Origin of the sequence: Hydrogenophaga sp., from assembly GCF_030373245.1 — a bacterium.
In the GTDB taxonomy this organism is placed as follows: Bacteria; Pseudomonadota; Gammaproteobacteria; order Burkholderiales; family Burkholderiaceae_C; genus Hydrogenophaga.
In genome coordinates this window covers 56758-167077 of sequence record NZ_JAUCZF010000005.1, presented here as the reverse complement: position 1 = coordinate 167077, position 110320 = coordinate 56758, and the positions used below count along the sequence as shown (strand labels likewise).

Genomic DNA, 110320 nt, shown 5'->3' with positions numbered 1-110320 from the left:
GTCTGGTGGATGGAATCTGAAACCAGGTGCCTCAGGGCGCCAACACGCGAGGCAACGGCGCTCCGGCGAGCCAGGCCAGCACACATTCGCGGGCGTCCTGCACAAAAGTCTCGAACACGGGACGAGCCACAAAGCCCAGGTGGGGGCTCAGCAGCGCCTGCGGAAAACTGCGCAGGGGAGCGTCCTCAGGCAGTGGCTCGGCATCGAAGACATCCAGCGCGACCTGAGCTGGACGGCCTTGAGACAGTGCTTGAAGTAGAGCCGCCGTGTCGACCAGCGTCGATCGCGAGGTGTTCACCAGGAGGCTGTCGGCGCGCATCAAGGCCAGGCGCTCGGCGTTGATGAGGCCACGCGTCTGTGCTGTAACCACGAGGTGCAGGCTCACGATGCGGGAGCGCGCCAGCAAGGTATCCAGATCCACGAAGCTGGCACCGTGTTCGGCGGCACGTTCGGCCGTCATGCGCGGGCTCCATGCCAGCACCTCCATGCCGAAGGCCTGCGCATAGCGAGCCACGCGGCCACCGATTTCGCCCAGGCCGACCAGCCCGAGGGTCTCGCCTTTGAGCACAGGCAGCAGGGCGTGCGGCGTGCGCCAGTGCCCCTCCAACCCTTCCTGAGACTTGCGCTGCATGAGTGCGTTGCAGTTCTCCACCAACCGCTTGTGGGCGGCCATGATGAGCGCCCAGGTCAGTTCGGCGGTGCTGTCCTTGGACGGGCCCCATCCGGTGTGGCAAACCGGAATGCCGCGCGCGGCCAGCGCAGCGACGTCAAGCGCCTGGTTGCGCGTGCCAGTGAACACCACCAACTTGAGCCTGGGCAGCTTGGCGATCAGATCGGCCAACAAGGGCGTGCGGTCTCTCATCAGCACCACCACATCGGCCTCGGCCAGCAGCTCCAGCAGCGGCGCCCCTTTCAGCGGTGTGGTCTGTATGTGCAGCTGCGCATGCTTGCGCACCGGCTGCCAGTCTGCCAGGGCCTCGAAGGCCTGTTCGTAATCGTCCAGCACGACGATGCATGGCCTCTGGCCAGGGACAGCGGAGAGGAACTGAGAAGTCTGGTTCATCACAAGGGGTATCCAGAAAGCAGAAAGGCGACATCACAAACGCCATCCATCATGAACTGGCGTGGTGCCCGGGATGATAGGCGTGCGGGCGCCCGTAGTTTTACGTACAGACATCGCCTCTGCGCCGCCCATACTGCGAAGCTTCCGTTCACAAGCACCCCTCGCCTTTTCCACTCAGGAGACCAAGAAGATGATGAAAAAATTGCTCGTATCGGCCATGGTGACTCTGACCGCCATGGGCGGGACCGTGGCCCACGCCCAGGCCTGGCCCAGCGCCAAGCCCATCCGCCTGATTGCCGTGTTCCCGCCGGGTGGCTCGGTGGACCAGGTGTCGCGCATCTTGGCGGAAGGCTTGCGCACCGAACTCAAGCAGACGGTGGTGGTGGACAACGTTGGGGGCGCCTCCGGCATGATCGGTACCGCAGCCGTGGCCCGCGCCGAACCAGACGGCTACACCTTCGGCGTGGTGTTCGACACCCACGCGGTGAACCCGGCGCTCAAGCCCAGCATCGCGTTTGACACCCTGAAAGACCTGACCCACGTCAACCTGCTGGGTACCGCGCCCATGGTATTGGTGGCCAGCAAGGGCTCGCCCCTGACCAGCTTCGCGCAACTGGTGACGCAGGCCAAGGCCAAGCAGCCCAACAGCTTCGGCACCATCGGCACCGGCAGCCTGGGCCACCTGGCACTGGCCCAGCTGGCGAAGAACGCCGGCTTCAACTGGACCCACGTGCCCTACCGCGGTGGCGGCCCGCTGATGAACGACGCCATTGGTGGCCACGTACCACTGGCCGTGGGCTCGCTGTTCCTGGTCAAGCCCCACGCCGATTCAGGCAACGTGACGCCGTTGGCCGTGACCACCAGCAACCGATCGAAGGACATGCCCAACGTGCCGACCATCGCCGAAAGCGGCTTCCCCGGCTTCGATGCACCGGCCTGGTGGGGTGTGATCGGCCCGGCCAAGATACCCGCGCCCGTGCTGACCCAATTCAACGATGCGCTGCGCAAAGTGCTGCGTGACCCGGCGGTGTCAAGCAAGCTCGAAGCCCAGGGCATCCAGATCGACGGTCGGGGCCCCGAGGTGTTCACGCCTTTCGTGGAGCGCCAGATGACGACCTGGGTCAAGTTCATCAAAGACAACAACATCACCGAATGAGCGAAGCACACCGGATTGTTCCGTTCCAGCCACTGGACCTGGCTGAACCTGCGGCGTTGGTGAACGCCATCCGCGAGCGGCGCGGCGGCGAGCTGCTGAACCTGGACCGCATGCTGCTGCACAGCGCCCCGCTGGCCAGCGGCTGGAACGGGTTTCTCAAGCAGGTTCGCGAGCACATGAGCCTGGATCCGCAATTGCGGGAACTGGCCATGTGCGGCGTGGCGGTGCTGAATGCTGCCGAATACGAGTTCAACCAGCATGCCCCGCTGTTCCTGAAAGCCGGCGGTACACAGGCGCAGCTCGATGCGCTGCGGCTGTTGGGCACCGAGCGCTTCGACGCCGGTGCGTTCCGTGCGCTTGAAGCCGATGCGGCCCAGCTCACACTGGAAATGACGCGGAACATCTACGTCGAAGACGCGCTGATGCGCCGCCTGCAAGCCGCCCTGGGCAACCAGGCGTTGGTGGAGCTGGTGGGTACCGTGGCCGCGTACAACATGGTGTCGCGCTTTCTGGTGGCGCTGCAGGTGACGCCGGAGTAGCCGACCGGCCCCTGCCTGCAAATCCTGGCGTTTGCTCACGCCATCATTGCCCCTCTGCAGGTGGGCACAAAACAAGGTCAGCACTGCGTGGCCACCACGCCGAGCTGCGTGAACCTGGCGCGCTGCTGAAACAACCACTCGGTGTGATCCTTCGCACCTGGACTTGCCTGCCAGGCTCACCGTTCACACCACAGACTGCCTGACCCGGTAAAGTCGACGCATGCGCCACTGCCCAGCGCAACGCGTCGTTAACCCCACATCAGAAAGGCCTGCGTCACTATGTCGATCATCTTCACCGTCATCATCGGCTTGATCGCCGGCTTCGTGGCACGCGCCATCAAACCGGGAGACGACGGCATGGGCTGGATCATGACCGCTGTGCTCGGCGTGGCCGGGTCATTTGTGGCGAGCTACGGCGGCGCCGCGCTGGGTCTGTATGCCCCCGGTCAACCGGCTGGTTTCATCGCCTCGGTGATCGGCGCCATCGTCCTGCTGGTGATCTACGGCCTGGTGAAAAAGAAATAAGTCCACCTGCCACGCAAACAAGAAAGCCCTGATCTTGCGATCAGGGCTTCGTGTTTTTTTGGTGGGACGTGCGGGGGTCGAACCCACGACAAACGGATTAAAAGTCCGCTGCTCTACCAACTGAGCTAACGTCCCACTCGGTTCCGCAGTTCGCTTGTGGCTTGCTGCGAAGCCTCAAATTATAGCGTCTTTTTTGAGGGCTTTTGAAGCCTGATTCGCACTTGCTGCGACCTGGTTGGCCAGACGGTTGAGCACCCAGCCCGCCGCGCAAAAACCAAACGTTGCGGTCACGCTCACCACCGAGCCATAGCCGTGGCAATTGAGCGAGCCGTCGCCTCCTGTTTCGTTGATCCCACAGGACGCATCGGGCGGAGCCACCGCCTCTCGGCTGAAGACGCAGGCCAAGCCCATGCGGCCTTGTCGCGCACCGCCATGGTGTTTGCGCAAGCGGTAGCGCAGCGCGGCCAGCAGCGGGTCGTGCGTGGTCTCGGCCAGGTCAGCCACCTCCGCTGCCTGCGCCAGCCGCTTGCCACCGGCTGCACCCACCGTGACCATGGGTACTCCCTGCTTCTTGGCCCAGGCCGCCATCACGGTTTTGGCCTGTACCTGATCGCAGGCATCGATCAGCGCTGAGAGTGGCGCATCGGGGGCCAAGCCGTTCACCAGTTGAGGCCAGTTGTGCGGCGTCACGAACTCGTCGATGACATCCACCACACAATCCGGGTGGAACAGGGCGATGCGCTCGCGCATGGCGTCGCCCTTGGCCTGACCCAGCGTGAATTCGGTTGCATGGATCTGCCGGTTGATATTGGATTCGGACACGTGGTCCAGGTCGATCAGGGTCAGGCGCTTCACCCCGCTGCGGGCCAAGGCCTCGGCCGCCCACGAACCCACGCCGCCGATGCCCACCACCACCACGTGAGCATCAAAAACAGCCTGCGCGCCGGCCACGCCGTAGAGGCGCCGCAAGCCGCCAAACCGGCGCTCAAATAGGTCGCTCACTCGCGTTCCAGCAACCACATCTGGAAGCGGAACCCCAGCACCGCGCCAGCCGCGATACCAGCCACGGCAATCACGCTGGTGAGGCTGAGCGTGGAGAGGCCTGATAGACCTTGTCCCACGGTGCAGCCGAGCGCGGTCACACCCCCCACGCCCATGCAGGCTGCGCCCAGCAGGTGCAGCGCGGTGTCCTGGGTGCTGCGAAAACCTTCCCAGCGGAAGCTGCGCTCCAGCAAGGCCTGCGCACAGGCGCCGACGACCACACCCATCACCGTCACCACACCCACGGTCAGCAGCTTGGAGGTGTCGCTGAACAGGATCAACCAGTCCAACGTATAGGCCATGGGCGCTGTGAAGGTGAGCGACTCCATGCGCCCAGTGTTGGTGGCCAGGTAGACCGATTCCAAGGTTTCCGGATGCTCAGCAACATAGCCCAAGTGGCCACTGACCCACCACATGGCCGCGATGACAATGCCCAGCCCGAGGCCGGCGAACAGGTTGTTGAAGCTGCGGAAATCGCGCTCGGCCAGGGCCCAAATTACCAGCGCGCCGCCTACCACCAGTGCCGCCAGCAGACCCGCCAAGCCGGCCTCCATGCCGAATCCTGCCGCGATCCAGTCAGGCAAGGCGCCGCCGGCGGGGATTTCGAATGCCACCTGGTCCACCGTATTTACTCTCAAAACGGCGAACACGCCACGCAAGGTGGCGAATGCGAAAAAACCCATGACAAAAAACACCACCAGCGATTTCAGGCTGCCGGCGCCGATGCGCACCAGTGTCTTGCTGCCACAGCCCGAGGCCAGCACCATGCCAAAACCAAACAGCAGGCCGCCCACGATGGCGGAGAGCCAGATGATGCGACTGGAGGTGTAAATCGTCTTGTCGGCGTCAATCCAGCCCAGCCAGGCCATGCCATAGAAGCCGATGCTGGCCACGCCAACGGCCATCCCCCACATGCGCATGCGGGTCCACGAGCCCATATTGACCACATCGCTGACGGCACCCATGGTGCAGAAATGGGTTCGCTGGGCGATGAAACCGAAGGCCAGTGACACCACGAACGCGGCCCACAACACCTGGGCATAAAGGGCTTGGAGGTCGGCGATTTGCATGGCCGACATTGTAGGAGCAGGCCAGGAGCCCTACTCCCGGCCGGCGCACTCAGCGCAGGCGCGCGAGCCGTTCCTTGCCGGCGGCGGCGGCTTCGGACTGCGGGTGATCCTTCACCAGCTGGTCCAGTGTGCGGCGGGCGCCCTTCGTGTCCTTGAGTTCGACCTGGCTGTTGGCCATGGCCAGCAAGGCCTCTGGCGTGCGAACGTGGTTCGGAAACTGGGTGACCAGTCGCCGATGCGTTTCCAGCGCCGCGCCGTAGGCCCGCGTGGCGTACTGGGCATTGCCAAGCCAGTACAGCGCCGACGGCGTGTAGCCGCTTTGCGGGTAGCGGCGCAAAAAGGCGGCATAAGCGTCGATGGTCCCGGCAAACTCGGATCTGCGAAGTTGCTCCAGCGCCGCGTCGAACTCGCGCTTCTCTGCCGGGGCGGCTGTGAAGCTCACCTCATCGTGAGTGATCTTGATCGGTTCGACCTGGCGCAAGCGCTCATCGAGGCCTGTCTGCACATCTTTTTGCTGGCGCTGCAGTTCAGACACTTCACGCGCCAGCTGCTCGTTGAGCCCACGCAGACGGGCCATTTCGGCACGCAGCTGTTCGATCTGGTTGGACAGCTCCAGCAGGCTGCGGCGGGTGGTGGCGTCGTTGTCCTGCCTGGTGGTCTCCAGCGCCTGACGGGCCGCTTCGGCGGCCTGCTGATTGGCATCGACCTTCTGGCGCAGTTCAATGATGGCCTTGCGAGCCTCGTCGTCGCCGAACAGGGCGTGGGCCTGCAGCGGCCAGGCCAGGGCCAGCGCAAGTGGGGCAAAAGGCAGCAGTCGATGCATAGCAGGCAAAGTCAGGCGCATGGTGTTCAACGGTAGGTCAGTTCGACGCGGCGGTTTTTGGCGAATGAGGCCTCATCCAAGCCCGTCATGGCGGGCTTTTCTTCACCGAAGCTCACCGCCTCCATCTGGTTGTCGCTCACGCCCAGCAGTCCCAGCGCACGCCGCACCGCCTCGGCTCGCTTCTGGCCCAGCGCCAGGTTGTACTCGCGTCCGCCACGTTCGTCGGTATGGCCTTCCAGCGCTACGCGGCGGCTGGTGTTGGCGTTCAGGTAACGGGCATTGGCCTCCAGGCTCGCCGCAAACTCGGGCCGGATCACAAAGCTGTCGTAGTCGAAGTACACGAGGCGCTCGAGTGAAGCGGGCTGGGCCGAGGCGTTGGAGCCGACCTCAACGCCAGTCACTGCGCCTGCGCCCGCACCTCCGGCGGTACCGCCAGCAGCCGATCCCGATTGCAGGGGACTCACCGCCGTGCCGCTGCGATCCTGAACCGGCACCTCGTCCAGCTTGACGTTGGATCCGCAGGCGGCGAGCAGCAAGACGCAAGCGCCCATGCCGAGGCTGGTGAGCAATCGGCGAGCAGTCCCAGGGTTCACAGGATGGTTGAGGCAGTCATTGGCAGTCATGGTAGTTCCTTGGGTAACTTGAGGTGAGGTCAATGGCGGAAGGATGGCCTGGCCGGCTCAGCGGAGAAAGGGGCCCCATTCAGGCTCCCGGATATCACCCTGAGCGCCTGCCAGGCGGGATTTGATGCGGCCGTCTACGCTGGTGGTCATGAGGGCCTCCTGGCCCTTGTCGCGTGTGGCGTAAATGATCATGCGGCTGTTGGGCGCAAAGCTCGGGCTCTCGTCGGCGCTGGTCTCGCTGATGGCGGTGGCCTTGCCGCTGGCCAGTTCCAGCACGTGCAGGCGAAAGGCGCCATTGACGCGAGAAATGAACGCTAGCCAGCGACCATCGGGACTGGCAGAGGGCGAGATGTTGTAGTTGCCGTTGAAGGTCAGCCGCCTGGCGTTGCCGCCGCCTGCATCCATCTGGTAGATCTGCGGTGATCCACCGCGATCACTGACAAAGAAGATGCTTTTGCCGTCGGCGCTGAAGACCGGCTCGGTGTCGATGCTGGAAGTCTGCGTCAGGCGCTTGGGGTCGCCGCCGTTGGCATCCATCAGGTAAATCTGGGCATTGCCCGATAGCGACAAGGTGGCGACCAACTGGCGGCCGTCCGGCGACCAGGCGGGAGCGCTGTTGGAGCCCTTGAAATTCGCCAGCAGGCGACGCCGCCCGGTCGCCACGTCGTGGGCATAAATCACCGGCTTGCGCGCTTCAAAGGACACATACGCCAGCTGCGCACCATTGGGCGCCCAGTTGGGCGAAATGATGGGCTCGGGGCTGCTGAGGGCTGAGCGGGCTCCTTCGCCATCGGCATCGGCCACCCAGAGCGTGTGGCGCGATCCGGCCTTGGTCACGTAGGCGATGCGGGTGGAAAACACACCCTTCTCGCCCGTCAGTTTTTCGAACACGTAGTCCGAGATGCGGTGCGCGGCGAGACGCAGCGCTTGCGGGCCTACCGGGTAGCTCAAACCACCCAGGTCCTGGCCACGAACCACATCCCAAAGCCGAAACCGGACGTCAAAGCGGCCGTCAGCGAGCCGCATGACGCTGCCAGTGACGAGCGAGTCGGCGCCCCTGTCGCGCCAGGGTGCAAGGTCCGGACGCGAGGTCTCGTCGAGAACGCCCGGCGCAGGGTTCACAAAACGGAACTGGCCACTGCGCTCGAGATCGGCCCGCACGATGGCGGCGATGTCTTCACTGGCGGCGTCGTTGCCGCGAAACGCGACCACAGAAAACGGGAACTGCGTGAGGCCGACGCCGGACACTTCAACACGGAACTGGGCTGCGGCCTCGCGCAGCGGCCAGGCCAAGAAGGGAATCGCGGCCGCAGCACTCAGCAGGTGGCGGCGTCGCGTGGGTGCCCAAGGGTTCAAACGGGTCAAATCGAGCATCCTTTGTCTTGAAAGTACAGGGTGTCACAGAGCGCCCTGACTGGCGCCTCAAAACTGCAACCGATAATAACGGAGGGGTTTTGGCCCCCAGTGACAAGATGTGTGTTGCGCCAGCGCTTGCCCACTGCCATGACCCACGGAGCGCCAGAATGTTCCCCGTCCCTCGAACTTTGCGAAACATCCGCCCTTGAATCAGTCTGATACCGACACCGTCCTGCCCGTGGATTCGGTGCGAAAGCGCCTGTTGCGCATCTGGCCGTATTTCAGCGCGGCGCGCGGTGGCATTGCGCTGGCGGCGGTGGCCACGCTGGCTGGCGCCCTCACGGAGCCGATGATTCCGGCGCTGCTCAAGGCCCTGCTCGACCGGGGATTCACCGAGGGCGCCATCGCCTTGTGGATGGTGCCGGTGGCGCTGATCGGGCTGTTTGGACTGCGCGGTATTGCGGTTTTCATCGCCCAGTACGCGCTGGCGCACACCGCCAGCCTGGGCGTACTGAACCTGCGCCGGGCCATGATGGCCAAGCTGGGCCAGGCAGAGCTTTCGCTGTTCGTCCAGCAAAGTGCCAGCAAACTCTCCAATACCCTGGTCTACGAGGTGCAGACCGGCTCAGGCATGTTGGTGGGTGCTTTCCTCACTCTGGCCAAGAGCAGCCTCACGGTGCTGGCGTTGCTGGGCTATTTGCTGTACCTCAACTGGAAACTCACGCTGATCGTGCTGCTGCTCTTCCCGCCTCTGGTGCTTGTGATGCGGGTGCTTTCGCGCCGCCTCTACAAGCTCACCAAGAACAGCCAGAGCGCCACCGACGAGCTGGCTTACGTGGTGGAGGAGAACGCGCTGGCGCACCGCATGGTGCGGCTGCATGGTGCCCAGGCTCGACAGGCTCAGCGTTTTGACGGTCTGAGCCTGCAGTTGCGCCGGCTGGCACTGAAATCCACAGTGGCACAGGCTGCGATGACTCCGTTGACCCAGATTCTGGCAGCCACTGCGCTCTCGGCTGTGATCACCACGGCGCTGTGGCAGAGCAGCAGCAGCGGCGTCACGGTGGGCAATTTTGTGGCCTTTGTAACCGCCATGCTGATGCTGATCACGCCGATCCGCCAGCTGGCCGAGATCGCCGGCCCGATCACGCGCGGCCTGACCGCGCTGGAGCGAGGTCTGGCCTTGATTGAGGGCACGCCCGACCAGATCAGCGGCACGCACCGAACCGACCGCGCCGAGGGTCGGCTGGAGCTCGAAGGCGTGTGGGTGCGCTACCCCCGGCGGGAGAGCGAAGGCGGCCTGGCCGCCGACACCGAAGCTCCAGCCGCGCTGCGCGGCGTGAGTCTGGCGGTGGCGCCCGGTGAGGTGGTGGCCTTTGTCGGCCCCTCGGGATCGGGCAAGACCACGCTGGTCAACCTGCTGCCGCGCTTTGTCGAACTCGAACATGGCCGCGTACTGCTCGACGGCGTGCCCCTGACCTCGTGGGATCTGGTCAGCCTGCGCAGCCAGTTCGCAATGGTTACCCAGGACGTGGTCATGCTCAACGACAGTCTGGCGGCCAACGTGGCCCTGGGCGCCAGTTCCAACGAGATCGACGAGCTGCGGGTGCATGCCGCGCTCAGGTCAGCCAACCTCACCGAGTTGATTGACCGCCTGCCGCAAGGCATCCACACCACGGTAGGGCACAACGCAGCCGAGCTCTCGGGAGGCCAGCGCCAGCGCCTGGCGATCGCCCGCGCCATCTACAAAGATGCACCCATCCTCATCCTCGACGAAGCGACTTCGGCACTCGACAACGAATCCGAACGCCTGGTACAGGACGCACTCGCCAAGCTTATGAAGGGCCGAACCACCCTCGTGATCGCCCACCGCCTGTCCACCATCGAACATGCCGACCGTGTTGTGGTACTGGCCGACGGCCAAATCGTCGAGCAAGGCAGCCACAGCGACCTCGTGGCTGCTGACGGCCTGTACGCGCGGCTGCATGCCCAGGGCATGTCGCCTCAGGCCTGATCTACCCAGGTTCAAGCCACGGCTCTTCACAGCGCGCGTGACTCGGTTCGATCCCGCTCAAGGACAGGTCCGAGGGCGGGCGGTTGACGGGCAGACGGGCTTGGCCTCCGCACACTCCGTGGAAGCGGCTTAGCCGGGCCACTGGCGTGCTCTGCCTGACGGGGAAGATATGCAGCGGCTTAGGGGAAAGTCACAGCAGCACGATGTCGTACTGTTCCTGCGTCATGGCGCTGTCCGCCTGGAGCGAGATCGGCTTGCCAACAAAATCCGACAAGCCAGCCAGGTGCTGGCTTTCTTCATCCAAAAACAGCTCGACCACCTGTGGTGAGGCGATCACACGGAACTCTCGCGGGTTGAAGGCGCGCGCTTCGCGCAGGATCTCGCGCAAGATGTCGTAGCACAGGCTGCGCGCGGTCTTCACCAAGCCCCGGCCGTTGCATGCAGCACACGGTTCGCTGAGCAGCTGGGCGAGCGATTCGCGGGTGCGCTTGCGCGTCATCTCCACCAGCCCGAGTTGGGAAAAGCCGCCCGTCATGGTCTTGACGCGGTCGCGCGCAAGCTGTTTGCGGAACTCGGACAGCACCGCCTCGCAATGGTCCTCGCGCACCATGTCGATGAAATCCACGATGACGATTCCACCCAGATTGCGCAGTCGCAGCTGGCGGGCGATCGCCTGCGCCGCTTCGAGATTGGTGCGGAAAACGGTATCGTCGAAGTTGCGTGCACCGACAAAGCCACCTGTGTTCACGTCGACCGTGGTCAGCGCCTCGGTCTGGTCGATCACCAGGTAGCCACCGGATTTCAGATCGACGCGCCGGCTGAGCGCCCGCACGATGTCTTCGTCGACGTTGAACAGATCAAAGATGGGGCGCTCTCCCGTGTAGTGCTGGATCTTCTCCACCGTGTCTGGCATGAATTCAGCTGCGAAGCTTCGCATCAGCCCATGTTGTTCGCGCGAGTCGATGCGGATGCTCTGCGTCTCGCTGCCCACCAGATCGCGCAGTACACGCTGCATGAGGTTCAGATCTTCATGCAGCATGGTCGGTGGCGGGTGGCGGGTGGCCGCTTCCTTGATGCGTTGCCAGGTCTTGCGCAGGTAGGCGATGTCATCCGACAGCTCGTCGTCGCTTGCGTCTTCGGCATTGGTGCGCAGGATGAAGCCACCCGGAGCGCCGCCACCTGGAGGTACAGCCAACGCGGCCACGCGTTGGCGCAGCGCCTCGCGCTGGGCGGGCGGGATCTTCTGTGACACGCCGATGTGGTTGTCTTGCGGCAGAAACACCAGCAGCCGCCCAGCGATACTGATCTGGGCAGTGAGGCGCGCACCTTTGCTTCCAATCGGGTCTTTCAGCACCTGCACCATCAGTGCCTGACCCTCAAAAATCTGCCGCTCTATGGGTAACACCGGGTCCGGTGGCAAGACACGAGGGTTGCCGCCCTGGGTAGGCAAGGTGTCGACCACCGGCTGGGCTGGTACGGTCTCGCGCACACGCGGCGCGGCGTGCTTGGCGTTGATACTGGGCATGAGATCGGCCACGTGCAGGAACGCTGCGCGGTCCAACCCGATGTCGATGAAGGCCGACTGCATCCCGGGCAGCACCCTGGACACCTTGCCCAGGTAGACATTGCCCACCAGTCCCCGCTCCAGCGTGCGCTCCAGGTGCACTTCCTGCACCGCGCCCTGCTCCACCACCGCTACCCGCGTTTCCTGCGGTGCCCAATTGATCAGAATTTCCTGGCTCATTGTGTGGCGTCTCGCATCGTGTGGTGGTGGGGGCGTAGGCTCAAAACAGGGGCAGGCCGGCGGCGGCCAGCACCTGCGCCGTCTCGCTCGCAGGCAGGCCCATGATGCCCGAGTAGCTGCCAACCATGCGAGGTGCCCAGAGCGCCGCCTGGCCTTGGATGGCGTAGGCACCTGCCTTGCCCATGGGTTCTCCGCTGGCCACGTAGCGCCGAATCTGCGCAGCGCTCAGCGGGTCGAATCTGACCCGCGACACCGACAGCGCCATCCAGCTGCGGGTGCGCCGCCCCACCAGCTTGCCTACCGCCACCGCGGTCAGTACGCGGTGTTCACGGCCCGACAGCTCGGTCAACATGGCGCGCGCGTCGGCCGCGTCCTTCGGCTTGCCCAGGATGCGCCGACCCAGCGCTACCGTGGTGTCGGCACACAACACGGGTGCTGGTGCCAGTCCGCGGCGCCGCAGGCGCAACTGCGCTGCCTGCAGCTTGAGCGCGGTGACCCGCTGTACATAGGTCGCCGGCGCCTCGCCGGGTGAGACGTCTTCAAGCGATTCCACGTCTTCGTCAGCGTCTGGCAGCAGCAGCTCGCAGCGAACGCCCCACTGCTCCAGCAACTGCAAGCGCCGCGGACTTTGGGACGCGAGGTACACCATGGGGCTGGGCGTCATGAATCGAAATCCACTGCAGTGATCCCGGTGGACAAATCCATCGCTTCACTCCCGGTGATAAGGATGACCTGCATTGATCGACCAGGCGCGGTAGAGCTGCTCGACCAGCAACACACGGGCCAGTGCGTGCGGCAGGGTCAGGTCGGACAAGCGGATGCGCTGGTGCGCGGCTGCTCGAAATCCAGGCTCCAGCCCATCGGGGCCGCCGATCACCAGCGCCACATCGATCGCGTCCAGCTGCCAGCCTCGCAATTGCTCGGCCAGCGCCAGCGTGGTGAGTGGTGTGCCGCGCTCGTCAAGCACGACCACGCGGCACCCGCGGGGCAACGCCGCCTGAATGCGATCACGCTCGGCACACAGCAAGGTCTCCAGCGTTTTGGAGCCGCGGGTTTCGGTCCTGACGGTCTTGATCTCGACCCGAAATTCGGGCGGAAATCGCTTGGCGTAGTCGTCGTAGGCACTCTGAGCCCAGTCGGGCATCCGCTGCCCGACCGCGACGATCAGCAGCCTCATGCCTTCTTGCGGGCGGGCGCCTTGGTTGCCCCGGTCTTCCTGGTGACTGGCTTCGCGCTGGCCTTGGCACCGGGTTTCGCCGCCTTGGCCTTGATCACGACCGTCTTCACGGCCGGTTTGGCCGACGTCTTGACCGGTGGCTTGCTCGCTGTCTTGGCTGCTGTTTTGGCGGGTGTCTTGCGCACCGCCGACTTGCCTGCTACCGGCTTGACCGGGGCCGCTTTCCTGGCGGGCGCCTTCTGGGCTGCCACGGCGGTGGCCTTGGCCTGCTGGCGCACCACCGTTTTGGCGGACACAGGTGCCGCGGGCGCCGGGCTGCCTTTCTTGGCAGCGGCCTTCTTTTTCGCCACCGGTTTGGCGGTCGGCTGCACGGGCTTGGGTGCCCCGTGTTTCATGCGCACCGGTTTGCCACCCCAGATCTCTTCCAGGCGGTAGTACTGGCGGATCACGGGCTGCATCACGTGCGCCACGGCGGCGCCACAGTCCACGATGATCCATTCCCCGTTGTCTTCGCCCTCAATGCGGGGCTTGTCGAAGCCCGCCTCGCGCACCGCATCGCGAACACTGGCGGCCAGCGCCTTGGTCTGTCGGTTCGAGGTGCCGCTGGCGATGATGACGCGTTCGAAAAGCGGCGAAAGGGATTCGGTGTCGAACACCACGATGTCTTGTCCCTTGACGTCCTCAAGGCCATCGATGATGGCCCGCTGGAGTTTCTGGACGTCTTTCTTGGCGGTGGTTTCGCTGCTCATGTAGGGTCTTGGTAGAGGTGATGTTGATCAATATAGCTTGCGACGGTCTCGGGCACCAGAACGTCCAGCGGTCCGTGGCGGCTCGCAGGCTGCCCGATGCGGGCTCGCACCGCGGTAGCGCTGATGTTCTTGAGCGGCATGGACAGCCGTTCAAACGGCAGGCGAACGCCCGACAAGTCCATTTCCTGCATCTGTTCCAGCGGCGCATCGGCACCGATGTGGGTGGCGCGGTTGGCCACGGCCAGCGTAGCCTGTTGCAACACGTCTTGCCAGCGCACCCAGCTTTCGAAGGCCAGCAGCTGGTCGGCGCCGAGGACCAGGTACAACTTGGCACCTGGGTACTCGGCAGCGAGCTCGCCCAGGGTATCGGCTGTGTAGCTCGGACCGGCGCGATGCATCTCGCGGGTGTCGATCAGGGTGCGGGGCAGATCGCCAAAGGCCAGGCGGCACATTTCAACGCGGTGTTCGGCAGGCGACAGCACCCTCGCCTTGTGCCATGCCTGGCCGGTGGGCATGATGTGCAGCACGTCCAGACGCAGTTGGGTCAAGGCCACCTCGGCCAGCGACCGGTGAGCCCAATGCGGCGGGTCAAAAGCGCCGCCAAACATGCCCACGCGCTGGACAGCCGAGCCCGCAGGCAAATCGCTCATTCGAGCCAGTCCTTGCGCACCAGAAACTCTTTGTAGAGGCGGTCTTCGGGCGTGCCGCTCTGGCTGCGTCGCTGATACGACCAGCTCACCAGCGGCGGCATGGACAGCAGGATGGACTCGCTGCGCCCACCCGACTGCAGGCCAAAGTGGGTACCCCTGTCCCACACCAGGTTGAACTCGACATAGCGGCCTCGCCGGTAGAGCTGGAAATTTCGCTCGCGCTCGCCATAGGGCATGTGCTGACGCCGGTCGACGATGGGCAGGTAGGCATCCAGGAACGCATCGCCCACCGAGCGCATCATGGCAAAGTTGCCGTCAAAGCCGAACTCGGCAAAGTCGTCGTAAAAAACGCCACCGATGCCGCGCTGTTCGTCGCGGTGCTTGAGGTAAAAATACTCGTCGCACCAGCGCTTGAAGCGCGGGTATTTGTCGACTCCAAACGGATCCAGCGCCGACTTGCAGGTGCGGTGGAAATGCACCGCGTCTTCCTCTTGCCCGTAGTAAGGCGTGAGGTCCATGCCTCCGCCGAACCAGCAAACCGCCGGGCTGTTGACTGGCTTTGCTGCGATCATGCGCACGTTCATGTGCACCGTCGGCACATGCGGATTGCGTGGGTGGAAAACCAATGAGACCCCCATGGCCTCGAACGGTGCGCCGGAGAGTTCGGGTCGGTGCTGTGTGGCAGACGGCGGCAGGCGAGGACCAGTCACGTGCGAAAAGCCGACACCCGCCCGCTCGAACACCGTCCCGCCCTCCAGGATCTGGGTGATGCCGCTGCCCTGCAACATCTCGCCGGCCGGCTTTTTCCAGCGATCGACCACGAACTCACCACCGTCGACCACTGAGACGGTCGAGGTGATGCGGTCCTGAAGACCGGTTAGGTATTGGCGAACATGCAGAGTAGAAGCGCTCATGGTCAATCGAAAAGAGGTTGTGCCGGGGCGGTGGATCGAGCTGGCAGCGTCAGAGCGCACGATAGCCGATGTCGCGCCGGAACTGCGCGCCATCGAAACGGATGCCATCCAGAGCGGCATAGGCTTGTGTCCGGGCATCGGCCACGGTACCGGCCAGCGCCGTCACGCACAGAACCCGCCCCCCCGAGACGACCACTTGCCCTTGGGCGTCCTGCGCGGTACCCGCATGGAACACCATGGTGTCGGCGGCGTCGGGCGGCAGGCCGGTGATCACGTCGCCCTTGCGCGGCTCCAGCGGGTAGCCCGCCGCAGCCATCACCACACCCAGCGCCACGCGCGTATCCCATTGCAGTTGCACCCGATCCAGTTCGGTGCGCGTGGCCGCCAGCAGCACCTGCGCCAGGTTGCTTTGCAGGCGCATCAGGATGGGTTGCGTCTCCGGGTCGCCCATGCGGGCGTTGAATTCCAGCGTCTTCACGCGCCCCTCGGGCGTGATCATCAGGCCGGCGTAGAGGAAGCCGGTGAACGGGTTGCCGTCGGCCGACATGCCACGCAGCGTGGGCAAGATCACCTCGTCCATGGCACGCTGGTGCACGGCAGGCGTTACCACCGGGGCTGGCGAGTAGGCGCCCATGCCGCCCGTGTTGGGGCCCTGGTCGGCGTCCTGCAGGCGCTTATGGTCCTGGCTGGTGGCCAGCGGCAAGGCGTTCACGCCATCACACAGCACGATGAAGCTGGCCTCTTCGCCCTCGAGGAACTCCTCGATCACCACGCGCGCGCCGCCTGCGTTGTGCGTCACGCCCAGTTTGTTGTCCACCAGCATGAAGTCGATCGCATCGTGTGCCTCTGCGAGTGTCATCGCCACGACCACGCCTTTGCCAGCTGCCAGTCCGTCGGCCTTGACCACGATGGGCGCCCCCTGCGCATTCACATAGGCGTGGGCCTGCGCCGGATCGGTGAAGGCCTGGTAGGCCGCGGTGGGAATGCTGTGACGCTGCATGAAGGCCTTGGAGAAGGCCTTGGAGCTCTCCAGTTGCGCTGCAGCCTGGGTGGGGCCGAAGATGGCCAGACCATGGGCTCGGAATTCATCCACCACGCCAGCAGCAAGCGGCGCCTCAGGCCCCACCACCGTCAAGCCAACGCCGTTGGCATGTGCCCATTCGCGCAAGGCCATCTTGTCGGTCATCGGCAGATTGACCAGATCTGGGTCGCGCGCTGTACCGGCATTGCCCGGCGCCACAAACACCTGGCTAACGCCCTCGGACTGCTTGAGCTTCCAAGCCAGCGCATGCTCACGGCCACCGCCGCCAATCACCAGAACTTTCAAAACAAACTCCAAATCTCAACAAACAACATCCTCGGGGTGCAAGACTGCGCCAAGGCCGCCGCGGAACCGGCTTTGCCGGGCCGCCAGCAGCACCCCTTGAGGCGGTGACGCGCGCAACGCGCCGCGGGGTGGGTCACAGTTCAGCGTTGTGGAAGACTTCCTGCACATCGTCCAGGTCTTCCAGCGCGTCGAGCAGCTTTTGCATGCGCTCGGCGTCCTCGCCCGCGAGTTCGACGGTGTTCTCGGGCCGCATCGTGACCTCGGCCAGCTCCGGTTTCAAGCCACCTGCTTCCAGGGCTTCCTTGACTTTCTCGAAGTCTGGCGCGCTGGTCAGCACCTCGATGGCTCCGTCGTCACCGGTGATCACGTCCTCGGCACCCGCCTCCAGCGCAAGCTCCATCACCCGATCCTCCGAGGTACCAGGCGCAAAAATGAGCTGGCCGCAATGCTTGAACTGGAACGATACCGAGCCGTCCGTACCCAGGTTCCCGCCGTGTTTGCTGAAGGCGTGGCGCACTTCGGCCACGGTGCGCACCTTGTTGTCGGTCATGGTGTCCACGATGATGGCCGCGCCGCCAATGCCGTAGCCCTCGTAGCGAATCTCCTCCAGCGCCTGGCCCTCCAGGTTGCCAGAAGCCTTGTCGACGTTGTACTTGATGCGGTCGGCTGGCATGTTGGCCGCCTTGGCTTTCTCGATCGCCAGCCGCAGGCGCGGGTTCATGGTGGGGTCGCCGCCACCAGCGCGCGCTGCCACCGTGATTTCACGGATCACTCGCGTCCAGATCTTTCCGCGTTTTTCGTCCTGCCGGCCCTTGCGGTGTTGAATATTGGCCCATTTGCTGTGTCCAGCCACGCGTGCATCCTTTGTTCTGACCAGAGTTTGGTGTAATCGGGTCAATTTTACGTTCACCCCCACCCCGCACCCGAAGGATGCCCGCCATGGCCGAACCGCTGCTCATCGCTCAGAACAAGACCACCCAGTGCCATCTCATGCCTGGTCTGGCCAACCGCCACGGGCTGGTGACTGGCGCCACCGGCACCGGCAAGACGGTCACCTTGCAAACGCTGGCCGAACAGTTCTCCAACATCGGCGTGCCAGTGTTCATGGCAGACGTCAAGGGCGACCTCACCGGCATCAGCCAGACCGGCAGCTTCGGCGAAAAAATCAGCGGCATCCTGAAGGACCGCGGCATCGCCCTGCCCCCGCCGCAGGCCTGCCCCACCACGCTGTGGGACGTGTTCGGCCAGCAGGGTCACCCGGTGCGCGCCACCGTGAGCGACATGGGGCCGTTGCTGCTGGCCCGCATGCTTGATCTGAACGACACGCAGGCTGGCGTTCTCAACCTGGTGTTCAAGATCGCCGACGACAACGGCCTGCTGCTGCTGGACATGAAAGACCTGCGCGCCATGCTGCAGCACGTGGGCGACAACGCCAAGCAGTTCACCACCGAGTACGGCAACATCAGCGCGGCCAGCGTGGGGGCCATTCAGCGCGGCCTCATGCAGATCGAGCAACAGGGAGGAGACCAGTTCTTCGGCGAGCCCATGCTCGACATCCAGGACTTCATGCAGACCGTGAGCGGCAAGGGTGTGATCAACATCCTGGCGGCCGACCGGCTGATGAACGCACCCCGGCTCTACGCGACCTTTTTGCTGTGGATGCTCTCCGAGCTGTTCGAACAGTTGCCCGAGATCGGCGACCCCGAGAAGCCCAAGCTGGTGTTCTTCTTCGACGAAGCCCACCTGCTGTTCAACGACGCCCCCAAGGTACTGATCGAGCGCATTGAACTCGTGGTGCGGCTGGTGCGATCGAAGGGCGTGGGCGTTTATTTCGTGACGCAGAACCCCCTGGACATTCCCGACAGCGTGCTGGGACAGCTGGGCAACCGGGTGCAGCACGCCCTGCGCGCCTTCACCCCGCGCGACCAGAAAGCGGTGAAGGCCACCGCCGAGACCATGCGGCCCAAGGCCGGGCTGGATATCGAAGCGGCCATCACCGAGCTGGCGGTGGGCGAAGCGCTGGTCAGCTTCCTGGATCCCAAAGGTCGGCCCACCGAAACCGAGCGTGTGTTTGTCCTGCCACCAGGCAGCCAGCTCGGCCCCATCACCCCTCAGCAGCGTCAGGCCTTGCTGCAAGGCTCGCTGGTCGCCGGCGTGTACGAAAAAACCGTGGACCGCGAAAGCGCCCACGAGATCCTGCGAGCCCACGTCGAAGCGCGAACCGCCGAAGCGCCTGCAGCGGCCGACGTGCCCAAGACACCCCGCGTCCCGGGCGCCAGCTCGACAGATACCGCCAAGGACACAGGCGGCATGGGCGGCATGATCAACGAAGCCCTGTTTGGCCGCACCGGGCCGCGCGGCGGCCAGTACGACGGCCTCGTCCAGACCATGGCCAAGACGGCGGCGCGCAGCGTGGCCAGTGGACTGGGACGCCAGCTGGTGCGCGGCATCCTGGGTGGCTTGCTGGGCGGCAAGCGCTGAATAGGACCTTGACCATGCTGTACAAGATTGCGCTGCTGCTCATCGTCGGTCTTCCCCTGATGTTGCTGGGGGCGGGCCAGTACGGCATTTTGAAAGGTCAGACGCCAGAAGACCTGGGCGTCACCGATGGCCGCCTCAAAGCTCCCTCACTGACCCGCAACAGCGTAAGCAGTCAGGCGTCGCGCTACCCTGACCATCCGCAGCGGGTGTATGCGCAAATCGAGCCGCTGCCGCTGAAGGCCGGCGGAGCGCTGGCTTCCATTTCGACCCTCACCCGTGTGCTCAACACGTTGCCGGGTGTAACGCTTGTGGAGCAGCGCCCAGACTACTTGCGCGTCGAGGCCCAGACCCGGTGGCTGAAGTTTGTGGACGATCTGGAGTTCTGGGTCGACCCTGCGCGCAGCGTGATCGAGATTCGCAGCGCGAGCCGGCTGGGGCGAGAAGACTTTGGCGCCAACCGCGCCCGCATGGAAACGATCCGCAGTGCTTACATGGCAGAGCCCTGACAGCAGCTGGCTGAAGTGAAGAGCAGCGTCAGCGACGGTCAGCCCATGCGAAAAAAATGCCCGCACAGCGGGCCTTTTTAGGAACAGGGTCGATCAGTCCGCCGCCGCCGCCGGTTCCTCGGTCGGTTTGGAACGGCCTTCCTTCTTGGGCAGGGGTTGGATGTCGAGCTTGACCTCGGAGATCTCCACGCCCTTGTCGTCCTTGTTGATCTCCATATCCACCGTGAGGCGCCCACCATCGGTAAGCTTGCCGAACAGCAACTCGTCGGCCAGCGCGCGGCGGATCGTGTCCTGAATCAGGCGCTGCATCGGGCGCGCGCCCATGAGCGGGTCGAAGCCCTTCTTGGCCAGGTGCTTGCGCAGCGCGTCGGTGAAGGTGACCTCGACCTTCTTCTCGGCCAGCTGACCTTCGAGCTGCAGCAGGAACTTGTCGACCACGCGCAGGATGATGTTCTCGTCCAGCGCCTTGAAGCTGACCATGGCGTCCAGCCGGTTGCGGAACTCGGGTGTGAACAGGCGCTTGATGTCGGCCATCTCGTCGCCCGACTCGCGCGGGTTGGTGAAGCCGATCGTCGCCTTGTTCATAGTCTCGGCGCCAGCGTTCGTCGTCATGATGACGATGACGTTGCGGAAGTCGGCCTTGCGTCCGTTGTTGTCGGTCAGCGTGCCGTGGTCCATGACCTGCAGCAGCACGTTGAAGATGTCCGGGTGCGCCTTCTCGATTTCGTCGAGCAGCAGCACGCAGTGCGGCTTCTTGGTGACCGCTTCGGTCAGCAAACCACCCTGGTCAAAGCCCACATAGCCCGGAGGCGCACCGATGAGACGGCTGACTGCGTGGCGCTCCATGTATTCCGACATGTCGAAGCGGATCAGGTCGATGCCCATGATGTAGGCCAGCTGCTTGGCGGCCTCGGTCTTGCCCACGCCCGTCGGGCCGCTGAACAGGAAAGCGCCGATAGGCTTGTCGGCCCGGCCGAGACCGGAGCGCGCCATCTTGACGCTGGCAGCCAGCACCTCAAGGGCCTTGTCTTGTCCGAACACAACGCTCTTGAGATCGCGCTCAAGCGTCTGCAGCTTGCCGCGGTCGTCGTTGGACACATTGGCCGGCGGAATGCGCGCGATCTTGGCCACGATTTCCTCAACCTCGGTTTTGCTGATGGTCTTCTTGCGCTTGGACACCGGCAGGATGCGCTGGGCGGCGCCCGCCTCGTCGATCACGTCGATGGCCTTGTCGGGCAAGTGACGGTCGTTGATGTACTTGGCGCTCAGCTCCGCCGCGGCCTGCAGTGCCGCCACGGCGTACTTCACGCCATGGTGCTCTTCAAAGCGCGATTTCAGGCCTTTGAGGATGTCCACCGTTTCCTGCACGGTGGGCTCGACCACATCGACCTTCTGGAAGCGGCGGCTCAGCGCAGCGTCCTTTTCAAAGATGCCGCGGTATTCGGTGAAGGTGGTGGCGCCAATGCACTTGAGCTGGCCGCTGGAGAGCGCAGGCTTAAGGAGGTTGGAAGCATCGAGGGTGCCACCCGAAGCCGCGCCCGCACCGATCAGGGTGTGGATCTCGTCAATAAACAACACCGCGTTGGGTTTGTCCTTGAGCGACTTGAGCACACCTTTGAGGCGTTGTTCAAAGTCGCCGCGGTACTTGGTGCCCGCCAGCAACGCGCCCATGTCCAGCGAATACACGTTGGAGTCGGCCAGAATTTCGGGCACATCGCCCTGGGTGATGCGCCAGGCCAGGCCTTCGGCGATGGCCGTCTTGCCGACACCGGCCTCGCCCACCAGCAGCGGGTTGTTTTTGCGGCGGCGGCACAGGATCTGGATCACCCGCTCAACCTCGTACTCGCGGCCGATCAGCGGATCGATCTTGCCGTCCTTGGCCATCTGATTGAGGTTCTGGGTGAACTGCTCCAGCGGCGAAGCCTTTTCGTTGGACTTGCCCTCAGCACCTTGCTCCTCATTTTCGGCCGCGCTCTCGGGCTTGGAGGCCTCGGGCGGATCGCTTTTGCGGATGCCATGAGCAATGAAATTCACCACGTCCAGCCGCGTCACGCCCTGCTGGTGCAGGTAGTACACAGCGTGAGAGTCCTTTTCACCAAAAATGGCGACCAGCACGTTGGCACCGGTGACTTCCTTCTTGCCATTGCCCGTGGACTGCACGTGCATGATGGCGCGCTGGATCACGCGCTGGAAACCCAGTGTGGGCTGCGTATCCACCTCGTCGGACCCCGCCACCTGAGGCGTGTTGTCCTTGATGAAATTGGTGAGCGACTTGCGCAAGTCGTCGACGTTGGCCGAGCAGGCGCGCAGCACCTCGGCGGCGCTGGGGTTGTCAAGCAGCGCGAGCAACAGGTGCTCGACGGTGATGAATTCGTGTCGCTGTTGCCGGGCCTCGACAAAGGCCATATGCAAGCTGACTTCAAGTTCCTGGGCAATCATGGACACTTCCTTTGGGCTGGGTGTGAGAGCTGACGCTGGGCCACGGGGTCTAGGTTATGGGAAAGAGTCCAACAAGTGGGGCAATTTTTCTTTTATTCAACTGGTTCACTCAAGCACTGCAACGGGTGACCGGCCTGGCGAGCCGCCTGGGTGACCTGGTCCACCTTGGTGGTGGCCACATCGCGGCTGTAGACACCGCAGATGCCTTTGCCTTCCAGGTGGATCTTGAGCATGATCTGGGTCGCTGTTTCGCGGTCCTTGCTGAAATATTCCTGGATCACATGAACGACGAACTCCATCGGCGTGAAATCGTCATTGAGCAGGACCACCTGGAACATCTGCGGTGGCTTGACGCGCTGGGTGCGCCGTTCGAGCACGACCGAGTCGTCGCTGCCGATGCTGGGGGGAGCCACCGGCTGGTTGGGCTTTTTGGGGATCTGAGACGCCATGAAAATGATTCTAGCGGTCCGCTCGGGTCCGCGCCCGAGAATGGACTTCCGCCTAGCTCCGAAACCGCGCAGGTGGTCCGGGCGACCCGGATGGAGCAAATGCAATTCATGGGCCATTGTGGCTCGCTCTCACAAAAGAAAACCGCCAAGGAAGCCAACTTCCTGGCGGTTTTTTCACGTTTCCCGCTCCCGGCGCGTGGGCGGCAGCGGGGTTGAAAATCACATGTTCGATCATCACTTCCCAATCGACGGGAGTGCCAGCAACGGCGCAAGATCGCCATTTTCAGTTCATCGACGTGGCCCCAGGCATGGCCCCGCCCCCCATCTTGCCGGTGGAAAGCTCACCAGAACGCCTCACACAATTGTCTCATCGAGGGGTAGTTCTCCCAGGTCGCTGCTGGATTCTGTGCCTATTCGATACCCCATCGCCCGGTATCCACGATAGCGCCTGTCCCCCATGCGCAGCAACGCAGGGTGCCCTGTATCGACGAAGTCGATGATCCGTACATCGGTCGTGCTGGCGTGCTGTCGATGCTGGCTCAAGCTTCAGCCGTCGCTCAGTGCCTCGGTTTCGTAAAAACTGTGGGCCGGTGGCGCCCTGACGGATAGCAGGCGCACATAGGCCGACCAAGGCTGCGGGAAGACCTGGGTCAAGGCGTGTAGCGCCCCTGATTTCCGATGCAGAGATTCGGAGATCGGTGCGGATGTCGACTCACCAGTCGCCTGTTCAACCTGGGAGGCTTCCAATATCGCAGACGGTGTCTGCGATATTTCCTTCGGCGGCCATGCCATATAGAAAAGGCGCATCTGTTCGAGATCGCGCTCGGAAAACCCTTGGCCAAAACGTCTCGCCAAATCGACCGAGAGCCGCTTCAGCAGGGCATGCCCGAAAACGGCGCGATCCTGGGCACGGCGGCGAATGTCAACGACATGGCGCAGACATATACGCTGGTTCGTGGAGAAGAAATCGATTCCTTTGCCGACGTGGGCTACCAGAGCGTGAGCAAGCGGGAAGATACCCAGGACATAGAAGTCAACTGGCAGGGGCCATGCGGCCGTGCAAGAGCCGAGTGCTTGACAAGAGCACGCCGATGGGCGCGATTCCGGAGCGACTGGAGCAGGTCAAGGCGCGTATCCGCGGCAAGGTCGAACACCCGTTCCGGGTGATCAAGCGCCAGTTCGGAGATGTGAAGGTTCGCTTCTGAGGACTGGCCAAGAACACGGCGCTACTGCACATGCTGTTTGCACTCTCCAACCTATGGATGGTGCGGCGAACCTTGTTGCAGGAGATAAGGGGATGAGTGCGCCTGCAAGCGGCCAGAGAGCCTCACCCTTAGGGGTACTCACTTCTTGGTGCTGAGATCGAAGACGGGGTCTAGGGTGACCTGCATACCGGTTGCCAAGTGATTGGTTTTTGCTGCCAGCGATATGATCGATAGGAGCTCAGCGTGTTGCGCATCGTTCATTCCCTTTGCACGTGCAGCCGCTGTGTGGGAGTGAACGCAGTAACCGCAGCCATTGGCCACCGACACTGCGATGTAGATCATTTCTTTCGTCAATGGGTCGAGAGCGGTCTCCGAGGCCATCAGGCGCTTGACCTCGGACCACGTGCTCTCCAATAAACTGGGATCGAACGCCAAAGCGCGCCACATGTTGTTGACGAAGTCCGTCCTTCTTGTGGCTCGGATATCGTCAAACACAGCTTTGACGCGCGGGTTGTCTTCGGGAGTGGATAGTTGAGGTGTCGATGCCATGGTTGTGCTCTGCTTGTTCGTCCTCACGTGACTCTATACGTCAGCGTAACAAAGCTGACGTGCGGGTGGTGAAGCGAATGCCGGTCTTGAGGGAGACGACTCTGCATTCTAAAGGCACGGATAGCGACAGATCTCTGGACGACTACCTATCGCTTCGGCCCCTTGAAGTTTCAACCGGCGGCATATTTGAACCTTGGGTCCTGGAAGTAGGTCATCACCCGCTCGGGTGACTTCTCTAGCATTGCCATATGCTCGTTGGCCGCATCGCGCAGCATGGCCTTGGTCCTGACCGGCAGGGGCGAAACAGTCCCTCGAACACGCGCTGACGGCTCCAAACTGCATCCCAAGAAAGGTCGCAAATCTACCGAAACTGCCCTGTAAGTGCCAATGCCGATTGGCGATGGTGGTATCGCAGGGTCAGCCCGGATAAGGAGGGCCAATCACGTCAGCTTCGATGCCTTTGTGCGTTGTCGGCATCGCAACTCAAGATATCTCGGGAGTGCGACTAGAAGTAAGCTTGCGAAATGGATCTGCGCCAGTTCAAGTACTTTCTGCGTATTGCTGAGTTGGGCAGCGTGTCGCGTGCCGCAGAGTCGTTGCATGTCGCGCAGTCGGCGCTAAGCCGACACGTGGCCAACATGGAGGCCGAGTTCGGTCAAGCTTTGCTGCTGCGTACCGGGCGCGGTGTCGCGCTGACGCCCGCTGGCGAAGAGCTTGCTCGCTACGCGCGAGCCATGCTGCGTCTAGGTGACGAAGCCAAGGCTGCGCTGGCGCAAACCGCTGACTCGCCCACCGGCACGCTGTCGGTGGGTTTCCCGCTGAGCCTGACACGGGCACTGTGCATCCCGCTGATCGAAAGAGCGCGCTCGCTTTACCCGCGACTGGCGCTGCAGTTGCACGACGAGATAAGCGGCGCCCTGGCCGACCGTCTGCGATCAGGACGACTTCAGGTGGCGCTGCTTTTCGAGGACGCTGGCCTGGACGGCCTGAGTTGGCAGCCGGTTTTCGAAGAGGAACTCTTCCTGGCGGTCAGTGCAAGGCACCCGCTGGCGCGTGAATCGAAGATCGATCTGGAATGGCTGGCCACGGTGCCGCTGGCCATACCCAGTGCACCGTTTGGCGTGCGGCCCATCGTTGAGCAGGCCTTGCGCAAGGCCGGTCTCGCTCCGAAGGTGCTGGTCGAGGCCAACTCTCTTACGGTGATGGCGCACGTGGCGCGAGCCGGGCTAGGCGGCGCTGTGCTGTCAGCATGCAGCGTAGCGGATGAAGTTGCTGCCGGAGACCTTGTGCTTTTGCCTTTGGCCGGCGCGCGTTTGGTCCGCCGAATCGTGGTGGCGATATCACCGGTCGAGCCTCAACTCACCGCGACCGGGTTGGTGTTCGACCTGATGGTGACACTGGCCCGAGAGCAAGCCGACCAAGGCCGGTGGCGCGGCTGCAAACCGCTGGCGCACTGAGGGTCAATTCCGGTCTCGGAAGATGCACAGACTGATTGACTGCAAAGAGGAGACACGTATGTTCAAGATGCTCGTCAGATGCGGGATTGCCGCGCTGCTTGCCGTGCTGGGCTCAGGTGCCACTGCACAGGACCCAAAGAAGCCGATATATGTAGGGCAGGTGTCACCTTTAACGGGGCCGGCGTCGTCGGTCGGCGTTCCATTGACCCGAGGTGCGTCCTTGTTGGTGCGTAAGGTCAATGCGAACGGCGGGATCAACGGCTCGACACTGAAGCTGCTGGACAAGGACGATGGCTTCGATCCCAAGCGCACGGTGGGTGCAGTTACCGAGTTGCTGGCCGACAAGGAAAGACCCATCGTCGCCCTGATCAACGTGGTTGGCTCGTCCCAGAACGGTGACCTGGTCAGTCAAGGTCTGCTCGCATCGAATGACCTCAACATTGTTGGCGCCTTTACAGGGTCCACCAGCGTTCGTGCGCTGAAGAGTCCCCATCTTTACTTCGTCCGGCCCGGGGTCGAGGACGAGGCCAATCACATCATTGCGCATTTCATAGCATTGGGCATTGACCGCGTGGCGCTGGTCCACCCGGAAGACACCTTTGGCCGCGACGCCTTGGCAAAGGTCACCCAAGCGCTCGCCTCCAGAAAGCTCACCTTGGTCGGAGCGGGAACCTATCAGCCTGCGACCACAGATGTGAAAGGTGCCGTTGCCACCATGCTTGAACGGAAGCCTCAGGCCATCGCCATCTTTGCCACGGGTGCAGCTGCTGCAAAGTTCATCACTTCCTACAGAGAGCAAGGTGGAGGCGCGATGCTGACCACCAGTTCATCGACCAGCGCGGACCACCTGCTCAAAGCCCTACCGAAAGAACTCTCGAGAGGTGTCGGAATCTTGCAGGTTGTTCCACCGACTTACAAGGTCGCCCTGCCCTTGGTCAGCGAGTATCTGGAAGCGTTGCGGGTGCACGGCGATCCTGGCTGGGCACCATCGGCTTATGGACTTGAAGGCTTCCTGGCGGCGAAGGTATTGATAGCTGCAATTCGCCGGGTGCCAGGAACCCCGACAAGGGCTTCCGTGTCATCAGCACTTGCAAGCCAGGGAACGCTGGACCTGGGTGGTATTCGGCTGGACTTCAGCAAGGCGCGACGCGAGGGCGCGCGGTACCTCGAGATCGGCGTGCTCTCATCTGACGGCAAACTGCGGAACTGAAACTGAGTGTCTTTGGCCGATGGAGATGTGGCGCGGCGCGCACATTCCACCTGCGCTGTCGCTTGCCTCGGCCCACGGTACACAAACCCGCCGGCTACACATCGGTTGCCCCTTACCTCACCGTGAGCGGCGCTCAGGGCACCATCGATTTCCTGATCAGGGTGTTTGATGCGCAGACGCTGCGCGTCATTCCAGGTGGCGACGGCAGGATTGCCCACGCAGAGATGCGCATCGACGACACGGTGACCATGCTCACGGATGCAGTGGAGGGGTGACCAGCCACCCCAAGCCACGTGCACATCTACGCCAACGATGTGGAGGCGGTCTTCGAGCGGGCTGTCGCTGCAGGAGCCACGATCATGAAGCAGCCTGTCCAGGAAAGCGATGCCGACAGGCACGGCGGTTTCACAGATGCGGGTGGCACCACGTGGTGGGTCAGTACTCAAGTTGATTGACGCCCAACAGCCAGTTGCAGCAGGTGGTCGGCGTGCTGGCGACCTCGACTACCGAGGGACAGTTGCAGACTTCATTGAGCCATTCCACTCGCCAGTTTCGGCACTACCCGGTGCAGAAAGGTGAGAAACGCTGCGGCATGCTCTGAAGCTGCCAGCGGCGACTTCCACACGGCCTCCATCTCGAGAAACAGTGGCGCACCATCTGCACCCACCAGCGGCCGCGCCTGCGCCCTGTTTCGAACGTGATGCTTCGGGATCACGGCGGTCCCCAGACCCAGTTCAACCCAATCCTCCAGCGCGCCATAACTCATGGCACGACCTGGGTAGGCGTCCACCTTCAGTTGGGCGTTTTCAAACAGGGTGCGCGTGGCGCTGGCCAGCCCGCAGAGATCCTCGGTGAACAGAAGCCGGTGTTGGCTGGTCGCCTCCAGTCCAATGGTGGCCATGGCGTTCGATTCAACCCCCTTGGAGCACACCATCAAGGGTTCCTGCATGAGTTTGAGTCGCTTGCGTGTTCGCAGGCGTCGAAAGCCGCTTCCAACGATCACATCCAGCTGACCTGCGTCCAGGCGGCGCTCGAGATCGACCACACCCGATTCAAAGAACAGCAAACGCACGTCAGCATGCTGGCGCCTGAACGGTTCGAGCAACAGCGCCACCCGCCCGGCGCCAGCCAATGGTGTGAAGCCGATCCGAAGTTCAGAGCGCGCCGTGGAGGCGAGATCCCGGGTCTCGGACTCCAGAGCTTCGACAGCGCCCAGGACCTGGGCGATCTTGGGCAGCAAGCGGGTGCCGGGAATCGAGAGTTCGAGCTGCCGCCCGCCCCGGACAAACAAAGGCGTGCCGAGTTCCGTTTCGAGCTCCGCAATGGACGAGGACACCGTCGGCTGCGAAACGCCGCACTCGCGGGCAGCGGCGCTGAAGGATTTCAGCCGGGCGGCGGCCTCTGCGTAGCGCAGGGATGTCAGGCTATACATACAGTTTTTACCTATGCGTTCATAGAAAGTATAGGCGTTGTCTTTACGGCCCTCAGTCTTTACCTTCGGTGCACCAGCATGTGCTGGCAGCCACCTCAAAGGAACGACCATGAGATACGCACAGATTTTTCGTTACGTCCTGACCCTCAACGAGACCGAGTACCAGGAACGCTGGCTGAAGCCTTATGCAGAGGCCATCGCCCAGGTCCCCGGGCTGATCCGCAAGACCTGGATGGCCGATTTCGACACGGGCACCTTTGCCAGTGTCTACATCTGGGAGGACAAGGCGTCCATGGATGCCTTCATGGCCTCGCCGGCCATCGCCAAGGTCGGTTCTGAGCCCTTCCTGAAGGAGTTGGAGATCACCGCGATCCCCGTGCACGAGGGCGCCTCGGTCATCACGCGGGGGTGAGAGCCAGCGGCAGGCGTGGCCAGATCCGAATAAATAGACGATCGGTCTATTTTTGTCTATAATTAGACCGATCAGTCTGTTTGAGGGTCCCTATGAACCACCTTGCTTTGCTGCCCCGCCGTCGCGGCCGACCTCCGCGGGACGCCAGCGTGCCGCGTCAGGACACGCGAGAGCTCTTGGTGCGCACAGGCGTGGCGGTCCTCACCGAGAAGGGTTACTCGGCCGTCGGTATCGACGAGATTCTTCGCATCGCGCAGGTGCCCAAGGGCTCCTTCTATCATTACTTCGACAGCAAGGAAGCCTTTGGCCAGGTGTTGATCGACGCCTATGCAAGCTACTTCGCCCACAAGCTGGACCGCTGGTTCCTGGGCGTCCCCGTCCCGCCACTTCAGCGCCTGAGGCACTTCATCGAGGATGCCAAGGCCGGCATGGCCCGCCATGGGTTCCGGCGCGGCTGCCTGGTGGGCAACCTGGGGCAGGAGATGGGCACGCTGCCAGAGTCTTTCCGGGTCCAGCTGCAGATGGTCTTTCGCGACTGGCAGTCACGCACTGCGGGCTGCCTGGCTGAAGCACAGCAGGCCGGAGAGATCCCGCCGCAACTCGACTGTTCCGCCCTGGCCCAGTTCTTCTGGATCGGCTGGGAAGGTGCAGTCCTGCGCGCCAAGTTGGAGCGATCACCCGAAGCGCTGGATGTCTATGCACAAGGCTTCTTTGCGCTGCTGAGCCCTGGCCCCTGACCCCCCCACCACCCGCTACCTCCCGAAAGGAGACTCACCCATGTTTCGTGGCCTGCTCATCGACAAGCAAGACGGACAGCAGACAGCCAGCGTGCAGCAGTTGTCTGAATCATCTCTTCCCGAGGGCGAGGTCACCGTGCGAGTGGCCTGGTCGACGCTGAACTACAAGGACGCGCTGGCCATCACCGGCCGCTCGCCCGTGGTGCGCCGGTTCCCGATGGTGCCGGGCATCGACTTTGCGGGCACCGTCGAGGCATCGGCCGACCCGGCTTTTGCCATTGGAGACCCGGTGGTGCTCAATGGCTGGGGCGTGGGCGAGGTGCATTGGGGCGGGCTGGCCGAGCGCGCGCGCGTGCCGGGGAAGTGGCTCATCCCGCTGCAGTCGCCCTTCACGCTGCGCCAGGCGATGGGTATCGGCACTGCTGGCTACACGGCCGCATTGTGTGTGCTGGCGCTGGAGCGCCATGGCGTGACGCCGGACCAAGGCCCAGTGGTCGTGACCGGTGCCGCGGGTGGCGTGGGCAGCGTGGCGGTGGCGATGCTCTCCAAACTGGGCTATGAGGTGGCCGCCGTAACGGGCCGGCCACAGGAGGCCGACTTCCTGAGCGCGCTGGGCGCCCGCCAGATCATCGACCGCGCCGAGTTGTCCAAACCCGGCAAGCCGCTGGACAAGGAGCGCTGGGCTGGCGCCGTGGATGTCGCTGGCGGCCAATTGCTGGCCAACGTCTGTGCGGCCATGCGCTACCGCGGTGTGGTCACGGCCTGCGGCCTGGCGGCCGGGATGTCCTGGCCCGCCAGCGTGGCACCGTTCATCCTGCGGGGCGTCACCCTGGCCGGCATCGACAGCGTGATGGCACCCGTCGACGAGCGCTTGCAAGCCTGGCGCCGGCTGGCACAAGACCTCGACCACGATCTGCTCGAGCGCCTGATCCGTGAGATTGATCTGGACGACGCCATCGGCGTCGCTGCGGATCTGCTCGAAGGCCATGTCCGTGGCCGAGTTGTCGTGCGAGTCGACGCGCCGTAGGCCCTCAGCTCACACCATTCTTCCCTGTCCTGAACAACGCTTAAGGAGCCACCATGTCGACCACAGCCGCCTTCCCGATCAGCCGCTTCCCGGTACCTGAGATCCACGACCTGCCCGAGGACATCCGCACGCGCATCCTGGCCGTGCAGGAGAAGTCGGGCTTCGTGCCCAATGTGTTCCTCGTGCTTGCGCACCGGCCCGACGAATTCCGTGCATTCTTCGCCTACCACGACTCCCTGATGGACAAGAAGGGCAATCTCACCAAGGCCGAGCGCGAGATGATCGTGGTGGCCACCAGCAACGCCAACCAGTGCCAGTACTGCGTGGTGGCGCATGGCGCCATCCTGCGCATTCGCGCCAAGAACCCGCTGGTGGCCGACCAGGTGGCGGTGAACTACCGCAAGGCCGACATCACGCCTCGCCAGATGGCCATGCTGGACTTCGCGATGAAGGTCTCTGCGCAAGCCTGGGCGGTGAATGACGCCGACTTCGAGACATTGCGGCAGCACGGCTTCGACATGGATGACATCTGGGACATTGCCGGCATCGCGGCCTTCTTCGGATTGTCCAACCGCATGGCCAATGTCACCAGCATGCGGCCGAACGACGAGTTCTACAGCATGGGGCGTTGATTGCTGGGCATTTTCGGACCAACGTGACCGGTGATTTCGGCATCGTGACCGATCATTTGAACCGCCCCGGAAACGCGGTGGTGTTCAGCGTCGATGAGAAAACGGCGGTTCAGGCACTGGATCGGTTGGACCCGGTGTTGCCGTTGTCGCTGTCACGTCGTTCACATCATGGGCTGGAAGGCGCATGAAACCTCAGATTTCTCTGGTCTGAAGTTTGAGGTACCACCAAGCCTTTCAGCCTTGCTTTTGCAGCTTCTGAAACTCATCGCGCAGCAGGGTGACCACATCCACCAGATCCAGGGCAGCCAGCCGGTTCTTTTTCAGGAACGCGGTCCATTGCGCTGTCTTCACGGCATCCCGTGCGAATACATCGCTCAAGCCAGAAGGTGTGGTGTCCGGCACTTGAAGTTGCCGCCGGGCAAAGGTGGCGTCGATCGCGCGGCGCAGCTCTGTCGGTTCCAGGGCACTCTCTGTGAGCAGCACCCACAGATCGAAATAGTCCTTCATCCGGGTGTTGGCCATGCCGAGCAAGCACACTGCATGGAACTTCTCGGCTACCACGGTGTATTTCGGGTACGAGCGCAATTGCGGTGCTGGCAGGTCTTCAAGCAACACCGGGTAGCTCACCAATTCGGGCGCGGGTGTGACCGCATCGCCAAATCCGATGTCCACCTGCAGCGTGATGCGAGCGCCGTCCAGCTTCGCCAGCAGGTCGATCCGCACACCGCCATAGCCCGCCTCCTTGCGGATCACCGAGCCCTTGACGGATGCGGTGTCGAACGCGATGCCGTCTTCCACCTCCATCACACAGATTTCACGGAAAACTGCAACGGCAGTGTCAATGTCGTCCGGTCCAAAGCCCAGCAGGTCCGCGTCGCGCGTCGGCCGGTGTGGCTGGTCGTACCACAGCGAAAACAGCAGCGCACCCTTGAGCAGGTAATTGTCGGCATGGGGTGAGATCGACAGGCGATACAGCAAGCGCTCCAGCCCATAGTGGGTGAGGGTCAGATTGAAGTCCTGCTTCCTGGCATCGGCACGTTGCTTCAAGCGGGCGCGGATGGAGGCGGCCAGGTTGCGGCTCATGCCGTGACACTTTCCAGGTAGGGCCGCATCACATTGGCCACTCGGTTGACCGCGGCGTAGTGCCATAGCGCATCCATGTTCAGCTTGCGCTGTGCCCAGCCATCTCGCAGCGCCTCCAGCGCCACGTCCAGGCCGATCTTGTTGCGGTACTTGAAGCAGTCGGCCACCGTCTTGTTGGCGTTGAACACCGGAACTGGCACGCCATCAATGTCGATGGGTTCAACGCCTTCGGAGAGAGCCAGTCCCGACATGCGCACCACACGCAGCGCCGGCTGGTCCAGTCGGGGTGTAGGTGTGTGCGGAGGGATCGCCAGCCAGACCTCGAACGGCGCCTGGGTGCCGATGCCATGGACGCGCAGCGCCGACAGCAGGCACACGACACCACGCGGCACCCGCAGTGCCACTTCGGCCAGGGACCGGTGTTCACTGAGTGCACGCCCCGGCAGGCTGTAGACGCCGCGTGCCACACGTTCCAGCTTGCCCGCGGCGACCAGCCTGCTGAGCACCACAGTCGGCAGTGCCTGCGCGGTCAGGTCGCGTGCGCGCAGAAGAGGCTGGCGCTCTGCCAGAGCGAGCACGGCGTGTTCCCTCGTTGGGTTTTTGCCTTGGACCATTCATGCAGTTTGTTGTAATGTCTAGTCATTTGTCAACAAATAACTAAATAAAGAAACAAACTCAGGTATTCGGTTCAGCCTCTCTGTTCAGTTCTTATGCGGTAACGGTTCACTTGCTGTTCGGTTTGTGCAGTCTGTGTTCACTGGTGGTTCAGTTTGTGCATTTGAGCCGAGGGTGCCCAGGGATTGAAACGATCTTAGCCGCCCCAAAGGCCATGTTCCGGGCTGGATATGGGCCCAAATCCAGCGTCTGCAGAGCCTCGATTCAGACCAATACTGGGTTCATGGTGAGTGCAGAGATAGGCGGCCTGCCGCCAGTTTCACAAGCGCTCCGCGCCCCTCCATTCGTCGGTCCATGAACACGTCAACACACGACTTCGTCTCGGTTGAAATGCGCGGCTTGAAGGCCGCGCTGGTGGCCCGCGCGCAGGCGCAACGGGTCAGCGTGTCGGAGTTGGTGCGCAGCGCTGTGGCGCGCGATCTGGGTCTTTCGGTGGTGGAGGGTGCGCCCAAGAGCGTGGAGGCGCCCCAAGGGGCTGGGCACGCTGTCAGCGTCAAGCTGTCGATCCGTATGACCGCTATGGAGGCAGGTCAGCTGGCTGCTGGTGCCCGAGCCGCTGGCCTGTCGCGCGGCGCCTACCTGGCCGGTCTGGTGGCCCACGTGCCCGTGTTGACAGGCGGTGCCAGCCGGATAGAGCACATCGCTGTCTTGAATGAATCCACCGCAGAACTGGCCACCTTCAGCCGCAACCTCCACCTGCTGAGCACGCTGCTGCGTCGGAGCGAAGGCGAGTCCTCCAGGCTGCTGCGGTTGATGCTCGACACCCTGGCGCGCGATGTGCGCCAGCACCTCGACCTCGCTTCCAGCACGCTTGCTGACCTGCAGCCGCGCCGCCCCGCCACCGCAGAACCAAGGGGCCGCAACCGGCCCGGCAACCGAAGGATCCACCCATGAAATCGCCATCTGGTCACCGGCGCTCGCCTTCGCGAGCCTCTGTGCAAGGTCAACAGCAGTGTCTGCAGGTTGAGCACTGTTCCAACTTTCTTCATGAATTCGGGATGCGGGCGCAGGCATCTGCAACGCATCCGAACTCAGGCCGCGCGCAAGGTGACCACGTTGCCGACTGCCACAAGCTGTTCGATACGATCAGCGAGAAATTGCAGCGCCCTCTTCCGATCCGCGGCCAGTTCCATGTGGCTGTACGCCGCCACAGTGGCGTTCTTCTCGCTGTGGGCAAGCAGCAGTTCGACCACATCCCGGCCGAAACCGTGTTCGCGCAATAGGGTCGCTGCTGTGCCTCGCGTGCCGTGGGGGCTGAAGTCGGACACACCGAAGTCCATGCGCTTGAAGAAGTGGTTCAAGGTCACGTCTCCAATGGGCACGCTGCCACGAAAGATTGACGGGAACACGTACTGCCCATGGCCAGTGAACTCGTGCACCTGCCTCAGGATGTCAACGGCCTGGCGCGACAAAAACACGCGGTGCGCCTTGCCCATCTTCATGCGCTCTGCCGGAATGTCCCACTGAGCGGCGTCCAGATCGAACTCGGGCCACTTCGAGCGCAGCAATTCGCTCTTGCGCGTCATCGTGAGCATCAGCAACCGGGTCGCCGAAATCGTTGTGAAATGCGCGCCCTGGTCTTCGAGCTTGCGCCAAAACGCCGCCAGTTCCTTTTCGCTGAGATGCCGGTGATGTTCCACCGGTGCGCGGGCGATGGCGCCACGCAGCGGCTGTGCCGGGTTCGTCGTCACCAGTAGGTTGCGGATCGCATGGTTGTAGATCTGCTGAACGATCACGCGGATGCGCTCCGCGGTCACGGCGGTGTCGGCGCGCGCCTTGATGATGGCCAGCACGTCGCGAGGCAGAACTTCGTCCAGCGGCATGTCGCCAATAGCCGGGTAGACATAGGCATCCAGCCAGCGCACGGTCTGAGCCACATAGCCGCCAGACCGGTAAAAAAGTGTCTCGTCCACCCAGCGCTGCGCAAAGCTTCGGAAAGTCAACCGGCGAGCTTCGACAAGTTTCTGTTCGGTCGCTGCCGCCCGCTTTGCCTTCGCTGGACTCTGGCCACGGGCGACCAACGCGCGCAGTTCTTCGTGGCGGTCGCGGGCCTGCTTGATGGTGAAGGCCGGGTAGGCACCAATCGTGACCTTTTCACGCTTGCCATTCAGGTGGTACTTGAAGCGCCAGGTCTTGCCGCCGGACGGCAGGATTTCAATCTGCAAGCCGCCCCCGTCGGTCAGCGCGTAGGCTTTCTCACGCGACTTCGCGTTGTCGATCGTCGCGGGTTTTAGGGAGTAGTTGACGTGGCGCATTTTGATGACTTGGCCTAAGCCATGGCCCCATGATGGCCCCGAATATGGCCCTGTTGCCGTTGGAAGTCAAGAAACGATGCCGGACATCTTGAAACAAAAAACCCCATTGAATCAAAGCAATGGGGTCTTTTTCTGAAACCTTGAGGGACGTCTTGGGACGTCCTGGAACAAAGTTACATGTTTTCGATCATCACCTGGCCAAACCCCGAACAGCTGACCTGGGTCGCGCCGTCCATGAGGCGAGCGAAGTCGTAAGTGACCTTCTTGGACAGGATGGCTTTCTCCAGCGAACTGATGATGAGGTCGGCCGCTTCGGTCCAGCCCATGTGGCGCAGCATCATTTCGGCCGACAGAATTTCCGAGCCGGGATTCACATAGTCCTTGCCCGCATACTTGGGCGCCGTACCGTGCGTGGCTTCAAAACAGGCCACGTTGTCCGACAAATTGGCACCTGGGGCGATGCCGATGCCACCCACCTGGGCTGCCAGAGCGTCGGAAATGTAGTCACCATTGAGGTTCAGAGTGGCCACCACGGAGTACTCGGCCGGGCGCAAAAGGATTTGCTGCAGGAAGGCGTCGGCAATGCTGTCCTTGACCGTGATGTCCTTGCCAGATTTGGGGTTCTTGAACTTGCACCAGGGGCCGCCGTCGATCAGCTCGGCGCCGAACTCCTTTTGCGCCAGGGCGTAGGCCCAGTCGCGGAAGCCGCCTTCGGTGTACTTCATGATGTTGCCCTTGTGCACGATGGTCACGCTGGGCTTGTTGTTGTCGATCGCGTACTGGATCGCCTTGCGCACCAGGCGCTCTGTGCCCTCGCGGCTGACCGGCTTGATGCCGATGCCCGAGGTGTTGGGAAAACGGATCTTGGTCACGCCCATCTCGTCTTGCAGAAACTTGATGAGCTTCTTGGCCTTGTCAGACTCGGCTTCGTACTCGATACCAGCATAGATGTCTTCCGAGTTCTCTCGGAAAATCACCATGTTGGTCTTCTCTGGCTCTTTGACCGGGGAAGGTACGCCCTTGAAGTACTGCACCGGGCGCAGGCAGACGTAGAGGTCGAGCTCCTGGCGCAACGCGACGTTGAGTGAACGGATACCGCCACCGACCGGTGTGGTCAATGGGCCTTTGATGGACACCACGAACTCGCGCAGCGCAGCCAGCGTTTCTTCCGGCAGCCACACGTCAGGGCCGTAGACCTGGGTCGATTTTTCGCCAGCGTAAACCTCCATCCAGTGGATTTTCTTCTGACCGCCATAGGCCTTGGCCACGGCCGCATCCACCACCTTGAGCATCACCGGGGTGATGTCAAAGCCCGTGCCATCGCCCTCGATGTACGGCACGATGGGATGATCGGGCACGTTGAGCGACATGTCGGCATTGACGGTGATCTTGTGGCCTTCAGCGGGCACTTTGATGTGCTGGTACATGGGATGGAGTCTCCGGGTTCGATACGATGGACAACCTAGGGCCGGTGAACTCAGGATTGGAAACTGGGTCACAGGCGCAGCCGATTCTAGTCTTGCCCATCCGATCATGAAACGCACTCACCCCACCCTCGCCGCCCTGCTTGTCGCCTTCGCCGGGTTGGCTGCCGCACAGGATCAACCTCAGATCAACCTGCCGCGTGTGAAGCTCTCGGCCGGCATGCACCTGATCGATGCGCAGGTGGCGAGCACCCCGCAGCAGCGACAAATTGGTCTGATGCACCGGCCCGAGATGCCGGTGCAGGAGGGCATGCTCTTCGTCTTTGAAGCACCCGCTGTGCAATGCTTCTGGATGAAGAACACGCTGCTGCCACTGACCGCCGCGTTTGTGGCCGACGATGGTCGGATCGTTAACCTGGCCGACATGAAACCCCAGACCACCGACTCGCACTGCTCAACCGAGCCAGTGCGCTACGTGCTGGAGATGAATCAGGGATGGTTCGCCAAGCGCGGCATCGCCGCTGGCGGCCGCATCGGCGGCCTCAACAAGCGCCCCTGAAGAAAGCGGCGCGCGTTGCGCACGCCACTTTCTGTTGGCTCAGGAATAGTCGGCCTCAGGCCTCGGCGCCGGCCAGACTCGCGTTCAGGGTCTTGCTTGGGCGCATGACGGCGTCGAGCTTGCGCACATCAGGCTGGTAGTAGCCGCCAATGTCCACCGCCTGGCCTTGTACCGCAGCCAGCTCGGCCACGATGGTTTTCTCGTTGTCGGTGAGGCGCTTGGCCAGCGGCGCGAAGTGCGTGGCAAGCGCCGGATCATCGGTCTGCGCCGCCAGGGCCTGCGCCCAGTACATGGCCAGGTAGAACTGGCTGCCCCGGTTGTCGAGTTGCCCCGTCTTGGGCGAAGGGTTCTTGTTCTGGTCCAGCAGCTGTCCTGTGGCCGCGTCCAGGGTGCGGGCCAGAATCCTGGCCTTGGCGTTGCCCGTCTTCACGCCTAGATCCTCCAGCGAGGCGGCCATCGCCAGGAACTCCCCAAGCGAATCCCAGCGCAAGTGGTTTTCTTCCACCAGCTGCTGCACATGTTTGGGCGCTGAACCACCCGCACCCGTTTCGTACATGCCGCCGCCCGCCATCAGCGGCACGATGGACAGCATCTTGGCGCTGGTACCCAGTTCCATGATGGGAAACAGGTCGGTGAGGTAGTCGCGCAGGATGTTGCCGGTGGCGCTGATGGTGTCCAGCCCGCGGATTACGCGCTCGAGCGTGTAGCGCATCGCGCGCACCTGGCTCATGATCTGGATGTCCAAGCCCGCCGTGTTGTGCTCGTGCAGGTACATCTTGACCTTGGTGATCAGCTGCGCTTCGTGCGGTCGGTACTGGTCAAGCCAGAACACCACCGGCATGCCCGAGTTGCGCGCACGGGTCACGGCCAGCTTGACCCAGTCGCGGATGGCCGCATCTTTCACCTGGCACATGCGCCAGATGTCACCCTGCTCGACTTCCTGGCTCAGCAGCACTTCGCCCGTGGCCAGGTCGGTGATGTTGGCGGTACCGGCCTCTGGGATCTCGAACGTCTTGTCGTGCGAGCCGTACTCTTCGGCCTGCTGTGCCATCAGGCCCACGTTCGGTACGGTGCCCATGGTCGTGGGGTCAAACGCACCGTGCCACTTGCAGAAGTTGATCATCTCCTGGTAGATGCGGGCAAAGGTCGATTCCGGCATCACGGCCTTCACGTCCTTCAGTCGGCCGTCAGCTCCCCACATCTTGCCGCCGTTGCGGATCATGGCCGGCATGGAGGCATCCACGATCACGTCGTTGGGCGAATGGAAGTTGGTGATGCCCTTGGCCGAGTCGACCATGGCCAGCTCCGGACGCCCTTCATGGCAGGCGTGCAGGTCGGCAATGATTTCCTCACGCTGAGACTGCGGCAGCGTGGCCAGCTTGTCGTAAAGATTGACCATGCCGTTGTTGACGTTCACACCCAGCTGATCGAACAGCTTGGCGTGTTTCTCGAACGCGTCTTTGTAAAAGATGCGTACGCAGTGGCCAAACACGATGGGGTGGGACACCTTCATCATCGTGGCCTTCACGTGCAGCGAAAACATCACCCCGGTCTTGTAGGCGTCCTGAATTTCCTTTTCGTAGAAGTCGAGCAAGGCCTTCTTGCTCATATACATGCTGTCGACGACTTCGCGGTCTTGCAGTGCCACCTTGTCTTTGAGCACGATAGTTTTACCGCTCTTGGTGATCAGCTCCATCTTGACGTCGCGCGCCTTGTCCAGCGTCATGGACTTTTCGCCATGGTAGAAGTCGCCGTGGTGCATATGGGAGACATGGGTGCGCGAAGCCTGGCTCCAGTCGGCCATGGAATGGGGGTTCTTGCGGGCGTATTCCTTCACTGCGCGGGGTGCACGCCGATCGGAGTTGCCCTCGCGCAGCACCGGATTGACCGCGCTGCCGGTGCACTTGGCGTACCGCGCCCGGATCGACTTTTCCTCCTCGGTCTTGGGTGACTCGGGGTAGTCGGGCAATGCATAGCCCTTGGCCTGAAGCTCCTTGATTGCGCTGATGAGCTGCGAGACCGAGGCGCTGATGTTGGGCAGCTTGATGATGTTGGCCTGGGGCTTGAGTGTGAGCTGGCCGAGTGCGGCGAGGTTGTCGGGAACCCGCTGCTCCTCGCTCAGGCACTCGGGAAAAGCCGCCAGCACCCGCGCCGCGACGGAAATATCGCTGGTCTCGACGTTGATGCCGGCGGGCTGGGTGAACGCCTGGATGATGGGCAGGAACGCACGCGTGGCCAGCAGGGGTGCCTCGTCGGTCAGCGTGTAAATGATGGTGGGTTGCTGGGCGCTCATGTCTTTGGCTCCGTGAATCGTGGTGGAAATCCCGCTGATCGAAAGCGTCGTCAGCCGAATGAAGGAATCGTCCGCAATTTTGCTTTCAACGCTCTGACCTGCGCTTCATTTCTTGAAGCCAGATCCCACATTGAGAAAATCAAAGCCGGAAATGCAGGGAAATTTCCAGCGATGCGCAAGAAAAAGGGCCCGAGGCAAAGCCTTCGGACCCTGGGCGCCAAGCCAGACCGCGGTCAGGCGAAGTTGGCTTCGGCGAAGGACCAGTTGACCAGCTTGTCCAGGAAGGTCTCGACAAACTTGGGGCGTGCGTTGCGGTAGTCGATGTAGTAGGCGTGCTCCCAGACGTCGACCGTCAGCAAGGCCTTGTCGCCAGTGGTCAGCGGAGTGCCGGCCGCGCCCATATTGACGATGTCTACCGAGCCGTCGGGTTTCTTGACCAGCCAGGTCCAGCCAGAGCCAAAGTTACCCACCGCGCTTTTCACAAACGCCTCCTTAAAGGCGGCATAGCTGCCCCACTTCGCGTTAATGGCCGCAGCCAGAGCGCCCGAGGGCTCACCGCCGCCGTTGGGCTTCATGCAGTTCCAGAAAAAGGTGTGGTTCCAGATCTGAGCGGCGTTGTTGTACACACCGCCGCTGGACTTCTTGACGATGGACTCGAGGTCCATGCTCTCGAACTCAGTGCCTTTTTGCAGGTTGTTGAGGTTGACCACATAGGCGTTGTGGTGCTTGCCGTGGTGAAACTCCAGCGTTTCCTTGGAGTAGTGGGGCGCGAGCGCGTCGATAGCGAAAGGCAAGGCTGGCAGGGTGTGTTCCATGGTGTTTCCTCTTGGGGTCGAATCGTGAATCGAACGGGACGAGAGCGGCGGTGGCCGCTGGTCGACTCGGGCACTCATTGTAGGCAAGGCGGGCCAAGGAACCGCGACTGGGGTCTCTGCGCTCAGCGATCCACTGTGAGTCCGAGCTGGCCGTCGCTCAACCTGGCCCGAATCGACTGTCCTGGCCGGGTCTGCGCGGTGCGGGTGATGGCATCGCCATCGGCATCGGTCAGGTAGGCGTAGCCGCGCTCAAGCACCAGCTGGGGGTCGAGCAGCGCCAGCGCAGTGGCCTGGCGCTGCCAGCGGTCTTCCTGCTGCCGCATGGACCGCTGCAAGGCCGGGGTCAAGGCGAGCGCCAGCGACTGCACCCGGTTGCGCTGCGCCTGCGCCGCCAACTGCAAACCGCTTTGCAGACGATGCTGCAAACGGGCCAGCGCGTAGCGACTGTCGTGCAGCCGGGTCGACGGTCGGCCCAGGCGCTGGGCGATGCGATCCAGCCGCTGCGCGCCGAGGTCGAGTTCGGCGTGCACGGCATCCGACAAACTCGATTGCAGGTGTGCCAATTCGCCCAGCCGCTGCTCACGCGATGGCGCGCACAGTTCGGCGGCAGCGGTAGGTGTGGGCGCCCGCAGGTCGGCAGCGAAATCGGCGAGTGTGAAGTCCGTCTCATGGCCCACGCCACAGACCACCGGCATCGGCGAGCGCACCACCGCGCGCACCACAGCAGGGTCATTGAATGACCACAGGTCTTCCAGCGACCCGCCGCCGCGCACCAGCAACAACACGTCGCAAGGACCTCCGGCAGAGAAATGGTGGCCAGCAGCCGTTATCGCGGCATCAATCTGGGCCGGCGCCAGCTGCCCCTGCACCAGGGCCGGGTATATCACCACCGGCAGGTGCGGCACGCGCCGACGCAGGGCCGTGACCACGTCGCGCAGCGCTGCGGCGCCCAGCGAAGTCACCACCGCAATGCCTCGCGCCTGAGCAGGCAATGGGCGCTTTCGAGCCGGGTCGAACAGGCCCTCGGCTTCCAGCTGGGCCTTGAGACGCAGAAACTGCTCAAACAAGGCGCCCTGCCCGGCTGGCTTGAGACGGTCGACGATGAGCTGCAGGTCGCCGCGCGGTCCGTAGACGTCGAGCTTGCCCAGCGCTTGCACCAACTGGCCATCCTGTGGCGAGAAGCTAAGCTGGTCTGCGGCACGGCGAAACAGGGCACAGCGCACCTGACCGCTGTCGTCCTTGAGCGAGAAGTAACAGTGGCCACTGGCCGCACGCGAAAAGCCCGAGAGCTCACCGCGCACCGTGACCGGATTGAATCGGGCGGCCAAGGTGTCCGCCACTGCTCGCATCAGCGGGCCAACTCCCCACACGCGCCCTGCGCCATCGGGATCTTCGCCACCAAAACCATCAACCACGGGCATCTCCAAGCAGAATGTGTCCACACACCGCGTTGTCGCTGGGTTTTCTCAGCCAAAGCCGCATGGACACGTCAGCTCGCGGCCAAGTCCTTGATTTCACGGCGTTTTGAAGTGCCCGTTTTGTCATCGATCTGTCGAAATGCAGCGCATGCGCGGGATTGAGCAGGGGTACACCCGGGTTCTTCACAAAGTTATCCACAGAATCTGTGCATACCCCAGTGCAGTCTGATTTGGGGCCGGAGCACAGTGACCGTGCCGGCCAGGGCGTGCGCCATAATCGACGCCGTAGCAACTTGGCTGTTTTTGCCTGGAGCCCTGTTTTGTTTTCCATCATACAAGCGGCCGGCTGGCCGATCTGGCCTTTGATCGCCTGCTCCGTCATCGGTCTGGCGCTGATCATCGAGCGTTTCATCAGTCTGAAGACCGCCAAGATCATTCCGCCGAAACTGCTGGACGAAGCCATCATGGTCTCGCGCAACGGTGTGCCCGGTCCCGACGTGGTCAAGCAGCTGGAGCAGAACTCGACTCTCGGGGGCGTGTTGGCCAGTGGTTTTCGGGCGCTCAATGCCAATCCCAGGGCCAGCGAGGAAGATCTGCGGGCCAGCCTGGAAGGCGCCGGTCGTCAGGCAGCGGCCCAGTTGCAGCGCTACCTGGGGGCGCTGGCCACCATTGCCTCGGCCGCCCCGTTGCTGGGCCTGCTGGGCACGGTCATCGGCATGATCGAGATCTTCGGCTCCCAGGGAGGTGACGGCGGCATGGGTACTGCGCCAGGCGGCGGCAATCCCGAGCAGCTGGCGCATGGCATCTCGATCGCGCTCTACAACACTGCGTTTGGCCTGATCGTGGCGATTCCAGCACTGATCTTCTGGCGCTACTTCCGCGCTCGGGTCGATGGCTACCTGCTTACCATGGAGATCGCCGCTGACCGTTTCGCGCGTCACCTGCAGCATCTGCGCAAGTGAGCCCGGCCCCGCTGTCTTGAACCCGATCCGCGCATGAACTTTCGACCCGGTACCCGCGACGAGCCCGAGATCAACCTGATCCCGTTCATCGACATCCTGCTGGTGGTGCTGATTTTCCTCATGCTCACCACCACTTACAGCAAGTTCACCGAGCTCAAGGTGAACTTGCCAGTGGCCGACGCCGAGGCGCAGCGGCAGAACCCCAAAGAGATCATCGTGGCGGTGGGCAGCGATGGGCGCTATTCCATCAACAAATCGGTGCTGGATGGCGGCAGCGTGGAGCAGCTCACCCGCGCCTTGTCGGTGGCCACGCAAGACACGCGAGATGTGGTCGTGATCATCAGCGCCGATGCCGCGGCCACACACCAGTCGGTCATCAACGTCATGGATGCTTCGCGTCGCGCAGGTCTGGTGCAGATCACCTTCGCCACCCAGCAGGCGGGTGCCGGCGGCGCCCGCGCCCGGCCCTGACGCTCGAGGCCGCATGAGCCTGCGGCCCGACGATCGCCAGGCCCGACGGGAGGCTCGCTGGCAGGCGCTCGCGCAGCACAAGACCCTGGCCGCGCGTCTGCTCTGGCCGATCTCCCTGATCTACGCCCTGCTTGGCGGCCTGCGGCGACTGGCCTTTGCCCTGGCCTGGCTCAAGATCCACAAGCTGCCGGTGCCGGTGATCGTGGTGGGCAATGTGGTCGTGGGAGGAGCCGGCAAGACACCGACCGTCGTGGCGCTGGTGAAGCACCTTCAGGTACGCGGCTGGCACCCCGGTGTGGTTTCACGCGGTTACGGTCGGCAGGCAGATCAGCTGCAACAGGTGGACGCCACCACACCAGCCAGCGCCGTCGGCGACGAGCCCCTTCTGATCCATCGGGCTACCGGTGCGCCGGTCTGTGTCGCCTCCCGTCGAGTCGACGCCGCCCGCGCGTTGATGGTTCGTCACCCTGACATCGATGTGCTGCTCTGTGACGACGGTCTTCAGCACCTGGCCCTGGGACGCGATGTGTCGATCGCGGTGTTTGACGAGCGCGGCCTGGGCAATGGCTGGCAACTGCCCGCCGGCCTGCTGCGTGAGCCCTGGCCACCCGCGCCCGGGCATCCGGCACCGCCCGATCTGGTGCTGCTGCAACGGCGGGAGGAGACGCTGCCCATCACTCTGCCCATGGGCGACGTGCCCCAATTCCGCGCCACCCGCCGGCTCGCCGATGCCACGCGCAACCTGGCTGGTCAGACACGGCCCCTGTCCATGCTGCAGGGACAGGCCCTTTTCGCAGTGGCTGGCATCGCACGACCCGAGGCCTTCTTCTCCATGCTCCGCGCGCGAGGCTTGACGCTGGCCCACACCGTACCCCTGCCCGACCATGCCGCCAGCGACGCTTACGCCGACCTGCTGGCCAGCCTGGACCACCCGCTGATCTGCACTGAAAAAGACGCCGTCAAGCTCGAGTCCCTGCTCGACGCGGTGTCGACCAGGCGCCAGCAGATCTGGGTAGTGCCCCTGGAACTGCACCCCGAGCCTGGCTTCTTCAGCGCGGTCGACATTGCCCTGGCGAACATTCATCAACGGCCCTCCTCCGCACGTTGACGGCCACCCGCACTATCATTCAGCCATGGACACCAAACTGCTGGAACTGCTGGTCTGCCCAGTCACTAAGGGCCCGTTGATCTACCTGCGCGACCGGCAGGAACTCCTGTCGCGCAGTGCCCGCCTGGCCTATCCCGTGCGCGATGGCATTCCGATCCTGCTGGAGCACGAAGCCCGCCCCATCACCGACGAAGAGGCCGAGCGCGCGCCTTCGCCCCGCGCGGCATGAGCGCTGGCGGGTTGCCCACCCAGCGCTCTCATCACGGAAATACGGATTCTTCGTGAGCGCTGTTGCACCTGTAGCAAGCGGCTTCAGCGTCCTGATTCCAGCGAGGCTGGCGTCGACCCGGCTACCCAACAAACCGCTGGCCGACATCGCAGGCATGCCCATGGTGGTGCGCGTGGCACTGCGCGCGCGGCAGAGTGGCGCGCAGCGATGTGTGGTGGCCGCCGACGACGAGCGTATCCTGCAGGCCTGCAGCAAGCACGGCATTGATGCGGTGCTCACTCGCCATGACCACGCGTCCGGTAGCGACCGGCTCGCCGAGGCCTGCGACCGGCTGGGCCTGACCGATGACACGGTGGTGGTGAATGTGCAAGGTGATGAGCCGCTGATCGAGCCGTTGCTGATCACGGCTGTGGCCGACCTGCTGCGCTCGCGTCCCGACTGTGTCATGAGTACCGCCGCCCACGAGATCGATCAGTTGAAGGACTTTCTCAATCCAAACGTGGTCAAGGTGGTGCTCGACCGCACGCAGACGGCGCTGTATTTCAGCCGTGCACCGATCGCATGGTGGCGCGATGGCATGGCCGAAGGTGCACCGGCAAGCCTGCCGGCCCCAGCGCCGTTGCGCCACATCGGCCTGTACGCCTACAGAGCTGGTTTTCTGCGGCGCTTCCCCGGACTGGAGCCCTCGCCGCTGGAACTCACCGAATCGCTGGAGCAGTTGCGCGTGCTCTGGCACGGCGAGCGGATTGCGGTGCACATCAGCGCGCAGGCGCCCGGCCCAGGGGTCGACACGGCGGAGGACCTGGCCCGCGTGCGGGCGGTGTTTGGCCCCGTCTGACAGGTCTGTTTTCTGGCGTCGGCCAGGGGCTGCGGCTGTAAGCGGACGTCAGGAACCTGCGTGCTATCCTCGACGCCGACCCCGCTGGGCCCTCCCGGCGAACCGGCCGCACCAGACAAGCGGCCGTGGCAAAGAACCTCGAACAAAGGACAGTGATGCGATTGATTCTGTTGGGTGCACCCGGCGCCGGAAAAGGCACTCAGGCCACCTTCATCTGCCAGAAATACGGTATTCCCCAGATCTCAACCGGCGACATGCTGCGTGCAGCGGTAAAGGCCGGCACCCCGCTGGGTCTGCAGGCCAAGAGCGTGATGGAGTCGGGTGGCCTGGTGAGCGACGACCTGATCATCAATTTGGTGAAAGAGCGGATCACCCAGGCCGATTGCGCCAACGGTTTTCTGTTTGACGGGTTCCCTCGCACCATCCCGCAGGCCGACGCCATGAAGGCGGCCGGTGTGAAGCTGGACTATGTGCTGGAGATCGATGTGCCGTTTGACGCCATCATCGAGCGCATGAGCGGGCGCCGCTCGCACCCGGCTTCTGGCCGCACCTACCACGTCAAGTTCAACCCGCCGAAGGTGGAAGGCAAAGACGACGAGACGGGTGAACCGCTGATCCAGCGCGCCGACGACCAGGAAGAAACCGTGAAGAAGCGCCTGGAGGTGTACAACGCCCAGACGCGCCCCCTGGTGGATTACTACAGCAGCTGGGCCAAAGCCGAGCCGTCTGCTGCACCGAAGTACCGCGCAATCAGCGGTACCGGTTCGGTGGACGACATCACTGCGCGCGCTTTTGAAGCGTTGTCCAGCTGATTGCGCCTGACGTTGATCTGATACAAGACAGCCCGGCACTCCCGGGTTGTCTTGTTCTGGGTGCTCAACGCGGTCTGGTTACGCAGGACTGGAGCGCAGCCCGTAAGTTTTGCCGTCAAGAAACAGGTACTCGACCCGCAAGACCGGTTCACCTTTTTCTTCCTTGAAGGTGAAGCCCACCATGGACAAGGTCTGGCCGACGCGGATCTCGGGCACTTGCCACAAACCGAGCCGGAACATCGGCGCCAGCTCGATCTCCCAGCGCCGATCGCGCCGGGTCGGAACCGCTGCCCTGGCCAGCAGGGCCGGGCCGTTCACCCCTGCCGTCTGCGCCGGCACAGACCGGGTCGCGAGATCACTCGGCAACACCAGACCTTCGGGCACTTCCAGCACCAGTTCGGCGTGCGGATTGCGCCAGGCCACCGAAACCGCACGTCCTTCCAGGTAAATCGGTCGGTCCTGGTCAAAGCTGCTCCAGCCGTGGTGGGCCCACGCTGGTCGCATCGCAACGCCCAACGCGAGCAAACCACCTGCCTGCATCACCTGTCGTCTCTGCATGGTTCGCTCCTGTTCATGTTGATTCACACATACCCAATCCAACGGCCGCAGGTGAGCACCCCCAGCCACAACACGGCAGACAACACCATGGACAGCCTTGCCGTGGCGTCCAGCCGCTGCAGCGACTGCCGTGCATGGAACCAGGCTGCGTTGCAGCCAGCCAGCATCAACAGGCCTATCTTGATTGTGAACACGCGGTTGGCCAACAGTTCCTGCGGCTGGGTACCAAACATCAGCAGGCCGGTGATTGCGGCCAAGCCAAAGCCCGTCAGCACCAGGCCCAGACTGAGACGCGCCAGTGGCTGGATCGGCAAGGCCACGCCCCAGCCGAATACGCGCAACTCCAGCAGGGCCAGATTGCCCAAGAGCAGCCCCACTCCCAGCAGGTGGGCAGTCTCCAGCATGGGATAGGCCCAAGGGTGGGCGCCGAGTGCGATCAGCATGCTCAGGCGCAGAGCAGTTCCAGCGCCAGCGCGAGGCGGGCCTTCACCGGCGAGAGCGTGCTGATTTCAGGCAAGGCGTGACCAGCCTGCGCCAGAACCTGTCCGCGAGGGCAACGCGTGGTGCGCACCACCCGGACACCTTGCGCCTGCGCCCCGACCAGTGCCGTCGCCAGGGCTCGGTGTACCGTGCCGTTGCCCGTGCCAGCCACGACCAAACCTTGTATCGGGTGCTCGCCTGGATCAGCGAGCAAGGCTTGGACCACCAGGCCATCGGCATCGGCATGGCTGGTGAGCAGGGCCACGCGGGGCAAGGCTGCGACGCTCAAGAAGCGCTGGCGCAAAACTGAGACCATGGCCTGATCGTGTGCGGGCGTCACCGGCCAGGGATGCAGCTGACGCACCTGGCCGTTTTCAATCAAGGCCAGCGCACCCGCCTCGCCGCCGTCGAAGGCGTCGAGGTGGTAGCTGTGCACCTTGCAGACGTCCAGCGCAGCGAATGTCTGGGCGGCGCATACCGCGATCACGCCGCGAACACCGGGTTGCCGCGCCAGCAATACCGCATCCAGCAGGTTCTGCGGCCCATCCGGCATCAGTGCACTGGCTGGCCGCATCGCGCATGTGAGCACCACCGGCTTGTCTTTAGGCAGCAGGCTGTGCAACACAAATGCGGTCTCTTCCAGCGTGTCGGTGCCGTGGGTGATCACCACCGACCCCACCTCGGGCCGCGCCAGGTGATGCATCAATCTCAGCACAAGGGCCTGCCAGACGCCCAGATCCATGTCCTTGCTGTCGATCTGCGCCACCTGCTCCATCTCAAGCGGCAGACCTTGCAGACCGGGAACATTCGCCACCAGATCGACCAAAGCGATCTCGCCCGACACATAGCCCACGTGGTCGTCCGACCGGGAAGAACGCCCTGCGATGGTGCCGCCCGTGCCGAGCACCACCGTCAGCAGGCCTTGGTCTACGCGCTGGTTTGAAGAGAACACTTGCCAAACCTTTGGAACTGGTTAAAAATACAGATACTGGATGGGTGAACAGTCTGCCCCTCCGCTTCTGGGAAGACCCTCATGAACGACCTGCAACGCACCCATCCGAAGCTCACACCCAGGCAACAGCAGATCCTGGAACTGATCCAGACGGCCATCCGCCGCACCGGCGCCCCGCCAACACGCGCCGAGATTGCATCCGAACTGGGATTCAAATCGGCCAATGCCGCCGAGGAGCATTTGCAGGCCCTGGCGCGCAAAGGGGTCATCGAACTGGTGAGCGGTACCTCGCGCGGCATTCGCCTGCGAAGCGAAGACCTGCAGTCCATCAACGCCTCTCGCGGGCGCCAGCTTACACTGCCGCTGCCAAGCCTGTCTCAGCTCGTATTGCCCCTGATCGGCCGGGTTGCCGCCGGCTCGCCGATCCTGGCGCAGGAGCACGTAGACCAGACCTACCACCTTGAGCGCCACCTGTTCCAGCGCACGCCGGATTACCTGCTCAAGGTACGTGGCATGTCCATGCGCGACGTCGGCATTCTCGATGGCGACTTGCTTGCGGTGCAGTCCAGCAAAGACGCGAAAAACGGCCAGATCGTGGTAGCCAGGCTGGGAGACGATGTCACCGTGAAGCGCTTTGTGCGCCACCCCGACCGCATCGAACTGCGTGCCGAAAACCCAGACTTCAAGACCATCGTGGTCGAACCCGGCGAACCCTTCGAGATCGAAGGCCTGGCCGTCGGCCTCATCCGCAACAGTTTCCAGCTCTGAGGTCCAGCATCCAGTCGCTTCAGCAGGTGGCGGGCGTTTGGCCGATTCGGTGTCTGACCGAGCGGCACATCCCTGCAGCGGCGATTTCCGACTCAATCCTGCCTGTGTTCAACCCCTTTTTTTGGAGTTTCGCATGGGAATCCGTTTCAACACCAACACCTGGCGCGCGCCGCTGCTGATCATCGACAGCTGGTTGCCCCGCCACACCGAGCCAGCTGTTGCCCGACCTCAACCACTGGCCATGCAGCGTTTCGCCCGCGCCGGTTGGCTCGGGCGCCCGATGGCGCAGCCGATTGCCCCCGCTGAGCTCGCCGTGACCGCCTTGCCCTGTGACAAGCCGAAGCTCAGCCGTGTGCGGCGCGCCGGCAGCCGAGAGCCCTGGGGCCAGGACAAGCGTGTGGTGCTGGCAGGCCGCGTGAGCGATGTATGCGCCGAGCTGGACCGGCTGGTGGCGATGGAGCAGCGCCTGAGCCAGTCTCGCGCCTGAAGTGAATCAAAGGCGGCCGCGGGTTCGGTCGCCTGAGTCTCCGCGCCTCGTGGACGCGCTCCGCGCCCACTGCGCCTTGGCCAGCAGGAGGTCGAAAATGGGAAGGCACAATAGCGGCCATGAACATCGTGATCCTCGACGACTATCAGGACGCCGTACGCAAACTGCCCTGCGCTGCCAAGCTAGAACCCTATCCCGCGAAGGTATTCACCAACACGGTCAAGGGCGTGGGTCAGTTGTCGGTCCGTCTCAAGGATGCCGACGTCCTGGTGCTCATCCGTGAGCGCACCCAGATCAATGCGCAGCTGATCGCCAAGCTGCCTCGCCTCAAGTTGATCTCGCAAACGGGCAAGATCGGCGCTCACGTGGACGTCAACGCCTGTACCGAGCGCGGTATTGCGGTGGCAGAGGGCGTTGGCTCGCCGGTTGCCACCGCCGAACTCACCTGGGGACTGATCATGGCGGCCATGCGACGCATCCCTCAGTACGTGGCCAACCTCAAGCACGGAGCCTGGCAACAGGCCGGTCTCAAGGCGGCATCCATGCCGGCCAACTTTGGTGTCGGTATGGTGTTGCGCGGCAAGACGCTGGGTGTGTGGAGCTACGGCCGGATCGGTCAGCTGGTGGCGGGCTACGGACGCGCTTTTGGCATGCGCGTCGTGGTGTGGGGCGGTGAGGCCTCGCGCGCCCGTGCCGCAGCGGACGGCTACGACGTGGCAACCACCAAGGCTGGCCTGTTCGAGTCGGCCGACGTGCTCACGCTGCACCTGCGGCTGGGAGAAACCAGCACCGGTTGTGTATCGCTCGAAGACCTTTCGCGCATGAAACCGACCGCCTTGCTGGTCAATACCTCGCGTGCCGAAATCATCGAGCCCGAGGCCTTGCTCGCCGCCCTGAACCGGGGTCGTCCCGGCATGGCCGCGGTCGATGTGTTCGAATCCGAGCCCATCCTGCAGGGTCACGCCCTGCTGAGGCTGGAGAACTGCATTTGCACGCCTCACATTGGCTATGTGGAGCAGGACAGCTACGAGACCTACTTCTCCGCCGCTTTCGACAACGTGGTGAATTACATCAAGGGCACTCCAACGAATATCGTCAACCCCGGAGCGCTGCAAGTTCGCCGCTGACGAACGCTCCAAAGCAGAAGGCCAGACCAAGTCGACTTGGTCTGGCCTTCTGTGCATCTGGATCAACTGTCAGCCTTTAGGTTTAGGGGCGTCTGGTTTGTCTTTCATCTGGTCTTGGTCATCATCGGGAGCGGTGAAATCCAGCACCTCGAAGTCGATCAGGTTGCCTGCTTCATCGCGGTCGTCGGCATCGCGCTGCAACTTGGGCTTGGATGTCGGCAGAACTGGCGCTGGCACCTCAGGCAACGAAGCCTCAAAGGCCGAAAACTCCGACAGGTCGTCCAGATTCACATCGAGGCCGAGGTTGGGTGACGCCGGTGGCTGCATGTCCATCGGCTTCGTGACGCCATCAGCCCCCGTCGCCTTGCTCTTGGCCTGGAGGCGCTGCACTTTGGTGTTCTGAAAATCCTTCGGCGCAGCTGAGTCAGCGGCCTCGCGCTGGATGATCTCCTTGGCCAGCGCGTGCAGGAGAAGCAGCTCGCGATAGGCCTCAAGATCAAACACCTCGGCCTCGGTATCGCCCGGTTCGCGGAAGATCGACTCCTCAATCACATCCAGCACCCGAGGCTCTGGCCAGAGTGCCTGAATGCGGCCAAACGCAGTCTCGTAGGCCTCAAGGCTCTTGCTGCCATCGGCGTACTGGTCGAACGGTGGCGCGCCGGCGTTGAACACTCGGTTGAACTCGATGCGCAGGACTTCGTAGTCCGCACGGCGCCCCTGCCGATGGTAAATCTTGAAAAGGTCGAGATAGGCCAGCGCGCTGGGCACCTGGCTGTCCTGGATGTGGTTGCGCAGCACCTGAATGGCCTGCTCATCCTCACCCAGGGAGATGAAAAATTCGGCCTGCTGCTGTACGTCGAACAGCTCCTCAGCCGCCACCGATCGAGACGCAATCTGGCTCGCCGCAAAATCTCGCCGCTCTGTGCCGGGTACGGATGATCTGCCCAGTGAGCTGTCCAGGGCAGCGGGCGTGCTGTCCTCCAGCAATTGAGAACGCGACGAAGGTCGGAATGCGTCCACACCCTGCTGGTCACTCAGATCCAGATCGATGTCCACCGACTCTGCCGCGGCGGCGGCGCGCCCCAGCGTCGGCTCGCGCGCTGCCGGCTTGGAGCCACCCTCGGCCGCCCACCAGGCCTTTGCAGAGCCAAAGTCTCGTGCGCTTTTCGAACGCCGCCACAACAGCAGCAGCCCGAGAAGGGCTAGCCCCAGCAGCGCAGCCAGACCATAGACCACCCACTGCCAAGTACGTGCCTGCTCGGCCGCCGCACTCAGCTCCGCGATGGTGGCCTGATTGCGCGCCTCGGCCTCCCGCAAGCCTTTGGACTCGGCCTCGAGCACCTCCAGCTTGCGGGCATCACGCAGGATGTCTTCAGGTGACGCGTTGATCGCCTTCCACAACAAGCCCGCCGCAGCCCTCGTCTCTTCTGAAGTCGTGGGCTCACTGAGAAGGCTGAGCGAAAGCTTGAGCACCGGATCACGTTCGATCGCCAGGCTCAGATCCATCGCATCGAGTTCCAGTCGAGGCGTGGGGTTAACAGGCGGTGCCACTGGTCTGCGCACGATGCTCGCAGGCTGGCTGGAACGCACAGCGGCGCGGGGCCGCTCGCGAGCAGCAGGCGGCAGGCGAGGCGTTGAGGTGGAGGCAGTGGGACGATCTGCCGCTGCCGCAGCAGGCAGCGGCGTGCCAGCAGCGGACGGCAAGCTGGGCAATCCCGCGGCGGTGGGCGCCGTGGGCTGCAGCGCAGCATCCTGGGCAGCGGTTGTTGCGCGCGTGGGCTCGCTCACCGGATCGGCCAACAACACGTAGCGGCGGGTGAACGGCGTGGTACAGCCAGCACGCACGAACACCGTTACGATGGGCTCGTCGATAGGAACCAGCGCCTGGATGCGCACCGACGGCTGCGCGTCCGGCGAGGCGCGCTGCACCGTGGTTCGAACGGCGTCGGGCGATACCTTGATGTCGCCATACAGCACATCGGCGTTCACGCACAGATTGCCGATGTCTTCACCGGGTGACAATAAGGCCTGAACCCGGATGTCCAGGGGGCGACCAATGATGCCGGCACCGCTGTGTCGGCCCAGCGTGACCGCCGAACTGCTCACTGCGGTAAAAAGCAGAATGCTGCCGATACAGAACTGGCGCACGTCAAAGACCTTTGTGTGGTGTTACTGAACATTTTGTCATAGGTCCAAAGCCTTCCATTCCAAAAAAAGCACCCTTATGCAAGCCATCTTTCAAACTGCGGGCATTGTTGGCACTGGCGCCATGGGCCGAGGCATCGCCCAGATGGCGGCTCAGGCTGGCAGCACCGTTCTCCTGTACGACGTCCAACCAGGTGCGGCTGAAACCGCGCGCCAGGCCCTGCACCAGACCTGGCAGACCCTGGTCGCCAAAGGCAAACTGCCCACAGCTCAAGCCGATGACTGCTGCGCCCGCGTGCACGTGGCGTCCGGCCTGGAGGCTCTGTCCGCCTGTGACCTCGTGGTCGAAGCCGTCGTAGAACGCCTTGATGTGAAGCGCAAGCTCTTTGCCGAGCTGGAGGCCTTGGTGAGCCCGCAGGCGGTGCTGGCCACCAACACTTCCTCTCTGTCGGTCACCGCCATTGCCGCTGGCCTGCAGCGGCCAGGACAGCTGGCTGGCTACCACTTTTTCAACCCGGTGCCGCTGATGCGAGTGGTGGAGGTGATCGCGGGATTGAAGACCAATCCTGTTGTGTGCCAACAACTCAGTGACTTCACCCGGCAGTTTGGCCACACGCCGGTAGCGGCTCAGGACACCCCAGGCTTCATCGTCAACCATGCCGGGCGCGGCTACGGCACCGAGGCCTTGCGGGTAGCCAGTGAGCGCGTAGCCGACTTCGCCACCATCGATCGCATCCTCAAAGACCAGATGGGATTTCGGCTCGGCCCGTTTGAACTGATGGACCTCACCGCACTGGACGTGTCGCATCCGGTGATGGAGTCGATTTACCACCAGTACTTCGAAGAACCACGCTACCGCCCCAGCGCCATCACGGCGCAGCGGCTGGCCGGCGGGGTGCTCGGCAAAAAAGTTGGCGAAGGTTTCTACCGCTACGCCCAAGGCGTGGCCGAGATTCCCGCCGAGCCAGCTGTCCCCGCGGTGAAGGCATTGCCACCGGTCTGGGTGTCGCCGAAGGCAGCGCGCCGGACTGAGATCTACCAATTGTTGAAGGATCTGGGCGCCAACATCGAGACAGGGCAGGTGCCATCGGGCGAGGCGCTGATTCTGGTCGCCCCGCTGGGGCTGGACGTGACCACGCTGGCCGCGGTCGAGCGGCTGGACCCGGCGCGCACCCTCGGCATCGACATGATGCTGGATGACAAGGCCACGCGACGCCGCGTCCTGGCCACCAACCCAGCCACCCGCAGCGACATGCGCGACGCCGCCCATGCGCTGTTTGCCCAAGACGGCAAATCGGTCAGCATCATCCGAGACAGCGGTGGCTTCGTCACCCAGCGCGTGGTGGCCACCATCGTCAACATCGCGGCCGACATGTGTCAACAAGGCGTGTGTACGCCGGCCGACCTGGAGGTCGCCGTCACCCTCGGGCTGGGTTACCCGATGGGGCCGCTGGCCATGGGCGACCGCATCGGCCCGGCCAACGTGCTGGAGATCCTGTTCAACATGCAGACGGTGTATGGCGACCCGCGCTATCGCCCTTCTCCCTGGTTGCGCCGACGTGGCGCACTGGGCCTGAGCCTCATGCAGCAAGAGGAATGACGCCCCTGCGCCGCCGCGAATCTTTCTCCCTGCTCCGTCTGCCGGGGGCATGTTTCTTGTGGCCCGGCAGCGCCACCTCTCCGGGTGCCCTGAAACCAGACACCGCACACCGACACTGTTTTCCTCACGCGAAACCCCATGACCGCCAGCCTCAAAAGTGACAGCCATGGCCAGACCATGGTGCTGACCATCAGCAACCCCGACCACCGCAACGCGCTGGGTCCCGACATTTACGCCGCTGGCGTGGAAGCACTCAACGTGGCCGAGAGCAGCCCGGACGTGCGCAGCGTGGTCATCACCGGTGAGGGCCAGCACTTCTGCGCGGGCGGCAACCTTCAACGCCTGCTCGATAACCGCCAGCAGCCGCCCTCGGTCCAGGCGCAGAGCATCGAAGGCCTGCACAACTGGATCGAGACCATACGCAGCTTTCCAAAGCCGGTGGTCGCGGCGGTGGAAGGCGCCTGTGCCGGCGCTGGCTTTTCGCTGGCGCTCGCCTGCGATTTCATCGTTGCCGCGCACAACAGCGTGTTTGTCATGGCGTACAGCAATGTGGGTCTGTCACCCGACGGTGGCGCCAGCTGGAGCCTGATGCGCGCCTTGCCACGCGCCACGGCCCTGGAGCTGCTCATGCTGGGCGAGCGCATCAGCGCGGAGCGCCTGCAGCAACTCGGCGTGATCAATCGGGTGAGCGGCGAGCGCGAAGCGCTCGACCAGGCGCTGGCCTTGTGCGAACGGCTCAATGCGCGCTCGCCCAATGCTCTGGCCAGCATCAAGGAGCTGGCCAACGATGCGCTGACCTCGCCCCTGCACGACCAGCTCGGGAGCGAGCGTGATCATTTTGTTCGCTGCCTTCACCATGCGCATGGCGGCGAAGGCATCGCCGCGTTTCTCGACAAGCGCCCTCCCCGCTACCGATGAGCTGGGCGCGGTTGCTTCATTTCACCTGCCGCACCTGAACAGCAGCCCTGCGCGCTTATCCCGATGCACACGCCACGTCCCTGTGGCGACAATGCTCCACTCCCCAGTCACCCACAAGACAGACCATGGACGAACCCATTCTGACAATGGAAGAACGCGAGGCGATCAACAGTGGTCGCTGGTTCAGCAATCTTTCTCCTTCACTGCGACACGACATCCTGCGATGCGCCTACGTCAAGCGATTCAAGGACAGCGACCTCATCGTTGCCCGCGGCGACCCACCCTCCGAGTGGACGGCCGTGGCCAAGGGAGCGGTGCGCGTGAGCTCGACCTCGCTGTCGGGCAAGCAGATCACGCTGACCTATGTGGAACCGGGCGTGTGGTTTGGCGATGTGGCGATGTTCGACGGCGATCAGCGCACCCACGATGCCTACGCGCACGGATCGACCACCCTGCTCTGCGTGGCGCGCAACGATTTCCAGAAAATTTTGACCACCCACGTCGAGCTGTACGAGGCGCTGATGCGTCTGCAGGCGCGGCGCATCCGTACCCTGTTTGGCCTGGTGGAAGACCTCAACACGCTGCCGTTGCGCGCGCGCCTGGCCAAACAGTTGCTGCACCTGGTGCGCAGCTACGGCGTGCCCTGCCTGTCGGACGGCAACGAGATGCGCATCGGCCTGCAACTGGCTCAGGAAGAATTGGCCCAGCTGCTGGGCGCTTCGCGCCAGCGCGTCAACCAGGAGCTCAAATCGATGGAGCGCGAGGACGCAATCCGCATCGAGCCGGGCGGCCTGGTGGTGCGCAACCGCGACATGTTGATGCGCATTTCAGAGGCCGAATCCTGAGCGCCACACGCCTGGCTGACCAGGACCCACAGGGCTCTCAGCCATGAGTGATCTGCAGAATTTCACGGGAACACGCCCCGTCTCGGCCCAACATGAAGTGAATCTGGTGGCGCTGCAAACCTGGATGCAGGCCAACGTAACGGGTTTTGCGGGTCCGCTTCAGGTGGAAATGTTCAAGGGCGGGCAGTCCAACCCGACCTACAAGCTCATCACGCCCGACACCGCCTACGTGATGCGCGCCAAGCCGGGTCCGGTCGCCAAACTGCTGCCCTCGGCCCACGCCATCGAGCGCGAGTTCCGCGTGATGAGCGCGTTGCACGGCACAGGGGTGCCGGTGGCGAACATGCTGGCGCTGTGCGAAGACGAATCGGTGATTGGCCGCGCGTTCTACATCATGGAGTGCGTGAACGGTCGCGTGATGTGGGACCAGTCCCTGCCCGCGCTGGACAAGCCGCAGCGCGCCGCGGTGTACGACGAGATGAACCGCGTGCTGGCGACGCTGCACAGGGTCAGGCCCAGCGACGTCGGCCTGGACGGCTACGGCAAGCCCGGCAACTATTTCGAGCGTCAGATCGGGCGTTGGTCCAAACAGTACGTGGCCTCGATCACACAGCCCATTCCCGAGATGGACAAACTGATGGCCTGGCTGCCGCAGAACATACCGGCCATGGCGCGCGACGAGTCCCTGGTGTCGGTGGTGCACGGCGACTACCGCCTGGACAACCTGATGTTCCACCCCACCGAGCCGCGCGTGCTCGCGGTGCTGGACTGGGAGCTTTCCACGCTGGGTCACCCGCTGGCCGACTTCAGCTACCACTGCATGGCCTGGCACATCCCGCCGGGCGCATTTCGCGGCATTGGCGGACTTGACGTAGCCGCACTGGGCATTCCCACTGAGGCAGAGTACATCGCCCGCTATTGCGAACGCACCGGATTTGCCACACCGCTGCAGTTGCAGGCCGACTGGAACTTCTATCTCGCCTACAACCTGTTTCGCCTGGCCGCCATCCTGCAAGGCATTGCCAAGCGGGTCGAGATGGGCACCGCTTCCAGTGCACAGGCGGTTTCTTCCGCAGCAGGCGCTCGCCCTCTCGCAGAAATGGCCTGGCGTTTTGCCAGCGCCGCCTGACCCCTTAACGACCGAACCGACCAGATTCCCAAGGAGACACCATGCAATTCGACTACAGCGACAAAGTCAAGGCCATGCGCGAGCGGTTGCTCGCGTTCATGGACGAGCACATCTACCCCAACGAGGCGCGCTTCTATGCCGAGATCGCGGCAAACCGCCAAAGCGGCAACGCCTGGATTCCCACCAGGATTGTTGAAGAGCTCAAGCCCAAGGCACGCGCCGCGGGCCTCTGGAACCTGTTTCTGCCCAGCAGCGCACGTGCGCCCGAGGGGTTGACCAACCTCGAGTACGCACCGCTGTGCGAGATCATGGGGCGGGTACCGTTTGCGGCCGAAATCTTCAACTGCTCGGCACCCGACACCGGCAACATGGAAACCCTGGAGCGCTACGCCAGCGAAGCCATCAAAGACCGCTGGATGGAGCCGCTGCTGCGCGGCGAGATCCGCTCGGCCTTTCTGATGACTGAGCCGGCCGTGGCCTCGTCGGATGCCACCAACATCCAGTGCAGCATCGAACGCGATGGTGACGAGTACGTGATCAACGGAACCAAGTGGTGGTCCTCCGGTGCGGGTGATCCGCGCTGTGCGGTCTACATCGTGATGGGCAAGACCAATCCCGACGCTCCGCGCCACTCGCAGCAGTCCATGATCGTGGTGCCTTCCGATACCAAGGGCATTGAGGTGGTGCGCGCCCTTTCGGTGTTCGGCTACGACGATGCGCCCCATGGCCACATGGAGGTGCGCTTGAAAAACGTGCGTGTGCCGGTGGGCAACCTGCTGCTCGGCGAAGGCCGGGGCTTCGAGATTGCGCAGGGTCGGCTGGGCCCAGGCCGCATCCACCACTGCATGCGCTCCATCGGCGCGGCCGAGCGCGCGCTTGAACTCATGTGCCAGCGGCTCAACAGCCGGGTGGCCTTCGGCAAGCCAGTGTCGGCCCAGTCGGTCTGGCACGAGCGCATTGCCGATGCACGCTGCCGCATCGAAATGGCACGTCTGCTCACGCTCAAGGCGGCCTACATGATGGATACGGTGGGCAACAAGGTGGCCAAGGCCGAGATCGCCATGATCAAGGTGGTGGCGCCCAACATGGCTTGCGACATCATCGACATGGCCATCCAGGCCCACGGCGGCGGCGGTGTGAGCGACGATTTCCCACTGGCCTACAGCTACGCAGGCCAGCGCACGCTGCGCCTGGCCGACGGTCCGGACGAGGTGCACCGTCAGTCGATCGCCAAGCTGGAACTGGCCAAGCACATGACGGTGAAGGTCGATGTGGAGATGCCGATCACCCGCGGCAGCTGACGCGCTCCGGCAGGCGTCAGCGATCCAGAATTTGCAGCGCCCGCCCACTCAGGTGCTCAAACACATCGAGAGCATGCACCGCTACCCCCGCCTGACCACCCGGGCTGCCCTGCCCCCCCTGCATGCGCAAGTAGTTCTTGCCGCGTGTCAGCATGAGCAGCACGGGGGTTTCGGGACTCACCTCCTGCGGCCATTGCATCAACATGTCCACCGTGTCGCCATCCACCCAGTGGCGCGCCACCTCCGGCGTATCGGTCAGCACCGCGTACCGGGCCCAGAAAGCAGGCGGCGGGCCATCCCAGCCCGCATCCCGGTAAAGCGTCAGCCAGCGCACCTCCTCGGGCAAGGCCTTGGCGGTGGTCTGCAGCGTGTCGGTGACGTCGGCGTAGTGCGCCTGGGCATCGGCCTCAAAGTGGCGTTTCAGCTCCCGGTTCATCAGGATCACGTTGACCTCCGGGGTCAGGCCCAGATCGGATTTGGCCATCAGCTCCATGCCCGCGATGTAGGGCCGCGACGAGGTCAGGCACTCGGCGCGAAACGGCCTGTCCAGCAGGCGACCACCCAGCGCGTAGGCGCCACCCACCATGCCCATGTGGCTGAGCATGCGCTCGTTGGCCCACTGGACGAGCGATTCGTCCAGGGTGGCGGGTTTCGGCGACCGATGCAGAGCGGTTTTGAGCAGGTCGAACATCACCCGTGTTTTCCCGTAGATTTGCTCCCTTGTCAACTTGATTTCTTAGAAAGGGCTCCGCCGTGATCGACGTCTATTCCTGGCCGACACCAAATGGCCACAAAGTCCACATCATGTTGGAAGAGTGTGGATTTCGCCTGGGCCGCGACTGGCAGGTGCACCCGATCAATATCGGCCAAGGTGACCAGTTCCAGCCCCGCTTCCTGGAGATCAGCCCGAACAACAAGATTCCGGCCCTGGTTGATCCGATCGGACCCGACGGCCGACCGATCAGTCTGTTCGAGTCGGGCGCCATCCTGCTCTACCTCGCGGCCAAGACCGGCAAGTTTCTGCCCAGGTCCGACCGCGCCAAGTTCAAGACCTTGGAGTGGCTCATGTTCCAGATGGGCGGCGTCGGCCCCATGCTGGGACAAGCCCACCATTTCCGGATCTACGCACCCGACAAGATCGAATATGCGGTGGACCGGTACACCAACGAAGCCAAGCGGCTCTATGGGGTGATGGACAAACAGCTCACCAGTCACAAGTTCATCGCCGGCAACCAGTACACCGTTGCCGACATCGCTATCTTCCCCTGGGTGAACAGCTGGGAGAAACAGGGCATTGACTGGGCCGACTACCCGCGCCTCAAGGCGTGGTTTGACGCCGTCGCAGCCCGCCCGGCGGTCCAGCGTGGCCTGGCGGTTCTGGCTGGCGCTCGCAAGCCGCTGACCGACGACAAAGCACGCCAAGCTCTATTCGGAAGCAGCCAGTACCAGAAGCGCTGAAGGTTTCGAGCAGCTTTCGTGTTCGCGAGCCAAAAACGGCTCTGGCAGCAGGTACAATTCGCAGCTTAGTCGGAGCGTAGCGCAGCCTGGTAGCGCATCTGCTTTGGGAGCAGAGGGTCGCGAGTTCGAATCCCGCCGCTCCGACCATTCATTGCGAAATGCGAAAAAGGCCCATCTGTTGGGCCTTTTTTGTTTCTGGGTCTTTCACGCCGGACCACAGATCGTCCAGACGGCCGATTTGTTGTACCGAGTATGGGTTGTCCATGAACTCGTCGTATAACAACGACCTCAGATCGCGCGTTTTCCCGAGGCCTCAGAGGGAGGTGCGCACAACGAGCGGCGTTAGCTCAGCTGGATAGAGCAACGGCCTTCTAAGCCGTAGGTCAGAGGTTCGAGCCCTCTACGCCGCACCACCCCGTCTCAGCTCATCAAGCGGCTCGCCCCTCAAGGCGCCGGCTGCTTGCAGGTGAGTCAGCGCGATTCAGTACGCGCGGTCTGCTCTTTGGACCCATCGACGAGCAACAAAAGCAGTCGGAGGACTGTGTTGGGCCTGACGGCAGGCACCGCTCGGCGGGGCTTGCCGGAACTGGTCTCCGTACTGCCAAGCCCATTCGTCCAGAGCACCGATCCGCGGCGGACAGCAGCCTCACTTCGAGGGCTGTAGGAGCTGGAATCGGGAAAGATCTGGATTTGGCGCGAGCCGTTGACGGCTTCCAGCAAGCTCGGGGGAGATAGAGCGTCTCCTTCCGTGATGAACACGGTGGCGTCGCCCAATCCCTGTGGACGCAGCATGGCCAGCACAAACTGACTCGCATGACTCCATCTTAGGCCTTGGCAACCGGGACAGCGCGGCGCGGCGGCATTCATTGCGTTGTCGTACACGGTCCTGTTTCGTCATGGCTGGTACGTAGCTCGCCTTGCTTCTCGTGGGGCCACTCAACGAGGGTGAGCGCACCACCCTCTCGATCAGGAGCGGTCCAAGCCTGAGCCACCGCAGTGCGAGCCGTTCTCTGAGACATGTGCGGACCGCGCGGGCGGTGCGCTGGGCCATGGGACTGCACTGTCGGTAACTTCTCCCGCCTGACGGGGACGCCTAGGCGCAAAGGAAAAGGTTTACGGGTAAACACCATGCTCTGCTGTTGCAAGCATGCATTATAGTGCATCATGTTCATGCCAATAGCCGGAGTTACGGTCACCGAAGCGGCAAATCCAATGCAGTTTAGCGCCTGTGCTGCACGTGGGCGGGACGGGGCGCTCACCATCCGATTATTTGAGTCTTTGATAATTGAAACTTCAAGTAGGGGTTAGTCGCTATCCCCAGACAGCGACCCCCGACATACATTGACCTCCACCTTCCAACCCATCAGGAGACCGCTCATGACCACCCGCCGACTTGTACTGACCCGCAGCGCTGCCGTAATTGGCGCCGCCTCTACCGGGCTCTTGCTGCCTCAAATTGCTCGCGCGCAGTCAGACAAGGTTCGGGTGGGCTTTATGTTGCCCTACACCGGTACCTTCGCGCAGCTCGGCGTTGCAATCGAAAACGGTTTCATGATGGCGCTGGCCGAACAGGGCGGCAAGCTCGGCGGGCGCGAAATCGAGTTCTTCAAGGTCGACGACGAATCCAGCCCGCCCAAGGGCATCGAGAATGCCACCCGCCTGGTGCAGCGCGACAAGGTTGACGTGCTGATCGGCACGGTGCACTCGGGCGTGCAAATGGGTATCCACAAGGTGGCCCGTGAAAGTGGCGTGCTCAACATCATTCCCAATGCGGGCGTCCACGTGGCGACCCGCGCCCAGTGCGCACCCAACGTGTACCGCGCCTCGTTCACCAACTCGCAACCTACGCTGGCGCTGGGCAAGCCAATGATGGACCGCGGTCACAAGAAAGCGGTGTGGATCAGCTGGAACTACGCTGCCGGCGATGAAGCTTTCGAAGGCTTCGAGAAAAGCTACACCGCGGCCGGCGGCACCATCGTGAAAAAGCTGGGACTGCCCTTCCCCAACGTGGAGTTCCAGGCCCTGCTGACCGAGATCGCTTCGCTGCAGCCCGACGCAGTGGCCTGCTTCTTCGCTGGCGGCGGCGCGGCCAAGTTCCTGCGGGACTACGCAGCGGCCGGTCTCAACAAGAACATCCAGCTCTACGGCTCCGGTTTCCTGACCGAAGGCGTGCTGCAAGCGGCTGGCCCTTCGGCCGACGGTGTTCTCACCACCATGCACTACAGCGACTCGCTCGACACGCCGCGCAACAAGCAGTTCCGCCTCGACTACGCCAAGACCTTCAAGGCTCAGCCCGATGTGTACGCGGTGCAGGGTTACGACAGCGGCCTGTTGCTCATCAAGGGTGCCAACGCCGTCAAGGGCGATCTGTCCAACAAAAAGGCCTTGTACGCCGCGATGGATGGTGCAGTGATCGATAGCCCGCGCGGCAAGTGGACCATGAGCCCGTCGCACAACCCGATCCAGGACATGTACCTGCGTCGGGTGGAAAACAAGGAAAACAAGGTGATCGGCATTGCCGGCAAAGCGGTGGCCGATCCGGGCACTGGTTGCCGCATGGCCTGAGCACTGCCCTTCCCTCCCACGCCTAATCCATCAGACGAGCATCCTCTGGGTGCTCGCCTGTGGCTTGCTTGACCCCATCGTTTTCATGGACCTCGCCAATTTCCTGATCCAGCTGCTCAACAGCCTGCAATACGGGCTGCTGCTGTTCATGCTGGCAGCGGGCCTGACGCTGATCTTCGGCATCATGGGCGTGGTCAATCTGGCGCACGGCAGCTTCTACATGATCGGCGCCTACCTCGCCTGGTGGCTGACAGCCCAGCTGGGCAGCCTGGTGCTGGCGATCGTGGTTGGGACCGTACTGGCTGTGGCCTTGGGCTGGTTGCTGGAATGGCTGCTGTTTCGCCATTTCTACCACCGCGACCACCTTGACCAGGTGCTCCTCACTTTTGGCCTGATCTACATCTTCGAAGAGTCCCGCTCCATCCTCTGGGGCGATGACGTGCATGCGGTGCAGGTGCCGGAACTGGTGCGCTGGTCCATCCCGTTGACTGAAAACCTTTCCTACCCGGTCTACCGGCTGGTGATCTCTGCGGTCTGCATCGCGCTGGCCATCGGGCTGTACTTGCTGATCTCCAAAACCCGTCTGGGCATGAAGATCCGTGCCGGTGCCTTCAACCGCGAGATGACGGAAGCGCTGGGTATCAATATCCGGCTGATCCATGGCGTGGTGTTTGCGCTGGGCGTCGGCCTGGCGGCCATCGCCGGCATGATCGCCTCACCCATTGCCAGCGTCTACCCGGGCATGGGCAGCTCGGTGCTCATCATGTGTTTTGTGGTGGTGGTGATCGGTGGTATCGGCTCGGTGCGCGGTGCGATGGTCGCCGCTTTGCTGGTCGGTCTGGTCGACACTTTCGGCAAGGTCTTGCTGCCACAGATCGCTGGCATGGCTGTCTACATGCTGATGGCGGTGGTATTGCTCTACAAACCTGAAGGCCTGTTCAAGCAATGAGCACACCCAAGGCCCAGCTCGAGATCCTGCCTCGTGGCATCCAGGTGGTGCTGGCAGTGGGTGCGCTCGCGCTTGCGGCGTTTCCCCTGGTACCCATGGAGAGTTCCGGCTTCTACCTGCAGATGCTCTCGCAGATGATGATCCTGGCCATCTTCGCCATGAGTCTGGACCTGCTGCAAGGCGTCACCGGCCTGGTCTCGCTCGGCCACGCGGCCTACTTCGGCTTGGCGGGCTATGCGCTCGCCTTCCTCACCCCGGCCGACACGCCGATCAGCCTCTGGTGGTCGCTGCCCCTGGCTGCGCTGGCCTCGGGCCTGGCCGCCTTGATCATCGGCTTCTTCGTGGTGCGCACCCACGGCATCTACTTCATCATGGTCACCATGGCCTTCGCGCAGATGGTGTTTTTCCTGTTCTTCGACAACCGCGACCTTGGCGGCTCGGACGGGCTTTACGTCAACTTCCGGCCCGACGCCAGCCTGTTCGGCTGGAGCGGCATCGACCTGGACAACAAAACCACCTTCTACTACTTCACCTTGCTGGTGATGCTGGCGGTTTATGCCTTCCTGCGCCGCCTTCTGTTTTCACCGTTTGGGCGTGCGCTCGCTGGCATCCGGGTCAATGAGCACCGCATGCGGGCCGTGGGTTACGGCACCTTCGGCTACCGCCTGACTGCCTTCACGCTCGCCGGTGCGCTGGCCGGCGTGGCGGGCTACCTGTGGGCCGCGCAAACCGGCTATGTGAACCCCGAGCTCATGGGCTTTCACCTGAGTGCGCACGCCATCATGATGGTGATCCTGGGCGGCATGGGCAACTTCGCGGGTGCCATCGTGGGCGCCTTCGCGTTTGAGTACGTGATGCACTTCTTCAAGGACCTCACCAAACACTGGCAGCTGCTCATGGGCAGCTTCATCGTGCTGGTGGTGGTGTTTGCGCCGCGTGGGTTGCTCGGCCTGGCCGAGCGCCTGTTCCGACGACGGGATCCTCCATGAGCGATCTCCTGCTCAGTGCACAGCACCTGACCAAGCGTTTTGGCGGCCTGGCCGCGGTGAACGACGTGTCGGTGGACCTGTTTCGCGACCGCATTCACGCAGTGATCGGCCCCAACGGCGCTGGCAAGTCGACGCTGACCAACCTGCTCTCGGGCGATCTGCCTCCCACGTCAGGCCGCATTGTGCTGGGGGGGCATGACGTTGCCGGGCGCAGCCCTGAACGCATCTCGCGCCTGGGCCTGGGTCGCAGCTACCAGAAGACCAACATCTTCCTGCCCTTCACCGTCTGGGACAACGTGCGCCTGGCTTCGCAGGCCAGTGAGCGCCACGCAGCGTGGAACCCGCTCAACTGGATCAGCGCCGCCTCGTCGCAACGCCAGGTGAACCAGCGCTGCGAACGCGCGCTGGAACTCGCCGGCCTCACGGCACGTGCGCACAGCGTGGCCGGCACCACAAGCCATGGTGAGCAACGCCAGCTGGAAATCGCCATGACGCTGGCGACCGAACCCTCTGTGTTGCTGCTCGACGAGCCGCTGGCCGGCATGGGGCAGGCCGAAGCGGAAAGCATGGTCGCCCTGCTGCTCAAGCTCAAGGCCGACCACGCCATCCTGCTGGTCGAACACGACATGGACGCCGTGTTCACACTGGCCGACCAGCTCACCGTGATGGTCAATGGCGAGGTGATCGCCAGTGGGGCACCCGAATCGGTGCGCAACGACGCGACGGTGCAGGCCGCCTACCTGGGTGAGGACCACTGACATGGCAGCCCCACTCATCGAGGCCACCGGCCTGCACACCCACTACGGCGCCAGCCACATCCTGCGCGGCATCGACTTCACCGTGAACCCTGGCGAGACCATCGGGCTGATGGGTCGCAACGGCATGGGCAAGACCACCTTGCTCAAGTCGCTGATGGGCATCGTCAAACCCAGCGGGGGCAGCGTGAAGGTCTGCGGCCGCGACATGACGGGCGCGTCCACATACGACATCGTGCGCCAGGGCATTGCCTACGTGCCAGAGGGCCGCGGCATCTTCGGCAATCTCAGCGTGCGCGAAAACCTGGTGATGGCCGCACGCGCCGGCACCCGCGGCCAGACCGACTGGAACTACGAGCGCGTGCTCGAAACCTTTCCGCGCCTGGCCGAGCGCCTGAACCACGGCGGCCAGCAGCTCAGCGGCGGCGAGCAACAGATGCTCACCATCGGCCGCGCGCTCATGACCAACCCAGATCTGCTGATCCTGGACGAAGCCACCGAAGGCCTGGCGCCCCTGATCGCGCGCGAAATATGGCGCCTGTGTGGCCTGATCCGCGAAAGCGGTATCAGCAGCGTGATCGTGGACAAGAACTGGAAGCACGTCACCCGCATCACCGACCGCAACGTGATTCTGGTCAAGGGTGAGGTGGTTTTTGAAGGCAGCTCAGAGAGCCTGCTGGCCCAGCCGGAACTGCTGGAGCAGTACCTGGGCGTCTGAGGCCGGCCTAGGGCCTGTTCACAAGATGTTTCTGAGTGCGATCCGCAGCGCATCTCAAAGAACAGTGTGAACAGACCCTAGAGCAAGGGGCGCAGCTCCCGCGCAGCGTCCAGCAACAGCGGCAGCAGGTCCTGCTGCATCACCTCGGGCGCAAGCCGCTGTGGAGAGGCGACCACGTTGAGCGCAGCCACCGTCTGTCCTCTCATGTTGCGCAGCGGCACCGCCAGTGCGTGCACGCCCAGCTCGTGCTCTTCGCTGGCCAAGGCCAGGTCATCCGAGCGCACCCGATCAATCGCAGTCCGAAACGCCTTCCCGTCCACCACCGTGCGTGGCGTCAGGCGCGGCAGTTCGCGCCCCTTGAGCCAGGCGCTGAACTCGGCGCGCGGCATGGCTGCCAGCAGGACACGGCCGGTGGACGTGGCGTGCACCGGCAGGCGCGCGCCCAGATGCAGGCCGTAGGCCATCAGCCGCTGTCCACCCACCGAGGCGCTGCGCGCCACGATCACCACCTCGTCGCCATCGCGCACCACCGCCGAGAACGATTCACGCGTCTGCGCGGCCAGCCGGTTCAGGGTCGGCTGTAGCAGACGCGGCAGGCGGGCCGAGGCCAGGTAGCTGCCGGAAAAACGAAGCACCTTGGGCGAGAGCCAGTAGTGGCTGCCATCGGTATCCAGGTAGCCCAGGTGAGCCAGCGTGAGCAAATGCCGTCGCGCCGCCGCCCGGGTCAGGCCGGCGCGATCGGCGGCCTGAGTGGCATTGAGCCGCTGCCGTTCGGTGTCAAAGCTCTCCAGCACGGCCAGGCCTTTGGCCATGCCTTCGATGAAGTCGGCTTTGGCGATGGGTTTGGGTTCAGCGTCCATAGTGCGCGATGATCGCACACTCTAATCGGTGATCGCGCACAGTGGCGGCTGGCTGGTTGGTGAAGGGTTGTTCGCGGCTTACGCTTGCACCTCAATCCAACCATAGCTCGCCCGCCACACCACAGGCGCCGCGGCGGAGACTCCAACCCATGCGAACCCAAGTTGCCATCATCGGCGCCGGCCCCTCCGGTCTCCTGCTCGGCCAGTTGCTGCACAAAGCCGGTATCGACGCCGTGATCATCGAGCGCCAGAGCCCGGAGTACGTGCTCGGCCGCATCCGTGCCGGCGTGCTGGAACAGGTGGCCACCGACCTGCTGGACGAAGCGGGCGTAGGCCAGCGCATGCACGCCGAGGGCCTGGTGCACACCGGTTTTGACATGCTGTTCAATGGCGAGCGCCACCGCATCGACCTGGAAAAGCTCACCGGCGGCAAGAAGGTCATGGTCTATGGCCAGACCGAAGTCACCCGCGACCTGATGGACGCACGTCAGGCCGCCGGCCTGCCCACTGTCTACGACGCTGCGAACGTTCAGGTGTATGACTTCGAAACGCTCAGCCCGCGCGTGACCTACGAGAAAGACGGCCAGTCCCACACCCTGGCCTGCGACTTCATCGCCGGCTGCGACGGCTTTCATGGCGTGTGCCGCGCCAGCGCCCCGCGCTCGGCCATCAAGGAGTTTGAAAAGGTGTATCCGTTCGGCTGGCTCGGGCTGCTCTCAGACACGCCACCGGTGCACCATGAGCTGATCTATGTGAACCACCCCCGCGGCTTTGCATTGTGTTCACAGCGCAGCGCCACGCGCAGCCGCTACTACCTGCAAGTCCCGCTCACCGACAAGATCGAGCAGTGGAGCGACGAGGCCTTCTGGCAGGAGCTGAAATTGCGCCTGGACCCGGAAGCAGCAGGGAAGTTGGAAACGGGTCCCAGCATCGAAAAGAGCATCGCGCCGCTGCGCAGCTTCGTGACCGAGCCACTGCGCTTTGGCCGCATGTTTCTTGCCGGCGATGCGGGGCACATCGTGCCGCCCACAGGCGCCAAGGGCCTGAACCTGGCCGCCACCGACGTGAAGTACCTGATGGACGCGTTTGTCGAGTTCTATCAGGAGCAATCGGAAGCCGGTATCGACGGCTACTCGGAGCGCTGCCTTAAGCGCATCTGGCGCGCCGAGCGTTTCAGCTGGTGGTTCACTTCCATCATGCACACCTTCGATAGCGAGGGCGCCATCAATGGCAAGCTGCAGCAAGCCGAACTCGACTACCTGATGCATTCGGAGGCAGGCCTAAAGACGATTGCAGAAAACTACGTGGGCCTGCCGCTGGACTTCGGTGCCTGACGCTGTCGCCGGTTTTCGGCGGTGGCGCCTGGGCTGCGGTTAAATGGCTGCCTGCACACCACCCCGCACTTGCCCATGACCGCTGCTGGCCTCGCCCCTGTTTCGCTCAAACCACTCAAGCCGCTGCGCGGCACGCGCGTCCTGAGCCTGGCGCTCAACCTGCCAGGCCCGGCCGCGCTCATGCGCCTGAAGGCCATGGGTGCGACCTGCATCAAAGCCGAGCCACCTGGCAAAGGCGGCGGCAGCGGCGACCCGATGGGGCAATACAACCCACCGGCCTACGCCACACTGCACGAAGGCATCAAAGTCATCCGCATCGATCTCAAGACCGAAAAAGGCCAAGCTGCGCTGCACAGGCAACTGGCCCGCACCGACCTGCTGATCACCTCTTTCCGGCCCTCGGCGCTGCGCAAGCTGGGACTGGGCTGGCAGGCGCTGCATCGGCTCTATCCCGCGCTATCGGTGGTCGCCATCGTGGGCGCGCCCGGCTCACGCGCCGAGGAACCGGGTCACGACCTGACCTACCTGGCCGAAGCCGGGCTGGTCACAGGCCTCGATCTGCCGGCCACGCTGTTCGCCGACATGGGCGGCGCCCTCATGGCCTGCGAGGCTGCGCTGCAGGCCGTACTGGTACAAAAATCCACCGGCAAAGGCTGCTTCCAGGAAGTGGCCTTGTCCAGGGCGGCTGACTGGCTCGCCCTGCCTCGAAACTGGGGGCTGACCCAATCCACCGGCGCAGTCGGTGGCGCACACGCGGGCTACCGCGTCTACCCGTGCCGCGGCGGGCGTGTCGCTGTCGCCGCGCTGGAACCTCACTTTTCGGCCGCCTTGTGCGCCGCCGCGGGTGTGCAGATCGACGGGCCAATGGACTTGTTCAAACCCACGACCCACCAGGCGATTGCCAAGTTTTTCGCCAGCCGGACTCGCCCGCAGTTGAACCTGCTCGCGGTGAGCCAGGACGTCCCGCTGCACACCCTGCCCGCCTGAGGCCAAAACACCACGATCCGTTCGTTCCGAAGCCGCACAGCTTCATGACAGATCGCACGCCGAATGAGAGACCACGCACCGCCCTGGCATCTGGCCCCGGCATAATTTGGCGCTTTCAACCACGGCTGCAGGTCCATGCGAAAACAAGGAACGGTGGTGCGCTGGGACTCGGAACGGGCGTTCGGCTTCATCCGCAGCCCGGACACCGCCGCCGAGATCTTCTTTCACCGCCGCGATTACAGCGAGAACCGCGCCCCCACCGAGGGCATGGCGGTCACGTTCGAAGAGATTCACGTCGGCGGCAAGGGCCCGCGCGCGCTATCCGTCGAGCCCAAGACCAACACCATCGAGGCGCCGCCCCTGGTCGTGACGGACAAGGCCGCCGAAATACTTCCACGCAGCGAGCCCGCGCCCCGATCCACGCCGCTGCACCTGAGAAAACGCGAAGAGCGACTGTACTGGACCGCACTCGGTCTCATGGGGCTGTGGCTCATGTTCTGGCTGGTAGGCATTGGCCTGGGACGTTTTCCCTGGGTCATCCTCACTGGCGTGGTGATGCTCAACCTCGCCACCTTCTACGTCTACTGGCGTGACAAGGAGGCCGCAGTGCAAGGCGGTTGGCGTGCCAGCGAGAACCAGCTGCACGGCCTGGCGGTGCTGGGTGGCTGGCCTGGGGCCTGGTTTGCGCAGCAGATCCTGCGCCACAAATCGAGCAAGAAGTCGTTCCTGGCCATTTACTGGGCCACCGTGGCAATCAACCTGCTCGGCATGCTGGCCTGGCTGGTCTGGCCAGCCCTTCAGGGCCCGACCGCCTGAGCCACAAAGGACTCAAGGGCGACGCTTGACGGACCCGGTTTTGGGCGCGGCGCCGGTCTGGCGTGGCGGCAATCCGGTGTGCTGGGTGAGCAGTCGACCTTTTGCAGGCTGAGCCGACCTGCCCTCTGGGGATTTGCCCACTGGCGTGCTGTTCTTGCGGCGCGCGCTCTGGTAACCGCCATCGGTCAGCGGCTGGAACGTGGGAATGAGGTGGTGTTTGCCGTTGCCGATCAGGTCGGCGCGGCCCATGCTCTTCAGGGCCTCGCGCAGCAGCGGCCAGTGGTTCGGATCGTGGTAACGCAAAAAGGCCTTGTGCAGGCGACGGCGCTTTTCGCCGCGAACGATGTCCACCCGCTCGGCCCGCTGCGGGTCGCGGCTGATCCCCTTGAGCGGGTTCAGGTTGCTGTGGTACATGGCCGTGGCGGTGGCCATGGGGCTGGGGTAGAAGGTCTGCACCTGATCGGCGCGGAAACCGTTTTTCTTCAGCCAGATAGCGAGGTTCATCATGTCTTCGTCGCTGGTGCCGGGGTGGGCGGCGATGAAATACGGGATGAGGTACTGCTTCTTGCCCACCTCCTCGCTGTACTTCTCGAACATCTGCTTGAACTTGTCGTAGCTGCCAATGCCCGGCTTCATCATCTTGGACAGCGGCCCTCCCTCGGTGTGCTCGGGCGCGATCTTCAGGTAACCACCCACGTGGTGCTGCACCAGCTCCTTCACGTATTCAGGGCTCTTCACCGCCAGGTCGTAGCGCAGGCCAGATCCGATCAGCACCTTCTTGATCCCGCGCAGCTCGCGCGTGCGTTTGTAGATTTTGATCAGAGGGCCGTGGTCGGTGGTGAGGTTGGAGCAGATGCCCGGGTAGACGCAGCTGGGCTTGCGGCAGGCGGCCTCAATCTCGGGACTCTTGCAGCCCAGGCGGTACATGTTGGCTGTGGGGCCACCCAGGTCGGACACCACGCCGGTGAAGCCCTCAACCTTGTCGCGCATCTCCTCCACCTCCCGGATGATGGAGTCTTCCGAGCGGCTCTGGATGATGCGACCTTCGTGCTCGGTGATGCTGCAAAAGGTGCAGCCGCCAAAGCAGCCTCGCATGATGTTGACGCTGAAGCGGATCATCTCCCAGGCCGGGATCTTGGTCGAGCCGTCGTGTTTGCCATGCTCGTCGGCATAGACCGGGTGCGGGCTGCGGGCGTACGGCAGATCGAACACGTGGTCCATCTCGGCCGTGGTCAGCGGAATCGGCGGCGGGTTGATCCAGACATCGCGCGCGGTTGTGCCCTCACCATGGGCCTGCACCAGTGCACGGGCGTTGCCCGGGTTGGTTTCCAGGTGCAACACCCGGTTGGCGTGCGCGTACAGGACGGCATCGCTCTTCACCTGCTCGTAGCTCGGCAGGCGGATCACCGACTTCTCGCGCGGCGGCACCTTGATGCGGCCCTGCAGTGCCGGGTTGGGTACGAACTTCAGCACCTGGGTGCCTGAAGGCTGCTCGGTGGGGGCTGTGGCGCCGTCTTCCTTGGCACAGCTCTGGCCCTGGGCCTGAGCCTGCTCGCTGGTGGTCAGGTAGGGGTTGAGGTGGGCGTCGACCCGGCCTGGCATGTCGACTTCGGTGGAGTTGATCTCGACCCAGCCCGCTGCCGTGGGGTCACCCGGGCGGCGGACAAAGGCGGTGCCACGCACGTCGGTGATCTGCTCAATGGGTTCGCGCGCGGCAATGCGGTGCGCCACCTCGACCAGCGCGCGCTCGGCGTTGCCGTAAAGCAGCAGGTCGCACTTGGCGTCCACCACGATGCTGCGGCGCACCTTGTCGCTCCAGTAATCGTAGTGCGCAATGCGGCGCAGCGAGCCTTCGATGCCGCCGAGCACGATGGGCACGTCCTTGAATGCCTCACGGCAGCGCTGGCTGTAGACGATGGCCGCGCGATCTGGGCGCTTGCCGCCGATGTCGCCGGGGGTGTAGGCGTCGTCGCTGCGGATTTTCCGATCGGCTGTGTAGCGGTTGATCATGGAATCCATGTTGCCCGCGGTCACGCCCCAAAACAGGTTGGGCCGGCCCAGCACCTTGAATGGCTCGGCGCTCTGCCAGTCGGGCTGGGCGATGATGCCCACGCGAAAGCCCTGGGCCTCCAGGGTGCGCCCGATCACCGCCATGCCGAAGCTGGGGTGATCCACATAGGCGTCGCCCGTCACCAGGATGATGTCGCACGAGTCCCAGCCGAGCTGCTCCATCTCGGCGCGGCTCATGGGCAGAAGCGGCGCCACCCCGAACCGCTTGGCCCAGTAGGAGCGGTAGCTGGTGATCGGCTTGGCGGCGCGCGCGAAGAAGGAGACGTCGATGGGGGCGTTCATGGAGACACAAGGGGTAACTCTCAAGTGTACGGTTGATGCGCGTTTTGGGTCGGGCTCCCGATTGCGCACCTGCTGACGAAGCGGCGTTACAGACCGACGCAAATGCCGCAAGTCCCTTACCTGGTCAGTTGACTTGAGTCAATTGCAAACCCCCACGGAAGCCCAAACTGATACCTAAGCGGGTACTGGTGGGAGTACTAATCCTCCTGGCCGCTTGAAGACGTTCGATTCAACCATTCAAGGAGTTTTCATGAAACAAGCAAGTTTGATCAAGGCCCTCATCGTCGCAGCGTCGCTGGCTGGCATGGGCCTGGGCACCGCCATGGCGCAAGACCAGCTCAAGACGCAGGACCAGTTGAAGACGCAAGACAAGGACATGGTCAAAGACAAAGACATGGTCAAGGATCAGGATCGCCTGCGGGACCAGGATCGGCTCTACATCTACGGCTACGAGCTCATGACCGACCAGGAACGCAACGCCCACCGGGAGCGCATGCGCGCTGCCAAAACGCTGCAGGAACGAGACCGCATCCGCGCAGAACACCGCGTCCAGATGGACGCACGGGCCAAGGAGCGCGGTGCGACCATCATTCACCGCGACGGTGGTGCCGCAAGCAACAGCGGCTCGTCTGGTGCGGGAAGTGGCTCGGGTGCTGGCGGCAAGAAATAAGCCCGCTGGACCCGTATGAAGCTGCGGTTCAAGCTCACCCAGCGGTCGCATGCCCATCCGCTCTCCAGCCCAAGCCGACCCTCAGGCGCGGGCCGGGCCAACGCCCGGCTTGCGAATCGACACAAGGAAACCACATGAAACACAGCACCCTCGCAAAGGCCACCCTCTTGGTCGTCGCCTTGACCGGGCTTGGATCGGCCATGGCCCAGGACCAGCTCCGCAGCCAGGACATGGTGCAGTTGCGCGAACAAATCTATTCTTATGATTACATGACGCAGCGCGAACGTGACACCTACATGGAGCGCATGCGATTGGCCCAGACCGATCAGGAGCGCGAGCGCATCCGCCTGCAGCACCGCGAGCAAATGGGCCTGCGTCTGCGCGCCATGCAACAGAACCAAAACGCCATGCCCGGTACCGGCATGCAAGGCGGCTCCGGTGGCATGGGCGGACACCAGGGTGGTCAGCCCATGCTGCTGCCCAAGCGTCAGGGTTCCGGCCGAAACTGATTGACCGGCCGCAGCCGACCGATGCCGACGCAACCCCGTCGGCATTTTTTTTGGGCGCCTCATGCCCCGCCATCAGTCACCCGCGCAGTTGCCAGCGGCCTTGCGGTGCGCCTAGCATGGGTCCACCCAACCGGAGACCCCCATGCCCGACTACAGCACCCTCAGCATCCAGCCTGATGAGCGCAACCCGCGCATCGCCCGCCTTCTGCTCAACCGCCCCGAAAAGCTCAACGCGATCAACGACGCCACGCCGCGCGAGATCCGCGCCGCGGTCGAATGGGCCAACGCAGAGCCGGCGATTCATGTGATCGTCGTGGAAGGTGCAGGCAAGGGCTTTTGTGGTGGCTATGACCTGAGTCTGTTCGGCGAAGGTGACATTGACCACCCTTGCCAGCAGGAGCGCCATCCCTGGGACCCGATGGACGACTACGCTTTCATGAAGCGCAACACCGAAGACTTCATGAGCCTGTGGCGCAGCGCCAAGCCCACCATCGCCCAGGTGCACGGAGCGGCCGTGGCGGGTGGCAGCGACATCGCGCTGTGCTGCGACCTGCTGGTGATGGCCGAGGACGCCCGCATCGGCTACATGCCCACCCGCGTCTGGGGCTGCCCCACCACAGCGATGTGGACTTACCGGCTTGGCCCGATGCGGGCCAAACAACTGATGTTCACGGGCGATGTGATCAGCGGCCAAACGGCCGCCGAGTGGGGCCTGGCAAACGAGGCCGTGCCCGCCGATCAGCTCGATTCGACCGTGATGGCCCTGGCCAACCGCATCGCGGGCGTTCCGAGCAGCCACTTGGCGATGCACAAAATCGTGGTCAACCAGGTGATGCTCAACATGGGGCTGGAGCAGTCGCAGCAGATGGCGACCGTGTTCGACGGCATCACCCGCCACAACCCCGAGGGCCTCTGGTTCCGCCGCTATGCGCAGGAACAAGGTTTCAAGGCCGCGGTGCAGTGGCGCGATGGTGGTGAGCCGATTCCCGAGGGCGACGAGGCGCGCGCGCTGGTTCGGGAAATGGAGGCCCGGCGCCGGCCAGATGGCAAGTGCCAGTAACAACATGGAATGCAACACCCGCAACGAGACGTACGGTGCATCTCGTTACCCCACTTACAGACCCGACCAGAATGTAAGCCACGTGGCCCTTAGCATGACTGCTTCACTTTTTGAAGGAGCTGACATGGCACTGCACTTTGGCAAACGCGACCCCGAACCCACCAAACCCCTCAACAGTGGCCTTTCCACCCAGCGTTATGGCTCCGCTGCCAGCAGTGCTGCCCAAGTCGAAGAATCCGCCACCCTGATCACGCCAGCGAGTCCGTCCACCCCGCCCAGCAGCACCGTGCCCGAAGGCGGCAGCAAGCTGACCGTGGGTCCGAACATCAAGCTCAAAGGTGTCGAGATCACCGACTGCGACACGCTGGTGGTTGAAGGTCTGGTAGAAGCCACGATGGATTCGCGCGTGATCCAGATCGCACAGCAAGGCGCCTTCAAAGGGTCGGCCGAGATCGACATCGCCGAGATCCGCGGTGTGTTCGACGGCAACCTCACCGTGCGCCAGAAGCTGGTGATCTACGCCACCGGCAAAGTCACCGGCAAGATCCGCTACGGCAAAGTGGTGATCGAAGAAGGTGGGCAGCTTTCTGGCGACATCGAGTGCTCGGTGTCGTCTTCCTCCAGCGGCAACAAGGCAGTCAACAAGCCGGCCATGTCCCTGGCAGCCTGACCCTGCCCCCGGGCAACGCGCCTGGGCAGCGCGTTGCCCTGACGGCGGCGAGCCTCAGCGCACACGGATCGCGGGGCTCTCGCGACGGTCCAGATTGCCCGGCCTGAGCGCCCCCGTTATCCTCAGCGCATGTACGCCGGTCATTTCGGGCTGAAACACACGCCCTTTTCCATCGCACCCGATCCGCGCTATCTCTTCATGAGCGAGCGCCATCGGGAGGCGCTGGCTCATTTGCTCTATGGCATCGAAGGGGGTGGCGGATTCGTGTTGCTCACCGGGGAGATTGGTGCGGGCAAGACCACCATCTGCCGCTGCTTTCTCGAACAGATCCCGCCACACTGCAGGGTCGCGTACATCTTCAATCCCAAGCTCACGGTCGGGGACCTGCTCAAGACGATTTGCAACGAGTTTCATATCGAGGTGAAGCACGAGGGGATAGGTCCGGCCACGATCAAGGACTACCTGGATCCGCTCAACGCCTACCTGCTGAGCAGCCACGCAGCCGGCCAGCACAACATCCTGATCATCGACGAGGCCCAGAACCTCACCAGCCACGTGCTGGAGCAGTTGCGCTTGCTCACCAATCTGGAGACCAGCGAGCGCAAGCTGCTGCAGATCATCCTGATCGGGCAACCCGAGCTGCGCAAAATGCTCGCCCGGCCCGAGCTGGAGCAGCTGGCTCAGCGCGTGATTGCGCGCTTTCACCTTGGCGCGCTGACCGAGGCCGAGACCCGGCACTACATCCGCCACCGCCTGGCGGTGGCAGGCCTGAAAGGCCCTGCGCCCTTCACCGACTCGGCCGTCAAGCGCATCCACACCCTCACCCAGGGCGTTCCCCGGCGCATCAACCTGATCTGCGACCGCGCCCTGCTGGGAGCCTATGCCGGCGGCCTGGACCGGGTGGATCGGTCGGTGGTCGATAAAGCGGCCGCCGAGGTGTTCGAGTCGCCGGCCGTTCGCCCGCCTGCACCCCCCGCCTCGCGCCGAGCGACACGCCGCCTGGGCACACTGGCACTCGGGGCACTCGGCGGCGCGCTGCTCACTGCCGCGCTCGTCGGGCTCTGGAGCGCCACACGGCAGAGCGCACCCACGCAACTCGCTGCACCAGCGGTGGTGGAGCCCCCGGCGGCCAACGCCGCCGTGCCCGCCGCACCGAGCACCAGCACCGTCACCGCAGCACCGGTTTCGAGCAGCGAGCCCGCGCTGTCGCCGCCCATTCCGGGCCTGCCACCGGCATCGGCATTGCTGCGCAGCGAGCGCGCTGGCGTGCGCGAGCTGGGGCCTTTGTGGGGCCAGAGCCTGCCCGATGCCGATCCTTGCGCCCGAGCCGAGCGCGAGCAGATGCAATGCTTCACCACCAGCCGCATGACGCTGCACGGCATGCGCCAGCTCGACCGGCCCGCCCTGCTGGCCCTGCGTCTGCCAGGCCAGCCGCGCGGCTGGGCGCTGATCACCCAGATCACCAGCGAAACGGCCACGCTCAGTGTGGGCAACGATCACTGGCTGGTACCGCTCACCGCACTGGCCGATGTCTGGCGAGGCGACTACACCACCCTGTGGCGCTTGCCGCCCGGGCAGGATGGCGCCTTGCGCCGTGCCACCGACGGTACGGCAGCAGCCTGGGTGAGCGAGCAGCTGGAAGGCATGAAGTCGCGTGGCGAACTGCCTGCCACCGCCGGCACGATGCGCGAGCAGGTCGAGGCCTTTCAGCGCGCCCGCGGCCTGGAGGTGGACGGCATCGCCGGCGCCATGACCATCATGCTGATGAACCGGGCGGTGAGTCGGGACGAACCTCGGCTGACTGCGGCCGCGCCCTGAAAGCCCCGCCATGTCTTACATCCTTGACGCACTCAAGCGGGCCGACGCCGAACGGGAGCGCGGCCACATCCCGGGCTTGCATACCCGCAGCGCGCCCACGCTGGATCGCCCGGAGCCCGGGCGACCCAGGCGCTGGCTGCCGGCCAGCCTGATCGGACTGGCCCTCTTGCTTACAGGTGGCCTGGGACTGTGGTGGTGGCAAGGCGCCTCGCGAGACGCGCCTCTGCAGTTGGCCCCGGCCGAGATCGCTCCGGCCGCCCCCCCCGCCGCGGTGCCGCCCGAGCCCACGCCTGCTGCTCAGCAAGCCACCCCGCCCGCGCTGCCCATCCTGGCGCCCGAGCCGCCGCGCCCGCCCCGACCAACCGAACCTGCTGCTGATCGTCCCGCTGAGCCGGTGAACCCGACGGTGCCGGCTGCCGCCACTGCTCCTGCCGATGTGGCTCCGGCAGCCCCGGCCGTCGTCGCCACCAACCCGGTGCGCAGCTTCGCCGAGCTCGCGCCGGATGTGCGTGCGCGGCTGCCTGCTGTCAACGTGAGCGGCTCCACCTACTCGCAAAATCCGGCCCACCGCATGCTCATCGTCAATGGCAAGGTGGTGCAGGAAGGTGGCGAAATCAGTCCCGGCCTCAAGCTCGAAACCATCGAACAGCGCTCGGCCGTGCTCAACCACCAGGGCATGCGGTACCGCATCGGCTACTAGGGCCACATCGTGCCCCGACCACCTGCGCCCGACGCTGAAAGCCTGCCCTTGCCCAAGTCCCCTGACGCGCCTAGCACAGCCGTGCTGCAGGTCCAGAACCTACGGTTTGCGTGGCCTGGCCAGCCACCGCTGTTCGATGGCCTGACGATCACGCTCAGACCCGGTCTGCACGCGGTGTGTGGCGACGATGGCTGCGGCAAGAGCACGCTGCTCGCGCTGCTCGCCGGTGAGCACGCCAGCCACACAGGCAGCGTGTCGGTCGATGATGTGAGCTTGGCGGCGGACCGCGAGGCCTACCAGGCGCGCGTGTTCTGGATCGATCCCACCACCGACACGTTCGATGCCGTGAGCGCCCGTGCTTTTTTGGCCACTCAGCCCGAGCATCACCCCGGCTTCGAGCCTGCAATCGCCCACGATCTGGCCGAGGCCTTGGGTCTGACGCCACACCTGGACAAACCGCTCTACATGCTTTCAGCGGGCAGCAAGCGCAAGGTTTGGCTGAGCGCCGCCATGGCCTCAGGCGCGCCGCTCACGCTGATTGACCAGGCTTTTGCCGCGCTGGACGCACCCTCGACGCGATTGCTGCGCGAACTGCTCACCGAAGCCGGCGAACACCCCAGGCGCGCATTTCTGCTGGCCGACCACGAAGCCGCGCCGGGCCTGCCCTGGGGTCAGGTCATCGACCTCTGAGCCTCGCCAGCGAGGGGGCGCTCGGTCAGCACCGATCAGCGCCCGCCCAGCCCCATGCTGCGCGAAATCACCTCTTTCATGATTTCGTTCGTACCGCCGTAAATGCGCTGCACGCGCGCGTCGGCATAGGCGCGGGTGATCGGGTACTCCCACATGTAGCCGTAGCCACCAAACAGCTGCACACAGGCGTCCATCACCTGGCATTGCAGGTCGCTGCACCAGTATTTGGCCATGCTTGCCGTGGCGGTGTCGAGCTGATCGGCACTGACCAGGTCGCAGCACTTGTCCACGAACACCCGCGCCACCTGCACCTGGGTTTGCAGCTCGGCGAGCTGGTAGCGCGTGTGCTGAAACGCACCCACCGCCTGGCCAAACACCTTGCGTTCCTTGACGTAGTCCACCGTCCAGTCGATCGCGGCCTGCGCGGCCGACACCGCGCCGATCGCGATCTGCAGCCGCTCCCACGGGAGCTGCTCCATGAGGCACACGAAGCCGCGATTTTCCTGGGCTGCGCCCCCCAGCAGTTGCTCGGCAGGCAACTTCACGTTGTCGAAGAACAGCTCGCTGGTGTCCTGCGCTTTTAGCCCCAGCTTCTTCAAACGCTTGCCCTTCCCGAACCCCGGCGTACCGCTCTCCAGCAGGAACAGGCTGGTCCCCTTGGCGCCCGCTGCCGGGTTGGTCTTGGCGACCACGATCACCAGGTCGGCGTGCCAGCCGTTGGTGATGAAGGTCTTGCTGCCGTTGAGCAGGTAACTGCCATCGGCCTGCTGAATGGCCGTGGTCTTCACGCCTTGCAGATCGCTACCCGCCGCGGGCTCGCTCATGGCGATGGCGCCCACCATGTCGCCGCTGGCGAGCAGCGGCAAGTACTTCGACTTTTGCGCCTCGGTGCCGTAGTGCAGGATGTAGGGTGCCACGATCTCGCTGTGCAGCCCGTAGCCGATGCCGGTGAAGCCGCCGCGCGCCAGCTCCTCCATCTGCACCACCGAATACAGCTTGTCTGCGCCCGCCCCGCCGTGTGCCTCGGGCATGGTCATGCAGAGAAAGCCATTGGCGCCAGCCTTTCGCCACACCTCGCGGTCCACATAACCCTGCTCCTCCCAGGCTTCGTGGAACGGGGCGATTTCCTTGTCCATGAAACGGCGAAAGCTGTCGCGGAAGGCTTCGTGGTCGGCATTGAACAGGGTGCGTGGAATCATGGCTGTCACCTATCGGACGTGAGGGAAGAGATTTACACAAAGCGTTTGCTTGGCAAAAGTCTATACTGATTTGTACCCCTCGAACCGTTGCCCTGGAGACCAGCCATGCCCGAAGCCTTCATCTATGACGCCATCCGAACGCCGCGTGGCAAGGGCAAGAAAGACGGCAGCCTGCACGAGGTGAAGCCGGTGAACCTGCTCGCGGGCCTGTTGAGCGAACTGCAGCGCCGCAACGACCTGGACACCGCCGCGGTGGACGATGTGGTCATGGGCGTGGTCTCGCCGATTGGCGAGCAGGGTTCGGTGCTGCCCAAGGTGGCCGCGCTCAAGGCGGGTTGGGACTGGCGCTGTTCAGGCGTGCAGCTCAACCGCTTTTGCGCCTCGGGCCTGGAGGCGGTGAACATGGCTGCGATGAAGGTCAGGAGCGGCTGGGAAGACCTTGTGGTCGCCGGCGGCGTGGAGAGCATGAGCCGCGTTCCGATTGGCTCGGACGGCGGCGCCTGGGCGCAGGACCCGGAAACCAACAGCGCCACCCTGTTTGTGCCGCAAGGCATCGGCGCCGATCTGATCGCCACCCTCAACGGCTTTTCACGCGACGACGTGGACGCATTTGCGCTTGAATCGCAGAGGCGGGCCACCGCGGCCCGAGCCGACGGGTACTTCAATGGTTCGGTGGTGGCGGTGAAGGACGCGCTGGGCCAGACCATCCTCGACCAGGACGAGTTCATCAAACCGAACACCACGATGCAAGGCCTGGCGGGCCTCAAGCCCGCTTTTGAACAACTCGGCGCCATGGGCTTCGATGCGGTCGCGCTGCAGCGCTATCCACAGGTCGAACGCATCCACCACGTGCACCACGCCGGCAACTCGTCGGGTATCGTAGACGGCGCGGCGGCCATCCTGATCGGCAGCGAAAGCGCAGGCAAGACGCACGGCTTCACGCCGCGCGCGCGCATCGTGGCGGTCGCCCTCTCAGGCGCCGACCCCACCATCATGCTCACCGGCCCCATGCCGGCCGCGCGCAAGGCGCTGACCAAGGCGGGCCTGACCATCGACCAGATCGACCTGTTCGAGGTCAACGAGGCATTCGCCGCCGTGCCCATGAAGTTCATGCAGGAGATGGGTGTGCCGCATGAAAAGGTCAACGTCAACGGCGGCGCGATCGCCATGGGACATCCGCTGGGTGCGACCGGCGCGATGATCCTGAACACGCTGATCGACGAGTTGCACCGCACGGGCAAACGCTACGGATTGGCGACTTTGTGCGTCGGCGGCGGCATGGGCATCGCGACAATCATCGAAAGGGTCTGACGACCCACCCCCGCGCCGCGCTTTGCGCGTCACCCCTAGAAGGGGCAACACCAGCGGCCCGGCAAAGCCGGTTCCGCGGTGTTTCTGGAAAAGCACCCGTGGAGAACGAAATGATCAGCAAAACCATCCGCTACGAACTCGCCAACGGCATCGCCACCATCACCTTTGACGAGCAGGGCTCGCCGGTCAACACCATGTGCCTGCAATGGCAGAACGACCTGGACGCGATCGCAGCGCAGGTGTCGCGCGACAAGGCCCAGCTCAAGGGCATCGTTCTGGCCTCGGCCAAGAGCACCTTCTTTGCCGGGGCCGACCTCAAAGGTGTGATGCGCTCCACTGAAGCCGATGGCCCGCGCGTTTTCAAAGAGATCGAGCGCATCAAGAAGAACTTCCGGACCATCGAAACACAAGGTGTGCCCGTGGTGAGCTGCCTCAACGGCGCGGCACTCGGCGGAGGCTGGGAGGTGGCGCTCGTCGGCCACCACCGCATCGCGGTGAACAACCCAAAGGTGCAGTTCGGTCTGCCCGAAATCACGCTGGGCCTGATCCCCGGCGGCGGAGGCATCACCAAGATGACCCGCGTGCTCGGCCTGATGGCCGCGCAGCCTTATATCCTGGAGAGCAAGCTGTTCGGGCCCGAAGAAGCCATGAAGATCGGCGTGGTGCACGAGCTGGTGGCAGCGCCCGAGGAGCTGATGCCCAGGGCGCTCGCCTTCATCGAGGCCGCGCAAGGCAAGCCAGAAGCGGCGCAACACGTCTGGGACCGCAAGGATTACAAGATGCCCGGCGGTACGCCCAGCAACCCCAAGATCGCCGGCATGCTGACGGTGGCGCCGGCCGTGCTCAAGCAGAAGACGCGCGGCCTCTACCCCGCGCCCGAAGCCGCGCTGGCCGCCATGGTCGAGGGCGCGATGCTCGATTTCGAGACCGCGATGCGCGTGGAAAGCCGTTACCTGGCCGGGCTGATGACCGGCGGCGTGGCGCGCAACATGATCAACACCTTCTTCTTCAACCTGAACGCCATCAAGGGCGGCCAGTCGAGGCCGAAGGACGTGCCGCGTTACCAGCCGAAGAAGGTGGGTGTGCTCGGCGCTGGGATGATGGGCTCGGGCATCGCCTACGCGCAGGCCACCAAAGGCATCGCCACCGTGCTCAAGGACGTGAGCATCGAAGCCGCCGAGAAAGGCAAGAGCTACACCACCAGGCTCACGCAGAAGCGGGTCGACAAGGACCAGATGTCCACCGAGAAGCAGCAAGGCATCCTGAGCCTCATCACCCCCACCGCGAGCGCCACCGACCTGCAGGGCTGCGACCTGATCATCGAAGCCGTGTTCGAGCAGCGCGAGCTCAAAGCCATGGTGACGAAGGAAGCCGAGCCCATGCTGGCCGAGGGGGGCTTTTTCGCCAGCAACACCTCCACCCTGCCCATCAGCGGCCTGGCGCAGGCCAGCAACAAACCACAGAAATACGTCGGCATCCACTTCTTCAGCCCGGTGGACAAGATGAAGCTCGTGGAGATCATCCGCGGCAAGGACACAGACGACGAAACGGTGGCCCGCGCCTACGACTACGTGCAGGCCCTGGGCAAGCTGCCCATCGTCGTCAACGACTCGCGAGGCTTCTACACCAGCCGCACCTTTGGCACCTTCGTCATGGAAGGTGCGGCCATGCTGGGCGAAGGCATCCCGGCGCCAGTGATCGAAAACGCCGCCATGCAGGCCGGAATGCCGGTCGGGCCGCTGGCGGTGCTGGACGAAACCGCACTCAGCCTCTCGGTGCACGTGCTGGAGCAGACCCGCATCGACTTCCAGAAGGAAGGCAGACAGTACGTGGCCACACCTGGCGAGACGCTGGTCGAGCGCATGGTCAAGCAACACCACCGCAGTGGCCGCGCAGCCGATGGTGGTTTCTACGACTACCCCGAAGGCGGCAAGAAACACCTGTGGCCCGAGCTCAAAACCCTGTTCGAGAAGCCCGGTGTTGAGTGGAATCTGCAGGACGTGAAAGACCGCCTGCTCTACCGCCAGGCGGTGGAAACCGCGCGCTGCCTGGCCGAAGGCGTGCTGACCAGCGTGCACGACGGCAACATCGGCTCCATCTTTGGCATCGGCTTCCCGGCCTGGACCGGCGGCGCGCTGCAGTTCATCTATGGACAGGGCATTGAAGCCTTCGAACAGCGCTGCGCCGAACTGGCCGCTCGCTACGGCAGCGGCTTTGTGCTGGGCGATGCCGTGAAGGCCTCCCTGCGCCAACACCGGCCTGTGTACTGACCCCCTGTCAAGGCGCCGCAAGGCGACGCCCCTACACTTTTCTCTTCAGTCGCCGGCGGCTGCACCAGCCCGCCGGCTTTGTTTTGTCCAACGCTCCACCGACACCATGAAACGACTCGAAGGCAAGATCAGCATCATCACCGGCGCCGCCCAGGGCATTGGACTGGCCACTGCGCTCAAATTCGCCCGCGAAGGATCCACCGTCATCATCTGCGACGTGAAGCAGGCGGCGGTGGACGAGGCGTTGAAGCTTTGCCAGGCCGAAGGGGCTGTTGCGGTCGGTTTCGTGATGGACGTGACCCAACGCGAGATGGTCGACGCGGTGGTCGCTCAGGTGAAGGAGCGCTTCGGTCGCATCGACGTGCTGGTCAACAACGCCGGCATCACACAGGATGCGCGGCTGCAGAAGATGACCCTGGAGCAGTTCGACCGCGTGATCGACGTCAATCTGCGCGGTGTGTTCCACTGCGCCCAGGCCGTGGCCGACACCATGACCGCGCAAGGCAGCGGCGTCATCCTCAACGCCAGTTCGGTGGTCGGCATCTACGGCAACTTCGGCCAGACCAACTACGCGGCCAGCAAGTTCGGCGTGATCGGGTTCACCAAGACCTGGAGCCGCGAGCTCGGCCCCAAGGGCGTGCGCGTCAACGCGGTGGCACCAGGCTTCATCAGTACCCCCATCCTCGGCACGATCCCCGACAAGGTGATTCAGGAGATGGAACATCGCGTGCCGCTGCGCCGCCTGGGCCAGCCGGAAGAAATCGCCAACGTCTACGCCTTCCTCGCGAGCGACGAGGCCAGCTACATCAACGGCGCGGTGATCGAAGTCTCCGGCGGCATGTCGGTCTGAGGCAACATCGGGCTGTCGATCTGTGCGAGATCCCGCTCAAGATGGGAAAAGGTGCCCGCCAGCAGCCAAGACGGTGTGCCGGCCTGAAAAAAGTGAAAGGACTCACTAGAATCTCGCTATCTCATGCGAAGCGCCGCCCTCCCCGCCAACGAAACCGAGCGCCTGGCTCGACTTCGCAACATTGGCTTACTCGACAGCCTGCCCCAACAGGCGTTTGACGATATCACCGCACTGGCCGCGTCCATCTGCGGCACGCCCATCGCGCTCATTTCCCTTGTCGACGAAGATCGGCAATGGTTCAAGTCCAGGCTGGGGCTGAACGCACCGCAGACGTCGCGGGAAGTCGCGTTCTGCTCCCATGCCATCTTGCAGCCAAACGATGTCATGGTGGTGCCCGATGCGCGCGCAGACGAGCGCTTCCAGGGCAACCCGCTGGTGGAGCAAGACCCAGCCATCCGCTTTTACGCTGGCGCCCCGATCGTGACAGACGACGGCCTGGCGCTGGGCACGGTCTGCGTCATCGATACCGAGGTTCGCGAGCTGAGCGCCATGCAGCGGGACTCGCTGAAGTTGCTCTCCAACCTCGTGAACGAACTGATGGAGCACTTTCAGCTGCAGCGGGAACAGGCTCGGCGCGAATCTGCCGACATGCAGCGACGCAACCAGATGTTCGAGGCCCTTCTGACATCGGGGCGTGATCTCAAGTCTTTCGTAGACCGAGACTACCGATACCAGTTCGTCAACCCGGTGTACCTGGAGTACTGGGACCGGCCGCCAGAGGACATCATTGGCCGCCATGTCGCCGAGTTGACCGGTGAGCAGGTTTTTGACCGCACCATCCGTCCCTACCTCGACCGTGCGCTTGCCGGTGAGATGGTGACCTACGAAGCCACGTTCGAGTTTCCAAGCCTGGGCAAGCGGCACATGGAAGTCGCCTACCTGCCCGCCCGGGATGCCGAGGGCGAAATCCTGGGTGTGGTCGTTAGGGTACTGGACAGGCAGCAGCGCAAGCAAGACGAAGACGAACTCAATGAGACGCTCCGTTTGCTGGAGCGCCGCACCCTGGAGCAGGAGCGCTTCATCCACATCGTTTCGCACGATTTGCGCGAACCTATCAACTCCATCAACAACTTCGCTGGCCTGCTGGCCACCGACCCCGCGATCGCCTGGCCCGGCAAATCGCGTCGCTACCTGGAGTTCGTGCACAACGGTGGCCAGCGCATGGAACGGCTTCTCGACGACCTGCTCGAATTCGTGCGGCTGGACAGTCAGGCCGCCAAGCCCCAGCCGGTGGACCTGAATCACCTGGTCGCTGAGGTCCGCGCCGACCTGCACCTGGCTCTGGAGCGCTCGTCGGGGAAGTTGCGGGTTGACCCATTGCCCACCGCCTGGTGCGACCCGACGCTGGCGCGCATTGCGCTGCAGAACCTGGTGAGCAATGCCCTGAAGTTCGTTCGCCCAGGCTTGCCGCCTGACGTGTGCATCGCTCACCACATTGATGGGGAAAGCCTGTGCCTGACGGTGCGAGACAACGGTATCGGTATCGCACCAGACAAACTCAACACTGTGTTCGACATGTTCAAGCGCCTGCACGACAAAAGACAGTACGCTGGCACCGGCCTGGGTCTGTCGATATGCCGCCGGATAGTCCAGTTGCATGGCGGCAGCATCAGCGTGTCGTCCACACCCGGAGAAGGCAGCTGCTTCACCTTGCGTCTGCCATTGATTCCCCCACTCGCCGACGCCAAGGATTCGACATGAGCCGCTACGAACGCTTCATCCTGATTGACGACAACGAAGCCGACAACGTTTACCACGAGATCATGATCGAGCGGGCGGGTTTCACCGGCGAGGTGCTGGTGTTCGAAAGTGGCGAGGACGCGCTGGCTTTTTTTCGCACCGACAGCATGCAAGTGCCCACCTGCATCTTCCTGGACATCAACATGCCGGGGCTGGATGGCTTCGAGGTTGCAGAGCAAGCCACGCCGCTGCTGGCCGACAAACCCACTGTCCTGCTGGTGATGCTGACCTCGTCTGGTTCGCCAGCCGACCGTGCCCGCGCCGCCGCGTTGCCCATCATCAGGGGCTACGTCACCAAGCCGCTGGACGTCGAATGCATTCAGACCCTGATGGCCGAATCAGCCTGAAATCCCGCGCCCCCTCCAATCGCCGCGCCGTGCCTCTCGAACCGCCCCTGCCCGGGTCCGCGGCCTGCGCTGACGAAGCGCCCCTGGCAGTACCACACTCATTGAGCGACCTGTTCTGGTCCTTCACCCGGCTTGCGCTGCAGGGCTTTGGTGGCGTGCTGGCGGTGGTGCAGCGCGAAATGGTCGAGAAAAAACGCTGGATGACGCGCGAGCAGTTCGTGGAGGACTGGGCCGTCGCCCAGGTCATGCCAGGCCCCAACGTGGTCAACCTTTCGCTGATGATTGGTGGACGCCACTTCGGCCTGCCCGGCGCGCTCGCTGCCCTGGCTGGCATGCTGGTGGCCCCCTTGGTCGTGGTTTTGCTGCTGGCGGCGCTTTACGGCCAGTTTGCCAACACCGCCAGCGCACAGGGCGCGCTGCGCGGCATGGGTGCGGTGGCGGCCGGGCTGATCACAGCCACCGGCATCAAGCTGGTGGTGGCGCTGGGCAAGAACCCCATGGGCTTGCGCACCTGCGCGGCACTGGCAGTGGTGACTTTCCTGGCGATTGCCCTGTTGCGCTGGAAACTGGTGTGGGTGCTGCTATGCGTGGGCGGCGCGGCCTGCCTGTGGGCCTACCGTCTGCTGGGCCTGCGCCCTGCGCTCGACCCACCCAACCCATGATGGGCGCAGCGACCCCGATCGACTGGCTGGCGGTATTCAGCCATTTCGCTTCACTCTCGCTGCTGGCGGTGGGTGGCGCCATCACCACCGCACCCGACATGCATCGCTACCTGGTGACGCAGCAGGCCTGGTTGAGCGACACACAGTTCACCGCCTCTATCGCCCTCTCACAGGCCGCGCCAGGCCCCAACGTGTTGTTCATCGCGCTGCTGGGCTGGAACCTGGGGTTGAACGCGGGCGGTGGCGCGGCCGCTGGCTGGCAGGCCTGGGGCCTGGCGCTGCTGGGCGTGGTGGTGAGCATGACGGCCACCCTGCTGCCCTCCTCCGTGCTCACCTACACCGCCACGCGCTGGGCGCACCACAATCGTGAGCGGCGCACGGTGCGCGCCTTCAAAGCCGGCATGGCGCCGATCGTGATCGCGCTGCTTATCGCCACTGGCCGGCTGCTGACCGCTGCGCACGACCAGCCCGCGAGCGACTGGCCGCTTTACCTGCTCACCGCCACAGCGACGCTGCTGGTCTGGCGCACGCGCATCCACCTGCTGTGGCTGATTGGCACGGGCGCCCTGCTCGGGGCATCTGGCTGGGTTTGAACCGACTCAGCGCGGACTCTCGAAAAACACCGCGTTGGTGTAGTCACTGATCTCGAAATACACCTTCTTCTCGCCGGCATCGACCTGCATGTTCAGGTTTTCGTCGAGCACGCCATAGCCGTAGCGGTAGGCGCGCGGCGTCTTGTCGCTGGTGCCCAGCGCTGTGCTGATCTTGTCGACTTTCAGAAAACGTCGCACCACCTTGTCGCCGGCATACACCTCCAGCACGCCGTTGGTACCGGTCCAGTTCTGGATGTCACGGCTGATCTGGTTTTGCTGCTCTTGGGTGCAGGCAGCCAGAAGGAGGGAGGTCAGGGCCAGGGAAAAAATGCCAACGGAACGTTTCATGAGGTTTCCAGCAAGGGAGGCAGGCTTTGTGCGGCGAGCTCGCGCAAGCACACATCGGCCACCGGATCGAGATCGGAGGGCTCGGGATTGATGATGGCCACGCGGGCGCCGTGCTGATGGGCGGTGAACGCCAGTCCGGCGGCCGGGTAGACGACCCCCGAAGTGCCCACCACCAGCATCAGGTCACAGTCGTGGGCGGCGGCTTCGGCCGCGGCCAGTGCGGCACTCGGCAGAGACTCACCGAACCACACCACCGAAGGGCGGCGCAGGTTGCCACAGACGGGGCAGCTGGGCGGCTCGCCATCCTGGATCGGCTCAATGTGGCAACAGGTCCTGGGCGGGTCGAGCCAGCGGTCGTCCAGCAGGCTGCCGTGCAATGCAATCGTGTCAACGAGGCCAGCCCGCTGGTGCAGGTCGTCCACATTTTGGGTGATGAGGGTCAGGCGACCGGGGTGGCGCAACGCGAAGCCGGCCAGCGCCAAGTGACCGGCGTTCGGCGCCACCTGCACCAGCGCCGCGCGCCGGTGGGCGTACCAGGCCCAGACCCGCTGCGGATGGGCGCGGAAGGCTGTTTCAGTGGCCAGTTCCTCTGGATTGAACCGCGCCCACAAACCGGTGAGCGCATCACGGAAAGTCGGCACGCCCGATTCGGCACTCATGCCTGCACCGGTCAGCACCGCGATGCGCGGCGCCTCAGCGATCCACTGGCGGACCTGGGAGCGCAGGGCTTCGTCAGCCACGCTGACGCAGCGCTTCGTAGAGACAGACACCGCTGGCCACCGAAACGTTCAGGCTTTCCACCGCGCCACGCATGGGGATGCTCACCAGCTGGTCACAAGTCTTGCGCGTGAGCTGTCGCATGCCCTGCCCCTCGGCACCCAGCACCAGCGCGGTCGGACCCCGAAGGTCAACCTGGTACAGGGTCTGGGGTGCGTCATCGCTGGTTCCGGTGATCCAGATGCTGCGTTCCTTGAGTTCGCCCAGGGTGCGGGCCAGGTTGGTCACCATGAAATACGGCATGGTCTCGGCCGCGCCGCTGGCCACCTTGGCCACGGTGGCATTGATGCCCGCGGCATGGTCCTTGGGCGCGATCACCGCGTGGGCCCCCGCGCCATCGGCCACGCGCAGACAAGCGCCCAGGTTGTGCGGATCGGTAATGCCGTCGAGCACCAGCAACAGCGGCGCCGTGTTCGACGCCTCCAGGCCTTCCAGCAAGGTGTCAAGCGAGTGAATCTGCTCGATCGCCTGCACCCGGGCCGCAACGCCCTGATGGCCATGGCTGCCCGCCAGCTTGGCCAGCCGAAGGCCATCGGACTCAATCAGCCTCACCTTGGCTTCCTGCGCGCGCTCCAGAAACTGGCGCATGCGTGCATCGCGTCGCGTGGGTTCGAAATAAATCTCGACGATGGAGGCAGGCGCGGTTTTCAGGCGCACGCCAACGGCGTGGAAACCAAACAGGACTTTGGAAGCAGACATGAGGGGATTATCCCGTGAGCACGGCCGCCCCGGCCGAGACGCCGTCAGAACTGGTGCCGCCGTTCCTGTCGGGGGTGTCGATCCGCCTGTCCATGAGCCGCAGGCCCCAGGACCACCCCGCGCGCGTTGGCCGACGTCGGCCGCAGAGGTTGCAAGCGCGCAAAACCGGGTGGCGGTGCACCAAGGGTCCGGGTTTCAGGCGCTGCGCCTCAAGACTGCGCAGGCGCCCGCAGAGCGGACCAGCGCCACGGGCATTCCGGGTGTCGATCCACAGCAGACCGACCATGGTGCCGACTGGGTGGCCCGCTGGGCGACGCGCCGTCGCCAGAGCAGCGAGCGTCTTGCTGGCCTACACCGCCACCGGGGACGGGCTGTTGGCGTTGGCCACCACCTCTCCGGCCTCAATGGTGATGCGGTGCTCGCAGCGCGCAGCGATGGCCCGATCGTGCGTGACCATCACCAACGTGGTGTGCTGTTCGCGGTTGAGCTCGAACATCAGCTCCATGATGGTGTTGCCGGTGGCGAAGTCGAGGCTGCCGGTGGGCTCGTCGGCCAGAAGTACGGCGGGCTGCACCACGAAGGCACGTGCCAGCGCTACGCGCTGCTGCTCACCTCCGGAGAGCACCTTGGGGTAACTCGCCAAGCGCTCGCCCAGGCCCACGCGTTGCAGCATCTGCGTCGCTGCGGCACGCGCGTCGCGCCGCCCGGCCAACTCCAGCGGCAGCATCACGTTTTCCAGCGCGGTGAGATTGCCCAGCAGCTGAAAACTCTGAAATACGAAGCCGACCTTTTGAGCACGCAACGCGGCGCGCTGGTCTTCGTCGAAGGCGAACAGGTCGACGCCATCGATGTGAACTGTTCCGCTGGTCGGCGTATCCAACCCGGCAATGATGGACAGCAGGGTGCTCTTGCCCGAGCCGGAAGCGCCCACGATGGCCGCGGTTTCCCCCTTGTTCAGGGTGAAATCGATATCGCGCAAAATCGTGAGCGAGCCGGTCGAATCGGTCACGGTCTTGAACACGTGCTGCACAGCAATCATCACATCGGACATGGAAAGGCTTCTCTGTTGAAACGACGTCACTTTACCGCGCTCGCCCTGCTCGCCAGCTCGTTGGGGTCTTCGGGCCTGGCGATGGCCCAGTCCACCTCCCGCGTCAGCGCAACGCCCTCGGATCGAAAGCCGGGTGCGCCCGTCATCCTGGTGGTCGGCGATTCGCTGAGCGCCGAATACGGTCTGAAGCGGGGCACCGGTTGGGTCGCGCTGCTTGAACGCCAGCTGCAGCAAGGCAAACACCCGCACCAGGTGGTCAATGCCAGCATCAGCGGCGACACCACCTCGGGTGGCCGCTCGCGATTGCCCGCTCTGCTCAAGCAGCACCAGCCAGCCATCGTGATCATCGAGCTCGGCGGCAACGACGCGCTGCGAGGCCTGCCGCTCAACATGACGCGCGACAACCTCGCCACCATGGCGCGCCAGTCGCGAGAAGCGGGAGCCAAGGTGCTGCTGCTGGGCATGGAAATGCCACCGAACTACGGCGCTCGCTATGGCCAGGAGTTCCGCGAGGTCTACACCACCGTCGCACAGGAGCACAAAACGGCGCTGCTGCCTTTTTTCCTGAAAGACGTGGGCGATCTGGCTGACCCGACCAAGCTGTTCCAGTCCGACCGCATCCACCCCAACGAGGCAGCGCAACCCATCATGCTGGGCAACGTCTGGCCCGAACTCAAGAAGCTGCTCTGACCACCACGTGCAACTTGGCTGGCGCTCATCGGCGCGCAGGATAATCAGCCAATGCCTGTGCACACCCTCCCCGCCGCTGAAGCTCTGAGACAACTCGCCGATTTCGACACCGTGATCGACGCGCGTTCCGAAGGCGAGTTCGCGCTTGACCACCTGCCCGGTGCCATCAACTGGCCCTCGCTGAACAACTCAGAGCGCATCGCCATCGGCACGATGTACAAGCAGGTCAACGCCTTCGAAGCCAAGAAGCGCGGCGCAGCCCTGGCTGCGCGCAACATCGCCTCTCACATCGAGCGCGAGGTGATGGACAAACCGCGCGGCTGGAAACCGCTCGTGTACTGCTGGCGCGGTGGCAACCGCAGCGGGGCGCTGGCTACGATCCTCAGCGCCATCGGCTTTCATGTGACGTTGGTCGACGGCGGCTACAAAGCCTGGCGCGCCGCCCTGGTAGATGACCTGCCCCGCCTGGCCGAACGGCTGAGCTACCGAGTGGTCTGCGGGCCTACTGGCTCAGGCAAAACCCGCTTGTTGCAGGCGCTTGCGACACAGGGTGCCCAGGTACTGGACCTGGAAGACCTGGCCAATCACCGCAGCTCAGTACTGGGCCACATCCCCGGTCTGCCGCAACCGAGCCAGAAGGCCTTCGACTCCCTGATCTGGAATGCCTTGCGCGGCTTCGACCCAGCGCGCGTGGTCTATGTGGAAGCGGAAAGCAAGAAGGTAGGCAATGTGCGCGTGCCAGATGCGCTGATCAACGCCATGCGCGCCAGTCCCTGCCTGGATCTTCAGCTGTCAGACCATCAGCGCGTGGCGCTGCTGCTGGAGGACTACGATTTCTTCGTCACCGATCCCGCGCATTTCTGCCAACGGCTGGACGCACTCACCGAGTTGCGGGGCAAGGAAGTTGTGCAGTCATGGCAGGCCTGCGTGATGGCGGGTGACACGCCTTCGGTCGTGCTGGCGCTGCTCACGCAGCACTACGACCCGATGTATGCGGCGTCGATCCGGCGCAATTTCAAGCAGCATGCCGAGGCGCTGCCCTGCGTGCTGCAAGACCGTTCGGCGGGCGCCTTGGCAGCGCTGGCGACTCAGATCATCGCCAGCGAATCCGCCGTTTAGGTGGCGCCACCTCCACCTTCGCCGGGTGGGGCGGGCTGGGCACCGGGCTCCTGCGCACCATCCTCGGCAGGGGCTTCGTCTGTCTCGGTATAGGGCTTGCCAGCCGCCTTGGCACGCAGCTTTTCTTCCTTCTTTTTCTTCTTGGCCAGCTCGCGCTGGCGTTTTTCGTATCCGTAGTTGGGAGTGGCCAAAACAGTCTTTCTGTATGAAGGGTGAAAAAATTCAGTCGTTCAGCACCTGCAGTGCCTGGGCAAGATCGGCTTGCAGGTCATCGGGTGCTTCCAGGCCAACTGCAAAACGCACCAGGCCACCCCGGTTCGGCCAGGGCGCGGTGCGGATGGCCGACACGTTGTAGGGCGCGCAAAGGCTGATGGGCCCGGCCCAGCTCCAGCCAAGCTTGAACAGCTTCAGCCTATCGCAAAACGCATCGATTTGCACTTGGCTGAACCGCTCGTCGAAAGCCACGCTGAACAGGCAGGCCGCGGCGGCGGCATCGCGCTGCCAATTGGCGTGCCCAGGCGAGCCTGGCAAGGCAGGATGAAACACCTGGCTGACGCCAGGCTGCTGGGCCATCCAGGTGGCCAGCTGGCGGGTGGTGGCGTCCTGGGCGTGGTAGCGCAGCGCCATGCTGGGCAGACCACGCAGCACCAGCTCGGCGTCGTTGGCGCCCACGCCCAGGCCCAGGCGCATGTGGCACATGAGTACTTGCTGGTGCAAGGCCTCGTCGTTTGTGACCACCGAGCCCATGAGCACGTCAGCGCCACCGCTGGGGTATTTGGTGAGCGCCTGCATGGACACGTCCACACCGAGGTCAAAGGCGTTGAACGCAATGCCCGCGCCCCAGGTGTTGTCCAGCGCAGTCACCATGGCGCGTTCGCGCCCGACATTGGCAGAGCGCACCACGCCAACCAGCGCGGGGATGTCGGGATATTCGAGCGTGATCGAGCCAGGCGCTTCCAGCCACACCAAGCGCGTCGCGGGTGATACCTTGGCCGCCAGATCGGTGGGATTCTGCGCGTCGTAGTAGCGGTGGGAGATGCCCCAGCCCGCCAGCTCGCCAGCGGCAAATGCCTTGCCCGGACCGTAGGCGTTGTCGGGTAGCAGCACCTCGTCGCCCTGCTGCAAAAAAGCCATGTCGACGAGAGCCACCGCCGACAAGCCACTGGGCGCCAGCACGCAGTACCGCCCACCCTCGATGGTGGCGATGCGCTCTTCCAGCGTGAACGTAGTTGGTGTGCCGTGCAGGCCGTAGGTGTAGCCGCTCTTGTCTTTCCATTCCTGGCTGCGCAGCGCGTGCACGTTGGGAAAGATGACGGTCGAAGCCTTGTGAACCGCAGGTGGCAAGGCCTCAAAGCCCGCGGGGGGCTTGTAGGGGTGGTGAATGAGCTGAGTGGAGAGCTTGCTCATCGGCGTCAACCAGGTTTCGGCGACGGGCCGCCACAAGCCGAAACGCGCCCCCTCAGGGGGCAGCGACCCGCAGAGCAGAGAAGCGTGGGGGTCGTCCTCACAGCTGCCATTTTTCCAGCAGCTGCGCAGGCCGCAAGCTGTCATAGCCTTCAAACGGCTGGTGGATCCAGGGATTGGTGGGCAGGAATTCGACCGAGTAGTCGGGCGTGAAGCTGGAGAGCTGCTTGGTCCAGATCACCGCGCTGCGCAGTTCGGTGATGGGCGCGTAGTTGTTCTTCAGCAGATCGATCACCGCCTTGAGCGTGTGACCGGAGTCGGCCAGATCGTCCACCAGCAGCACCTTGCCTGCGATCTCGCCTTTAGGCGTGGTGATGTAGCGCGCAATGTCCAGGTTGCCTTGCTGGGTACCGGCCGCTGCCCGGTAGGAGCTGGTCGACATGATGGCCAGCGGCACATCGAAGATGCGCGAGAGGATGTCGCCCGGGCGCATGCCACCGCGGGCGAGGCACAGGATGGTGTCGAACTTCCAGCCGGACTGGTAGACCTTCAGTGCGAGCTTTTCGATGAGGTTGTGGTACTCGTCGTAGGACACGTACAGGTGTTTGCCGTCTTCGGTCAGCATGGGCGCTCCGTGGAGTGGTCGGTTGGGGATGGTGCGAGAACAGCGTGGCGCCAAGGCGCCTCAGGCATGGTACGGGTGGCGAACCAAAATAGTGTGGTCGCGATCCGGGCTGGTGGAGACCACGTGCACCGGTACGCCCGTGGTCTCTTCGATTCGCTTGAGGTATCGGCGTGCGTTCTCGGGCAAATCGTCAAACTGCGTCACACCGACCGAGGAGTCTGTCCAACCAGGCAGCGTTTCGTAAATCGGCTTGCAGCGCGCGATGTCTTCCGCGCCCAGGGGCAGGATGTCAATCACCTCGCCGTCGAGTTCGTAGCCGATGCAAAGCTTCAGCTCGGTCAGGCCATCGAGCACATCGAGCTTGGTGATGCACAGTCCACTCAGACCATTGACCTGGGCCGAGCGCTTGAGCAGCGCAGCATCAAACCAGCCACAGCGGCGGCTGCGCCCAGTGGTCACACCTTTTTCGGCGCCCACCGTGGCCATGTGCCAGCCTGGTGTGCCTTCCTTCTCCCATTCCAGCTCGGTCGGGAAAGGCCCGCCCCCCACCCGTGTGCAGTAGGCCTTGGTGATGCCAAGCACATAGTGCAGCAGGCCGGGACCCACGCCCGCACCCGCTGAGGCGTTGCCGGCCACACAGTTGCTGGAGGTCACGAACGGATAGGTGCCGTGATCGATGTCGAGCAGCGTGCCCTGGGCGCCCTCGAACAGCAGGTTGGTGCCCGCCTGATGCGCTTCGTTGAGCTCGCGCGACACATCGGCGATCATGGGCTTGAGTTGTTCCGCCTGCGCCATGGCCTCATCCAACACCGCGTCGAACTGGATCTCGCCGTTCTTCATGTAGGCGGCGATTTTTTCGTCCCAAACCATGTCGGCCGAATGCAGGTAGCTCACCAGCAGGTGATTATGGAGATCGAGCAGCTCACGCAGTTTGGCGGCGAAACGCTCGGGGTACTTCAGGTCCTGCACGCGCAGTGCGCGACGCGCAATCTTGTCTTCGTAGGCAGGGCCGATGCCGCGACCGGTGGTGCCAATCTTTTCCGTGCCAGCCTTGACCTTGGCCGCCTCGCGCGCGATGTCAATCGCCGCGTGAAACGGCAGGATCAGCGGGCAGGCCTCAGAAATGCGCAAGCGCGAGCGCACCTCGACACCGGCCTTCTCAAGTCCGGCAATCTCTTCAAACAGCTTGCTCACCGACAGCACCACACCGTTGCCGATGTAGCACTTCACTCCGGCGCGCATGATGCCGCTGGGGATCAGGTGCAGCGCGGTCTTCACGCCGTTGATCACCAGCGTGTGACCCGCGTTGTGACCGCCCTGAAAACGCACCACGCCGCGCGCGGTTTCGGTCAGCCAGTCGACCAGTTTGCCCTTGCCTTCATCACCCCACTGTGTGCCGACCACCACCACGTTGCGCCCGGGTACCACGGCGCCGCTGTTTCTGTTCATCTGATCTTTCCGTTCAAAGGGGCTTCACTGTCCACACCGAGGTACTGTCCTGCACCAGTGCACGATCGCAGCGGAACTCGTCAATTTCCTGTTCGTGCCCAGGCAAGGCGCAAACCACTGTGTGGCCGTCGGCACGCAAGGCTGCGATCGCGGCTCGCAAGCCAGCGTCCACACCCCAGGGTGCGCGAATCGCCGCGCGCAAGGGGTGAGGCGCCACCGCTCCCACCAGTTCTTTCAAATCCAGGCTGAAGCCTACGGCAGGCCGCTTACGGCCAAACACCGCACCCACTTCGTCGTAGCGGCCGCCGCGCGCCAGCTCCTCGGGTTCACCGCCGCGCCCGCGTGCAAAGAGGGCGAAGCGCATGCCGGTGTAATAGGCGTAGCCGCGAAGGTCGGCCAGATCGATGGACACCGCCATGTCGCTGATCTGAGCCGCCAGCCACGCCAGGTTGTCCAGCGCCTGGTGCAAGGCCGGCGAGGGCTGCAGCAGTTCACGCGCCTGGTCCAACACCTCCAGCCCACCAAACAGGCGAGTCAGGGCCAGCAAGTCCTGACGCACGCGGGGCGGCAGATCGTGCGCCAGCTCATCGAGCCCGGCCACATCCTTGATGGCGAGGGCAACGTGGATGCGGTGGGTGCGCGCAGCATCGAGTGCGGCTGGCGCCAGCACGGCGTCGATCACGCGCACGTCGGCCAGGTCAAGGTGCAGTTGCGCCACGCCCGCAGCCTGAAGGCAAGCGCGAGCGAGCTCCACCACCTCCAGGTCCGCTTCGAGGCCTGCGTGTCCGAATAGCTCTGCACCGAACTGCAAGGGCTCGCGGCTGGCCAACGGTCGGTCGATGCGGGTGTGCACCACCGGGCCGCAATAGCTCAGGCGTGCAACGCCCTGGCGGTTCAGCAAATGGGCATCAATGCGCGCGACCTGCGGTGTGCTGTCGGCGCGCAGGCCAAGGGTGCGCCCCGATAGCTGGTCCACCAACTTGAAGGTCATGAGATCAAGGGCCTCACCGGTTCCGGTGAGCAGGGAGTCGAGGTGCTCCACCAGCGGCGGCATCACCAGCTCGTAGCCATAGCTGCGCGCGGTGTCCAGCAGGCCCCGGCGAAGTTCTTCAATGTGCCGGGCCTCGGACGGGAGGACATCGGCAATGTGGTCCGGCAGGACCCAGGCAGACATGGGCATGTTGAGCAGGCTGTTAAAACGGTGATTTTACCGGGCCGCCTCCCGTGCTTTTCACCCGCTGCCGGGTCACTGGCTGATCCAACCGCAGCAAACGCTTTTCCGTCAGGTCACAGCCCACCAGAGCAACAGCCCCGACAACACGCAACAGAGTCCAAAAAACCGCACCTGCCCGTCCTGCAGACGGATCATTTCAGCGAATACCCGGCGCCACAGACCGGGGGCGATGAAAGGCAGCAACCCTTCCAGGATCAGGACCAGCGCCAGCGCCGGCCACAGGAGGTCGGCCATGACCGATCAGCGAGGCGCGTTGGGATTGCTGCCTCGCAAGGCCTTGAAGAATTCGGACGAAGGATCAACCACCAGAAGGTCGGACTTGCCTGCGAAGCTGGCGCGGTAGGCATCCAGGCTGCGGTAGAACTGGGCGAATGCCGGATCGCGACCAAATGCCTGGCCGAACAGGGCTGCGGCCTTGGCGTCACCGTCACCCTTGATGAGCTGAGCATCGCGGTAGGCTTCTGACACGATCACCTCGCGCTGGCGATCGGCATCGGCCCGGATCTTCTCGCCTTCAGCGAAACCGGTGGAACGCAGCTCGTTGGCCACCCGCTTGCGCTCGGCCTCCATGCGGCGATACACCTCACCTGTGATGCTCTCGGCGTAATCGACGCGGGTGATGCGCACATCCACCACGTCCATACCCCAGGGAGCCTCGGCGCTGCGCACCGCGGCCAATACCTGCTCCTTCACATCCGCCATCAGCTGCTCACGCCGGCTCGACAGCAACTCATTCACCGTACGGCGGTTCACCTCTTGCTGGAACGAGTTGCGCACCACGCGGTTGAGCTGCAGTGCGCCTGCACGCTCGTTGATGCCAACATTTCGGATGTATTCCTGTGGCTCGCTGATGCGCCAGCGCACATACCAGTCGATCACAACCCGCTGCTTTTCAGCCGTCAGCATCGGCTCGGTGTCGGTACTCTCGAGGCTGAGCAGGCGCTTGTCGATGTACGACACGTTCTGGAATGGCGGAGGCAGCTTGAAGTTCAGGCCGGGGTCGACGACCACCTGCTTGATCTGTCCGAGCTGGAACACCACACCGAATTGGCGCTGATCCACCACGAAGAGCATGGAACTGGCGATGGCCAGTGCCACCACGAAAGAAGTGAGGATGAAACCCAGTTTGTTCATGTGCGTGACTCTCTGATCGCGTGTGGGGGCTTCAACGGCTCTCGCGCTCGCGCGAACGCGCTGCGGCATCGAGGCTTCGGCTGGCCGGCGTCGAAGCAGGCTGCTGCGCAGGTGGCGCGGACACCGGGGCGGCGCTCGTCGCACCTGGTTGACCCGTCATCTGCATGATTTTGTCCAGCGGGAGGTACAGCAGGTTGGAGCCCGACTTGGCATCGATCAGCACCTTGGTGGTGTTGCTGTAAATCTCCTGCATGGCGTCGATGTAGAGGCGCTCACGCGTCACCTGCGGCGCCTTCTGGTACTCGGCCAGCACCGAGCTGAAGCGCTGGGAGTCACCTTCGGCCTGCGCCACGATGCGGGCGCGGTAGCCTTCAGCTTCTTCGGTCAGGCGAGACGCCGCACCGCGTGCGCGGGGCACCACATCGTTGGCGTAGGCCTGGGCTTCGTTCTTGGCGCGCTCTCGCTCCTGACCCGCCTTGAGTACATCGTCAAACGCTGCCTGCACCTGTTCGGGCGGGCGCACACCACCTTGCTGGAGGTTGATGCCGACGATCTCGACACCGACCTTGTAGCGGTCGAGAATCGTTTGCATCAGGGCACGCACGCGTGGCGCGATCTGATCGCGCTCTTCGGCCAGCGCCGCGTCCATCTTCATCTTGCCGACCACCTCGCGAACCGCGGTCTCAGCCACTTTGACTACCGCGGCATCGGGATCGCGGCTTTCAAACAGGAACGCCCGCGCGTCATTCAGCCGGTACTGCACCGCAAACTTGATCTCTACGATGTTCTCGTCTTCGGTCAACATGCCCGACTCGCGCAGACCGGTGGCTGGAACAATGTTGTCGCGCCCCACATCCACCGAGCGGATCTGAGTCACGAACACGGTTTCGTGGCGCTGCACCGGGTAAGGCAGCCGCCAGTTGAAACCAGCGCCCACCGTGCTGTGGTACTTGCCGAACTGGGTGATCACAGCCTGCTGACCTTCTTGCACGATGAAGAAACCGGTGCCGAGCCAGATCAGGGCAGCCACACCCGCGATCAGGCCCGCGCCAATGCCGGTGGTCTTGGGGCTGGGGTTGAAGCTGGGCATGCCGCCGCCTCCGCCGCCACCACCCGCGCCGTTGCCACCACCGCGTCCGCCCTTGCCGCCCAGCAGGCCGCCGAGCTTGCGGTTGAAGTCGCGCCAGAGTTCGTCGAGGTCAGGAGGTCCCTGATTGGGGCCCTGGCCACGCGGCCGCTGATCGCGATTGGGTCTGGACTCCTCGTCGGGACGTTTACCACCCTCTTCCTCGGATGCCTTGTCATCGCGCGCGCCATCGTCGCCGCGGCCCCAGCGAGGGTCGTTGAGGTTGAACACACCCCACAGATTGCGCCATTGGCGGCGCGGACTGGCGGGCGAGCCCCGCTCAGTGTCGCGGGCGGGGGAAGGCAGATTCAAGTCCATGGATGACCAACTTTTGCTATGCATAAAAGGAACAGAATCCCACATTGTGCCCAATCAGAGAAGCACGTTCTCGAAGTCTGGTCGTTGTCCCGGGGTATCTCCCGAAGATTCGATCGCACCGGCGAGCACGCGTTGCGCCAACAAGGCCCGCAGCTCGGGCAATCCGGTGCCCTCGCGAGCACTGACGAAGATACGAGGCACGCTTATGCCTTCGAGTTCCATCACATCGCTCAGGCGCTGCGGTATCCGGTCAGGCGCCATGGCGTCAAGCTTGTTAAAAACCAGCACCTGCGGCACCCGATCGGCTCCAATTTCCTTCAGTACCGACAGCACCGAGGCGATCTGCTCGGGATGTGCGGGGTTGGATGCATCCACCACGTGCAACAACAGATCGGCTTCGGTCGCCTCCTGCAGCGTGGCCGCAAAGGCATCGACCAGGCCGTGCGGCAGATCGCGGATGAACCCAACCGTGTCGGAAAGCGAGACCGAGCGACCCGCCTCACCCAGGTAGAGCTGGCGCGTGGTGGTGTCCAGCGTGGCAAACAACTGATCGGCGGCATAGGCACGGGCCTTGACCAGGGCATTGAACAGCGAAGACTTGCCAGCGTTGGTATACCCCACCAGAGAAATGGTGAAAGCGTCGCGCCGCTCGCGCTGGCGCCGCTGGGTTGCGCGCTGCTTCTTGAGCTTGACCAGTCGCTCTTTGGTGCGCTTGATGGCTTCACCGATCATGCGACGGTCCAGTTCGATCTGTGTCTCTCCGGGGCCGCCGCGCATGCCGATACCACCGCTCTGGCGCTCCAGGTGAGACCAGCGCCGCACCAGGCGGGTCGAGAGGTACTGCAGCCGGGCCAGTTCGACCTGCAACTTGCCCTCATGGCTGCGGGCACGCTGGGCAAAGATCTCCAGGATCAGCAGCGTGCGGTCATTGACCGGCATACCGATCAGTCGCTCAAGATTGCGCTGCTGCGCCGGGCTCAGGGCGTTGTCAAACAGGATCTCGCTGGCGCCTTTTGACTGGGCCAGCATCAGGATTTCTTCGGCTTTGCCAGAGCCTACGAACAAAGCCGGATCGGGTGCGCGCCGCTTGCACGCCACCCGATCAGCCACGGTGTACCCTGCGGTCTGGGCCAACAGGCCCAACTCTTCAAGCGAAGGATCAAAGGGGTCGCCACCAAAGTCCACGCCCACCAGAATGACCGACGGGGGCGAAGTGGGTGGCGCAGAAGGAACGCTCAAGACCACCTAATCGATGCGAAAAGCCGCCATTCGCCCGCAGGCGAACCGCCTGCACACACCCGGATCAAGACGCAGCAGGCTCGTCCGCACCGGCGGCGGCGGAGAACTGCACCGGACGGCCCGGCACGATGGTCGAGATGGCGTGTTTGTAGACCATCTGCGTGACCGTGTTGCGCAGCAGAACCACGTACTGGTCGAACGATTCGATCTGGCCCTGCAATTTGATGCCATTGACCAGGTAAATCGACACCGGCACATGCTCCCGGCGCAGCTGGTTCAGGAAAGGGTCTTGCAAGAGCTGGCCTTTGTTATTGCTCACGATATGCTCCGTGTTCAAAGAAGTGGTTGATAGGTCTCGGACCATACCACAGGCGCGCGGGCCGGCCTCTTGTCAGGCCTATTCCTTGAAGGGATTGTCCGAAGTCTTGAATTCGATGCGCAGCGGTGTGCCGACCAAGTCGAAGGCCTTGCGAAAGCGTCCTTCCAGGAAGCGCTTGTAGGCGTCGGGCACGTGTTGCAGTGAATTGCCGTGGATCACGATCACCGGAGGGTTCATGCCGCCCTGGTGCGCATAGCGCATCTTGGGCCTGAACATGCCGGTTCGCTGGGGCGCCTGGAAGGCCACCGCCTCCTGAAGCAGCCGGGTGAGCACTGGCGTGGACATCTTGCGCATGGCCGAGGTCTGCGCCTGGATGATGGATTTCCAGACCGGCGCCAGACCTTGGCGCTTCTTGGCCGAGATCAGGTGCAAGGAGGCAAACTTCAGGAACGCCAGCCGGGTTTCGATCTGGCGTTCGATCTGCTCACGCTGGTACGCGTCCACGGCGTCCCATTTGTTGATGGCCAGCACCACGGCTCGACCACTCTCCAGGATGAAGCCGGCGATGTGCGCGTCCTGATCGGTCACGCCTTGCGTGGCGTCAAGCAGCAGCAGCACCACATGGGCTTTTTCGATCGCCTGCAGGGTCTTGACCACCGAGAATTTCTCGATCGCCTCGAACACCTTGCCCTTGCGCCGCAGACCCGCGGTATCGATCAGCTCAAACCGCTTGCCGTCGCGTTCGAACGGCACCGAGATCGCGTCGCGCGTGGTGCCGGGCAGGTCAAACGCGACCAGGCGCTCCTCGCCCAGCCAGACGTTGATCAGCGTGGACTTGCCCACATTGGGCCGGCCGGCCACCGCCAGCCGGATCACGCCCGCATCGGCCTGTGCTTCTTCTTCATCTTCCTCGACCAGGCCCGGCACTGCTTGAAGCGCGGCTTCCAGCATGGAGCGCACGCCCTGGCCATGGGCGCCGGAGACCGGCATCACCTCGCCCAGCCCGAGTTCAAAAAACTCGACCAGCTGCACGCCCTGGGTCATTCCCTCGGCCTTGTTGGCCACCAGCACCGTCGGCTTGCTCAGGCGTCGCAGATATTGCGCGATTTCGTGGTCCTGGGCGCTGATGCCGGCGCGGGCGTCAACCACAAAAATCACCACATCCGATTCGGCCACCGCCTGGCGGGTCTGTTTGGCCATTTCGCGGTAGATCCCCTCGGCCGCGTCCGGCTCAAAACCGCCGGTATCGATCACGATGTATTCCTGCGCACCGGCGCGACCCTTTCCGTAGTGGCGGTCACGCGTCAGGCCGGCAAAATCGGCCACGATGGCGTCGCGGGTACCCGTCAGCCGGTTGAAGAGGGTGGACTTGCCCACATTGGGCCGCCCCACCAGGGCGATGACGGGTTTCACAACAAATATCCTTTCATGGCAAGGACCGCCGCGCAGTCCACTGGGCCGGCATTACCGGCCTTGCCAGGTGGTCCAGAAACGGCCCGGCGGAGTTGAAGCGACCCGCGCTTCTTACTGGGGGCGCCAGGCGAACACGCCGCCGTTGCGAGTCTGCGCCACCAGCACCTGCCCTGCGACCACCGGCGAGCCGATAACGGCCGAGCCGTCGGTGGTGAGGCGCGTGAGCTCGCTGCCATCCTCGCGCGACAGCAGATGCAGCGTGCCAGTGCCATCGCCGAGGGCCACCACCCGACCCACTGCCAGCGGCGCACTGAGTTCGCGGTGCTTCAGCCGTTCAGAAGTCCAGGCAACCGCACCATCGGCGCGTTGCCACGCGCGCAAGCGGCCATCCGACTCGGTGCCAAACACCAGCCGGTCGTCACCACCCAGCCCAGTGAAGCCCTGCGCGGGCTGGGTCCAGCCCAGGGTGCCCCGAGCCGCATCGACACAGCCGACCGCAGCAGAATAGGAGCGAGCGCACACCGAATCACCGACGCGACTGGTCGGACCCACCATGTCCACGAGGCGCTCGACTTCGTTGGTGCCGCGTGCGGTGGCGATCGCCACTTCCCAGCGAACGGCGCCATTTTGGGGATTCAGCCCGGTCAACCGGCCAGAGAGGCCCACCACCAGAGTGTCCCCCACCGCCAGCAACACGCCGCCCTGGCGCAGCACCAGCGGCTCGCCAGGTCGAGACTGGGTCCAGAGGCGGGCGCCGGTGGCTCCGTCAAAGGCCAGCACCGTGCGTTCTGCCGTGACGACGAACACCCGCTTGCCCGCCACCAGCGGGGCAGTGAAAACCTGCGCTGGCAGTTGCGCGCGCCAGCGCTCGTTTCCGTCGGCCAAGGCCACCAATGCGTTTTCGCGCGTGACCACGGCAGCGGTCTCACCATCTGAGCCGACGCCAGTGGCGAGCGGGGTGGCGAGGCTGGCTCTCCAGACGTCGCGACCGGTCTCGGCGTCGATCACCACCACCGCGCCAGCGCCACCCGCCACGTAGATGCGGTTGCCCAGCACAAACGGCTTGGCGGTGGCAGGCGCTGTGCCGACCTGCGCCGTCCAGACCAGCTGGGTGCCCATGAGCGCCACCACTGGGGGCAGCGGTTTGGGTTGAGGCTTGGGGTTGGAAGAGCAGGCAGCCACCAGCAGTGCGACCCCGGTGACTGCAGCGATGCGCCAAACGTTCGCCCGGGCCGACGCGCTCACTTGCCATCCTCCGCCGCGACAGCCGCGGCGCTGACATCCACACCCAGCGCGGCCAGTTTGATTTCCACCAGGCGGCGGTACTCGGCCTGCTCGCTGAATCCGCGCCAGGCCGCTTGGTACTGGGCTTTGGCCTCTTCGGTCTTGCCCTGCGCCATGAGCACGTCTCCACGGCGGTCAGCCACCAGCGGTTCAAACGCCTTGGGCACCGGGGCTTCCAGGATCTTGAGCGCCTGATCCAGCGCGTTGGACTCTACATCGAGCCCGGCCAGGCGCAACCGGGCCACCGCCTGATAGGCCTTGTCGGACGACGCGTCGACCACCCAGCTCAAAGCCTGGCGCGCGGCGTCGATCTTGCCCGTGTCGTGCAAGGTCTTGGCTGCCAGCAGCGCAGCCTGCGTGGCGTAAGTCGTGCTGCCGAAACCGCTCTTCATCTCGGCCAGCGCGCGCTCCATGCGCTCGGCATCGCTGGCCTGGGCGGCGCTGTCGATCTCGTCGTACAGAGCCGAGGCCTTGGTCGCCTGGCTGCGTTGCCAGTAGTTCCAGCCGTTCCAGGCAGCCAGTGAGCCAAACACGGCGATCAGCACCCAGGTGATCAGGTTGCCGTATTGAGCCCAGAAGTGTTTGAGCTGATCGAGCTGTTCCTGCTCTTCGAGATCGAGGTGTTTGGCCATGGTGTCTGTGAATAAGGAGCTGAGATTGTAGGCGCCGGGTCTGAGCCAGATGCTGGGAACCCTGAGGGTCAGACCGGCCGCAGGTCCACCGCCCAGGTAGCCACCTCGGTCAGCGCAAAACTGCGCTGTTCGGCAGCCGGACCTCCCGGGTCGGCACGCAGTGCCTTGATCGATACTTGGCCTTGTTGCAGTTCGTCCGGACCAAAGATCAGCGCGTGGCGAGCACCGCTGCCGTCGGCTTTCTTGAACTGTGATTTCATGCTGCCCATGCCGTCAAGACTGGCGGCGTGCATCTGCACCCGCACGCCATGCGCGCGCAGCGCACGCAACACCGGCATCACCTGGCCCATGCTTGCCGCGTCTGGCACGATGGCATAAGCGTCGGGCACCGGCGGCTCGGGCAACTTGCCCTGCTCCTTCAGGAGCTCCAGAATGCGTTCCATGCCCAGCGCCCAGCCCACGGCTGGCGCAGGTTTGCCGCCAATCTGTTCAAACAGACCGTCGTAGCGGCCACCGGCACAGACCGTGCCCTGAGAGCCTAGCTGCGTGGTCACGAACTCGAACACCGATAGGTTGTAGTAGTCCATCCCGCGCACCAGACGCGGATTGATGCGGTAGGCGATGCCATGGGCCTCGAGCAGCGCTCGCAGACGGTTGAAGTGGTCCAGCGACTCGTGGCCCAGGTAGTCCATCAACCGAGGCGCGGCGTTCACCAACGCCTGCATGGCGGGGTTTTTCGTATCAAGGATGCGCAGCGGGTTGCTGTGCAGGCGGCGTTTTGCGTCTTCGTCCAGTTGGTCGTCATGCGCTTGCAGATAGGCGATGAGCGCCTGGCGATGTGCCTGGCGCTCGGCGGGCTGGCCCAGGCTGTTGATCTCCAGCTCGACGCCCGTCAAACCCAGTTCGTCCCAGAGATCGCAGGCCAGCACGATCAACTCGGCGTCCACATCAGGACCGGCGAATCCAAGCGCCTCGGCACCAAACTGATGGAACTGGCGGTAGCGCCCTCGCTGCGGCCGCTCGTGGCGGAACATGGGCCCCATGTAATACAGCCGCTTGCCGCCGTCGTAGAGCAGGTTGCTCTCCAGCACCGCTCGCACCACACCCGCGGTGTTTTCAGGGCGCAAGGTGAGTTGCTCGCCGTTGAGCCGGTCTTCGAAGGAGTACATCTCCTTCTCCACGATGTCGGTCACCTCACCCAGGCCGCGCACAAACAGCGCGGTGGGCTCGACGATGGGGGTGCGCAGACAACGGTAGCCGTACCGCTGCATCAGACCACGCAGCCGCTCTTCCAGCCACTCCCAGTGCGCGGACTGGGGCGGCGCGATGTCGTTCATGCCTTTGACGGCGGTGAGTTTGTCAGCCATGTTGCCGCTTGGCGCACGGCGTCGGGGTGGGGGCAGCGCACGCCGCCGCGCCCTCAACGCGCCGCACCGAACCTTTTTTCGATGTAGTTTTCAACGATCTGCTGGAATTCCAGCGCAATGCCTTCGCCACGCAGCGTAATCGCCTTCTGACCGTCGATGAATACTGGTGCTGCAGGCGCTTCACCCGTCCCGGGCAGACTGATACCCAGGTCGGCGTGTTTGCTCTCGCCGGGTCCGTTGACGATGCAGCCCATGACGGCCACCTTGAGGTTTTCCACGCCAGGGTAGCGCTTGCGCCAGACCGGCATGGAGCTGCGCAGGTAGTCGTCGATCTGCTTGGCCAGCTCCTGGAAGGTGGTGCTGGTGGTGCGGCCGCAACCCGGGCAGGCAATCACGCTGGGAACAAAGGCGCGCACGCCGAGCGCCTGGAGGATTTCAGATGCAATCACCACCTCTTGCGTGCGCGCCTCGCCCGGCTGAGGCGTGAGCGAAACGCGGATGGTGTCGCCAATGCCTTGCTGCAGCAGCACGGCCAATGCGGCGGTGGAGGCCACCGTGCCTTTGGTGCCCATGCCAGCCTCGGTCAAGCCAAGGTGCAACGGGTAGTCGCAGCGTCGCGCCAGCTCCTGGTAGACCGCAATCAGGTCCTGTACGCCACTGACCTTGCAGGACAGCACGATGTGATTGCCTGACAGACCCAGCGCTTCAGCTCGGCTCGCGGATTCGAGTGCCGAGGTGATCAGCGCTTCGTACATCACGTGGCGCGCGTCCCAGGGTTCGACTCGGGTCGCGTTCTGGTCCATCAGCCGCGCCAGCAGGTCCTGGTCGAGACTGCCCCAGTTGACGCCGATGCGGATCGGTTTGTCAAAGCGCGCGGCAATCTCCACCATCTGCGCGAACTGGCGGTCACCCTTGTCTCCGCGCCCCACGTTGCCAGGGTTGATGCGGTACTTGGACAGCGCCTCGGCGCAGGCCGGGTGGTCGGTCAGCAGACGGTGCCCGTTGTAGTGGAAGTCGCCGATCAGAGGCACCGGCACACCCATGCGGTCGAGCTGCTCACGGATGTAAGGCACGGCCTTGGCGGACTCGTCGTTGTTGACCGTGATGCGCACCAGCTCGGAACCCGCCAGCGCCAGCTCCTTGACCTGGATGGCTGTGCCCACGGCGTCGGCGGTATCGGTGTTGGTCATGGACTGCACGCGCACCGGGGCGTCGCCGCCTACCGTCACGCGGTGGTCGCCCCAGGCCACCACGCCCTGGCGGGTCTGACGCTTCAGGGCGCCAGCCAACGGGATCGGCTGGGCATCGACCGCCTCGCAGGACATCGCACCGGTGAGAACGCTGGCAGCTTCCATGGTTACTTCACCTCAAAACGGGCTACGTTGTTGCGGGCGTAGGGCATCACGTCAAACGGCTTTCCGCGCGTCGTGACCTGCACCGCATCGGCCCGACCCACCACCACCGAATACGGCGGTGAGGTTGAAAAATCCACCACATCGCCCGGCTTGAGCGCGCGCTGCATCACCTGGCTGCCAGAGCCGTTGATCACTTCAATCCAGGACTCGCCGGAGGCACGGATGCTCAGCAGGCTGGTGCTGGTCACGGGTTCTGCCGTGTCCGCCACGGGTTCGCTGCCTGTGGCGGGTTCAGCCGGCGGGTTTGCGAATTCCGTCGAGAGCACCGGAGACGGCGCCATGGACGGTGAAGTCCCTTCCAGCACAGGCTCCACCGGCAGCAGGTCTGCGGCAGGAGCAGCTGGCGCAGTCTCAGCCGTCTCCGGGAAACTCGGCAGTGTCCCGCGAGCACGCTCCAGCCAGCTGGCTGGCACCAGCGCCACCGCCAGCGCCGCGAGCAACAGCAGCATCACTCCCCAGACCACCGGCCGAGACAGCAATGCGAGGGCGCCAGCACTTGCGCCCTCTCCCGGCGCCTGAAAAGGTGTATTGATGCCGTGTGGCGCATCGCCCAGCGCAGGCTGCACCGCGCCCGGGATCTGCTCCAGCACACGCGCCGGGTCGATCTTGAGCTGGCGGCAGGCGCTGGAGGCCAGCGCCCGGGCAAAGGTCATGTCGGGCAGCTCGTCATAGCGCCCCGCTTCCAGGGCTTCGAGCTTCTTCACCGGCACCTTGAGCGCGGCGGCCAGAGCGGCGATATGCAGTCCGGCGGCCTCGCGGGACTGGCGCAGCAGCAGCGGTGCGCCCGGATGGCTGGCCTCAGCCGGCGCGTCCGTCAAAAACGGCGACTCACTCATCAAACGCCCCCCGCTGGTACAAGGCCCACTGTCGCGACTCAGCGAAGCGGCGTCCCAGTTGGCGGGCCAGTTGTTCCACTTCGACGGTGTTGCGCAAGCGGCGCTCAATCTTGATGCCCAGCCACAGCGTCTCGGCGTTGGCCAGGTTGGAGTTGTTGATGCGCCGGATGTAGAACTGGGCCCGGCTGTCCTCACCCCGCTGGAACAGCAGCGCGGCCAGGTTGTATCCGGTGATCGGATTGCCAGCATCGAGCTCGTACGACTTGGAAAAACTCGCCTCAGCCTCGGCCGGCTGCCCGGCGCGAATCTGACAGATGCCCTTGACCAGGTGCGTGCGGGCGACGGCGCCGTAGGTGGGCGATGCCAGCGCGCGGTCAAACAGGGCCAGGGCCTGCGGGTAGCGGCCTGCTTCGCAATGAAACCAGCCATAGTTGTGCAGCGTGTCGCCATCGCGAGGGCTGATCTGCAGCGCGCGCTGGAAACTATCTTCCGCAAGCGCCGGGTTGTTCAGGCGCATGTAGACCAGGCCGCGCAGCACATAGGCCGGGGTGTAGCTCGGATCGGCGGCAAGGGATTGTTTGATCTCGTCCAGCGCGATGGTGGTCTGGCCCTGCTCGAAATAGTTGGACGCCAGTTCCAGGCGGATACGCGCGCGCTTGCGGACCTCGGGCTCGTCGAAAGCGGTGATCGGTTCGGCGGTCGCCGAAGCGGCACTGGCGCCGGTGGATGCACAGCCCGACAGACTGCCCAGCGCCCACAACATCAGGGGTACAGTCAGCAAGCCGAGCAACCATCGCGGAACGACTGGGGACAGACCGAGGGGCAACGGTGCGGCAGCGGTGAAACGGCTCATGTCTGCTTTTCTCCTGCGGCAGGAACAAATCGGATGGGGTGCACGGTGGCCGCACGGCGCTGCGCCATGCGGCTGACCACACGGGTACGGTCCAGCACGTCACCGGCCAGCTGGCCACAGGCGGCGTCGATGTCGTCGCCACGGGTCTTGCGCACCGTGGTGATCAGACCTCCCTCGCTCAGCAGTCGCGCGAACTGCTGCACCACCGGGCGAGGCGAACAGATCAGGCCCGAATCGGGGAAAGGGTTGAACGGAATGAGGTTGATCTTGCACGGTACACCGCGCTCGCGATGGCTGCGCAACAGCTTGAGCAGCTCGCGAGCGTGTTCGAGCTGGTCGTTCACACCATCGAGCATGCAGTATTCAAAGGTGATGAAATCACGCGGCGCTGCGGGCAGATAACGCAGGCAGGCATCCAGCAATTCGGTCAGCGGGTACTTGCGGTTGAGGGGCACCAGCGAGTCGCGCAGCGCGTCGTTGGGCGCATGCAGCGACACGGCCAGGGCCACTGGGCAATCCTGGGCAAGTCGGTCCATCATCGGCACCACGCCCGACGTAGACACGGTCACGCGACGGCGCGACAGCCCGTAAGCATGGTCGTCCAGCATCACCTTCAGCGCGGGCACCAGGGCGTTGTAGTTTTGCAATGGCTCGCCCATGCCCATCATCACCACGTTGCTGATCACACGTTCGGCTTTGACCAGGTGCTGGCGCAGAAAAAACTCCGCCTGCCAGAGCTGGGCCACGATCTCACCGGTGGTGAGGTTGCGCGAAAAACCCTGGTGGCCGGTTGAGCAGAATCGGCAGCCAACGGCACAACCAGCCTGAGACGAGATGCAGAGGGTGCCGCGATCGTCCTCCGGGATGAAGACGGTTTCCACCGCGTTGCCGTCGCCCACGTCGAACAACCACTTGATCGTGCCATCGGAAGAATCCTGGCGCGAGAGAACCGGCAAACCGGTGATGTGGGCGTGAGTCGGCAGCTTTTCGCGCAAGCTGCGCGCGAGATCGGTCATGGCGGCAAAATCGCGCGCGCCGCGCTGGTGAATCCAGCGAAACAGCTGCACCGCCCGGAAGCGCTTCTCACCCAGCTGCTCACAAAAGGCAGCCAACCCGTCGAGGTCGAATTCGAGCAGGTTGAGCGTCATGACGTCGGCACAGCGCACGGCCGCACGCGCGAATCCGGGCCCCGAAAGGGGCTGGAGATCATCGCGTGCCGCATCGACGCCATGGTTTCGTCCAGTCGCGTTCAGCGCGAGTAGACGTTCATGCCCGCGAAAAAGAAGGCGATTTCGACGGCAGCGGTTTCAGGGGCGTCGGAGCCGTGCACGGCATTGGCGTCGATGCTGTCGGCAAAGTCGGCACGGATCGTGCCCTTTTCGGCCTTCTTCGGATCGGTGGCACCCATCAAGTCGCGGTTCTTGGCGATGGCCCCTTCGCCTTCAAGCGCCTGGATCATCACCGGGCCGGAAATCATGAAGTCCACCAGGTCTTTGAAGA

113 protein-coding genes, 3 tRNA genes and 3 pseudogenes (2 of these 119 running past the window's edge) are annotated in these 110320 nt (G+C 63.9%); 60 read left to right on the top strand and 59 right to left on the bottom strand.

The genetic code is table 11. From position 1 onward, the window contains the following. On the top strand, nt 1-20 hold the 3' portion of the coding sequence (locus tag QUV25_RS13020) for a hypothetical protein (protein WP_300864552.1). The gene continues 379 nt to the left of window position 1, outside the view; the window shows 20 of its 399 coding nt (coding positions 380-399); its start codon lies beyond the left edge, outside the window; it ends in the stop codon at nt 18-20. An 11-nt stretch (nt 21-31) separates the two neighbouring features. Here the strand turns inward: QUV25_RS13020 and QUV25_RS13015 are convergent, their stop codons facing one another. Further along, on the bottom strand, nt 32-1063 hold the full coding sequence (locus QUV25_RS13015; RefSeq protein ID WP_300864550.1) for a D-2-hydroxyacid dehydrogenase family protein: 1032 nt from the start codon (nt 1061-1063) through the stop codon (nt 32-34). 193 nt (nt 1064-1256) lie between these two features. Between QUV25_RS13015 and QUV25_RS13010 the strand changes: the two genes are divergently transcribed. The 3 genes from QUV25_RS13010 (at nt 1257) to QUV25_RS13000 (ending at nt 3283) form a co-directional block, all read left to right on the top strand. Then, the gene (locus tag QUV25_RS13010; protein WP_300864547.1) at nt 1257-2219 is read left to right on the top strand and encodes a tripartite tricarboxylate transporter substrate binding protein; all 963 of its coding nucleotides are present in this window, start codon (nt 1257-1259) and stop codon (nt 2217-2219) included. Next, nucleotides 2216-2758, top strand: a complete 543-nt coding sequence (locus tag QUV25_RS13005) for a carboxymuconolactone decarboxylase family protein (protein WP_300864544.1) — start codon at nt 2216-2218, stop codon at nt 2756-2758. The genes QUV25_RS13010 and QUV25_RS13005 overlap by 4 nt, the downstream gene beginning before the upstream one ends. A 279-nt stretch (nt 2759-3037) precedes the next feature. Continuing rightward, the gene (locus QUV25_RS13000; protein ID WP_300864542.1) at nt 3038-3283 is read left to right on the top strand and encodes a GlsB/YeaQ/YmgE family stress response membrane protein; all 246 of its coding nucleotides are present in this window, start codon (nt 3038-3040) and stop codon (nt 3281-3283) included. A gap of 59 nt (nt 3284-3342) precedes the next feature. On the opposite strand, the gene QUV25_RS12995 is transcribed toward QUV25_RS13000, so the two are convergent. The 6 genes from QUV25_RS12995 to tolB all read right to left on the bottom strand — a co-directional run bounded on the left by QUV25_RS12995 (nt 3343) and on the right by tolB (nt 8214). Beyond that, nucleotides 3343-3418 (bottom strand) — tRNA-Lys (locus tag QUV25_RS12995). 39 nt (nt 3419-3457) lie between these two features. Next, complete coding sequence (locus tag QUV25_RS12990; RefSeq protein ID WP_300864540.1) at nt 3458-4285, bottom strand: tRNA threonylcarbamoyladenosine dehydratase; 828 nt, start codon at nt 4283-4285, stop codon at nt 3458-3460. Further along, on the bottom strand, nt 4282-5394 hold the full coding sequence (locus QUV25_RS12985; RefSeq protein ID WP_300864538.1) for a YeeE/YedE family protein: 1113 nt from the start codon (nt 5392-5394) through the stop codon (nt 4282-4284). The genes QUV25_RS12990 and QUV25_RS12985 overlap by 4 nt, the downstream gene beginning before the upstream one ends. 49 nt (nt 5395-5443) lie before the next feature. Then, nucleotides 5444-6238, bottom strand: coding sequence for a tol-pal system protein YbgF (ybgF, locus tag QUV25_RS12980; RefSeq protein ID WP_300864535.1), 795 nt, complete (start codon nt 6236-6238; stop codon nt 5444-5446). A 5-nt stretch (nt 6239-6243) separates the two neighbouring features. Further along, nucleotides 6244-6768, bottom strand: coding sequence for a peptidoglycan-associated lipoprotein Pal (gene pal, locus QUV25_RS12975; RefSeq protein ID WP_300864827.1), 525 nt, complete (start codon nt 6766-6768; stop codon nt 6244-6246). Between the two features lie 129 nt (nt 6769-6897). Then, nucleotides 6898-8214, bottom strand: coding sequence for a Tol-Pal system beta propeller repeat protein TolB (tolB, locus tag QUV25_RS12970; RefSeq protein WP_300864533.1), 1317 nt, complete (start codon nt 8212-8214; stop codon nt 6898-6900). A gap of 187 nt (nt 8215-8401) precedes the next feature. Here tolB and msbA point away from each other — a divergent pair, with 187 nt between their 5' ends. Beyond that, nucleotides 8402-10207 carry a lipid A export permease/ATP-binding protein MsbA gene (gene msbA, locus QUV25_RS12965; RefSeq protein ID WP_366945670.1) on the top strand — a complete coding sequence of 602 codons (1806 nt, stop codon included), beginning with the start codon at nt 8402-8404 and terminating at the stop codon, nt 10205-10207. Between the two features lie 190 nt (nt 10208-10397). Here the strand turns inward: msbA and QUV25_RS12960 are convergent, their stop codons facing one another. The 8 genes from QUV25_RS12960 to QUV25_RS12925 all read right to left on the bottom strand — a co-directional run bounded on the left by QUV25_RS12960 (nt 10398) and on the right by QUV25_RS12925 (nt 17621). After that, the gene (locus tag QUV25_RS12960; protein WP_300864531.1) at nt 10398-11951 is read right to left on the bottom strand and encodes an Rne/Rng family ribonuclease; all 1554 of its coding nucleotides are present in this window, start codon (nt 11949-11951) and stop codon (nt 10398-10400) included. A 40-nt stretch (nt 11952-11991) separates the two neighbouring features. Beyond that, nucleotides 11992-12615 carry a nucleoside triphosphate pyrophosphatase gene (locus QUV25_RS12955; protein ID WP_300864529.1) on the bottom strand — a complete coding sequence of 208 codons (624 nt, stop codon included), beginning with the start codon at nt 12613-12615 and terminating at the stop codon, nt 11992-11994. Nucleotides 12616-12660: 45 nt separating this feature from the next. Next, on the bottom strand, nt 12661-13128 hold the full coding sequence (rlmH, locus tag QUV25_RS12950; protein WP_300864527.1) for a 23S rRNA (pseudouridine(1915)-N(3))-methyltransferase RlmH: 468 nt from the start codon (nt 13126-13128) through the stop codon (nt 12661-12663). Then, complete coding sequence (gene rsfS / locus QUV25_RS12945) at nt 13125-13877, bottom strand: ribosome silencing factor (RefSeq protein ID WP_300864524.1); 753 nt, start codon at nt 13875-13877, stop codon at nt 13125-13127. Before rsfS ends, rlmH begins: the two co-directional genes overlap by 4 nt. Beyond that, the gene (gene nadD / locus QUV25_RS12940; protein WP_300864522.1) at nt 13874-14527 is read right to left on the bottom strand and encodes a nicotinate (nicotinamide) nucleotide adenylyltransferase; all 654 of its coding nucleotides are present in this window, start codon (nt 14525-14527) and stop codon (nt 13874-13876) included. The genes rsfS and nadD overlap by 4 nt, the downstream gene beginning before the upstream one ends. Continuing rightward, nucleotides 14524-15441 (bottom strand): oxygen-dependent coproporphyrinogen oxidase, encoded by a 918-nt coding sequence (gene hemF, locus QUV25_RS12935; protein WP_300864520.1) that lies wholly within the window; start codon nt 15439-15441, stop codon nt 14524-14526. Before hemF ends, nadD begins: the two co-directional genes overlap by 4 nt. Before the next feature lie 49 nt (nt 15442-15490). Next, nucleotides 15491-16768 carry a phosphoribosylamine--glycine ligase gene (gene purD / locus QUV25_RS12930; RefSeq protein ID WP_300864519.1) on the bottom strand — a complete coding sequence of 426 codons (1278 nt, stop codon included), beginning with the start codon at nt 16766-16768 and terminating at the stop codon, nt 15491-15493. A gap of 133 nt (nt 16769-16901) precedes the next feature. Next, complete coding sequence (locus QUV25_RS12925; RefSeq protein ID WP_300864517.1) at nt 16902-17621, bottom strand: YebC/PmpR family DNA-binding transcriptional regulator; 720 nt, start codon at nt 17619-17621, stop codon at nt 16902-16904. Between the two features lie 86 nt (nt 17622-17707). Between QUV25_RS12925 and QUV25_RS12920 the strand changes: the two genes are divergently transcribed. After that, nucleotides 17708-19249, top strand: a complete 1542-nt coding sequence (locus QUV25_RS12920) for a helicase HerA-like C-terminal domain-containing protein (RefSeq protein WP_300864515.1) — start codon at nt 17708-17710, stop codon at nt 19247-19249. Between the two features lie 14 nt (nt 19250-19263). After that, complete coding sequence (locus tag QUV25_RS12915) at nt 19264-19755, top strand: DUF1499 domain-containing protein (RefSeq protein WP_300864512.1); 492 nt, start codon at nt 19264-19266, stop codon at nt 19753-19755. A 93-nt stretch (nt 19756-19848) separates the two neighbouring features. Here QUV25_RS12915 and clpA read toward each other — a convergent pair whose 3' ends face one another. From clpA to QUV25_RS18265, 3 genes are all read right to left on the bottom strand, one after another. Next, nucleotides 19849-22194, bottom strand: coding sequence for an ATP-dependent Clp protease ATP-binding subunit ClpA (gene clpA, locus QUV25_RS12910; RefSeq protein ID WP_300864509.1), 2346 nt, complete (start codon nt 22192-22194; stop codon nt 19849-19851). Between the two features lie 92 nt (nt 22195-22286). Further along, complete coding sequence (gene clpS, locus QUV25_RS12905; protein WP_300864508.1) at nt 22287-22643, bottom strand: ATP-dependent Clp protease adapter ClpS; 357 nt, start codon at nt 22641-22643, stop codon at nt 22287-22289. A 546-nt stretch (nt 22644-23189) separates the two neighbouring features. Continuing rightward, nucleotides 23190-23498: a hypothetical protein gene (locus QUV25_RS18265; RefSeq protein WP_366945669.1), complete on the bottom strand. Its 309-nt coding sequence runs from the start codon at nt 23496-23498 to the stop codon at nt 23190-23192. 45 nt (nt 23499-23543) lie between these two features. Here QUV25_RS18265 and QUV25_RS12895 point away from each other — a divergent pair. Beyond that, nucleotides 23544-23944, top strand: a pseudogene (locus QUV25_RS12895) (transposase); the annotation flags it as partial. 42 nt (nt 23945-23986) lie between these two features. Here the strand turns inward: QUV25_RS12895 and QUV25_RS12890 are convergent. Further along, the gene (locus QUV25_RS12890; RefSeq protein WP_300864505.1) at nt 23987-24397 is read right to left on the bottom strand and encodes a carboxymuconolactone decarboxylase family protein; all 411 of its coding nucleotides are present in this window, start codon (nt 24395-24397) and stop codon (nt 23987-23989) included. A 170-nt stretch (nt 24398-24567) separates the two neighbouring features. Then, nucleotides 24568-24699 (bottom strand): annotated as a pseudogene (locus QUV25_RS12885) (IS630 family transposase); the annotation flags it as partial. A 222-nt stretch (nt 24700-24921) separates the two neighbouring features. Between QUV25_RS12885 and QUV25_RS12880 the strand changes: the two are divergent. The 4 genes from QUV25_RS12880 to QUV25_RS12865 all read left to right on the top strand — a co-directional run bounded on the left by QUV25_RS12880 (nt 24922) and on the right by QUV25_RS12865 (nt 27519). Next, the gene (locus tag QUV25_RS12880) at nt 24922-25854 is read left to right on the top strand and encodes a LysR substrate-binding domain-containing protein (protein ID WP_300864503.1); all 933 of its coding nucleotides are present in this window, start codon (nt 24922-24924) and stop codon (nt 25852-25854) included. Between the two features lie 58 nt (nt 25855-25912). Next, a complete protein-coding gene (locus QUV25_RS12875; RefSeq protein WP_300864502.1) occupies nt 25913-27064 on the top strand; it encodes an ABC transporter substrate-binding protein in 1152 nt (383 codons plus the stop codon). 62 nt (nt 27065-27126) lie between these two features. Next, entirely contained in the window at nt 27127-27339 is a 213-nt protein-coding gene (locus QUV25_RS12870; protein WP_300864500.1) for a hypothetical protein, read from the top strand. A gap of 18 nt (nt 27340-27357) precedes the next feature. Then, nucleotides 27358-27519, top strand: coding sequence for a hypothetical protein (locus QUV25_RS12865; protein WP_300864498.1), 162 nt, complete (start codon nt 27358-27360; stop codon nt 27517-27519). Nucleotides 27520-27590: 71 nt separating this feature from the next. Here QUV25_RS12865 and QUV25_RS12860 read toward each other — a convergent pair whose 3' ends face one another. Next, nucleotides 27591-28607 (bottom strand): LysR family transcriptional regulator, encoded by a 1017-nt coding sequence (locus QUV25_RS12860; protein WP_300864496.1) that lies wholly within the window; start codon nt 28605-28607, stop codon nt 27591-27593. Here QUV25_RS12860 and QUV25_RS12855 point away from each other — a divergent pair. The 5 genes and pseudogenes from QUV25_RS12855 to QUV25_RS12835 form a co-directional block, all read left to right on the top strand. Next, nucleotides 28606-28908 (top strand): YdhR family protein, encoded by a 303-nt coding sequence (locus tag QUV25_RS12855; protein ID WP_300864494.1) that lies wholly within the window; start codon nt 28606-28608, stop codon nt 28906-28908. The two genes, QUV25_RS12860 and QUV25_RS12855, sit on opposite strands and share 2 nt — an antisense overlap. A 92-nt stretch (nt 28909-29000) precedes the next feature. Next, nucleotides 29001-29645: a TetR/AcrR family transcriptional regulator gene (locus QUV25_RS12850; protein WP_300864492.1), complete on the top strand. Its 645-nt coding sequence runs from the start codon at nt 29001-29003 to the stop codon at nt 29643-29645. Nucleotides 29646-29685: 40 nt separating this feature from the next. Next, a complete protein-coding gene (locus tag QUV25_RS12845) occupies nt 29686-30672 on the top strand; it encodes an MDR family oxidoreductase (RefSeq protein WP_300864490.1) in 987 nt (328 codons plus the stop codon). A gap of 53 nt (nt 30673-30725) precedes the next feature. Continuing rightward, nucleotides 30726-31304, top strand: a complete 579-nt coding sequence (locus QUV25_RS12840; RefSeq protein WP_300864488.1) for a peroxidase-related enzyme — start codon at nt 30726-30728, stop codon at nt 31302-31304. Between the two features lie 53 nt (nt 31305-31357). Continuing rightward, nucleotides 31358-31471, top strand: a pseudogene (locus QUV25_RS12835) (IS630 family transposase); the annotation flags it as partial. 67 nt (nt 31472-31538) lie between these two features. Here the strand turns inward: QUV25_RS12835 and QUV25_RS12830 are convergent. Together QUV25_RS12830 and QUV25_RS12825 are read right to left on the bottom strand one after the other, a co-directional pair. Then, nucleotides 31539-32387, bottom strand: coding sequence for a nucleotidyl transferase AbiEii/AbiGii toxin family protein (locus QUV25_RS12830; RefSeq protein WP_300864486.1), 849 nt, complete (start codon nt 32385-32387; stop codon nt 31539-31541). After that, entirely contained in the window at nt 32384-33001 is a 618-nt protein-coding gene (locus QUV25_RS12825; RefSeq protein WP_300864485.1) for a type IV toxin-antitoxin system AbiEi family antitoxin domain-containing protein, read from the bottom strand. The genes QUV25_RS12830 and QUV25_RS12825 overlap by 4 nt, the downstream gene beginning before the upstream one ends. Before the next feature lie 355 nt (nt 33002-33356). Between QUV25_RS12825 and QUV25_RS12820 the strand changes: the two genes are divergently transcribed. Continuing rightward, nucleotides 33357-33956, top strand: a complete 600-nt coding sequence (locus QUV25_RS12820; protein WP_300864482.1) for a hypothetical protein — start codon at nt 33357-33359, stop codon at nt 33954-33956. 137 nt (nt 33957-34093) lie between these two features. On the opposite strand, the gene QUV25_RS12815 is transcribed toward QUV25_RS12820, so the two are convergent. Further along, complete coding sequence (locus QUV25_RS12815; RefSeq protein ID WP_300864478.1) at nt 34094-35317, bottom strand: integrase arm-type DNA-binding domain-containing protein; 1224 nt, start codon at nt 35315-35317, stop codon at nt 34094-34096. Between the two features lie 173 nt (nt 35318-35490). Next, nucleotides 35491-36744, bottom strand: a complete 1254-nt coding sequence (icd, locus tag QUV25_RS12810) for an NADP-dependent isocitrate dehydrogenase (RefSeq protein WP_300864477.1) — start codon at nt 36742-36744, stop codon at nt 35491-35493. Between the two features lie 106 nt (nt 36745-36850). On the opposite strand from icd, the gene QUV25_RS12805 reads away from it, so the two are divergent. Continuing rightward, entirely contained in the window at nt 36851-37300 is a 450-nt protein-coding gene (locus QUV25_RS12805) for a DUF192 domain-containing protein (protein WP_300864475.1), read from the top strand. Nucleotides 37301-37355: 55 nt separating this feature from the next. Here the strand turns inward: QUV25_RS12805 and QUV25_RS12800 are convergent, their stop codons facing one another. The 3 genes from QUV25_RS12800 to xseA form a co-directional block, all read right to left on the bottom strand. After that, nucleotides 37356-39593 carry an NADP-dependent isocitrate dehydrogenase gene (locus tag QUV25_RS12800; protein WP_300864473.1) on the bottom strand — a complete coding sequence of 746 codons (2238 nt, stop codon included), beginning with the start codon at nt 39591-39593 and terminating at the stop codon, nt 37356-37358. 233 nt (nt 39594-39826) lie between these two features. Beyond that, nucleotides 39827-40408 (bottom strand): Fe-Mn family superoxide dismutase, encoded by a 582-nt coding sequence (locus QUV25_RS12795; RefSeq protein ID WP_300864471.1) that lies wholly within the window; start codon nt 40406-40408, stop codon nt 39827-39829. A 122-nt stretch (nt 40409-40530) separates the two neighbouring features. After that, on the bottom strand, nt 40531-41757 hold the full coding sequence (gene xseA / locus QUV25_RS12790; protein ID WP_300864825.1) for an exodeoxyribonuclease VII large subunit: 1227 nt from the start codon (nt 41755-41757) through the stop codon (nt 40531-40533). 389 nt (nt 41758-42146) lie between these two features. On the opposite strand from xseA, the gene QUV25_RS12785 reads away from it, so the two are divergent. The 6 genes from QUV25_RS12785 to adk all read left to right on the top strand — a co-directional run bounded on the left by QUV25_RS12785 (nt 42147) and on the right by adk (nt 46246). After that, on the top strand, nt 42147-42788 hold the full coding sequence (locus QUV25_RS12785) for a MotA/TolQ/ExbB proton channel family protein (protein ID WP_300864468.1): 642 nt from the start codon (nt 42147-42149) through the stop codon (nt 42786-42788). A 33-nt stretch (nt 42789-42821) separates the two neighbouring features. Next, nucleotides 42822-43259 carry a biopolymer transporter ExbD gene (locus QUV25_RS12780; protein ID WP_291009327.1) on the top strand — a complete coding sequence of 146 codons (438 nt, stop codon included), beginning with the start codon at nt 42822-42824 and terminating at the stop codon, nt 43257-43259. Between the two features lie 13 nt (nt 43260-43272). Beyond that, entirely contained in the window at nt 43273-44367 is a 1095-nt protein-coding gene (gene lpxK, locus QUV25_RS12775) for a tetraacyldisaccharide 4'-kinase (RefSeq protein WP_300864464.1), read from the top strand. Between the two features lie 25 nt (nt 44368-44392). After that, nucleotides 44393-44596 carry a Trm112 family protein gene (locus tag QUV25_RS12770; protein WP_300864462.1) on the top strand — a complete coding sequence of 68 codons (204 nt, stop codon included), beginning with the start codon at nt 44393-44395 and terminating at the stop codon, nt 44594-44596. A 52-nt stretch (nt 44597-44648) separates the two neighbouring features. Further along, nucleotides 44649-45434 carry a 3-deoxy-manno-octulosonate cytidylyltransferase gene (gene kdsB / locus QUV25_RS12765; RefSeq protein ID WP_300864460.1) on the top strand — a complete coding sequence of 262 codons (786 nt, stop codon included), beginning with the start codon at nt 44649-44651 and terminating at the stop codon, nt 45432-45434. 155 nt (nt 45435-45589) lie between these two features. Then, nucleotides 45590-46246: an adenylate kinase gene (gene adk / locus QUV25_RS12760; protein WP_300864457.1), complete on the top strand. Its 657-nt coding sequence runs from the start codon at nt 45590-45592 to the stop codon at nt 46244-46246. Between the two features lie 78 nt (nt 46247-46324). Here the strand turns inward: adk and QUV25_RS12755 are convergent, their stop codons facing one another. The 3 genes from QUV25_RS12755 to QUV25_RS12745 are packed head-to-tail and all read right to left on the bottom strand — an operon-like array spanning nt 46325 to nt 48236. After that, complete coding sequence (locus tag QUV25_RS12755; protein WP_300864455.1) at nt 46325-46804, bottom strand: DUF6152 family protein; 480 nt, start codon at nt 46802-46804, stop codon at nt 46325-46327. 23 nt (nt 46805-46827) lie between these two features. Continuing rightward, nucleotides 46828-47247 carry a hypothetical protein gene (locus QUV25_RS12750; RefSeq protein ID WP_300864453.1) on the bottom strand — a complete coding sequence of 140 codons (420 nt, stop codon included), beginning with the start codon at nt 47245-47247 and terminating at the stop codon, nt 46828-46830. 2 nt (nt 47248-47249) lie between these two features. After that, nucleotides 47250-48236 carry an asparaginase gene (locus QUV25_RS12745; protein WP_300864450.1) on the bottom strand — a complete coding sequence of 329 codons (987 nt, stop codon included), beginning with the start codon at nt 48234-48236 and terminating at the stop codon, nt 47250-47252. Nucleotides 48237-48317: 81 nt separating this feature from the next. Between QUV25_RS12745 and lexA the strand changes: the two genes are divergently transcribed. The 3 genes from lexA to QUV25_RS12730 all read left to right on the top strand — a co-directional run bounded on the left by lexA (nt 48318) and on the right by QUV25_RS12730 (nt 50618). Beyond that, entirely contained in the window at nt 48318-49004 is a 687-nt protein-coding gene (gene lexA, locus QUV25_RS12740; RefSeq protein WP_300864448.1) for a transcriptional repressor LexA, read from the top strand. A 133-nt stretch (nt 49005-49137) separates the two neighbouring features. Next, nucleotides 49138-49491, top strand: a complete 354-nt coding sequence (locus tag QUV25_RS12735) for a hypothetical protein (protein WP_300864446.1) — start codon at nt 49138-49140, stop codon at nt 49489-49491. A gap of 119 nt (nt 49492-49610) precedes the next feature. After that, complete coding sequence (locus QUV25_RS12730; protein WP_300864444.1) at nt 49611-50618, top strand: D-2-hydroxyacid dehydrogenase family protein; 1008 nt, start codon at nt 49611-49613, stop codon at nt 50616-50618. A gap of 69 nt (nt 50619-50687) precedes the next feature. Here the strand turns inward: QUV25_RS12730 and QUV25_RS12725 are convergent, their stop codons facing one another. Then, a complete protein-coding gene (locus QUV25_RS12725; protein WP_300864442.1) occupies nt 50688-52766 on the bottom strand; it encodes a hypothetical protein in 2079 nt (692 codons plus the stop codon). Between the two features lie 76 nt (nt 52767-52842). Between QUV25_RS12725 and QUV25_RS12720 the strand changes: the two genes are divergently transcribed. The 5 genes from QUV25_RS12720 to QUV25_RS12700 all read left to right on the top strand — a co-directional run bounded on the left by QUV25_RS12720 (nt 52843) and on the right by QUV25_RS12700 (nt 58556). Beyond that, nucleotides 52843-54363 carry a 3-hydroxyacyl-CoA dehydrogenase gene (locus tag QUV25_RS12720; protein ID WP_300864441.1) on the top strand — a complete coding sequence of 507 codons (1521 nt, stop codon included), beginning with the start codon at nt 52843-52845 and terminating at the stop codon, nt 54361-54363. A 138-nt stretch (nt 54364-54501) separates the two neighbouring features. Beyond that, on the top strand, nt 54502-55281 hold the full coding sequence (locus QUV25_RS12715) for an oxepin-CoA hydrolase, alternative type (protein WP_300864439.1): 780 nt from the start codon (nt 54502-54504) through the stop codon (nt 55279-55281). 125 nt (nt 55282-55406) lie between these two features. Next, on the top strand, nt 55407-56126 hold the full coding sequence (locus QUV25_RS12710) for a Crp/Fnr family transcriptional regulator (RefSeq protein WP_300864437.1): 720 nt from the start codon (nt 55407-55409) through the stop codon (nt 56124-56126). 43 nt (nt 56127-56169) lie between these two features. Beyond that, nucleotides 56170-57255 (top strand): phosphotransferase family protein, encoded by a 1086-nt coding sequence (locus tag QUV25_RS12705; RefSeq protein WP_300864434.1) that lies wholly within the window; start codon nt 56170-56172, stop codon nt 57253-57255. A 41-nt stretch (nt 57256-57296) separates the two neighbouring features. Next, a complete protein-coding gene (locus tag QUV25_RS12700; RefSeq protein WP_300864431.1) occupies nt 57297-58556 on the top strand; it encodes an acyl-CoA dehydrogenase family protein in 1260 nt (419 codons plus the stop codon). 16 nt (nt 58557-58572) lie between these two features. Here the strand turns inward: QUV25_RS12700 and QUV25_RS12695 are convergent, their stop codons facing one another. Beyond that, nucleotides 58573-59247 (bottom strand): hypothetical protein, encoded by a 675-nt coding sequence (locus tag QUV25_RS12695; RefSeq protein WP_300864429.1) that lies wholly within the window; start codon nt 59245-59247, stop codon nt 58573-58575. A 62-nt stretch (nt 59248-59309) separates the two neighbouring features. Here QUV25_RS12695 and QUV25_RS12690 point away from each other — a divergent pair, with 62 nt between their 5' ends. The 8 genes from QUV25_RS12690 to QUV25_RS12655 all read left to right on the top strand — a co-directional run bounded on the left by QUV25_RS12690 (nt 59310) and on the right by QUV25_RS12655 (nt 65990). Next, on the top strand, nt 59310-60014 hold the full coding sequence (locus QUV25_RS12690) for a glutathione binding-like protein (RefSeq protein ID WP_300864427.1): 705 nt from the start codon (nt 59310-59312) through the stop codon (nt 60012-60014). 70 nt (nt 60015-60084) lie between these two features. Further along, nucleotides 60085-60161: transfer RNA gene (locus QUV25_RS12685), tRNA-Pro, on the top strand. A 189-nt stretch (nt 60162-60350) separates the two neighbouring features. Beyond that, nucleotides 60351-60427 (top strand) — tRNA-Arg (locus QUV25_RS12680). 964 nt (nt 60428-61391) lie between these two features. After that, entirely contained in the window at nt 61392-62579 is a 1188-nt protein-coding gene (locus QUV25_RS12675) for an ABC transporter substrate-binding protein (protein WP_300864425.1), read from the top strand. A gap of 85 nt (nt 62580-62664) precedes the next feature. Further along, complete coding sequence (locus QUV25_RS12670; RefSeq protein ID WP_300864422.1) at nt 62665-63528, top strand: branched-chain amino acid ABC transporter permease; 864 nt, start codon at nt 62665-62667, stop codon at nt 63526-63528. Beyond that, nucleotides 63525-64517, top strand: a complete 993-nt coding sequence (locus tag QUV25_RS12665; RefSeq protein ID WP_300864421.1) for a branched-chain amino acid ABC transporter permease — start codon at nt 63525-63527, stop codon at nt 64515-64517. Before QUV25_RS12670 ends, QUV25_RS12665 begins: the two co-directional genes overlap by 4 nt. Next, nucleotides 64514-65275: an ABC transporter ATP-binding protein gene (locus QUV25_RS12660; protein WP_300864419.1), complete on the top strand. Its 762-nt coding sequence runs from the start codon at nt 64514-64516 to the stop codon at nt 65273-65275. The genes QUV25_RS12665 and QUV25_RS12660 overlap by 4 nt, the downstream gene beginning before the upstream one ends. 1 nt (nt 65276) lies before the next feature. Next, nucleotides 65277-65990, top strand: coding sequence for an ABC transporter ATP-binding protein (locus QUV25_RS12655; RefSeq protein ID WP_300864418.1), 714 nt, complete (start codon nt 65277-65279; stop codon nt 65988-65990). 77 nt (nt 65991-66067) lie between these two features. Here the strand turns inward: QUV25_RS12655 and QUV25_RS12650 are convergent, their stop codons facing one another. After that, the gene (locus QUV25_RS12650; protein WP_300864416.1) at nt 66068-66850 is read right to left on the bottom strand and encodes an IclR family transcriptional regulator C-terminal domain-containing protein; all 783 of its coding nucleotides are present in this window, start codon (nt 66848-66850) and stop codon (nt 66068-66070) included. 149 nt (nt 66851-66999) lie between these two features. Here QUV25_RS12650 and pobA point away from each other — a divergent pair, with 149 nt between their 5' ends. The 3 genes from pobA (at nt 67000) to QUV25_RS12635 (ending at nt 69987) form a co-directional block, all read left to right on the top strand. Next, a complete protein-coding gene (pobA, locus tag QUV25_RS12645) occupies nt 67000-68184 on the top strand; it encodes a 4-hydroxybenzoate 3-monooxygenase (protein ID WP_300864415.1) in 1185 nt (394 codons plus the stop codon). Nucleotides 68185-68259: 75 nt separating this feature from the next. Further along, entirely contained in the window at nt 68260-69171 is a 912-nt protein-coding gene (locus QUV25_RS12640; protein WP_300864413.1) for a CoA transferase, read from the top strand. A gap of 135 nt (nt 69172-69306) precedes the next feature. Further along, complete coding sequence (locus tag QUV25_RS12635) at nt 69307-69987, top strand: cold shock and DUF1294 domain-containing protein (RefSeq protein WP_300864411.1); 681 nt, start codon at nt 69307-69309, stop codon at nt 69985-69987. Nucleotides 69988-69999: 12 nt separating this feature from the next. On the opposite strand, the gene QUV25_RS12630 is transcribed toward QUV25_RS12635, so the two are convergent. After that, complete coding sequence (locus QUV25_RS12630) at nt 70000-72339, bottom strand: YgiQ family radical SAM protein (protein ID WP_300864409.1); 2340 nt, start codon at nt 72337-72339, stop codon at nt 70000-70002. A 250-nt stretch (nt 72340-72589) separates the two neighbouring features. Between QUV25_RS12630 and QUV25_RS12625 the strand changes: the two genes are divergently transcribed. From QUV25_RS12625 to QUV25_RS12595, 7 genes are all read left to right on the top strand, one after another. Next, nucleotides 72590-73009: a hypothetical protein gene (locus QUV25_RS12625; RefSeq protein ID WP_300864406.1), complete on the top strand. Its 420-nt coding sequence runs from the start codon at nt 72590-72592 to the stop codon at nt 73007-73009. A 134-nt stretch (nt 73010-73143) separates the two neighbouring features. Further along, complete coding sequence (locus QUV25_RS12620) at nt 73144-73518, top strand: hypothetical protein (protein ID WP_300864404.1); 375 nt, start codon at nt 73144-73146, stop codon at nt 73516-73518. Between the two features lie 142 nt (nt 73519-73660). After that, nucleotides 73661-74578: a crotonase/enoyl-CoA hydratase family protein gene (locus tag QUV25_RS12615; protein WP_300864402.1), complete on the top strand. Its 918-nt coding sequence runs from the start codon at nt 73661-73663 to the stop codon at nt 74576-74578. 124 nt (nt 74579-74702) lie between these two features. Further along, nucleotides 74703-75248, top strand: a complete 546-nt coding sequence (locus QUV25_RS12610) for a polymer-forming cytoskeletal protein (RefSeq protein WP_300864400.1) — start codon at nt 74703-74705, stop codon at nt 75246-75248. Between the two features lie 129 nt (nt 75249-75377). Next, the gene (locus QUV25_RS12605; protein ID WP_300864398.1) at nt 75378-77066 is read left to right on the top strand and encodes an ExeA family protein; all 1689 of its coding nucleotides are present in this window, start codon (nt 75378-75380) and stop codon (nt 77064-77066) included. A gap of 10 nt (nt 77067-77076) precedes the next feature. Then, the gene (locus QUV25_RS12600) at nt 77077-77766 is read left to right on the top strand and encodes a general secretion pathway protein GspB (protein ID WP_300864397.1); all 690 of its coding nucleotides are present in this window, start codon (nt 77077-77079) and stop codon (nt 77764-77766) included. Between the two features lie 9 nt (nt 77767-77775). Continuing rightward, a complete protein-coding gene (locus tag QUV25_RS12595; protein WP_300864395.1) occupies nt 77776-78456 on the top strand; it encodes an ATP-binding cassette domain-containing protein in 681 nt (226 codons plus the stop codon). A gap of 35 nt (nt 78457-78491) precedes the next feature. Here QUV25_RS12595 and QUV25_RS12590 read toward each other — a convergent pair whose 3' ends face one another. After that, on the bottom strand, nt 78492-79655 hold the full coding sequence (locus QUV25_RS12590) for an acyl-CoA dehydrogenase family protein (protein WP_300864393.1): 1164 nt from the start codon (nt 79653-79655) through the stop codon (nt 78492-78494). Nucleotides 79656-79760: 105 nt separating this feature from the next. Here QUV25_RS12590 and QUV25_RS12585 point away from each other — a divergent pair, with 105 nt between their 5' ends. The 7 genes from QUV25_RS12585 (at nt 79761) to QUV25_RS12555 (ending at nt 87488) form a co-directional block, all read left to right on the top strand. Continuing rightward, the gene (locus QUV25_RS12585; protein WP_300864390.1) at nt 79761-80966 is read left to right on the top strand and encodes an acetyl-CoA C-acetyltransferase; all 1206 of its coding nucleotides are present in this window, start codon (nt 79761-79763) and stop codon (nt 80964-80966) included. 110 nt (nt 80967-81076) lie between these two features. Continuing rightward, complete coding sequence (locus QUV25_RS12580; protein ID WP_300864388.1) at nt 81077-83236, top strand: 3-hydroxyacyl-CoA dehydrogenase NAD-binding domain-containing protein; 2160 nt, start codon at nt 81077-81079, stop codon at nt 83234-83236. Nucleotides 83237-83342: 106 nt separating this feature from the next. Continuing rightward, nucleotides 83343-84086 carry a 3-oxoacyl-ACP reductase FabG gene (gene fabG, locus QUV25_RS12575; RefSeq protein ID WP_300864386.1) on the top strand — a complete coding sequence of 248 codons (744 nt, stop codon included), beginning with the start codon at nt 83343-83345 and terminating at the stop codon, nt 84084-84086. A 123-nt stretch (nt 84087-84209) separates the two neighbouring features. Beyond that, nucleotides 84210-85847 (top strand): ATP-binding protein, encoded by a 1638-nt coding sequence (locus tag QUV25_RS12570; RefSeq protein ID WP_300864384.1) that lies wholly within the window; start codon nt 84210-84212, stop codon nt 85845-85847. Then, nucleotides 85844-86233 (top strand): response regulator, encoded by a 390-nt coding sequence (locus tag QUV25_RS12565; RefSeq protein ID WP_300864382.1) that lies wholly within the window; start codon nt 85844-85846, stop codon nt 86231-86233. Before QUV25_RS12570 ends, QUV25_RS12565 begins: the two co-directional genes overlap by 4 nt. A 47-nt stretch (nt 86234-86280) precedes the next feature. Beyond that, the gene (locus QUV25_RS12560) at nt 86281-86895 is read left to right on the top strand and encodes a chromate transporter (protein ID WP_300864823.1); all 615 of its coding nucleotides are present in this window, start codon (nt 86281-86283) and stop codon (nt 86893-86895) included. Further along, nucleotides 86895-87488 (top strand): chromate transporter, encoded by a 594-nt coding sequence (locus QUV25_RS12555; RefSeq protein WP_300864379.1) that lies wholly within the window; start codon nt 86895-86897, stop codon nt 87486-87488. Before QUV25_RS12560 ends, QUV25_RS12555 begins: the two co-directional genes overlap by 1 nt. Before the next feature lie 6 nt (nt 87489-87494). Here QUV25_RS12555 and QUV25_RS12550 read toward each other — a convergent pair whose 3' ends face one another. From QUV25_RS12550 to QUV25_RS12535, 4 genes are all read right to left on the bottom strand, one after another. Then, the gene (locus tag QUV25_RS12550) at nt 87495-87836 is read right to left on the bottom strand and encodes a hypothetical protein (protein WP_300864377.1); all 342 of its coding nucleotides are present in this window, start codon (nt 87834-87836) and stop codon (nt 87495-87497) included. Further along, the gene (locus QUV25_RS12545; RefSeq protein WP_300864374.1) at nt 87833-88606 is read right to left on the bottom strand and encodes an NAD-dependent deacylase; all 774 of its coding nucleotides are present in this window, start codon (nt 88604-88606) and stop codon (nt 87833-87835) included. Before QUV25_RS12545 ends, QUV25_RS12550 begins: the two co-directional genes overlap by 4 nt. After that, nucleotides 88569-89312 (bottom strand): 23S rRNA (guanosine(2251)-2'-O)-methyltransferase RlmB, encoded by a 744-nt coding sequence (rlmB, locus tag QUV25_RS12540; protein ID WP_300864373.1) that lies wholly within the window; start codon nt 89310-89312, stop codon nt 88569-88571. Before rlmB ends, QUV25_RS12545 begins: the two co-directional genes overlap by 38 nt. Before the next feature lie 349 nt (nt 89313-89661). Next, on the bottom strand, nt 89662-90363 hold the full coding sequence (locus QUV25_RS12535; protein ID WP_300864371.1) for an ATP-binding cassette domain-containing protein: 702 nt from the start codon (nt 90361-90363) through the stop codon (nt 89662-89664). 81 nt (nt 90364-90444) lie between these two features. Between QUV25_RS12535 and QUV25_RS12530 the strand changes: the two genes are divergently transcribed. Both QUV25_RS12530 and mnmH read left to right on the top strand, forming a co-directional pair. Next, a complete protein-coding gene (locus tag QUV25_RS12530; RefSeq protein WP_300864822.1) occupies nt 90445-91053 on the top strand; it encodes an arylesterase in 609 nt (202 codons plus the stop codon). A 51-nt stretch (nt 91054-91104) separates the two neighbouring features. Continuing rightward, nucleotides 91105-92172 (top strand): tRNA 2-selenouridine(34) synthase MnmH, encoded by a 1068-nt coding sequence (mnmH, locus tag QUV25_RS12525; RefSeq protein ID WP_300864369.1) that lies wholly within the window; start codon nt 91105-91107, stop codon nt 92170-92172. Here mnmH and QUV25_RS12520 read toward each other — a convergent pair. From QUV25_RS12520 to ndk, 19 genes are all read right to left on the bottom strand, one after another. After that, complete coding sequence (locus QUV25_RS12520) at nt 92169-92363, bottom strand: hypothetical protein (RefSeq protein WP_300864367.1); 195 nt, start codon at nt 92361-92363, stop codon at nt 92169-92171. The genes mnmH and QUV25_RS12520 overlap by 4 nt on opposite strands. A gap of 31 nt (nt 92364-92394) precedes the next feature. Then, entirely contained in the window at nt 92395-93579 is a 1185-nt protein-coding gene (locus QUV25_RS12515; RefSeq protein WP_300864364.1) for a PLP-dependent transferase, read from the bottom strand. A gap of 97 nt (nt 93580-93676) precedes the next feature. Next, a complete protein-coding gene (locus QUV25_RS12510; protein WP_300864363.1) occupies nt 93677-94201 on the bottom strand; it encodes a phosphoribosyltransferase in 525 nt (174 codons plus the stop codon). Nucleotides 94202-94261: 60 nt separating this feature from the next. Next, the gene (locus QUV25_RS12505) at nt 94262-95650 is read right to left on the bottom strand and encodes an adenylosuccinate synthase (RefSeq protein WP_300864361.1); all 1389 of its coding nucleotides are present in this window, start codon (nt 95648-95650) and stop codon (nt 94262-94264) included. 13 nt (nt 95651-95663) lie between these two features. Further along, complete coding sequence (locus tag QUV25_RS12500) at nt 95664-96824, bottom strand: ATP phosphoribosyltransferase regulatory subunit (RefSeq protein WP_300864359.1); 1161 nt, start codon at nt 96822-96824, stop codon at nt 95664-95666. A gap of 108 nt (nt 96825-96932) precedes the next feature. Next, entirely contained in the window at nt 96933-97118 is a 186-nt protein-coding gene (locus QUV25_RS12495) for a DUF2065 family protein (protein WP_300864357.1), read from the bottom strand. A 6-nt stretch (nt 97119-97124) separates the two neighbouring features. After that, nucleotides 97125-98018, bottom strand: coding sequence for a protease modulator HflC (hflC, locus tag QUV25_RS12490; RefSeq protein WP_300864354.1), 894 nt, complete (start codon nt 98016-98018; stop codon nt 97125-97127). A gap of 31 nt (nt 98019-98049) precedes the next feature. Continuing rightward, nucleotides 98050-99462: an FtsH protease activity modulator HflK gene (hflK, locus tag QUV25_RS12485; protein WP_300864352.1), complete on the bottom strand. Its 1413-nt coding sequence runs from the start codon at nt 99460-99462 to the stop codon at nt 98050-98052. A gap of 54 nt (nt 99463-99516) precedes the next feature. Beyond that, nucleotides 99517-100701 (bottom strand): GTPase HflX, encoded by a 1185-nt coding sequence (gene hflX / locus QUV25_RS12480; protein WP_300864350.1) that lies wholly within the window; start codon nt 100699-100701, stop codon nt 99517-99519. Nucleotides 100702-100765: 64 nt separating this feature from the next. Further along, nucleotides 100766-101038: an RNA chaperone Hfq gene (gene hfq, locus QUV25_RS12475; RefSeq protein ID WP_300864348.1), complete on the bottom strand. Its 273-nt coding sequence runs from the start codon at nt 101036-101038 to the stop codon at nt 100766-100768. Nucleotides 101039-101098: 60 nt separating this feature from the next. After that, the gene (gene der, locus QUV25_RS12470; protein WP_300864346.1) at nt 101099-102433 is read right to left on the bottom strand and encodes a ribosome biogenesis GTPase Der; all 1335 of its coding nucleotides are present in this window, start codon (nt 102431-102433) and stop codon (nt 101099-101101) included. Nucleotides 102434-102544: 111 nt separating this feature from the next. Further along, nucleotides 102545-103678: an outer membrane protein assembly factor BamB gene (gene bamB / locus QUV25_RS12465; RefSeq protein WP_300864344.1), complete on the bottom strand. Its 1134-nt coding sequence runs from the start codon at nt 103676-103678 to the stop codon at nt 102545-102547. Beyond that, nucleotides 103675-104349, bottom strand: a complete 675-nt coding sequence (locus QUV25_RS12460) for a tetratricopeptide repeat protein (protein WP_300864342.1) — start codon at nt 104347-104349, stop codon at nt 103675-103677. The genes bamB and QUV25_RS12460 overlap by 4 nt, the downstream gene beginning before the upstream one ends. Nucleotides 104350-104417: 68 nt before the next feature. Then, the gene (gene hisS, locus QUV25_RS12455; RefSeq protein ID WP_300864339.1) at nt 104418-105716 is read right to left on the bottom strand and encodes a histidine--tRNA ligase; all 1299 of its coding nucleotides are present in this window, start codon (nt 105714-105716) and stop codon (nt 104418-104420) included. A 53-nt stretch (nt 105717-105769) separates the two neighbouring features. Beyond that, nucleotides 105770-107041, bottom strand: coding sequence for a flavodoxin-dependent (E)-4-hydroxy-3-methylbut-2-enyl-diphosphate synthase (gene ispG, locus QUV25_RS12450; RefSeq protein ID WP_300864820.1), 1272 nt, complete (start codon nt 107039-107041; stop codon nt 105770-105772). 32 nt (nt 107042-107073) lie between these two features. Next, nucleotides 107074-107967 carry a helix-turn-helix domain-containing protein gene (locus QUV25_RS12445; RefSeq protein WP_300864336.1) on the bottom strand — a complete coding sequence of 298 codons (894 nt, stop codon included), beginning with the start codon at nt 107965-107967 and terminating at the stop codon, nt 107074-107076. Beyond that, the gene (gene pilW, locus QUV25_RS12440; protein ID WP_300864334.1) at nt 107960-108820 is read right to left on the bottom strand and encodes a type IV pilus biogenesis/stability protein PilW; all 861 of its coding nucleotides are present in this window, start codon (nt 108818-108820) and stop codon (nt 107960-107962) included. Before pilW ends, QUV25_RS12445 begins: the two co-directional genes overlap by 8 nt. Next, on the bottom strand, nt 108817-109968 hold the full coding sequence (gene rlmN / locus QUV25_RS12435; RefSeq protein WP_300864332.1) for a 23S rRNA (adenine(2503)-C(2))-methyltransferase RlmN: 1152 nt from the start codon (nt 109966-109968) through the stop codon (nt 108817-108819). Before rlmN ends, pilW begins: the two co-directional genes overlap by 4 nt. Before the next feature lie 101 nt (nt 109969-110069). Continuing rightward, nucleotides 110070-110320, bottom strand: partial view of a nucleoside-diphosphate kinase gene (gene ndk, locus QUV25_RS12430; protein WP_300864331.1) — the 3' portion only. 175 nt of this gene lie beyond the right edge of the window; 251 of the gene's 426 nt are visible here — the last part of the coding sequence; the start codon falls outside the window, past its right edge; the stop codon is at nt 110070-110072.

Excerpts from the sequence above, each read along its gene's own strand:
- QUV25_RS13015 (WP_300864550.1), bottom strand. The coding sequence starts at position 1,063 with ATGAACCAGACTTCTCAGTTCCTCTCCGCTGTCCCTGGCCAGAGGCCA.
- QUV25_RS13010 (WP_300864547.1), top strand. The coding sequence starts at position 1,257 with ATGAAAAAATTGCTCGTATCGGCCATGGTGACTCTGACCGCCATGGGC.
- QUV25_RS13005 (WP_300864544.1), top strand. The coding sequence starts at position 2,216 with ATGAGCGAAGCACACCGGATTGTTCCGTTCCAGCCACTGGACCTGGCT.
- QUV25_RS13000 (WP_300864542.1), top strand. The coding sequence starts at position 3,038 with ATGTCGATCATCTTCACCGTCATCATCGGCTTGATCGCCGGCTTCGTG.
- QUV25_RS12985 (WP_300864538.1), bottom strand. The coding sequence starts at position 5,394 with ATGCAAATCGCCGACCTCCAAGCCCTTTATGCCCAGGTGTTGTGGGCC.
- ybgF (WP_300864535.1), bottom strand. The coding sequence starts at position 6,238 with ATGCGCCTGACTTTGCCTGCTATGCATCGACTGCTGCCTTTTGCCCCA.
- pal (WP_300864827.1), bottom strand. The coding sequence starts at position 6,768 with ATGGGCGCTTGCGTCTTGCTGCTCGCCGCCTGCGGATCCAACGTCAAG.
- tolB (WP_300864533.1), bottom strand. The coding sequence starts at position 8,214 with ATGCTCGATTTGACCCGTTTGAACCCTTGGGCACCCACGCGACGCCGC.
- QUV25_RS12960 (WP_300864531.1), bottom strand. The coding sequence starts at position 11,951 with ATGAGCCAGGAAATTCTGATCAATTGGGCACCGCAGGAAACGCGGGTA.
- QUV25_RS12955 (WP_300864529.1), bottom strand. The coding sequence starts at position 12,615 with ATGACGCCCAGCCCCATGGTGTACCTCGCGTCCCAAAGTCCGCGGCGC.
- rlmH (WP_300864527.1), bottom strand. The coding sequence starts at position 13,128 with ATGAGGCTGCTGATCGTCGCGGTCGGGCAGCGGATGCCCGACTGGGCT.
- rsfS (WP_300864524.1), bottom strand. The coding sequence starts at position 13,877 with ATGAGCAGCGAAACCACCGCCAAGAAAGACGTCCAGAAACTCCAGCGG.
- nadD (WP_300864522.1), bottom strand. The coding sequence starts at position 14,527 with ATGAGCGATTTGCCTGCGGGCTCGGCTGTCCAGCGCGTGGGCATGTTT.
- hemF (WP_300864520.1), bottom strand. The coding sequence starts at position 15,441 with ATGAGCGCTTCTACTCTGCATGTTCGCCAATACCTAACCGGTCTTCAG.
- QUV25_RS12920 (WP_300864515.1), top strand. The coding sequence starts at position 17,708 with ATGGCCGAACCGCTGCTCATCGCTCAGAACAAGACCACCCAGTGCCAT.
- QUV25_RS12915 (WP_300864512.1), top strand. The coding sequence starts at position 19,264 with ATGCTGTACAAGATTGCGCTGCTGCTCATCGTCGGTCTTCCCCTGATG.
- clpA (WP_300864509.1), bottom strand. The coding sequence starts at position 22,194 with ATGATTGCCCAGGAACTTGAAGTCAGCTTGCATATGGCCTTTGTCGAG.
- clpS (WP_300864508.1), bottom strand. The coding sequence starts at position 22,643 with ATGGCGTCTCAGATCCCCAAAAAGCCCAACCAGCCGGTGGCTCCCCCC.
- QUV25_RS12890 (WP_300864505.1), bottom strand. The coding sequence starts at position 24,397 with ATGGCATCGACACCTCAACTATCCACTCCCGAAGACAACCCGCGCGTC.
- QUV25_RS12880 (WP_300864503.1), top strand. The coding sequence starts at position 24,922 with ATGGATCTGCGCCAGTTCAAGTACTTTCTGCGTATTGCTGAGTTGGGC.
- QUV25_RS12875 (WP_300864502.1), top strand. The coding sequence starts at position 25,913 with ATGTTCAAGATGCTCGTCAGATGCGGGATTGCCGCGCTGCTTGCCGTG.
- QUV25_RS12855 (WP_300864494.1), top strand. The coding sequence starts at position 28,606 with ATGAGATACGCACAGATTTTTCGTTACGTCCTGACCCTCAACGAGACC.
- QUV25_RS12860 (WP_300864496.1), bottom strand. The coding sequence starts at position 28,607 with ATGGTCGTTCCTTTGAGGTGGCTGCCAGCACATGCTGGTGCACCGAAG.
- QUV25_RS12850 (WP_300864492.1), top strand. The coding sequence starts at position 29,001 with ATGAACCACCTTGCTTTGCTGCCCCGCCGTCGCGGCCGACCTCCGCGG.
- QUV25_RS12845 (WP_300864490.1), top strand. The coding sequence starts at position 29,686 with ATGTTTCGTGGCCTGCTCATCGACAAGCAAGACGGACAGCAGACAGCC.
- QUV25_RS12840 (WP_300864488.1), top strand. The coding sequence starts at position 30,726 with ATGTCGACCACAGCCGCCTTCCCGATCAGCCGCTTCCCGGTACCTGAG.
- QUV25_RS12830 (WP_300864486.1), bottom strand. The coding sequence starts at position 32,387 with ATGAGCCGCAACCTGGCCGCCTCCATCCGCGCCCGCTTGAAGCAACGT.
- QUV25_RS12825 (WP_300864485.1), bottom strand. The coding sequence starts at position 33,001 with ATGGTCCAAGGCAAAAACCCAACGAGGGAACACGCCGTGCTCGCTCTG.
- QUV25_RS12820 (WP_300864482.1), top strand. The coding sequence starts at position 33,357 with ATGAACACGTCAACACACGACTTCGTCTCGGTTGAAATGCGCGGCTTG.
- QUV25_RS12815 (WP_300864478.1), bottom strand. The coding sequence starts at position 35,317 with ATGCGCCACGTCAACTACTCCCTAAAACCCGCGACGATCGACAACGCG.
- icd (WP_300864477.1), bottom strand. The coding sequence starts at position 36,744 with ATGTACCAGCACATCAAAGTGCCCGCTGAAGGCCACAAGATCACCGTC.
- QUV25_RS12805 (WP_300864475.1), top strand. The coding sequence starts at position 36,851 with ATGAAACGCACTCACCCCACCCTCGCCGCCCTGCTTGTCGCCTTCGCC.
- QUV25_RS12800 (WP_300864473.1), bottom strand. The coding sequence starts at position 39,593 with ATGAGCGCCCAGCAACCCACCATCATTTACACGCTGACCGACGAGGCA.
- QUV25_RS12795 (WP_300864471.1), bottom strand. The coding sequence starts at position 40,408 with ATGGAACACACCCTGCCAGCCTTGCCTTTCGCTATCGACGCGCTCGCG.
- xseA (WP_300864825.1), bottom strand. The coding sequence starts at position 41,757 with ATGCGAGCAGTGGCGGACACCTTGGCCGCCCGATTCAATCCGGTCACG.
- QUV25_RS12780 (WP_291009327.1), top strand. The coding sequence starts at position 42,822 with ATGAACTTTCGACCCGGTACCCGCGACGAGCCCGAGATCAACCTGATC.
- lpxK (WP_300864464.1), top strand. The coding sequence starts at position 43,273 with ATGAGCCTGCGGCCCGACGATCGCCAGGCCCGACGGGAGGCTCGCTGG.
- QUV25_RS12770 (WP_300864462.1), top strand. The coding sequence starts at position 44,393 with ATGGACACCAAACTGCTGGAACTGCTGGTCTGCCCAGTCACTAAGGGC.
- adk (WP_300864457.1), top strand. The coding sequence starts at position 45,590 with ATGCGATTGATTCTGTTGGGTGCACCCGGCGCCGGAAAAGGCACTCAG.
- QUV25_RS12755 (WP_300864455.1), bottom strand. The coding sequence starts at position 46,804 with ATGCAGAGACGACAGGTGATGCAGGCAGGTGGTTTGCTCGCGTTGGGC.
- QUV25_RS12750 (WP_300864453.1), bottom strand. The coding sequence starts at position 47,247 with ATGCTGATCGCACTCGGCGCCCACCCTTGGGCCTATCCCATGCTGGAG.
- lexA (WP_300864448.1), top strand. The coding sequence starts at position 48,318 with ATGAACGACCTGCAACGCACCCATCCGAAGCTCACACCCAGGCAACAG.
- QUV25_RS12735 (WP_300864446.1), top strand. The coding sequence starts at position 49,138 with ATGGGAATCCGTTTCAACACCAACACCTGGCGCGCGCCGCTGCTGATC.
- QUV25_RS12730 (WP_300864444.1), top strand. The coding sequence starts at position 49,611 with ATGAACATCGTGATCCTCGACGACTATCAGGACGCCGTACGCAAACTG.
- QUV25_RS12720 (WP_300864441.1), top strand. The coding sequence starts at position 52,843 with ATGCAAGCCATCTTTCAAACTGCGGGCATTGTTGGCACTGGCGCCATG.
- QUV25_RS12715 (WP_300864439.1), top strand. The coding sequence starts at position 54,502 with ATGACCGCCAGCCTCAAAAGTGACAGCCATGGCCAGACCATGGTGCTG.
- QUV25_RS12710 (WP_300864437.1), top strand. The coding sequence starts at position 55,407 with ATGGACGAACCCATTCTGACAATGGAAGAACGCGAGGCGATCAACAGT.
- QUV25_RS12705 (WP_300864434.1), top strand. The coding sequence starts at position 56,170 with ATGAGTGATCTGCAGAATTTCACGGGAACACGCCCCGTCTCGGCCCAA.
- QUV25_RS12700 (WP_300864431.1), top strand. The coding sequence starts at position 57,297 with ATGCAATTCGACTACAGCGACAAAGTCAAGGCCATGCGCGAGCGGTTG.
- QUV25_RS12695 (WP_300864429.1), bottom strand. The coding sequence starts at position 59,247 with ATGTTCGACCTGCTCAAAACCGCTCTGCATCGGTCGCCGAAACCCGCC.
- QUV25_RS12675 (WP_300864425.1), top strand. The coding sequence starts at position 61,392 with ATGACCACCCGCCGACTTGTACTGACCCGCAGCGCTGCCGTAATTGGC.
- QUV25_RS12670 (WP_300864422.1), top strand. The coding sequence starts at position 62,665 with ATGGACCTCGCCAATTTCCTGATCCAGCTGCTCAACAGCCTGCAATAC.
- QUV25_RS12665 (WP_300864421.1), top strand. The coding sequence starts at position 63,525 with ATGAGCACACCCAAGGCCCAGCTCGAGATCCTGCCTCGTGGCATCCAG.
- QUV25_RS12660 (WP_300864419.1), top strand. The coding sequence starts at position 64,514 with ATGAGCGATCTCCTGCTCAGTGCACAGCACCTGACCAAGCGTTTTGGC.
- QUV25_RS12655 (WP_300864418.1), top strand. The coding sequence starts at position 65,277 with ATGGCAGCCCCACTCATCGAGGCCACCGGCCTGCACACCCACTACGGC.
- QUV25_RS12650 (WP_300864416.1), bottom strand. The coding sequence starts at position 66,850 with ATGGACGCTGAACCCAAACCCATCGCCAAAGCCGACTTCATCGAAGGC.
- pobA (WP_300864415.1), top strand. The coding sequence starts at position 67,000 with ATGCGAACCCAAGTTGCCATCATCGGCGCCGGCCCCTCCGGTCTCCTG.
- QUV25_RS12640 (WP_300864413.1), top strand. The coding sequence starts at position 68,260 with ATGACCGCTGCTGGCCTCGCCCCTGTTTCGCTCAAACCACTCAAGCCG.
- QUV25_RS12635 (WP_300864411.1), top strand. The coding sequence starts at position 69,307 with ATGCGAAAACAAGGAACGGTGGTGCGCTGGGACTCGGAACGGGCGTTC.
- QUV25_RS12630 (WP_300864409.1), bottom strand. The coding sequence starts at position 72,339 with ATGAACGCCCCCATCGACGTCTCCTTCTTCGCGCGCGCCGCCAAGCCG.
- QUV25_RS12625 (WP_300864406.1), top strand. The coding sequence starts at position 72,590 with ATGAAACAAGCAAGTTTGATCAAGGCCCTCATCGTCGCAGCGTCGCTG.
- QUV25_RS12620 (WP_300864404.1), top strand. The coding sequence starts at position 73,144 with ATGAAACACAGCACCCTCGCAAAGGCCACCCTCTTGGTCGTCGCCTTG.
- QUV25_RS12615 (WP_300864402.1), top strand. The coding sequence starts at position 73,661 with ATGCCCGACTACAGCACCCTCAGCATCCAGCCTGATGAGCGCAACCCG.
- QUV25_RS12610 (WP_300864400.1), top strand. The coding sequence starts at position 74,703 with ATGGCACTGCACTTTGGCAAACGCGACCCCGAACCCACCAAACCCCTC.
- QUV25_RS12605 (WP_300864398.1), top strand. The coding sequence starts at position 75,378 with ATGTACGCCGGTCATTTCGGGCTGAAACACACGCCCTTTTCCATCGCA.
- QUV25_RS12600 (WP_300864397.1), top strand. The coding sequence starts at position 77,077 with ATGTCTTACATCCTTGACGCACTCAAGCGGGCCGACGCCGAACGGGAG.
- QUV25_RS12590 (WP_300864393.1), bottom strand. The coding sequence starts at position 79,655 with ATGATTCCACGCACCCTGTTCAATGCCGACCACGAAGCCTTCCGCGAC.
- QUV25_RS12585 (WP_300864390.1), top strand. The coding sequence starts at position 79,761 with ATGCCCGAAGCCTTCATCTATGACGCCATCCGAACGCCGCGTGGCAAG.
- QUV25_RS12580 (WP_300864388.1), top strand. The coding sequence starts at position 81,077 with ATGATCAGCAAAACCATCCGCTACGAACTCGCCAACGGCATCGCCACC.
- fabG (WP_300864386.1), top strand. The coding sequence starts at position 83,343 with ATGAAACGACTCGAAGGCAAGATCAGCATCATCACCGGCGCCGCCCAG.
- QUV25_RS12570 (WP_300864384.1), top strand. The coding sequence starts at position 84,210 with ATGCGAAGCGCCGCCCTCCCCGCCAACGAAACCGAGCGCCTGGCTCGA.
- QUV25_RS12565 (WP_300864382.1), top strand. The coding sequence starts at position 85,844 with ATGAGCCGCTACGAACGCTTCATCCTGATTGACGACAACGAAGCCGAC.
- QUV25_RS12555 (WP_300864379.1), top strand. The coding sequence starts at position 86,895 with ATGGGCGCAGCGACCCCGATCGACTGGCTGGCGGTATTCAGCCATTTC.
- QUV25_RS12550 (WP_300864377.1), bottom strand. The coding sequence starts at position 87,836 with ATGAAACGTTCCGTTGGCATTTTTTCCCTGGCCCTGACCTCCCTCCTT.
- rlmB (WP_300864373.1), bottom strand. The coding sequence starts at position 89,312 with ATGTCTGCTTCCAAAGTCCTGTTTGGTTTCCACGCCGTTGGCGTGCGC.
- QUV25_RS12535 (WP_300864371.1), bottom strand. The coding sequence starts at position 90,363 with ATGTCCGATGTGATGATTGCTGTGCAGCACGTGTTCAAGACCGTGACC.
- QUV25_RS12530 (WP_300864822.1), top strand. The coding sequence starts at position 90,445 with ATGGCCCAGTCCACCTCCCGCGTCAGCGCAACGCCCTCGGATCGAAAG.
- mnmH (WP_300864369.1), top strand. The coding sequence starts at position 91,105 with ATGCCTGTGCACACCCTCCCCGCCGCTGAAGCTCTGAGACAACTCGCC.
- QUV25_RS12515 (WP_300864364.1), bottom strand. The coding sequence starts at position 93,579 with ATGAGCAAGCTCTCCACTCAGCTCATTCACCACCCCTACAAGCCCCCC.
- QUV25_RS12510 (WP_300864363.1), bottom strand. The coding sequence starts at position 94,201 with ATGCTGACCGAAGACGGCAAACACCTGTACGTGTCCTACGACGAGTAC.
- QUV25_RS12505 (WP_300864361.1), bottom strand. The coding sequence starts at position 95,650 with ATGAACAGAAACAGCGGCGCCGTGGTACCCGGGCGCAACGTGGTGGTG.
- QUV25_RS12500 (WP_300864359.1), bottom strand. The coding sequence starts at position 96,824 with ATGTCTGCCTGGGTCCTGCCGGACCACATTGCCGATGTCCTCCCGTCC.
- QUV25_RS12495 (WP_300864357.1), bottom strand. The coding sequence starts at position 97,118 with ATGGCCGACCTCCTGTGGCCGGCGCTGGCGCTGGTCCTGATCCTGGAA.
- hflC (WP_300864354.1), bottom strand. The coding sequence starts at position 98,018 with ATGAACAAACTGGGTTTCATCCTCACTTCTTTCGTGGTGGCACTGGCC.
- hflK (WP_300864352.1), bottom strand. The coding sequence starts at position 99,462 with ATGGACTTGAATCTGCCTTCCCCCGCCCGCGACACTGAGCGGGGCTCG.
- QUV25_RS12460 (WP_300864342.1), bottom strand. The coding sequence starts at position 104,349 with ATGGCCAAACACCTCGATCTCGAAGAGCAGGAACAGCTCGATCAGCTC.
- hisS (WP_300864339.1), bottom strand. The coding sequence starts at position 105,716 with ATGGCTGACAAACTCACCGCCGTCAAAGGCATGAACGACATCGCGCCG.
- ispG (WP_300864820.1), bottom strand. The coding sequence starts at position 107,041 with ATGTCCTGCGAGGCGGTCGATGCCCAGCCGATCCCGTTGGCTGGCGCC.
- QUV25_RS12445 (WP_300864336.1), bottom strand. The coding sequence starts at position 107,967 with ATGAGTGAGTCGCCGTTTTTGACGGACGCGCCGGCTGAGGCCAGCCAT.
- pilW (WP_300864334.1), bottom strand. The coding sequence starts at position 108,820 with ATGAGCCGTTTCACCGCTGCCGCACCGTTGCCCCTCGGTCTGTCCCCA.
- rlmN (WP_300864332.1), bottom strand. The coding sequence starts at position 109,968 with ATGACGCTCAACCTGCTCGAATTCGACCTCGACGGGTTGGCTGCCTTT.